At 68.3% G+C, this 115,343-nt stretch carries 74 protein-coding genes, 3 tRNA genes and 1 pseudogene (1 of these 78 running past the window's edge); 17 read left to right on the top strand and 61 right to left on the bottom strand.

Translation table 11 applies throughout. From position 1 onward, the window contains the following. The 15 genes from DSM100685_RS04965 to DSM100685_RS04895 form a co-directional block, all read right to left on the bottom strand. Positions 1 to 1,005, bottom strand: the 5' portion of a protein-coding gene (locus tag DSM100685_RS04965) for a LacI family DNA-binding transcriptional regulator (protein ID WP_152350248.1). It extends 9 nt beyond the left edge of the window; 1,005 of the gene's 1,014 nt are visible here — the first part of the coding sequence; its start codon is at positions 1,003 to 1,005; its stop codon lies off the left edge, out of view. 48 nt (positions 1,006 to 1,053) lie between these two features. Further along, the gene (locus DSM100685_RS04960) at positions 1,054 to 2,358 is read right to left on the bottom strand and encodes a glycoside hydrolase family 28 protein (RefSeq protein ID WP_152350247.1); all 1,305 of its coding nucleotides are present in this window, start codon (positions 2,356 to 2,358) and stop codon (positions 1,054 to 1,056) included. A 145-nt stretch (positions 2,359 to 2,503) separates the two neighbouring features. Continuing rightward, complete coding sequence (locus DSM100685_RS04955) at positions 2,504 to 3,817, bottom strand: ABC transporter substrate-binding protein (RefSeq protein ID WP_163200935.1); 1,314 nt, start codon at positions 3,815 to 3,817, stop codon at positions 2,504 to 2,506. Between the two features lie 294 nt (positions 3,818 to 4,111). Further along, the gene (locus DSM100685_RS04950; RefSeq protein ID WP_152350245.1) at positions 4,112 to 6,844 is read right to left on the bottom strand and encodes an alpha-L-rhamnosidase-related protein; all 2,733 of its coding nucleotides are present in this window, start codon (positions 6,842 to 6,844) and stop codon (positions 4,112 to 4,114) included. Positions 6,845 to 7,037: 193 nt separating this feature from the next. Beyond that, positions 7,038 to 7,553 (bottom strand): type 2 periplasmic-binding domain-containing protein, encoded by a 516-nt coding sequence (locus tag DSM100685_RS04945; RefSeq protein ID WP_152350244.1) that lies wholly within the window; start codon positions 7,551 to 7,553, stop codon positions 7,038 to 7,040. A 27-nt stretch (positions 7,554 to 7,580) separates the two neighbouring features. Next, positions 7,581 to 8,327, bottom strand: a complete 747-nt coding sequence (locus DSM100685_RS04940) for an ABC transporter substrate-binding protein (RefSeq protein WP_163200937.1) — start codon at positions 8,325 to 8,327, stop codon at positions 7,581 to 7,583. A gap of 242 nt (positions 8,328 to 8,569) precedes the next feature. Continuing rightward, on the bottom strand, positions 8,570 to 10,018 hold the full coding sequence (locus tag DSM100685_RS04935) for a tagaturonate reductase (protein WP_152350242.1): 1,449 nt from the start codon (positions 10,016 to 10,018) through the stop codon (positions 8,570 to 8,572). 122 nt (positions 10,019 to 10,140) lie between these two features. Further along, on the bottom strand, positions 10,141 to 11,358 hold the full coding sequence (locus tag DSM100685_RS04930; RefSeq protein WP_152350241.1) for a UDP-N-acetylmuramate dehydrogenase: 1,218 nt from the start codon (positions 11,356 to 11,358) through the stop codon (positions 10,141 to 10,143). Positions 11,359 to 11,505: 147 nt separating this feature from the next. Beyond that, positions 11,506 to 11,676 (bottom strand): 50S ribosomal protein L33, encoded by a 171-nt coding sequence (rpmG, locus tag DSM100685_RS04925; protein WP_003814458.1) that lies wholly within the window; start codon positions 11,674 to 11,676, stop codon positions 11,506 to 11,508. 48 nt (positions 11,677 to 11,724) lie between these two features. Then, positions 11,725 to 11,798: transfer RNA gene (locus tag DSM100685_RS04920), tRNA-Met, on the bottom strand. A gap of 6 nt (positions 11,799 to 11,804) precedes the next feature. Next, positions 11,805 to 11,876, bottom strand: a tRNA-Thr gene (locus DSM100685_RS04915). A 1-nt stretch (position 11,877) separates the two neighbouring features. Then, a tRNA-Tyr gene (locus DSM100685_RS04910) sits at positions 11,878 to 11,959 on the bottom strand. Between the two features lie 100 nt (positions 11,960 to 12,059). Further along, the gene (locus DSM100685_RS04905) at positions 12,060 to 12,299 is read right to left on the bottom strand and encodes a hypothetical protein (protein ID WP_152350240.1); all 240 of its coding nucleotides are present in this window, start codon (positions 12,297 to 12,299) and stop codon (positions 12,060 to 12,062) included. Positions 12,300 to 12,329: 30 nt separating this feature from the next. Next, positions 12,330 to 13,673 carry a glycoside hydrolase family 28 protein gene (locus DSM100685_RS04900; RefSeq protein ID WP_204314283.1) on the bottom strand — a complete coding sequence of 448 codons (1,344 nt, stop codon included), beginning with the start codon at positions 13,671 to 13,673 and terminating at the stop codon, positions 12,330 to 12,332. A gap of 59 nt (positions 13,674 to 13,732) precedes the next feature. Continuing rightward, on the bottom strand, positions 13,733 to 15,454 hold the full coding sequence (locus tag DSM100685_RS04895; protein WP_152350238.1) for a rhamnogalacturonan acetylesterase: 1,722 nt from the start codon (positions 15,452 to 15,454) through the stop codon (positions 13,733 to 13,735). Positions 15,455 to 15,938: 484 nt separating this feature from the next. On the opposite strand from DSM100685_RS04895, the gene DSM100685_RS04890 reads away from it, so the two are divergent. Further along, complete coding sequence (locus DSM100685_RS04890) at positions 15,939 to 17,060, top strand: glycoside hydrolase family 88/105 protein (RefSeq protein WP_152350237.1); 1,122 nt, start codon at positions 15,939 to 15,941, stop codon at positions 17,058 to 17,060. Positions 17,061 to 17,245: 185 nt separating this feature from the next. Here the strand turns inward: DSM100685_RS04890 and DSM100685_RS04885 are convergent, their stop codons facing one another. Both DSM100685_RS04885 and DSM100685_RS04880 read right to left on the bottom strand, forming a co-directional pair. Continuing rightward, positions 17,246 to 18,439, bottom strand: a complete 1,194-nt coding sequence (locus DSM100685_RS04885) for an Ldh family oxidoreductase (RefSeq protein WP_163200939.1) — start codon at positions 18,437 to 18,439, stop codon at positions 17,246 to 17,248. Between the two features lie 809 nt (positions 18,440 to 19,248). After that, positions 19,249 to 19,998 carry a GntR family transcriptional regulator gene (locus DSM100685_RS04880; protein WP_163200941.1) on the bottom strand — a complete coding sequence of 250 codons (750 nt, stop codon included), beginning with the start codon at positions 19,996 to 19,998 and terminating at the stop codon, positions 19,249 to 19,251. Between the two features lie 242 nt (positions 19,999 to 20,240). Between DSM100685_RS04880 and DSM100685_RS04875 the strand changes: the two genes are divergently transcribed. Further along, entirely contained in the window at positions 20,241 to 21,479 is a 1,239-nt protein-coding gene (locus DSM100685_RS04875) for a trans-sulfuration enzyme family protein (RefSeq protein WP_152350234.1), read from the top strand. 18 nt (positions 21,480 to 21,497) lie between these two features. Here DSM100685_RS04875 and DSM100685_RS04870 read toward each other — a convergent pair whose 3' ends face one another. From DSM100685_RS04870 to bglB, 5 genes are all read right to left on the bottom strand, one after another. Next, positions 21,498 to 25,814 (bottom strand): transglutaminaseTgpA domain-containing protein, encoded by a 4,317-nt coding sequence (locus tag DSM100685_RS04870; protein ID WP_163200943.1) that lies wholly within the window; start codon positions 25,812 to 25,814, stop codon positions 21,498 to 21,500. Between the two features lie 74 nt (positions 25,815 to 25,888). Further along, positions 25,889 to 26,893 carry an AAA family ATPase gene (locus tag DSM100685_RS04865; RefSeq protein WP_152350232.1) on the bottom strand — a complete coding sequence of 335 codons (1,005 nt, stop codon included), beginning with the start codon at positions 26,891 to 26,893 and terminating at the stop codon, positions 25,889 to 25,891. A gap of 241 nt (positions 26,894 to 27,134) precedes the next feature. Beyond that, on the bottom strand, positions 27,135 to 27,770 hold the full coding sequence (locus DSM100685_RS04860) for an RpiB/LacA/LacB family sugar-phosphate isomerase (RefSeq protein WP_152350231.1): 636 nt from the start codon (positions 27,768 to 27,770) through the stop codon (positions 27,135 to 27,137). A 281-nt stretch (positions 27,771 to 28,051) separates the two neighbouring features. Next, positions 28,052 to 28,858, bottom strand: a complete 807-nt coding sequence (locus tag DSM100685_RS04855) for a gluconate 5-dehydrogenase (protein WP_275576227.1) — start codon at positions 28,856 to 28,858, stop codon at positions 28,052 to 28,054. A 113-nt stretch (positions 28,859 to 28,971) separates the two neighbouring features. Further along, complete coding sequence (bglB, locus tag DSM100685_RS04850) at positions 28,972 to 30,081, bottom strand: beta-galactosidase BglB (protein WP_152350230.1); 1,110 nt, start codon at positions 30,079 to 30,081, stop codon at positions 28,972 to 28,974. A gap of 183 nt (positions 30,082 to 30,264) precedes the next feature. Here bglB and DSM100685_RS04845 point away from each other — a divergent pair, with 183 nt between their 5' ends. Beyond that, positions 30,265 to 31,155 (top strand): AraC family transcriptional regulator, encoded by an 891-nt coding sequence (locus tag DSM100685_RS04845; protein WP_163200945.1) that lies wholly within the window; start codon positions 30,265 to 30,267, stop codon positions 31,153 to 31,155. 279 nt (positions 31,156 to 31,434) lie between these two features. Here DSM100685_RS04845 and DSM100685_RS04840 read toward each other — a convergent pair whose 3' ends face one another. From DSM100685_RS04840 to DSM100685_RS04810, 7 genes are all read right to left on the bottom strand, one after another. Further along, a complete protein-coding gene (locus DSM100685_RS04840) occupies positions 31,435 to 32,124 on the bottom strand; it encodes a hypothetical protein (protein ID WP_152350228.1) in 690 nt (229 codons plus the stop codon). A 25-nt stretch (positions 32,125 to 32,149) separates the two neighbouring features. Next, a complete protein-coding gene (locus DSM100685_RS04835; RefSeq protein ID WP_152350227.1) occupies positions 32,150 to 33,121 on the bottom strand; it encodes an amidohydrolase family protein in 972 nt (323 codons plus the stop codon). Positions 33,122 to 33,588: 467 nt separating this feature from the next. After that, positions 33,589 to 34,386 carry a meso-2,3-butanediol dehydrogenase gene (gene budC / locus DSM100685_RS04830; RefSeq protein ID WP_152350226.1) on the bottom strand — a complete coding sequence of 266 codons (798 nt, stop codon included), beginning with the start codon at positions 34,384 to 34,386 and terminating at the stop codon, positions 33,589 to 33,591. A gap of 332 nt (positions 34,387 to 34,718) precedes the next feature. Then, the gene (gene groES, locus DSM100685_RS04825) at positions 34,719 to 35,012 is read right to left on the bottom strand and encodes a co-chaperone GroES (protein ID WP_150353445.1); all 294 of its coding nucleotides are present in this window, start codon (positions 35,010 to 35,012) and stop codon (positions 34,719 to 34,721) included. A gap of 190 nt (positions 35,013 to 35,202) precedes the next feature. Then, entirely contained in the window at positions 35,203 to 36,189 is a 987-nt protein-coding gene (locus DSM100685_RS04820; RefSeq protein ID WP_239512650.1) for a hypothetical protein, read from the bottom strand. A 297-nt stretch (positions 36,190 to 36,486) separates the two neighbouring features. Beyond that, complete coding sequence (locus DSM100685_RS04815; RefSeq protein ID WP_163200947.1) at positions 36,487 to 37,119, bottom strand: GNAT family N-acetyltransferase; 633 nt, start codon at positions 37,117 to 37,119, stop codon at positions 36,487 to 36,489. Between the two features lie 70 nt (positions 37,120 to 37,189). Beyond that, positions 37,190 to 38,182: a LacI family DNA-binding transcriptional regulator gene (locus DSM100685_RS04810; RefSeq protein WP_152350223.1), complete on the bottom strand. Its 993-nt coding sequence runs from the start codon at positions 38,180 to 38,182 to the stop codon at positions 37,190 to 37,192. A 188-nt stretch (positions 38,183 to 38,370) separates the two neighbouring features. Between DSM100685_RS04810 and DSM100685_RS04805 the strand changes: the two genes are divergently transcribed. Next, positions 38,371 to 40,686 carry a glycoside hydrolase family 2 protein gene (locus DSM100685_RS04805; protein ID WP_152350222.1) on the top strand — a complete coding sequence of 772 codons (2,316 nt, stop codon included), beginning with the start codon at positions 38,371 to 38,373 and terminating at the stop codon, positions 40,684 to 40,686. 235 nt (positions 40,687 to 40,921) lie between these two features. Here DSM100685_RS04805 and DSM100685_RS04800 read toward each other — a convergent pair whose 3' ends face one another. From DSM100685_RS04800 to DSM100685_RS04775, 6 genes are all read right to left on the bottom strand, one after another. Continuing rightward, on the bottom strand, positions 40,922 to 42,217 hold the full coding sequence (locus DSM100685_RS04800) for an MFS transporter (RefSeq protein ID WP_152350221.1): 1,296 nt from the start codon (positions 42,215 to 42,217) through the stop codon (positions 40,922 to 40,924). Next, complete coding sequence (locus DSM100685_RS04795) at positions 42,214 to 42,951, bottom strand: GNAT family N-acetyltransferase (RefSeq protein WP_152350220.1); 738 nt, start codon at positions 42,949 to 42,951, stop codon at positions 42,214 to 42,216. The genes DSM100685_RS04800 and DSM100685_RS04795 overlap by 4 nt, the downstream gene beginning before the upstream one ends. A 97-nt stretch (positions 42,952 to 43,048) precedes the next feature. After that, the gene (locus DSM100685_RS04790) at positions 43,049 to 47,026 is read right to left on the bottom strand and encodes an ATP-dependent helicase (protein ID WP_152350219.1); all 3,978 of its coding nucleotides are present in this window, start codon (positions 47,024 to 47,026) and stop codon (positions 43,049 to 43,051) included. Beyond that, on the bottom strand, positions 47,023 to 51,222 hold the full coding sequence (locus tag DSM100685_RS04785) for a PD-(D/E)XK nuclease family protein (RefSeq protein WP_152350218.1): 4,200 nt from the start codon (positions 51,220 to 51,222) through the stop codon (positions 47,023 to 47,025). Before DSM100685_RS04785 ends, DSM100685_RS04790 begins: the two co-directional genes overlap by 4 nt. A gap of 36 nt (positions 51,223 to 51,258) precedes the next feature. Then, the gene (locus DSM100685_RS04780) at positions 51,259 to 52,713 is read right to left on the bottom strand and encodes a zinc ribbon domain-containing protein (protein ID WP_152350217.1); all 1,455 of its coding nucleotides are present in this window, start codon (positions 52,711 to 52,713) and stop codon (positions 51,259 to 51,261) included. A 117-nt stretch (positions 52,714 to 52,830) separates the two neighbouring features. Continuing rightward, positions 52,831 to 53,886 (bottom strand): zinc ribbon domain-containing protein, encoded by a 1,056-nt coding sequence (locus tag DSM100685_RS04775; RefSeq protein ID WP_152350216.1) that lies wholly within the window; start codon positions 53,884 to 53,886, stop codon positions 52,831 to 52,833. Positions 53,887 to 54,034: 148 nt separating this feature from the next. Here DSM100685_RS04775 and DSM100685_RS04770 point away from each other — a divergent pair, with 148 nt between their 5' ends. The 6 genes and pseudogenes from DSM100685_RS04770 to DSM100685_RS10950 all read left to right on the top strand — a co-directional run. Further along, a complete protein-coding gene (locus DSM100685_RS04770; protein WP_152350215.1) occupies positions 54,035 to 55,165 on the top strand; it encodes a serine/threonine-protein kinase in 1,131 nt (376 codons plus the stop codon). Between the two features lie 77 nt (positions 55,166 to 55,242). Then, the gene (locus DSM100685_RS04765; protein WP_152350214.1) at positions 55,243 to 61,248 is read left to right on the top strand and encodes an Ig-like domain-containing protein; all 6,006 of its coding nucleotides are present in this window, start codon (positions 55,243 to 55,245) and stop codon (positions 61,246 to 61,248) included. A gap of 116 nt (positions 61,249 to 61,364) precedes the next feature. Further along, the gene (locus tag DSM100685_RS04760; RefSeq protein ID WP_163200949.1) at positions 61,365 to 62,411 is read left to right on the top strand and encodes an AAA family ATPase; all 1,047 of its coding nucleotides are present in this window, start codon (positions 61,365 to 61,367) and stop codon (positions 62,409 to 62,411) included. Beyond that, positions 62,399 to 62,770, top strand: coding sequence for an AAA family ATPase (locus DSM100685_RS10715; RefSeq protein WP_163200951.1), 372 nt, complete (start codon positions 62,399 to 62,401; stop codon positions 62,768 to 62,770). The genes DSM100685_RS04760 and DSM100685_RS10715 overlap by 13 nt, the downstream gene beginning before the upstream one ends. Then, positions 62,767 to 64,035, top strand: a complete 1,269-nt coding sequence (locus tag DSM100685_RS04755) for a DUF58 domain-containing protein (protein ID WP_152350212.1) — start codon at positions 62,767 to 62,769, stop codon at positions 64,033 to 64,035. The genes DSM100685_RS10715 and DSM100685_RS04755 overlap by 4 nt, the downstream gene beginning before the upstream one ends. After that, a pseudogene (locus DSM100685_RS10950) lies at positions 64,032 to 65,795 on the top strand (transglutaminase domain-containing protein); the annotation flags it as partial. The gene DSM100685_RS04755 and the pseudogene DSM100685_RS10950, both read left to right, overlap by 4 nt. A gap of 793 nt (positions 65,796 to 66,588) precedes the next feature. On the opposite strand, the gene DSM100685_RS04745 reads toward DSM100685_RS10950, so the two are convergent. Together DSM100685_RS04745 and rpoB are read right to left on the bottom strand one after the other, a co-directional pair. Next, a complete protein-coding gene (locus DSM100685_RS04745) occupies positions 66,589 to 70,710 on the bottom strand; it encodes a DNA-directed RNA polymerase subunit beta' (protein ID WP_152350210.1) in 4,122 nt (1,373 codons plus the stop codon). 36 nt (positions 70,711 to 70,746) lie between these two features. Beyond that, positions 70,747 to 74,289 (bottom strand): DNA-directed RNA polymerase subunit beta, encoded by a 3,543-nt coding sequence (gene rpoB / locus DSM100685_RS04740; protein ID WP_152350209.1) that lies wholly within the window; start codon positions 74,287 to 74,289, stop codon positions 70,747 to 70,749. 546 nt (positions 74,290 to 74,835) lie between these two features. Here rpoB and DSM100685_RS04735 point away from each other — a divergent pair. The 3 genes from DSM100685_RS04735 (at position 74,836) to DSM100685_RS04725 (ending at position 78,477) form a co-directional block, all read left to right on the top strand. After that, a complete protein-coding gene (locus tag DSM100685_RS04735; RefSeq protein ID WP_152350208.1) occupies positions 74,836 to 76,149 on the top strand; it encodes an ABC transporter substrate-binding protein in 1,314 nt (437 codons plus the stop codon). Between the two features lie 330 nt (positions 76,150 to 76,479). Then, complete coding sequence (locus DSM100685_RS04730; protein WP_163200955.1) at positions 76,480 to 77,790, top strand: ABC transporter substrate-binding protein; 1,311 nt, start codon at positions 76,480 to 76,482, stop codon at positions 77,788 to 77,790. Between the two features lie 33 nt (positions 77,791 to 77,823). Further along, positions 77,824 to 78,477 (top strand): SGNH/GDSL hydrolase family protein, encoded by a 654-nt coding sequence (locus tag DSM100685_RS04725; RefSeq protein ID WP_152350206.1) that lies wholly within the window; start codon positions 77,824 to 77,826, stop codon positions 78,475 to 78,477. 3 nt (positions 78,478 to 78,480) lie between these two features. On the opposite strand, the gene DSM100685_RS04720 is transcribed toward DSM100685_RS04725, so the two are convergent. From DSM100685_RS04720 to DSM100685_RS04710, 3 genes are all read right to left on the bottom strand, one after another. After that, complete coding sequence (locus tag DSM100685_RS04720) at positions 78,481 to 79,425, bottom strand: helix-turn-helix transcriptional regulator (protein WP_152350205.1); 945 nt, start codon at positions 79,423 to 79,425, stop codon at positions 78,481 to 78,483. Between the two features lie 13 nt (positions 79,426 to 79,438). Then, the gene (locus tag DSM100685_RS04715; protein WP_239512651.1) at positions 79,439 to 80,074 is read right to left on the bottom strand and encodes a hypothetical protein; all 636 of its coding nucleotides are present in this window, start codon (positions 80,072 to 80,074) and stop codon (positions 79,439 to 79,441) included. Positions 80,075 to 80,641: 567 nt separating this feature from the next. Beyond that, positions 80,642 to 81,571 carry an HhH-GPD family protein gene (locus DSM100685_RS04710; RefSeq protein ID WP_152350204.1) on the bottom strand — a complete coding sequence of 310 codons (930 nt, stop codon included), beginning with the start codon at positions 81,569 to 81,571 and terminating at the stop codon, positions 80,642 to 80,644. 20 nt (positions 81,572 to 81,591) lie between these two features. Here DSM100685_RS04710 and DSM100685_RS04705 point away from each other — a divergent pair, with 20 nt between their 5' ends. Continuing rightward, the gene (locus DSM100685_RS04705; protein ID WP_163200957.1) at positions 81,592 to 82,260 is read left to right on the top strand and encodes a tRNA (cytidine(34)-2'-O)-methyltransferase; all 669 of its coding nucleotides are present in this window, start codon (positions 81,592 to 81,594) and stop codon (positions 82,258 to 82,260) included. Positions 82,261 to 82,378: 118 nt separating this feature from the next. On the opposite strand, the gene DSM100685_RS04700 is transcribed toward DSM100685_RS04705, so the two are convergent. Both DSM100685_RS04700 and DSM100685_RS04695 read right to left on the bottom strand, forming a co-directional pair. Then, positions 82,379 to 83,743, bottom strand: a complete 1,365-nt coding sequence (locus DSM100685_RS04700) for a PFL family protein (protein ID WP_152350203.1) — start codon at positions 83,741 to 83,743, stop codon at positions 82,379 to 82,381. Between the two features lie 45 nt (positions 83,744 to 83,788). Beyond that, positions 83,789 to 84,061, bottom strand: coding sequence for an ACT domain-containing protein (locus DSM100685_RS04695; protein WP_152350202.1), 273 nt, complete (start codon positions 84,059 to 84,061; stop codon positions 83,789 to 83,791). Positions 84,062 to 84,428: 367 nt separating this feature from the next. On the opposite strand from DSM100685_RS04695, the gene DSM100685_RS04690 reads away from it, so the two are divergent. Further along, positions 84,429 to 85,751, top strand: coding sequence for an MFS transporter (locus DSM100685_RS04690; protein WP_152350201.1), 1,323 nt, complete (start codon positions 84,429 to 84,431; stop codon positions 85,749 to 85,751). A gap of 118 nt (positions 85,752 to 85,869) precedes the next feature. Here the strand turns inward: DSM100685_RS04690 and DSM100685_RS04685 are convergent, their stop codons facing one another. The 18 genes from DSM100685_RS04685 to DSM100685_RS04600 form a co-directional block, all read right to left on the bottom strand. Continuing rightward, on the bottom strand, positions 85,870 to 87,345 hold the full coding sequence (locus DSM100685_RS04685; RefSeq protein WP_239512652.1) for a DHA2 family efflux MFS transporter permease subunit: 1,476 nt from the start codon (positions 87,343 to 87,345) through the stop codon (positions 85,870 to 85,872). Positions 87,346 to 87,585: 240 nt separating this feature from the next. Further along, complete coding sequence (gene galK, locus DSM100685_RS04680; protein WP_152350200.1) at positions 87,586 to 88,836, bottom strand: galactokinase; 1,251 nt, start codon at positions 88,834 to 88,836, stop codon at positions 87,586 to 87,588. Between the two features lie 69 nt (positions 88,837 to 88,905). Next, complete coding sequence (gene galT, locus DSM100685_RS04675; protein ID WP_152350199.1) at positions 88,906 to 90,156, bottom strand: galactose-1-phosphate uridylyltransferase; 1,251 nt, start codon at positions 90,154 to 90,156, stop codon at positions 88,906 to 88,908. Further along, on the bottom strand, positions 90,153 to 90,965 hold the full coding sequence (locus tag DSM100685_RS04670; RefSeq protein ID WP_152350198.1) for a DeoR/GlpR family DNA-binding transcription regulator: 813 nt from the start codon (positions 90,963 to 90,965) through the stop codon (positions 90,153 to 90,155). The genes galT and DSM100685_RS04670 overlap by 4 nt, the downstream gene beginning before the upstream one ends. Positions 90,966 to 91,227: 262 nt before the next feature. Beyond that, entirely contained in the window at positions 91,228 to 91,971 is a 744-nt protein-coding gene (locus DSM100685_RS04665) for a polyprenol monophosphomannose synthase (RefSeq protein WP_239512653.1), read from the bottom strand. 29 nt (positions 91,972 to 92,000) lie between these two features. Further along, a complete protein-coding gene (locus tag DSM100685_RS04660) occupies positions 92,001 to 93,152 on the bottom strand; it encodes a quinone-dependent dihydroorotate dehydrogenase (protein ID WP_152350197.1) in 1,152 nt (383 codons plus the stop codon). A gap of 155 nt (positions 93,153 to 93,307) precedes the next feature. Continuing rightward, positions 93,308 to 94,696 (bottom strand): NADH:flavin oxidoreductase/NADH oxidase, encoded by a 1,389-nt coding sequence (locus tag DSM100685_RS04655; protein ID WP_239512654.1) that lies wholly within the window; start codon positions 94,694 to 94,696, stop codon positions 93,308 to 93,310. Between the two features lie 138 nt (positions 94,697 to 94,834). Further along, a complete protein-coding gene (locus tag DSM100685_RS04650) occupies positions 94,835 to 97,207 on the bottom strand; it encodes a transglycosylase domain-containing protein (protein WP_152350196.1) in 2,373 nt (790 codons plus the stop codon). A 204-nt stretch (positions 97,208 to 97,411) separates the two neighbouring features. Further along, positions 97,412 to 98,089, bottom strand: a complete 678-nt coding sequence (locus DSM100685_RS04645; protein ID WP_239512658.1) for a Crp/Fnr family transcriptional regulator — start codon at positions 98,087 to 98,089, stop codon at positions 97,412 to 97,414. A 252-nt stretch (positions 98,090 to 98,341) separates the two neighbouring features. After that, positions 98,342 to 100,012: a lipoate--protein ligase family protein gene (locus tag DSM100685_RS04640; protein WP_239512655.1), complete on the bottom strand. Its 1,671-nt coding sequence runs from the start codon at positions 100,010 to 100,012 to the stop codon at positions 98,342 to 98,344. A 1,201-nt stretch (positions 100,013 to 101,213) separates the two neighbouring features. Continuing rightward, on the bottom strand, positions 101,214 to 102,245 hold the full coding sequence (locus tag DSM100685_RS04635) for a 3-isopropylmalate dehydrogenase (protein WP_152350194.1): 1,032 nt from the start codon (positions 102,243 to 102,245) through the stop codon (positions 101,214 to 101,216). A gap of 199 nt (positions 102,246 to 102,444) precedes the next feature. Then, positions 102,445 to 104,790, bottom strand: coding sequence for a S9 family peptidase (locus tag DSM100685_RS04630; protein ID WP_152350193.1), 2,346 nt, complete (start codon positions 104,788 to 104,790; stop codon positions 102,445 to 102,447). A gap of 56 nt (positions 104,791 to 104,846) precedes the next feature. Beyond that, on the bottom strand, positions 104,847 to 106,037 hold the full coding sequence (locus DSM100685_RS04625; RefSeq protein ID WP_152350192.1) for an App1 family protein: 1,191 nt from the start codon (positions 106,035 to 106,037) through the stop codon (positions 104,847 to 104,849). Between the two features lie 56 nt (positions 106,038 to 106,093). Next, on the bottom strand, positions 106,094 to 106,498 hold the full coding sequence (gcvH, locus tag DSM100685_RS04620; RefSeq protein WP_152350191.1) for a glycine cleavage system protein GcvH: 405 nt from the start codon (positions 106,496 to 106,498) through the stop codon (positions 106,094 to 106,096). 61 nt (positions 106,499 to 106,559) lie between these two features. Then, on the bottom strand, positions 106,560 to 108,227 hold the full coding sequence (locus DSM100685_RS04615; RefSeq protein ID WP_152350190.1) for a L,D-transpeptidase: 1,668 nt from the start codon (positions 108,225 to 108,227) through the stop codon (positions 106,560 to 106,562). 309 nt (positions 108,228 to 108,536) lie between these two features. Continuing rightward, positions 108,537 to 109,673 (bottom strand): NAD(+) diphosphatase, encoded by a 1,137-nt coding sequence (gene nudC / locus DSM100685_RS04610; protein WP_239512656.1) that lies wholly within the window; start codon positions 109,671 to 109,673, stop codon positions 108,537 to 108,539. Further along, positions 109,673 to 110,548 carry an alpha/beta fold hydrolase gene (locus DSM100685_RS04605; protein ID WP_152350189.1) on the bottom strand — a complete coding sequence of 292 codons (876 nt, stop codon included), beginning with the start codon at positions 110,546 to 110,548 and terminating at the stop codon, positions 109,673 to 109,675. The genes nudC and DSM100685_RS04605 overlap by 1 nt, the downstream gene beginning before the upstream one ends. Positions 110,549 to 110,623: 75 nt before the next feature. After that, entirely contained in the window at positions 110,624 to 111,250 is a 627-nt protein-coding gene (locus tag DSM100685_RS04600) for an NUDIX hydrolase family protein (protein ID WP_152350188.1), read from the bottom strand. A 155-nt stretch (positions 111,251 to 111,405) separates the two neighbouring features. Between DSM100685_RS04600 and trxA the strand changes: the two genes are divergently transcribed. Both trxA and DSM100685_RS04590 read left to right on the top strand, forming a co-directional pair. Beyond that, the gene (gene trxA / locus DSM100685_RS04595; RefSeq protein ID WP_152350187.1) at positions 111,406 to 111,747 is read left to right on the top strand and encodes a thioredoxin; all 342 of its coding nucleotides are present in this window, start codon (positions 111,406 to 111,408) and stop codon (positions 111,745 to 111,747) included. A 255-nt stretch (positions 111,748 to 112,002) separates the two neighbouring features. Beyond that, positions 112,003 to 113,043, top strand: coding sequence for an aggregation-promoting factor C-terminal-like domain-containing protein (locus DSM100685_RS04590; RefSeq protein WP_152350186.1), 1,041 nt, complete (start codon positions 112,003 to 112,005; stop codon positions 113,041 to 113,043). A gap of 506 nt (positions 113,044 to 113,549) precedes the next feature. Here the strand turns inward: DSM100685_RS04590 and DSM100685_RS04585 are convergent. Beyond that, positions 113,550 to 114,935 (bottom strand): NCS2 family permease, encoded by a 1,386-nt coding sequence (locus DSM100685_RS04585; RefSeq protein WP_152350185.1) that lies wholly within the window; start codon positions 114,933 to 114,935, stop codon positions 113,550 to 113,552. Between the last annotated feature and the right edge of the window lie 408 nt (positions 114,936 to 115,343).

Here is a 115,343-nt window from a genome sequence, read left to right as displayed (position 1 = left end):
GGTGCTGCCGCGCAGGACCAGCGCGGAGGGGATGTTGAACACCTCGGCGTCCTGACGCTCGCCGGCGATGCGCGCGAACAGCAGACGGGCAGCGCGCGAGGCAAGGATCGGCAGCGAGACGCGGATGGAGGTGAGCGTCGGCTCGCTGACGCGTGCCACGATGTCGTCATCGAACCCGATGATCTGGTAGTCGCGCGGCGCCTCCTTGCCGCGGCGGCGCATGGCGGCCATGAAGCCGATGGCCATGAGGTCGTTGTGCGCGATCACCGCCTGCGTGGGATGCTGCGCGTACTTGTCCGCGAACGCGAAGCCGCCCTCGAACGTGGGCGAGCCGGGCCAGAGCCGGCGCACCTCCATGCCCTGCGCCTTGCAGGCCGCGGCGATGGTGTTCCACCGCACGCCCACGGACCACGAGGTGGCGGGCCCGTCGAGGTAGGTCACGCCGTCCACGCCCTGCGCGCGCAGGTAGTCGACGGCCTGCTGCACGCCGGGGGCGTTGTCGATGAGCACGCTGTGCACGCCGCGCATGGCACGGTTGATCACCACGACCGGGCGGGACTGCGCGCACTTGCGGATCATGGCGTCCGGCATGCGCGACGAGGTGAGGATCACGCCGTCCGCGTAGGCGACGACCTTGTCGAACGCGGAACGCTCCAGCGACGCGTTCTCGCGCGATTCGGACACGATGAGGCTCATGCCGTGCGCCGCGCACTCGCGCTCCACGCCGCGGATGATGTCGGAGAAGAATTCGTTGGCGATGTCCGGCACGATGATGGCGATGAGCCCGCGCTGCCCGCGGCTCGGCACGGTCTCCACGGGCGCCGCATGATAGCCCAGTTGGTCGGCCGCCTCGAAGATGCGCTTGGTCGTCGCCGCGCTCACGCGGTCCGGCTTGGCGAACGCGCGCGACACGGTGGACGGCGACACGCCCGCCAGCTTCGCCACGTCGCGGATCGTCACTTTCCCGCCGGCGTCCGTGCCGGCATGTTCCTGTTCCTCGGTCATATCGTTCATTGTACGAACATACTGGCCAAGATCCGGGAATGACGGCCGTCACACGGTCTGCGCGCCGGTGACCTCGACGTTGACGTTCCGCATCATCAGACGCTCCACATTCGCGATCGAACCGAAGCGCGGCGACTGGATGGAGATGTTCTCAAATTCCACGTCGCGGATCGGGGACTCCTTGAGTCCCTCGACGACGAACGCGCACGGGTCGAGCACTTCGCGGTTGCCGGCGTCGTAGCCGGCCGAACCGCCGTCCCACACGGCGTCGACGTCCCTGACGCGCAAGCCGCGCACGAGCGGCATGCCCTTGCTCCGCGGCACGGATTCGGCGAGCGTGAGCCAGTGGTCGGGGATGTCGCCGTCCCAGTCGCGCGGCACCGCGCAGTAGCTGTACGCCGGATTCCAGTTGAGACCCCACTGGATGGGGTTGACCACGTTGCGCATGCGCAGGTTCTCCACCGTCACGTCTTCGATCACGCCGCCGCGCGTGGTGGCGCTTTTGATGCGGAAGCCGGCGTTCGTGCCGTCGAACGAGACGTCGTGGATGCGGATGTTGCGCATGCCGCCGCTCGTCTCCGAGCCAATGGTGACGCCCTCGCCCCTGAGAATCGCGCAGTTCCGGATCTCCACGTCCTCGCACGGGCGGTTCACGCGCAGGCCGTCCGCGTCGCGGCCGGACTTGATGCAGATGTTGTCGTCGTTGCAGTCCACGTGGCATCCCTCCACCAGAACGCGACGGCACGAGTCGATGTCGATGCCGTCCGTGCTGGGGCTCACGTGCGGGGGGTTGCCCGTCACCGTCACGTTGCGCACCGTCACGTCCTGTGAATAGCACACGTGCAGGTTCCAGAACGCCGACCGGCGGCTGGAGATGCCGTCGACGGTCACACGTTCGCAGTCGTAGACCAGCACGTTGCGCGGACGGCGGCAGTCGTAGTCCACGGCCCACCGCAGGTCGCGCTTCACGTACTGCTCGCGCATGTCCCAGTAGCGGCGCCACCACTGCTCGCCGCGGCCGTCGACGCCGCCCGGGCCGCTGATGGTCACGTTGGAGCAGCCGATGGCGTTGAGCACGCCGGCGGGCCACGGCATCTCCACGCCGGCGACGCGGGTGTCTACGATCGGGTAGTCGGCGTCGTCCAAACTGCCGACGAGCGTGGCGCCCTCGGCGAGTTTGAACTCCATGTCGCTGCGCAGGAACAACGAGCCGGTCACGTAGTTTCCGGCCGGCACCTCCACGCCGCAATGCGCCTCGCCGGCCACGTCGATCGCGGCCTGCAGCGCTGCAGTGTCCAGCGTCTCGCCGTCGCCCTTGGCGCCGAAATCCTTGGGATTGCAGTATGACGACATCGTTTCCCCCTGTTGACGTAGATGACGGTCATGGGTTATGGCCGGAGCCAGGAAAGGAAGGCACAGGCTCCGGCCACATTTCTATCAGCTTCCGGCGCCGGCGGCGACTCGCCGGCCACCGGTTGCACGGATTGCCGCGTCCGCGCTACTTGGCGGCGTCGAGGTTGGCCTGAACCTCCTCGATCATCGCCTTGGCGGCGTCCGCCGCGGACATGTCGCCGAACACGACCTTCTGCTGGTAGCGACCCAGCACCTCGCTGGTGTCGCTGCTGCCGGGAGGAGAAAGCCTCGGCGCGTCGCCGCACAGCGGATCGAAGGTGTCCACGAAGGACAGCGCCTCCTTGTCCGGCGCGGCGGCGGTCTTGGCCACGGCCTCGCGGATGGTCTTGTTGGAGGGCACTCCGCGCTCGGTGCCGAGGATGTCGCCGGCGGACTGGTTGTTGATGAAGTAGTTGATGAACAGCGCCGCCTCGGCGGGGTGCTCGGACTTGGAGGTCACCGACCAGTACATCGACGTGGGTTCGTATCCCCAGCCGTTCTGCGTATCGGACGGGACCGGCGCGAGCGTGAGGTTCTCGGTGTTGAGCGACGCGGAGTACGCGGTGATCTGGTTGGACGAGATGAACGCGACGGCGGATTTCGCGGTGGCGAAATCGGTCTGCCCCAAGCTGGCGGCGGCCGATTCGGACCAGCGGTCGGCGTTGCCGACGATGCCGAGCTTCACGAATTCGGCGGTCTGGTCGAGATAGCCCGCAAGCGTGTCGGCGCTGATCGACACCTTGCCGTCCGTGTACAGCTCCTCGCCGTGCTGGCGGGCCCAGTAGTTGAGCAGGATGTCGTTCTTGATGAGCGTGGCTCCGTAGACCTCTCCGTTGGACTTCTTGAGGATCTCCTGCTGGAACGCGGTGAACTCGTCCCACGTCCACTTGGAGGTGTCGGGCATCTGCACGCCGTATTTGTCGAGCATGTCGCGGTTGATGACCACGGCGATGGCGGCGGTGGAGATCGGCGCGCCGTACTGCACGCCCTCATACTGGCCGGTGCTCACGGTGGAGGCGTCGATGTCCCCCAGGTCAAGCTGCTTCAGGCCGGACAGATCCGCGAGCACGCCCTGCGCCGCAAACGACGCGAGGCGCGGCACGTCCATCTGCACCACGTCGGGCGCTTCGCCGCCAGCCAGCTGGGTGGACAGCTTGTCGAGGTATCCATGCATGTCCGCATATTCCGGCTCGACGTGGATGTTCGGATATTCCTTCTCGAACTGGGCGATCACGTCTTCGGTCTTCTTGAGACGGGTGTCGCCGCCCCACCAGCTGACGCGCAGGGTCACGTCGTCCTTGCTCAGTTCGGCCGTGGCGCCGCCGTTGCCACCGGACGCACCGCAGCCGCCCAGCGCCATGGACAGGGCCGCAACGATGCCGCAGCCCGCCGTCATCATCTTCGTGAATTTCCTGGTCATGGTTTCCACGCCTTTCCTTCGCTGCCGTTCATGCGACGGGAGGCCTCGGCGCCAACCCGTCCCGAATGATGTGCCCCGCGGCGATGCGGGGCGTGATGTGAAGTGGATGATCATCATTATGTGTGAATTGAATCACATTACCAGACTTGTTGCCAGCGTTTTCATAGATTTTCTTCTTAAAATTCTTGTTGCATCTTTTGTTGCATAGCGAGTGCCGCCATCATCCATCAAAAAGCGGCGGGCGCATGTGAGTACATGCACCCGCCGCATCGTTCCAGCCGCGGTTCCAATCAGTTACAGCGCGAAGTCGTGTGTTCCGCCGGTCACGGTGGCCTCGCCGCCGGGCAGCGCGACCACGCCGGTCACGTTCGCCGGCAATTCCACATGCAGCGTGCCCGCGCCCCGGTCGGCCAGCACCCGCACCGGGCCGCGCTGCGTGACGACCGTGCCGTCGATGCGCCCCAACGCGTCCAGGGCCGGGTCGACGCGCACCACGGCCGCGCCCGGTGAGACGACCTCGACGCCCAGGATCCGCTCGACCACGTACTGCAGGGCCGCCGCGCCCCATCCGTGGGATTCGCTCTGGTCGCCGCCCGGGGCCGGGTACTGCCACTGCTCCCACGTGAACGTGGCGTCGCGGTCGCGCAGCAGCTCGGCCCACCCCCAGTCGTCCGCGTTGGTGAGCAGCCGCAGCGCGGCGTCGCGCCGGCCGTTGTCGCACAACGACTTGACCAGCACGTCGGCGGTCATCGGCCCCTGCCTCATGCCCATCGCGGCCACGTGCCCCGCCAGGCGCGCGCGGGCGGCCTCGTCGTCCGGCGCGACGCCGAACGCCAGCGGGAACGAGCTCGCGTGCTGCCCCGCGTGCCCGCTCGGCGTGCCGTCCGCCATCAGCCCGTCCACGTAGACGCCGTCCGCGTTGAGGAGCTTCGCGTTCATCGCCTCCCGCAGCGCGTCCGCCTGCGCGCGCCGCCTCGCCGCGGATCCCGCGTCGCCCACGGCTCCGGCGAGCCACGCCACGTCGTCCAGCACGCGATAGGAGAGCGCGTTGATGACCGTGCGGGCCGGGCACGCCATGTCGTAGCCGAACCGGCCGGGCTGGGGCCAGTCGACGATGCCGTGGAAATACGGGGCCTTGGGGGCCGTGCCGCCGCCGTCGATGTCCACGACCAGGCCGGCGAGCGGACCGTCGGCCGGGATCGCGCGCAGCGGGTAGTCGGCCGTGCGCTCCAGGTACGGCATGGCCTCGCGCACCAGGCCCAGATCGCCGGTCTGCATGTAGTACTCGCGCACCCAGCGGGGCATCATGAGGCTGAAGTCCGGGATGTCGCGGCCCAGATCCACGTTCGGGTACACGCTGTTGTACTTGCCGGAGTCCTCGGGACGCGACGACCACCAGCGGGTCTGCGAATCGAGGAACTGGCGGATCGCCTTGGCCGTGGTGGCCCGCTCGCGCCAGCCGGCCATGGCGGCGCGGCTGATGTTGAAGCCGTCCGCGAGGAACTGGCCGCGCTCGCGCGTGGGCGTGTCGAGGAACTGGTTGGTCGTGCAGTTGAGCGCGGAGTAGGCCATGAGCGCGAACACGCGGTCGAGCGTCGGATCGGAGGTCTCCAGCCGGGCCTCGCCGCCGGAGGGCACCTCCGCGTGGACGACGCGCGCGCGGACCGCAAGCGCCGGCTTGCCGTCGGCCGGCGGGACCATGAGGTAGCGGAAGCACAGGGTGTCCCACGCGTCGTAGGTGAATGCGCGCCCGTCGCGCGGGGGCGTGACGACGAACCGCAGGTCCGAGCCTTGGTTCGCCGGATCGCCCGCCCCGGTCTTCACGCGGCCGTCGGCGTCCAATTCGTAGCCGGCCCACAGGGTCAGCGGGGGCATGGCGGGGATCGGGCCCGTTCCCGCGACGGCGGGGAAGTCCACGGAGAAGCGGCCCGTGACGATTTTCCCGAAATCGGCCACGACCGTGCCGTCTCCCAGCGTCGTCAGGCGCGGTTCGCCGGCGGGCAGGTCGGTCACGTGTCCGAGCTCGGCGACGACGTGCGGCATCTCGGGGCACGGGTGCGCGCCCAGCACCAGCGCGGGCTCGCCCCGGCCCGCCGCCTCGTCCCCGTCCGACGCGGCGTTCGCGTCGTAGGTCTCCACGAAGTCGCCCTCGCCGTTGCGCAGCACGTCGCCGCCGTACGGCGCGGGCGCGACCGTCCACGAGCCGTCGGAGACCACGTCCTCGCGCGAGCCGTCCGCGCGCCAGACGACCGCATGCAGCAGCAGCGCCGGCCGGGTGTCCGGGCAGCGCCCCTGCCCGCCGCCGTACCAGCGGCAGGTGAGGTCCAACGCGAGCGTCCCGTCCCCGGCCGCCACGGCCTCGGTCGCGTCCCACGCCTGGTACCGGGACTCGGACGGATAGTCGAAGTTCTGCCCGCGGCCGATCCGCTTGCCGTTCACGCGCAGCTCGTAGTCGTGCGCGCAGCACACGTAGACCAGCGCCCGCACGACCGGCGCCGCCCCCGGATCCCCCTTCAGCGCCGCGGTCCGGCGCGCACGCCAGTACACGTTGCCCGTGTCCGACCGGCCCGGCTCGTAACCGGCCGGCCCGCGCCCGTCCTCGCTGGCCGGCACCCACCGGGCCACCGCGTCCACCGCGCGCGCCGACTCGATCCACCGGGCGTCCCACTCGCCGTCGTCCAACCCCACGGCGAACCACGCCGGCTCGCTGAACGGGGTGGGCACGCCGTCCCGGTCCCACACGCGCACACGCCACGCGTACGGGCGGCCGTGCTCCAGCGCGGGCCCGGCGTAGCGCACGTTCGACTGCTCCGCGGACTCCACGCGCCCGGAGCGCCAGACCTCGCCGCCGGTCGCGCCGTCCTCCACCGCGATCTCGTACGCCGACTGCGCGGCTCCGGGCCGCAGCGCCTCCATCATCCACGCGAAACGGGGGTTCGGGGACGCGTTCCACGGCGTCTCCGCGTCGTCGGCGGTCAGGCCGTACGGGCGGCCGACCGCGCATGCGGAAGCTGAATTGACGGACATGTGGGTTTCCTTTCCTCTGTCGGTTCGTATGACGGACGGTTCCTCCGTCGGTCTTGCCGGATGTCGGGAGACCGGGCGGCCGGGCCGGACACGGCAACGGAACGCGGACCTTCCCGGGAAAACGGCGTCATGCCGTCCACGCCTCGCGAAAATCCGCGTTCCGTTGCCAGCGGAGAGCGTCGCCCCCCCGCCGTCAGGCCTCGTCGATGGCCTTCTGCAGCTCGGCGATGAAGCCCGTGGCCGCGTCCGCCGGGGCGATCTTGCCGAAGCCGATGTCCTGCTGGTAGCGGACGATCAGGTTGTCGATGGCGCTGGCGCCGTTCGGGGTGACCTCCGGGGCCTCGCCGCCCACCGTCTCCTTGTACCTGTCGATGAACTCGTAGTTGAGCTTGTCGAGGCTGTCCGTGTTCTCGGCCATGTACTGGCGCACGTCGTTCGGGGAGGGGATGCCGCGCTCGAGTCCCATGATCTTGGCGCCGTCGCGGTTGTTGAGCATGTAGTCGATGAGCATGGCCGCCTCCTTCGGGTGCTCGGACTTGGCCGAGATGGTCCAGTAGTTGCCGGGCTTGTAGTAGCCGACCTTCTTGGAGGAGTCGTTCGGGATGAGCTCGAGCGACAGGTTCTGCGTGCCGAGCTTCTGCGACAGCGAGTTCATGCCGAGCAGCGTGCCGATGTTCATGGCCTGCTGCTTGGTGTTGAACTTGCTCATGTCGGACGTGGTCGCCACGTCCTCGCTTCACACGTTGAAGTCGTACAGGCCCTCCTTGGCCCACTGGGCGGGCATGTTGAGGAACTCGGTCAGCAGCTCGGGCGAGATGGCCACCTTGTCGCCGTCGAACAGGCTCTCGCCGTGCTGGCGGGCCCACAGCTGCAGGCCGTAGGCGTTGCGCATCGGGAACGCGCCGATCACCTTGCCGTCGGACTTCCGGTACACCTCCTTGGCGAACGCCTTGAAGTCGTCCCACGTCCACGTGGAGGTGTCCGGCAGCTCGAAGCCGTACTGGGCGAGCAGGTCCTTGTTCACCGTGACCGCGTAGGCCTGCAGGGAGTTTGCGATGCCGTACCAGGTGCCGTCGATCTTGCCCATGTCCACCAGCGACTGGTCGAACTGCGAAACGTCGATGGTGTCCGAATAGGCGGACAGGTCCGCCAGAATGCCCTGCGAGGCGTAGGAGGCCAGGTACATCTCGTCGATGGACAGCACGTCGGGCGCGTTGTTGCCCGCGACCTGCGTGGCGAGCTTGTCCCAGTAGCCGCTCCAGTCGGAGTACTGCTCCTCCACGTGGATGTTCGGATGCTCCTTCTCGAATCCGTCGATGACCTGCTGGGTCAGGCGCACGCGCGAATCCGGCCCCCAGAAGGAGATGCCGATCGTCACGTCGCCCTCCGGCTGTCCGTTGGCGGTGCCGCCGCCGGCCCCGCAGGCTGCGAGTGACAATGCGGCAGCGCCCGCGCAGACAGCGGCCGTGGTTCTGATCAACATGGTTTCAAGGCGAGGATACTTCATTGTTCTTCCCTTCATTGCGGTGCATGGGGCATGCACGCCACGCATCAACGTCGATGCGTATAGACCATGATCGGCGCGCTGTGATCACACAACGGTTTTGTTGCCACCATTTGCACACTGCTGCAACATATGGGATGATCGCCATGCAACAAAAAGCGGCGGCCGCCGGGAAATCCAATCCCGGCGGCCGCCGCGTTCGGTCGAATCGACGGAAGCCGTCACGCCAGCGCGTCGATGAGCGGCTGGATGCCGTCCTGCTCGATCGCGGCGACGTTGGCTTCGACGGCCTCGGTCAGGCCTTCGATGCCGTTGAGGTCGGAGCCCCACAGGGAGGCGTCGCCCAGCGCGTTGGTCACGAAGGTGGCGCGGTCGGCGGCCGCGTCCTGGATCCTGGCGACCACGTCGTCCGAATCGTTGATGTTGACCGGCTGCTCGGCGAGGCCGCCGTAGGTGGCGAGCAGGGCGGACAGGGCGAGCACGATGCGCTTGGGCAGGCCGCGGCCGGCCTCGACGTTCGCGGTGACGAGCGGCAGGAGGCGCGCGGTGAACTTGGAGACCGAGTTGAGGCCGATGGAGTCGAGCGCGTGCTTGACGAACGGGTTGGAATAGCGTTCGCACACGGCGTCGGCGAAGGCGTTGAGCTCGTCCTCGGGCAGGGTGAGCACGGGGATGATGTCCTCGTGCATCTCCTTTTCGATGAAGGAGCGCATGGTCGGGTCGTTCATCACCTCGCCCACGGTGGTGAAGCCGGCGAGGCGGGCGACCTGCGCCATGGTGGTGTGCGGGCCGTTGAGCAGGTAGACCTTGCGCTCGCGGTAGGGCTGCACGGCGTCGGCGGTGACGAGGTCGATGCCGAGCCGCTTGGCGGGGATGAGCTCGTCGACCTTGGCCTGAGCCTCCTTGGAGCCGGCGACGGCCCACAGCAGGAACGGCTCGGCCTTGACCATGTTGTCGTCGCGGTAGCCGAGCTCGTCCCACAGGGCCTCGGCGTTGTCGCGCGGGAAGCCGGGGACGATGCGGTCCACGAGGGTGGAGACGAAGGTGTTCTCCTCGTCGAGCCACTTGACGAAATCCTCGCCGTAGCCGAACTTCTCCGCGGTTTCCTCGAGGCACTTCTTCAGGGCGACGCCGTTGTCCGCGATGAGCTCGCACGGCACGATGAGGAAGCCCGGCAGGCCCTTGTCGAAGCGGCGCTTGAGCAGCTGGGCGAGCTTGCCCGGGTAGCTCTTGGCGGGCTTGGCGTCGGCGGAGTCCTCGTCAGACAGGGCGATGCCGGCCTCGGTGGTATTGGAGATGATGATCTGCGTGTTCGGGTCGTCCGCGAGCGCGAGGTACGCGTCGAAGTCCTGATACGGGTCGACGGTCTTGCCCACGGAGTCGATGACCTCGCGGGACTGCACTTCCCTGCCGTTCTTCAGGCCTTCGAGGATGACGGTGTACAGGTTGTTCTGCTTCTCCAGCTCGGCGACGCGGCCGAACGGCAGCGGCTGGACGATGGCGACGTTGCCGTTGAACAGGCCGTTGTTGTTGAGCTGCTGGACGATCCAGTCCACGAACGCGCGCAGGAAGTTGCCTTCGCCGAACTGGATGAGCTTGATCGGGCGGTTGGCGGCATCGGCAGTGGTGAGCCCCCGCTCGATGGCGACGTTGACATTGAGCTTTTCCATGACTGTGTGATCCTTTCGTCTGGTGATCACCAGCCTAAAGCGCCCGGTTTGCGGGGTGGCAAAAGATTGCCACCCGTTGCAGATCGGGCGGTGGGGCCGAACGTGGCGCGGGCGCGGCGGCCCTACGCCAGATCCATGCCGATGACGACCGGTTCGGGGATGAGCCGGATGCCGAAGCGCTCCTCGACGCCTTCCTGGATGGTGCGGGCGAGCGCGGCCACGTCGGCGGCGGTCGCGTCGCCGCGGTTGGTCAGGGCCAGCGTGTGCCGGGTGGACAGCGAAGCGGGGGCGTCCGCGGCGGTGCGCCCGTCGGATGCGAAGCCCTTGGGGAAGCCGGCGTGGTCGATGAGCCATGCGGCGGAGGTCTTGACGCCGGGTGCGCCTCCGGGCAGGGTCGCCTCAAAGCGGGGAGCCTCGGCGGGCAGGCGGTCGAGCGCCGGGTCACCGGCGGGCAGGATGGGGTTCATGAAGAAGCTGCCGCAGCTGTGGCGGTCGAAGTCCTTGTCGTCATCGCCGTTGGCCTCGCGCAGGCCCGCCAGATCGGCGGCGATGTTCTCCTCGCGCTTGGTGCCGGCCATGTCCGCGCCGAAATAGCGGTTCGGGTCCTCGAGCATGCCCTTGGATGCGCGTACGCGCAGCACCGCCTCGCGGATCGCGTGCGTTTCGAGCCGGTCGCCCACCTCCACGCCGAGGGCCTTGGCGAGCTGTCCGTAGCCGACCACGCCGGTGGCGCTGTGCTTCAGGGCGAAGGTGACGGACAGGACCACGTAGCGCGGCGTGGGGAAGAACGCGTCGGCCGGCACGCCGGGGGCCCGGTACATGCTGGCCTTGAGCGCGGAGGACCGGTAGCCGAAGCCGAGTTCGTCGTGCGCGAGGTCGCGGGTTTTCTTCTCCTTGCGGTCCCACACCTCCACGGATTCAACGACGTCGCCGACCTCCTGGCCGTACGCGCCGATGTTCTGCACCACGCTCGCACCCACGGTGCCGGGGATGCCGGACAGGCCCTCGACGCCCTCGAGGCCGATGCGCACGCAGAATTCGACCAGATCGTCCCAGTTGGCGCCGGCCTCGGCGTTGACGTGCACGGTGCGCTCCCCGCCTTCGACGGGCGCGGCCTCGTCCGGCACGGTGATGAGGCGGCGGGCGTCGCGCACCACGACGCCCATGAAGTCGTCGTCGGAGGCGAGGGTGTTGGAGCCGCCGCCGATCACGAACAGCGGCAGACCCTTCTCGTCGGCGTCCTCGACGGCCTCGATCACGCCCACGCGCGAGGTGGGTTCGATGAATCGGGCGATGCGGCCGCCCACGCCGATGGTGGTGATGTCTGCAAAGGAAGTCATGCCCTCACCCTAACGCCCGCGCACGATGTGCGCCACTCCCGGCAGCTGCTGGCCGGGGAATGACCGACCAAAATCGCCCGGGAATACGAAAAGACCCGACCGGTTGGAGTCGGGTCTTTTGCAAAGTACGCAAATGTGCGATATGGCTCAGCGGGTCTCGCGGTGCACGGTCTGCTTGCCGCAGCGCGGGCAGAACTTCTTGAGCTCAAGACGATCCGGGGTGTTACGACGATTCTTCGTCGTGATGTAGTTACGCTCCTTGCACTCAGTGCATGCCAGCGTGATGCCCGGACGGATGTCGGCGCTCTTGCTTGCCATATCTAGTCACCTCTGTGTTCGTTGTTCACCGACTGCCGTCGGCCTTTGTAGCGAGGAAGAGACTCGAACTCTTGACCTTGCGATTATGAGTCGCACGCTCTAGCCAGCTGAGCTACCCCGCCATGGAGAGCCCCGAGTGAGAATCGGACTCACGACCTCTTCCTTACCAAGGAAGTGCTCTACCACTGAGCTATCGGGGCGTGGCGGATAGTGGATTCGAACCACTGAAGCACGAAGCGGCTGATTTACAGTCAGCTCCCTTTGACCGCTTGGGAAATCCGCCATTGCCGCACTTGACCAAGGCCTTGAGCGGCAACTGGACTATCATTACACAGGGCGGCGAATAACGCAAATCCGCGACACGCCGAAGCGCCGCAGGCCCCTCACAGGCCCTTCCGCCAGTGGGCGAAGGCCCGCTCAATCCGCTTGTTTCCAAGGGTTTCGACGGGAAAGCCCGCGTCCGCGAAGATGCGCATTGGGCTTTTGCCGGCCCCGTACTCGCGCAGAGCCCGCTCCCGAAAATCCGGCGAATACCGGATCATCCCGCCCGGGGTCACACGCTCCACCGCGTCGAGCAGCTCCAGCTGGGCGCGCTCCGAGGCGGTGAAGCGACGTATGGTCATGCCACAATTGTAGGCCTTCGGCGTGTCGAATCAGCGTTCGCGCAGGTCGACGCGCACGCGCTCGCTCCGCTCCGTCAGGGCGAGCGGCCTGCCGGCGTACCCGTCCTCGCGGCGCAGCGTGCCGCTCACCTCCACGTCCCTTCCGGCGCGCACGTAGACCGCGGGAATCTCGTGCTCGTACAGACCCCGGGCGCTGGGCTGCTCGTCGAACCACTTGGCCGGCTGCGTGCCCTGCCTGCGCATCGTCAGGTCGAGCTCCGTGATCCGCACGTTCTCGATCGGCGACTCGTCCTCGCCGGCGATGAACACGCACGACTCGCTGGTCATCGAGATGTGGTCGAACGTCACGTTGCGGATCACGCCCGGATGCGGCACGGTCGGCCTGGCGCGGGGCGTGGCAGACAGGAAGATTGGCTCGCCCTTGCCCCACCAGCCGCCGCGGCGCCCGTCGTGGTACGCGTCGGCGTACTGTCGGGTCGCGCCGGAGACGTGGTGGACGTGGATGTCCTCGATCGTGGCGCCGTCGCGCACCCAGATGCCCACGCCGCGCGAGCAGTCGCGGAACACGCAGTCCGAAAGGATCACGTTGCGGATCGCGCCGCCGGTCTCGGTGCCGATCTTCAGGGCCGAGTCGCGCGAGGCGAGCACGCAGTTGGAGATGACCACGTTCTCGCACGCCCCGTAGCGCGCGGCCATCGGCGGGGTGTTCTTGACCACGATCGCGTCGTCGCCGGTGGACACGATGCAGTTGGTGATCACCACGTCCTTGCAGGTGTCCGGGTCGATGCCGTCGTTGTTGGGGGCGCGCTGGTCGTTGAGGATGCGGATGCCGTCCACGCGCACGCGGTTGCAGCCGGCCATGTGCAGGGTCCAGAACGCGGCGTCGCGGAACGTGATGCCGGAGACCGTCAGGTCCGTCACGTCCTCGAAGTACGTGGTGCGCGGCCGGCCCCACAGCGCGCCCTTGACGGCGAGCGGGCTCTCGTGGAAGCCGTTGTCGGAGTCGTCGTCGTAGAACACCTTGTCGCCCTGGCCGTAGATGGTGCCGTGGCCCTCGATGGCGATGTCCTCGGCGTGGCGGGCGAACAGGAAGCAGCCGCCCTCCCAGCCGGCGTTCTCCGTGTCGTCGTCGAATTCGGCGGCGAAGTCGATGCCGTCCTCCGACTTGAGGCTGCTGATGAGCCACGCGCCGGTCGCGAGATGCAGCGTCACGTGGCTTTTGAGCACGATCGCGCCGGACAGGAAGCGGCCCGTGGGCACGACGACGCGGCCGCCGCCGGCCTCGTGGGCCTTGTCCACGGCGGTCTGGATGGCCTCGCGGTTGTTGGTGACGCCGTCGGCAACTGCGCCGAAGTCGGTGATGACGTAATCCACTGAGGGGTCCTTTCGGGGTTGATGGGATGGTTGTCGGGATGGTTGTCGGGGTTGAAGGCTCATGCGGCGTTCGGTGCGGCGTGGGGCGACAGCGTGACGGAGACCGGCTCGGGGTCGATCCCGTACCGCCCCGCGTTGGCCTTGAGATAGGCGACGGCGGCCGGCGGGATCGTCGGGGAGGATGGGTCCTGCGCGACCTCCTCGGGCAGATACGCGACCAACGCCACGGCATGACCGGCGGCGAGGGCCCCGGCCATCTTCGGATGCGCGGCGACGACGGGCTCGGGGTCGATGGCCGGGCCGACGTACAGCCACACGTCCAACGGGCGCGGCGCGACCGGGGTTTCCTTCGCGGCGTCCCCGTTGCCCCCGTCGTCCTCCCCGCCGCCGACCGGCGTGAGCAGCATGGCCTTGCGGAACGGCGAGATGTCGCCGGTGTTGTACGGCTCGGCGGTGTACTTCAGATACAGCGGGTTGAGGTACTGGTCCACCACGAGCTGCGGGCGATCGACGTCGTAGGCGCGAGGCGGCAGCGGCCAGTCGCCGAAGCCGTCGGTCACATGGGCGGCGAGCGCGCGGTATGCGGCGGCGTCCGGGGCGTCCTCGGGCCAGTCGGCGAGCACGCGGCGCATTTCGCCGGCCACGAAGCCGGCCATGCGGTAGGCGCCCACGTCGTGCATGTGGGTGCGGTCGCCGGCGTGGTACATGGGACGGGCGCCCTCGTCGCCGAGCCTTGTGACGAGCGCCATGCTCAGCGCGTGCAGGTCGAGCACCGGCACCCGCAGGTCGCGCCCGAGCTCGATCACGGCTTCGGCCCAGTCGTGGAGCAGGTCCTGATAGGAGCCGTCGGGGTTCCATGTGTTGCGCGCCAGCGAGGTGACGAGGATCGGGGCGACGCCGGCCCCGCGCGCCTCGGCGACGTACCGTTCCAGTTCGCGCCGGTATCCGCCGCGCGCGTCGAGTTCGGGCAGCTTCTGGTCGTTGTGGCCGAACTGGATGAGGAAGTAGTCGCCGGGCCGCCAGTCGGTCCGGATCGGCTCGAAGTGGCGCTCGGAGCGGAAGGTGAGCGTGGTCAGCCCGGAGCGCGCGTGGTTGGAGACGGCCACGCCGCCGTCGAGCCATGAGGGAAGCGCCGCGCCCCAGCCGCAGTAGGGGTCCGAGGGGGCGTAGGGGTATTGGGCCTCGCCGTCGGTGACGGTCGAGTCGCCGGCGATCCACACCGTGGGCACGCGGCCGGGTTCGCCGACCGGCTCGTCAGCCGGCTCCACAGTAACGTCGACCGGCCTCGCGTGCGCCCCCACCACGGCGAGCGCCACGCAGTCCACCCGCTGCGGCCCGTGTTCCTCGAAGCCGCGGGGCACGAAGTCGGAGACGTTCACCGTGGCGCGCACGGTCAGCGGCCCGCCGTCCTCCGGCATGGTCCCTCGGAAGACGAGCTGCCGGTCGCCGGCGAAGACCAGCACGTCGCGCTCCCCCAGCCCCGTGTCGGACACGTCGCCGTAGCGGGTGTCCGGGCCGTCCTGCGCGACGGTGAGCTCGACGCGGTAGTTGCCGTGCCCAGGCACGTCCACGCGCAGGCAGGTCGGCGTGAATCCCGAGGTCTGGCCGCTGCGGAACGCGCCGCCGGGCCGGTACCACGGCTGCGGGGCGAATCCCGCGTTGAGTTCCGCGCTCGGCGGAAGCGGACCGTCGCCGTGGGCGGCCCGCGTGATGAGTTCGTACGTGATGAGCCCATACCCCCGCTTCGGGTCGTACGCTTCGCTGACGTCATAAGTGGCCATCGGTATTCTCCCTCGAAGATGATGCACTATGAGCCAATGTACCCGCGCCGACGGCCATGCCCCACGGGTTTTCCGCACAACGATGCGCCATTGTTGGGAAATTGCTATCCGTTCTTGCGGCCGGGCCGACAGCAGGACGCACGCATCCGCTCTCACCCATGCACAGTTACTCTCAAACAGTCAGTTCTAGCTCAATAACTATCCATTATTGCGCCTCCGCGACACGAACGTGCGAGCATCCGACTCACGCAACGGCGACCGGCTCATTCCGTGAACCGCCGCACACTGTGAAAGCCATTGGCGAATCGGCGAAATCACAACGTTTTTAGCGTATGCGGCAACCGAGCCCACGGCCGCCGCCGGCGCACGCAACGGCAGCCCACCGGTTCCGTGAGCCGGCGGCGGCCTCCCCTATCATTTTTTCCATCCGATACAAGGACCACTCAGCGTCGAGAGACCCGGATCCAACCAAGGAGCACTAATCATGACCGCCAATGCAGACCACACCGCGAAACGACCCGTCGACTACGCCGTCGCATCCGTCGAGACGATGATGCGCAAGTTCGCCGCAGCCGATCTGCCGCCGCGCAACCACTTCCACTACCATCAGGGCGTCTTCCTGTCCGGCGTCTACCAGACCTACCTCGCCACCGGCGACGAACGCTACTTCGACTACGTGCGCAACTGGGTCAACTGCGTCGTCGCCCCGGACGGCTCCATCCCGAGCGCCGACCCGAGCCAGCTCGACGATCTGCAGCCAGGCATCCTGCTCTACCCGCTCTACGAGCGCACCCGCGACGAGCGCTACCGCGCGGCCATCGACTGGATCGCCCACACCATCCGAGACTACCCGCGCAACCCCGATGGCGGCTTCTGGCACAAGGCCAACTCCTTCGCGCATCAGATGTGGCTGGACGGCCTGTACATGGGCGGGCCCGTGATCGCCCAGTACGGCGCCGAATTCGGCCACCCCGAATACTTCGACCTCGTCGCCCGGCAGGCCCTGCTCATGCGCGAGCACACCGAAACGGCCAACGGCCTGTACCGCCACGCCTGGGACTGGTCCCGCAAGGCCGCATGGGCCGACCCCGAGACCGGCCTCGCCCCCGAGCACTGGGGACGCTCCATCGGATGGGTGCCCGTGGCCGTGCTCGACGACCTCGACTTCATCCCCGCCGGACACCCCGACCGGCCCGCCCTGGAGGCCATGGTGCGCGACCTGCTGACGGCCGTGCTCAAATACCAGGGCCCGGACGGCCGCTGGTGGCAGGTCGTGGACCGTCCGGGGGACGCGGGCAACTGGCCGGAGACGTCGTGCTCGTGCCTGTTCACCGCCGCCCTGTGCAAGGCCGTGCGCGCGGGCGTCATGGACGAGTCCGCCCTCGCGGCGGCCGGGCGCGGCTACGAGGCCGTGATCGCCAACCTCGGGCACGAGACCCGCCCGGACGGCGCGGAGGACCTGATCGTGGACGGCGTGTGCGTCGGCACCGGCGTGGGCGACTACGACTTCTACTGCGCGCGGCCCACGAGCGCCAACGACCTGCACGGCGTGGGCTCGTTCCTCATCATGACCAGCGAGGTCCAGAAGGTCTGGGACCGGCTCTAAGCCGACTCGACGCGCGCCGCTCCGGTTCACTGATTGAACGCGCCTTCATTCCGTGAACCGGAACCAATATTCATACGCGCGTGGCGTCCGCTGGAATTCCAATGGTTTCCAGCGGACGCCACGTGCGTTGTTGTTCGATTTCCGGCGCACAGGATGCAGACGCACCCAATCAGCGGACCGGAAATTCAGTCCAGCGCGCCGCGCCAGTCCACGCCGAGCCCGTCTGCGATGGCGCGGAGCTCGGAGACCGTCTTGTGATACAGCGGCACGCCGCTGGCCTCGCGGTCGGACAGCGCCGCGGCCTCCTTGTCGCCGTGCACCAGCACCTTGCGTCCCGGCACGGCCGGCAGGGCGCGCACCTCGTCGAGATACTCGGAGAAGCGGGCTTTGACGGCCTCCGGGTCGCCGTAGATCTTCGGGTCGATCGCCATGAAGGCGTGGCAGATGCCGTTGACCGGGTCGCCCTGCGCGGTGCGGTCGGTGGTCGCGCCGCCGGAGACGATGGCGGTGAAGAACTCGACGAGCATGGAGAAGCCGTAGCCCTTGTGGCCGCCCGTGTATTCGGTGTTGCCGCCCACCGGCACGATGCCGGCCTCGTTGTTGTAGCGCAGCAGGCGGGCGAGCGCGTCGGCGGAATCCGTCAGCGGACGGTTCTCCGGGTCGACCACCCACGTGCCGGGCAGCTCCTTGCCCTGCTTGGCGTACAGCTCGACCTTGCCGTAGGCGACCACGGAGGTGGAGGCGTCGAAGAAGAACGGATGCGGGTCGGCGGGGATGGCCACGGCGATCGGGTTGGTGCCGAGGAAGATCTGGCGGGCGTACAGGGGCAGCACGATCGGCTCGGTGTTGGTCATGGAGATGCCGATCAGCCCCTGCTTGGCGGCCATGCTGGCGTAGTAGCCGGCGGCGCCGTAATGGCAGGACCGGCGGACCGACGCGATGCCGATGCCGGTGGTCCTGGCCTTCTCGATGCAGGCGTTCATGGCGTCGACGCCGTTGAGCTGTCCCATGCGCCGGTGCCCGTCGATGATGCGGGAGACGGGCGTGTCGAGCAGGATTTCGGCCTTGCCGTGCGGGTCGATCTTGTTGCCCATCTGCGAGGCGTACAGCTGGAAGCGCTGCAGGCCATGGGAGTCGATGCCGTGGAGGTCGGCGAACCCGAGCACGTCGGCCACCGTGTAGCCCTCCGCGCGCGTGTAGCCCCACGCGACCATGATGTCCGCGACGAGCTCGCGCAGCTTGGCCGGGTCGTAGCGGCGACGGGCCTCCGCGGATTCCGCGGCCTCCATGGCGAACGGGTCGAGCGCGGACGATGCCCCGACCGTCTCCCCCGCTTCGGCCTCGCGTTCCAAAACCTCCGTGCCGCTCTGATTCATCATTGCCTCCCGTGACCTTCGAGACGGCGGAACGGCTTGGTTTTCACCGATCATCCCGGCTCGCCATCTCTGATATATCAGTTGATATATCAGATGGTACGACAGGTGGACGGCACATGATACGTGGTTGCCACGCGTTGCAGAAGCAGCTCGCCGCAAAATCGCCGAGAAATAGAAATGATAAAGGTGCGGGCGAGCACGTCCGAGAGAGATCACGGCGGCCGTGACGGGTTGAGCACGCCGAAGATCAGACAGGCGTGGAAACAGGGACAGGATCGCAACCTCCATCCGACGAACTTCCATTCGGCGAGCCTCAATCCGGCGAACTTCCAGACGGCAACTCTCCGGACGGCGATCTCCAGCGGAGGCCACCGGCGAATCCCCATTGCCGAATTCCAGCCAACGGTCTCCGACAACGGAAGACCGATTATTCCGCGGCCGACATTGCCATACCGCCGTCTCCGAAGAAAATTCAGCCTTCCGTTGCCAAGCAGGAACGACCGTCCGACAACGGAAGACCGATTTTCCGCATCGGGCATGACTATGGCGCCGTTCCCGCGAAAATATCGGCTTTCCGTTGCCATTCGGCTCGTTGACGAGGGAAGGAACCGGGTCATGGCGGCCACGGAGGAAATGCCACACATCTTTGACCGGGCGGGAACCGGGCGGAGACCGGGCAGGGGGGTGAGCGAACCGGTCCGCAGCAGACCACGGAAGGGGCGCTTTCCATCCGCCGCCACCGGCATGCCGCCGATTCCGCGGAAAATACACGTCTTCCGTGGTCGGGACAACGCCCGAAGCCCGGCGCTCCCCTACTCGGCGAAGTACTCCCGCCGTTCGCGGGCGATGGCGAGGTACCCGTCGCGCGTGGCCTCGAGATGCCGCTTCACCGCCTCGACCGCGCCCCGTTCGTCCCCGCCGAGGCACGCGTCGATGATCGCCAGATGCTCGTGGTACGACGCGAGGATGCGGTCGGGCGCCAGCGCGGAGAAGAAGCGGATGCGCTGGCTCTGCGCCATGAGCCGGGACATGAGGTCGGTGAAGTACCGGTTGCCGGCCACCGTGGCGAAGTACATGTGGAAGCGGAAGTCGAAGTCGTCCTCGATGGTGTCCGACCGTTCGCCGCCGCCCGCGATGCGCCGGGTCATGTCGTCGCGGAACGTGAGCAGCGCGGCGCGGTCGAGGCGGTCGAACGCCAGATGGAGGCATGCGGGTTCGACGACGAGCCTTGCGCCGAGCATGTCGCGCATGCTGGTCAGCGAGATGGGCGAGACCACGATGCCCCGGCGCGGATAGACGGTGAGCAGCTGCTCCTGCGCGAGTTTGGCGATGGCCTCGCGCACCGGCGTGCGGCTGCATCCCAAGTCCGCGGCGATGGCTTTTTCGTCGAGCAGGTCGCCGGGCCGCGCCTCGCAGAACACGATGCGCCGGCGCAGGAAGGCGTACGCCACGTCGCTTTTGCTCGTCTGCTCGCCGCGCTCCACGTCCATCCGCACGCACCTTTCGCCCCGCGCCCGCATCGCGCGCCCGACGACGATGCCGGACGCCGGGCGCCTTGCCATGTACAGGACCATCCTAGTATTGCGCGCGCCGGCCGGGCTGCACGCGCGGCCCGGATTGCATGCGCGGCCCGGGTTGCACGCGAACCCGGCCGACCAAGCCGGAGGCGGCCAAGCCAAAGCGTCCAAACCGCGGCGGGCCCTATACCAATGTCTTATGCATGGCTCTCAACACCCGGAATCCCAACGTTTTGCGCGGATCCGCCCCGATTGCGCGGGTGCGGCCGGCATGCTTGAGTTGGATCATGACCTCAGATCTCGTGCACTCCGGACAATCATTCGACGACAAGCCCCTGGGCTTCGGCACCAAGGCGATCCACCTCGGCAACGGCGTGGACGCGGAGACCGGCGCGATCCGCCGCCCGATCACCCTCGCCAACGCCTACGCCCTGCCCTACGACCCGAGCGACATCAACTGGTCGAGCTCGGACGTGAACCTGTACACGCGCAACGGGCATCCCAACCAGCGCTACCTCGAGGCGAAGCTCGCCAACCTCGAGGGCGCCGAGGACGCGGTGGTGCTCGCCTCGGGCGTGGCGGCGCTCTCCGCCGTGTTCACCACGTTTCTCAACCGCGGCGACCACGCGATCTTCTCCGACACCACGTACATCGCCGCCTACCGGCTGCTCCACCAGATCCTGCCGGAGAAGTACGGCATCGAGACCAGCCTCGTGGACACGTCGGACCCGGCCAACGTGGAGGCGGCGCTGAGGCCCAACACCAAGCTGGTGCACATCGAGACGCCGGCGAACCCGACGCTCAAGGTCTCGGACATCGCGGCCATCGCCCGGCTGGCGCACGACCACGGGCGACGGACCGGGCGGGAGACGCTCGTCTCCGTGGACAACACGTTCAACTCGCCGTTCAACGTGCGCCCGCTGGACTTGGGCGCGGACATCGTGGTCGAGTCGCTCACCAAGTACATCAACGGCCACGGCGACGCGCTGGGCGGCGCGATCGCCACCACCAAGGCGCGCACGGACGAGATCCGCTTCACCGCGCAGGTGAACTACGGCGGCATCATCTCGCCGTTCAACGCGTGGCTCATCAACCGCGGCTCGGTGACGCTGCCGCTGCGCATGCGTCAGCACAACGCGTCCGCGCTGGCGATCGCCAAGCATCTGGAGACCCTGCCGTCCGTGCGGTTCGTGAGCTATCCGGGGCTGGAGTCCCACCCGGGCCACAAGGTGGCCGCCTCGCAGCTGGCCCGACCGGACGCCGGGTTCGGCGGGGTGCTCGCGTTCGGGCTGGACGCCGACCACGACAGGCACAACCGGTTCGTCTCCAAGCTCAACGTGATCACCTCGGCCGTGTCGCTGGGGCACGACGAAAGCCTGATCGTGTTCCTCGGCGAGGACGACGAGCGCCAGTACCTGTACCCGCCGGAGTTCCACCGCGGATTCTTCCGCCTCGCCGTGGGGCTCGAGGACACGGACGACCTGATCCGCGACATCGACCATGCGCTCGCCGAGGCGGGATTCTAGCGGGCTTCTAACGGGATTCTAGCGCCGAGCGAACAGCGAGCGCGGCAGCAGCCGCTGCACCGTGGAGGCGCGGGCGCGCAGCGCGGCGAGCAGGCGGGGCACCGTGGCGTCCGGGGGCGCGACCGGTGTGCGGGGGCTTCCGTACGCGGCGGTGATCGCCCGGTCCGCGAGCGTCCGGATGGCCTCCACGCCGTCCCCCGCAAGACCCATCGCGCCGAACCGTTCGCACAGTTCGGAAGCCACTTCGCCGTCCGTGGCGGTCGCGGGCCAGCCTGCGCCCACGTCCCGCGCGCAGTCGAGCGCCTCGGCCCATGCGGCCTTCCATGCGCGGCGGTTCAGCGCGTCGTCGTCGCCCACCGCGGCGGCCTGATCGATCACATGCAATCGCGACCGTCGCCGCCGTTCCCTGAGCCCGGCCGGCGCCAACGCCAGCCCAACCGCCAACGCCAGTCCGAGCACGGTCCACAGCGCCGTCGCCGCCCATCCGGGCAGGCGCGCGGGCTTCACGGCGTCCGTCCGGTCGCCGGCGGCTTCGCCGGAAGAGGCGGAATCGCTCGCGGAGGGGTCGTCCGAAGCGGACGAGGTCGATTCGGACGCCGATGCGGAGGCGGACGCGCTGGAGCTGGAGGAGGACGCGGACGCGCTGGGCGCGGTCTGGGCCGGCTCCTCCTCGCCGCCGGAGGTCACGCCGTTGCCGCCGCCGCTGGCCGGGGTCACGTCGAACGGCGTCCAACCGATGTTGTCGATGTACACCTCGGTCCACGAATGCAGTTGCTTGGCCTGCACCTCGTAATGGGTCGAGAACCGGCTCGTCCGCCCCGAGCTTCCGTCGGACGGATCCACGACCGTGGCGTTGGCGTTGTATCCGAGCACGATCCTCGTGGACAGTCCCATCGCCCGGCCGAGCACGGCGAGCGCGGAGGCGTAGTGCGTGCAGTATCCGCTGCGCGAGACGAGGAAGTCGTCCACCACGTCGAGGTTGCCGCGCCCGTTGCCGTCGGGCTGGTTGAGCGAGTATACGAAGTCCGGCTGCGTGAGGTAGTTCACGAGCCAGCGCATGGTCGCGACCTGGTTGGCTTCGTTGGCGCCGTCGGTCGGCACGCCGTCCGCCTTGGCCTCGTCCACCACGGCCTGCACGTGTTCGGGCAGCTCGGCGGGCAGCGTGCCGTAGCGCGGCCGCAGTCGCAGACCGGTGCCGTCGTCGTTGAGCTGTTCGGCGGTGATGCCGATCGTGCGCCGCTGCGTCTGCCGCGCCGTGACCGTCGCCAGCGTGTAGCTCGCCGAGTTGCGCTCCCCGGCGAGCCGGGACATGGCCAAGCGGAAACCCTCGTTGGATTGGCCCATGGTACGCCCGTCGAGCCGCAGCACCAGCGCCATCGTGCCGCTCGAGTCCATGGCGAGCACGCCGAATCCCTCACCGACCTGAATCCCCAGCTTGTCGCGGAACCGCCTGGCGAATTCCAGACTCACGCCGCCGTTGCGCAATGCGGGCAGGGAGTGGGCGTCGTCGTCCACCTGCATGCCGTCCGCGTCGGTGATCGTGCCCGCCACGGCGTCGTCCGACATGTTGACGCGCAGGTTGACGACGAGGTAGTCCCCGCTCACGGTGGCGTAGCCGTTGCGCGCGAGGGACCGCCGCAGCGACTCGCGTTCCGACGTGGACATGCCGGACGCGGAGGAGGCCGACGAGCCGCCGCCGACGTAGTCGAGGTAGCTTGCGCGCAGCCGGTCCAGCGTTTCGATCTGCCGGAACTGCGCGGCCGAGCCGATGGGCGTGAGCGACGCGCCGCTGACCGCGTAGCTGAGTCCCTCGCCCGTGAGGGCGCTCGGGCTGAACACCGTGCCGTCGTCCGCCTGATACCATTCGCGCTGCTCGTCGGCGGACAGCCCGGAGATGACCTGCGCGTCGCCGAGCACCGGCAGGAACCGGGACGCGAGCGTCGTGATGTCCACCTGCGCCTGGCCGACCATGCTTTCCGCGATCGCCCCGTCCGCGGCGGACAGCCCGCCGGAGTACCGCCCGCCGGAGTCGTTGACGGCCACGATGGTGCGCCTGAGCGGCGTGAGGCTTTCGACGTACTGCTCCTGGCTCTGCCCGCCCGTGCGGCGGCTGAGCTGGTCGGACTGCGGCGACGCCCCGAAGTTGGGGCGGCCGCCGTACAGTCCGCCGTCGGAGGCGAGCTGGGGGTCGTAGCGCCAGGTGTCGCCGTTGAAGTCGTCGAGAGTGGCCAGGCGGAAATAGTACGGGTTGCCGTCGTAGGTGCGGTATTCGAACACCACGTTGTTGGATCCCTGTGCGAGGCCGCGCTTCAGGTCCACGAGCGGGTTGACGGTGCTGGTGGAGAACAGGCCGCCGGGCGTGCCCACGGCGAGCGGCACTCCGACGGCGAAGCTGGTGGCGGACGGGGTGAGCGACAGCGTCAGCGCGGTGACGAGCGCCGAGGCGACGACCGGCATGGGCGCCAGCGCGCGCACGGGCTTCACGGCCCACAGGAGAACGAGCGAGGCGAACACGGTCGCGCCGATCATGGCGTACGACGGCGTCTGCCCCACGAACGCGAAGCCCACGGCCATCACGGAGGCGGGGACGACGGGGACCGCGACCGCCGCCGTAGGCTGCGACAGCAGGCAGCGCAGCAGGACCACCGCCACCGCCGCCATGGCGATGAGGAACACGTCCGAATGCGGCGAGACCGTCAGCGGCGGCAATTGCACGTACATGTCCCACGCGCCGTCTGACAGCGTCTCCGGCAGCAGGCCGAAGTTCCAGTGGAAGATCCGATCCGTTCCGCCGCCGACCGGTTCCGACGAGCGGGCGAACACCCATTCGCCGGTGATGCCGTGGATGCGCACGGCCATGGCCAGCAGCGCGGCGAGGGCAACGAGCAGCGCGGCCACCACCACGCGCCGGGCCGAACGCCACGCGGTGCGGGGAGGGAACAGCATGGCCTCGCAGGTGACGGCGATCAGGCCGAACACGGCGAAGGGCGCCCACATGCCCTTGAGCTCGACCAGCCCGTTCAGGGCGACGAGCGCGACGACGTGCAGCGCGACGAGCGCCGCGGTGGCCGCCACACGTCCCGTCACGGACAGCCTGCCCCACGACCGGGCATCCTCCGGGCTTCCCGGACCTCCCGTCCCCGCAGCCGCGCCTCCCCCGATGGCGACGCACGGCCGTTTCGCCGCCGGCTCCCCCTCCGTCACGGCGACCGAGCCGACCGGATGGACGCCCACCCTGTCGCCGATCGCGGACGCGGCGAATGCGGCGGCCAGCGGCGTGCGCTTGCCGGCCGTGACGAGCACGATGCGCAGCGGCCGGCGTTGGGCCGCCACGAACGCCGCCACGATGGCGACGCGTTGCTCCGGAGTGACGGCCTGCTTCGGCTCCTTCGATTCCTTCGCCGCCGATCCGCCTCCGGGACCGTCCCCGGGCCCGGCCTTGACGACCGGCCGCATGGCGGCGAGGAACCGCGTGGCGCCGCCCCGGCCCGTGAGCACGGTTTCGCCGTCGGACACCGCGACGCTTTCGGCGTCGGCGCGCATGGTCACGAGCCTGCCCAGCGCGTAGGCGGCCGCGGCGTCCAGATCGGCGGCGAGCCCCTCCTCGACCGTGGTGTCCACGACGATGAGGGTCATGACCCGCACGTCCCGGTCGGATTCGCGGGTCATGAGCTCGCCGCGGTGCGCGGTGTGACGCCACGAGATGAGTCTGGGCGAGTCGCCGGGCGCGTATTGGCGCACGCTGCTGGCCGTCTCGCCGGAGGACTGGTCCTGCATGCGGGCGTCGGCGGCGAGCGAGGCGTCCGCGGACGGGTCGGATTCGGCGGGCAGCATGAGCGTTTCGCCGCCGTCGTGCAGCATGAGGCGCTGGCGGATCAGGCCGAACGGATCGGACCAGGTGACGGCGAGCGCAAGGCGGCGGTACAGGCCGCGTTCGGGGGGAATCGCCCCGGCTCCCCGGCGGACCACCGCACCGTACTGGTCGAGCCGCTCCCATTGCGGGGCCACGGACCAGACGCGCGGCAGCACGAAGCGTCGCCAGCCCCGAGCCGGCACGGCGACGCGAATGCCGTCGCGGTCCGCCGCCTCGCCGGCCCCCACCACGCCGGGCTCCGCCGTCCCCGCAACGCCCGTCACGGGCATATTCGCCGCCGCCGGTCCGACGACGCCCGGCGCCAGCCGCCGTTGGATCAGCGCAATGGTCAACGAGGTCAGCGGCGCGATCCACAGCGCGAGCGTGGCGGCGGCGATCGCGCGGTCGTCGAGCAGCAGGGCGAGGAAGCAGCACAGCCCGCCGAGCAGCAGCGCGACGACGCCGGCCGCCGTGGGCCTCACGACGCCATGGGCGTGCGGTCGCGGGACGCGGCGGTCGCGGGCTCGAACTCGGCTTCGGGCGCGGGCGGCCATGGTCAGCGCCGATCCACGATGTGCGGCACCGGCGTGTGGGCCACGATGTCCTCGACGATCGACCTCCCCGTGGTGCCGCCGGTGCCGAACGCCGCGTCGGGCAGGACCAGACGGTGGGCGAGCACGGGCACCGCGAGAGAGCGCACGTCGTCGGCGAGCACGAAGTCGCGTTTGGCGATGAGCGCATGGGCCTTGGCCATGGCGGCGAGGAACAGGCTGGCTCGCGGCGAGGCGCCGAACTTCACGTCCTCGCGCCTGCGCGTGGCGGTGGTGATGGCCACGATGTAGTTGGCGACCGAGTCGCTCAGGTGCACACGGTCCGCGGCATCCTGCACGGCGGCGACGGCGTTCACGTCGCACACGGGCTTGAGCCGGCTGAGCGGGCGCTTGGAGTACTCGCTGGTGAGCGTGGCCGCCTCCGCCACGGCGCTCGGGTATCCGAGCGAGGTGCAGGCCATGAAGCGGTCGAGCTGCGCCTCGGGCAGGGGGAACGTGCCTTCGAGCTCGATGGGGTTCTGCGTGGCGACCACGAAGTACGGGTCGGGCAGGCGGTAAGTGACGCCGTCCACGCTGATCTGCCCCTCGGCCATGGCCTCGAGCATGGCGGACTGGGTCTTCGGGTTGGCGCGGTTGATTTCGTCCGCCACGACGATGTTGGCGAACAGCGGGCCGGGATGGAAGTTGAAGCGCTGCGTGGACTGATCGTAGATGCTCACGCCGGTCAGGTCGCTCGGCAGCATGTCCGGGGTGAACTGCACGCGGCGCACGGAGCCCTGGATCACGGTGCCGAGCGCGCGGGCGAGCGTGGTCTTGCCCACGCCGGGCACGTCCTCCAGCAGCAGGTGCCCGCCCGCGGCGAGCGTGGTGACGGCCAGTTCGATCGGCGCGCGCCCGCAGGAGAGCACGCCGTCAAGCGCGTCGATGACGGCGTTGACGGTGGTCTGCGCGGTCGCGGCGTCGGCTTGGCCGGGATTGGAAAATCGGGAGTTCTGGGTTTGTTCGGGCATCGTCGTCCCCCTTGGTCTCTGATGCGCCGATTGTATCGGAGAATGCTGAAAGGCGGCTGACCGTTCCGCCGCAGGCAAAAGGCCGGCCAGCGGGCGGGCTGGTCGGCCTTCGGAAGGAAATAATCAGGAAAGAGAAGAGGAAGATGCCCGGGATGCCCGGGCGCGCCACGGTAGCAGACGCGCGCCCGGACGACCGAACGATGCCGCACCGGCCGGCAGAAGCCCGTCGGCCGCAACCGGATCAGACGAGGGACAGGACGTAGTCCTTGATCTCGCCGTCCTCGGCGTGGGCCTCGAAGAGCTCCTTGAAGTGCTCGCCGGCGAAGGCGCCCTTCACGAGCTCCGGGTCGAGGGCCTTGTAGATCTCGACGAGCGGCTTGTAGGCCGCGGCGCGCACGCCGTCGAGGATCTTCTTGTTGCGCTGCTCGGGCACGACGCGCTCCTTGGGGTAGCCGGAGCCCGGCGCCTCGAGCCACATCTGCTCGAAGATGTACTTGAGCTGCAGCTCCTGGCCCCAGCCGTTCTTCAGGGCGAACGGGATGGCCATGGCGTTGCCGTCGTTGATCTGCGCGAAGGTGTACGCGTCGAGCGGGTCCTCGACGTGGCCGCAGATGACGCCCGGGAAGGAGTTCAGGGCGAGCAGGGCGCCTTCGCCGGTGCCGCAGCCGGTGACCACGAAGTCGGCGGCCTTGGTGTTGAGCAGCGCGGCGGCGAGGATGCCGTTCTGCACGTAGGTGAGCTGGGCCTCGTCGTCGGCGGCGTACATGCCGTAGTTGTCGACCTCGAAGCCCTTCTCGTCGGCGACCTTCTTCAGGGCGCCGTAGATGAGGCCGTTCTTGGCGGCCTGGGAGTTCTCGTTGATCAGTGCGATGCGCATGGGTGTGATCGTTCCTTTCGTTGGAATCCAGTCGGCGGGGCGGGGACGAAGATCCCCTCGTCAGCCCGCCCGCACGTTGTCTCGTTCAAAAATCCGTCCAAAAACGAAATGACGCGTGCGGCTTCAAGCCGTCGAAGCCGCCGTCATTCACTTTTGCCGTTCAAATCACGCGTCAAATCGTGCGGCGGCGCGTGCGACTTCCGCCGTCGCCGGACGCAGGCGTACGAAGGTACGTCAAGTCCGCCGTAAGGCGGAAGGCGCTCCGCCGCCGCACGATTTGATCACTGGGGCTGCTTGCCGATGTAAGCCAGAATGCCGCCGTCCACGTAGAGGACGAGGCCGTTGACGAAGTCGGAGGCGTCGGAGGCGAGGAAGACGGCGGGGCCCTGAAGGTCCTCGGGGGTGCCCCAACGGGCGGCCGGGGTCTTGGCGACGATGAAGGCGTCGAAGGGGTGGCGGGAGCCGTCGGGCTGGCGCTCGCGGAGCGGGGCGGTCTGCGGGGTGGCGATGTAGCCGGGGCCGATGGCGTTGCACTGGATGTTGGCTTCGCCGTACTCGGAGCAGATGTTGCGGGTGAGCATCTTGAGGCCACCCTTGGCGGCGGCGTAGGCGGAGACGGTTTCGCGGCCGAGTTCGGACATCATGGAGCAGATGTTGATGATCTTGCCGTGGCCCTTCTTGATCATACCGGGCAGGACGGCCTTGGAGACAATGAACGGGCCGTTGAGGTCCACGTCGATGACCTGGCGGAAGTCCTTGGCGGACATCTCGAGCATGGGGATGCGCTTGATGATGCCGGCGTTGTTGACGAGGATGTCGATGGTGCCGAGGTCACGGTTGATGTCCTTGACGAGCTGGTCGACGGCCTCTTCGTCGGTGACGTCGGCGACGTAGCCGTGGGCCTCGATGCCAGCCTCCTTGTAGGAGGCGAGGCCGCGGTCGACGGCCTCCTGGGTGCGGTCGTTGAAGGCGATCTTGGCGCCCGCGGCCGCGAAGGCGGAGGCGATGGCGAAACCGATGCCGTAGGAGGCGCCGGTCACCAGCGCAACCTTGCCCTCAAGGGAGAACTTGTTCATATCGAAGGCCATGATGGACTTCCTTTCTGTGTCGTCGGTGACGATTCCATTCAATCTTCAATTATCCGCTTAGTCAATCCTGTTGCACGTCGTTGTCCACAGCGTGAAACCGGTTTCACAAGCTCTTAGCAATACGATACCAGCATTTCGGTAAAAGCGAGAACCGTCAGCGATTGTCCATACGGCATGGGGGTGATGGCGATGTTGCGGTAGTAGTCGAGATCGGCGCCGATGCCGGTGCCGATGGAGACCTGCTCGACCTCGCCGGCGTCGTTGATGCGGGCGGCGAGGCCCCTGATGGCGCGGTAGGCCACGTCGGCGTAGGAGGCGTCGATCAGGCGCTCGTGGACGGCCTTGAGGATGCCGTAGGCGAAGCCGGCGGTGGCGGAGGACTCCACGTAGGAATCCGGGTCGTCGAGCAGGGTGTGCCACATGCCGGTGACAGGGTCCTGCAGCCTGGCGAGCGCGGCGACCTGCTCGCGCAGCACCTCGGCCAGCCAGCGGCGCACGGCGTCGTGCTCGTCGAGGTCCAGCATGGCGAGCACCTCGGGGATGGCGATGGTGGCCCAGCAGTTGCCGCGGCCCCAGTGGGCGGCGGAGAAGTTGTTGCGGTCGTCGAACGTCCATCCGTGGAACCACAGGCCGGTGGCGGAATCCATGAGGAACTTCGCGTGGATGAGGAACTGGTACTTGGCCTCCTCGAGCCATTCCGGGCGGTCCAGCACCTTGCCGAGCTTGGCGAGCGCGAGGACGGTCATCACGAGCGTGTCGGCCCACAGCTGGTTGTGGTTCTCGTCGGCCAGGGTCACGTGCTGGATGCCGGCGCCCTCGGTGCGGGTCTGGTCGTTGTAGATCCACTCGCCCCACTGCTCGAGGTACGGCAGGTAGCTCGGCTCGCCGGTCCGCTCGTAGAGGAACGCGAGCGTGAGAATGGGGGCCACGGAGTTGACGTTCTTGGCCGGGGTTCCCTTGGCGAGCGCCTGGTCGAACCAGTCGGTCACGGTCTTGAGGGCCTTGGGATTGCCGGTGATCTGGTAGTTCTTGTAGATGCCGTAGAGGCCCACGCCCTGCGGCCAGTTCCACTCCTTCCAGCTCTTGTCGTCCACGACGGTGCCGTCCGGGTTGACCCAGAGGCCCTTGCCGTCGGTCACCTCGATAGTGACGAGGTTGTCGATCATGCGATCGATGAGCGTGCGGACTTCGTCTCGTCCGAGTGGCAGCGCGCTGTCGGCCATTGCCGTTCCTCCTTGTGTGCGGGAAGCTGTTCGTCGCGGCGTCATCGCCGTTCACGGGTTTCATTGTAGGGAGCGGCGGAAGCGGGCATGCGGTCTAGAATACGCAGTTTTTGCCAAGTGACTATCCATTGTTGTAATCTGGGTTCCGTCATCGCCGATGAGGAAAACGACGCAGGAGGGGACATGCCAGCAATCACGCCATCCCGGCCGGCCGTGGCCGTCAACCCCATGATCACCGACCGCTTCGAGGTCTTCCACGTCAACCAGGACGTGGCGGCGGACATGCCCCTGCACTACCACGACTTCTACGAGATCAACTGCGTACTCAAGGGCTCCGGCGTGTTCTACCTCGACGGCGACGAATACGAGACCACGCCGGGCACCGTCACGCTCGTCAACGCCAACGACCTGCACAACATCATGCGCCAGTCGTCCGACTACTACGAGCGCGCGTACGTGTACGTGACCGACAAGTACCTCAAGGACCACTCCTCCCCCGCCACCGACCTGACCGCGTGCTTCCGGCACTACGGCAAGCCCGTCAGCCGCGTGATCCGGCTCGACCCGGACGAGCTCGCGGAGCGGATCGCCCGCCTCGACGAGAACCCCGGCAGGGGCTACGGCGACGACCTCATGTACGAGCAGCGGTTCATCGAGCTCATGATCATGCTCAACAAGGCCGTGATGAGCGCGGACAACGACATCACGCCGGAAAGCTCCACCGTGCCCAAGCTCATCGGCGACGTGATGAACTACATCGGCGACCACCTGGACGAGGACCTCTCGCTCGACGCGCTGGCCGCGCGCTTCTACATCAACAAGTACTATCTGAGCCGCGAATTCAAGAAGCACATGCGCGTGAACCTGCACGAGTACACGCTCACCAAGCGGCTCATCCGCTCCAAGGACCTGCTGCGCGAGTACGGCAACGCCAAGCGCGTGTACCGCATGTGCGGGTTCAAGTCGTACACCCATTTCCTGCGCTGTTTCAAGCGGGAATTCCGCATGACGCCCAAGGACTTCCTCAAGGCCGGCGACGAGCCGGACGTGGTGCGTTTCGCCCACGCAATGTGAGGGCAACAATCGGCAGTTGCCGGCGGAAAACCGTCTTTCGCCGGCAACAACTATGCCGTGCGGGCGCGTGCGGGGCGGATACAATGCCACGCACGCATGGTATTTCCGATTTGTGTGGTGGATTTTCCGCGACCCGCCGAGTAGCCGTCGTGGAATATGGCCGCAATGGAGCCGCCGATACTCGGCGCATCACCGAAAAACCACCACACGAATCGGAAGTACGTGCCCGGGACGCACTACGTAGTCGCCGCGACCCCCGGGCACGGGCGTCGCGGCCGCTCAGCCGACGGAGACGAGGGTGTCGATGATGAGGAAATCGCGCTCCAGTGTGCCGGGATCGAAGTGGTCGAAGTGGTTGAACGGGTCCACGTCGAGCCAGCGCTGGATTTCCTTGGATTCCCTTTCCTCGCGGCGGATGTTCACCCGCTCGCGGTCGCGCGGGGTCTCGAAGTAGCTGAACGCCACGTCGTCGAGCACGGAGATGAACTGGTACCGGTCGCCCATGGCCAGTCCCTCCTGCACGATGAGCTGGTGGTGCAGCACGTAGTCGACCACGGTGTCCGGCCAGAAGTGCGCGATGCGTCCGCAGCGGGCGTCGGGTTCCTGCGCGCGGCGGAACGAGTCCACGTCCTTCGGCTCGTCGGACCAGAACGCCGGGTGCATGTACGCCCAGTCCACGTCGCCGCCGAACTGCGGGTACGGGCGGATCAGGCCGGAGAACCAGCCCTGGGCGTCGGGGAAGCCGGTGATGGCGGCCATGGCCTCGTGCGCGGGATGCTCGGGCACGATGTGCTCCACGTACAGGAACAGCTGGCGTCCGTAGCGGGTCAGGCAGACGGTGAGCACGCGGGACCCGGTCTTGAGACGTTCGGCGTCCGCGCGCAAACGGTCGGCTGCGCGGGCGACGTCCCCGTCCGCGGCATCGGGGTTGAGGAATGCGCGGTAGGAGGCGCGTTCGATGGTGGGCATGGGATGCTTGCTCCTTCGGGACGGGTCAGAAACGGTAGAACTTCCGGGCGTTGTCCACGAACAGGGCGTCCTGCTCGCCCCGGCTCAGATCCTCCACGCAGCGCACGTAGGCGTGCACCAGGTCGACGAGCGAGCAGTGCAGCTTGTCCACCGGGAAGTTGGACGCGAACATCACCTTGTCCACTCCGAACGCGTCGAGCACGGTGAACACGGCCGGTTTGATGCTTTCGATGGTCCAGTAGTGGTCCATGGACGGCAGGCCGGAGATCTTGATCGCCACGTTGTCACGCTTGCCGAGTTCGTACAGGCCGTTCTTCCACAGCCGCCAGCCGGCGAGGGTGCGGTCGGCGAGCATGCCGGCGTGGTTGATGACGAACAGCGTGTCCGGATGGGCGTCGATCACCTCGATCGCGCGGGCGAACTGCGTGGGGTACAGCTGCATGTCGAAGCTCAGGCCGTATTTGCCCAGCAGTCCGAGGCCGTGCAGCCACGCCGGGTCGTCCATGTACGACTTATCCACGTAGTGGTACAGGGGGTGTGGATGGATGTTGAGGTTCTGGCGGAACCCGCGCGTGTTGGCGTAGGACGCCTCGCGTTCGATCACGCCTTCGATGCCGGGCGCGGACAGGTCGCCGCCGGCCACGATCATGATCGGCAGGCCGCTCTCCTCGCTCATGCGCTGCTCGAACTCCACTTCGGCGACCGGGTCGTCGGCGTTGGCTTGCACGTGCACGGCGCCGACGATCGACGCGTTGGACCCCTCCAGCTCGGCTTTGAGGTCGTCGGCCAGATAGTCGCCGGCCGTGAACAGCGGATCCCACGGCCCCTCGAACGTGGCGGCCTTCGACGGGTTGAACCACGAGTACAGGCTCGTCTTCATGAGGTGGACGTGGGTGTCGATGAAGGGACGCGGCGCGGCGGCGCGCTCGTCGTCCTCCGGAATGATCGTGTACAGCCGGCCCTTGACCGGTTCCTGATAGTCCTCGCCGAGCGTCATGGCTCGTAGCTCCTTTGCTGACTGAATATACGACTATGCTCGCGGCATCACGGATTGCCGGGTTGGGGCGGCGCACGCCATGCCAGATATGATCGAGGCCGTTCGGCCAAACCTGCGGTCCAACATGGCGTATGCCGCCCCGGCCTTCATGCGATTGCGCATTGCACGGCATTCGTCGCCGCCGCGCGCGACCCATCATCGGAGCGCCTCGCCGCGCGCCGCGCCTATGCGGGCGCCGCGGATGCCCCATCGCAATGGTCACGTGAAATGAATGATGCGCGCGTCCTCAAGACGCACCGAGGGAAGGCGTACGAAGGTACGTCGACCGAGGAGCAACGCCGCGGACGCTCCATCATGAACACCACACTGTGGCCATTGCGATGCGTGCGGCCGCCAGGCACCGGAGGCGAAGGCGTACAACAGTACGTCGAGCCTCCGGTAACGCCGCGGACGCTCCATCGCAATGGTCACAGCACGGAACGCGTGTCGTTCTCGTAGTTGTTCCGTCCCTGGCCGGTGGCCGCGGTGGTGCCGCCATCCACGGGGACGACGAGGCCGGTGAGGTACTTGGCGCCGTCGGAGGCGAGGAAGAGGGCGAGGTCGGCGCAGTCCTCGGGCTTGCCGGTGCGGCCGAGGGCGACGCGCTCGATGTAGGGCTTGAGGCGCTCGGGGTCGGTCCAGACTTCCTTATTGATGTCGGTCTCGATGAAGGCCGGGGCGAAGGCGTTGATGCGGACGCCGTACTGGCCGTAGTCGAGGGCGACGCAGCGCACGAAGCCGTTCATGGCGTGCTTGGTGGAGTTGTAGGCGGTCTGGCCCCAGTCGCCGAACAGGCCGGAGACGGAGGTGTCGACGACGATGTTGCCCTTCGACTCCTTGAGGTAGGGCAGGGCCTCCTTGGTGAGGTAGAAGAGGCCGTCCACGTTGACGGAGAACAGCTTGTGCCAGACCTCATCGGAGACGTTCTCGATCTCGCCGCCCTCGAAGATGCCGGCGTTGGAGACGACGACGTCGATGTGGCCGAATTCGTCCGCCACGGACTTGACCAGCTCCGCGACCTGCTCGTGCTTGGAGACGTCGGTCTGGTGGAGGTGGCCCTTCTCGTAGCCCTTGATGGTCTCCTCGAGCGGTTCGCGGCGGATGCCGACGGCCACGACGGTGGCGCCGTTGTCGAGGAATCCGCGGGTGATGGCGCGGCCGATTCCGGTGCCGCCGCCGGTGACGATGACGACCTTGCCTTCGAAGTTGTACTTGTTCGCGGTCATATGATGATTCCTGCCTCTCGACTGCTTTGTCCGGTGGATGGCACGCCCGTCGCGCGCGAGGCGAGGCGCGTGCACTGCCTACCAGTATATGCGGATTTGAAACGGAATCCCATCATTTGGGAATTGCGGCGCAGCGATACGGCGCGGCACCGCACCCGGCCGGCGAACCAAGCGGGATATTCCCATCGGCAATGGCGGAATCGCAACGTCGCCCGGCATAATGCCGCGGTTTGCTTGCCGGGCATGAAAAGCGGACAGGCGAATTGCCCAGACAAAACAAAAGGGCCCCGAACCCATTGCGGTGGGTTCGGGGCCCTTCAGCCGAAAGGCAATCAGCCGAGGATGGCCAGAATGTCGCGGGCGGAGACGATGAGGTAGTCCTCGCCCTGGTAGTGGACCTCGGTGCCGCCGTACTTGGAGTACAGGACCTTGTCGCCGACCTTGACGTCGACCGGGATGCGCTCGCCCTTGTCGTCGCGGCGGCCGGGGCCGACGGCCAGCACTTCACCCTGCTGCGGCTTCTCCTTGGCGTTGTCCGGGATGTACAGGCCGGAAGCGGTCTGCGTCTCGGCAGCGGCCTGCTTGATGATGATCTTGTCTTCCAACGGCGTAAGTGCGATGGACACTGTGTGCCTCCTCATGCAACAGAAAACCAATAGTTCCCGCGCCAAGGCCCTAGGTAAGAGGCTGACGATCACTTGACCGGAACCCTCACGCGCTACCCCATACTGTAGCGCGAATTTAGCACTCTGCCAACTCGAGTGCTAACGCTGTGGGAGAAAAGCGGGCGAAACGGACGGGAATCGGAACCGGCCTTCAGTGGCCGCGGCGCGCGATGACCGCGTCCACGTCCACGCCCAGCGAGTCGGAGGACTCGGCCGGGGCCTCGACGTCGCGCTTCACTTCGGCGGCGTGGAAGTCGGGGTTGGTCGGCGGCACCGCCTTGGCGACCTGACGGGTGGACTTGATCTCCATGCTCTCCGGCGCCGCGGATTCGACCGGCGTGCCGGCGCGGGAGGCGCCCAGCGAGAAGGAGATGAGATCCTGCGAGGCGGCCATCTCGAAGGCGTCGAGCGCGTGGGACGGGGAGATGCGCTCCAGCTCGTTGGTGGCGTCGCTCGGCTCCTCGACGATCTCGGCCGCGGCGGCGGGTTCCCCGACGGCGGGCTCCACAACGGCGGCGGGCTCGGAGGAGGAATGGGAGGAATCGGAAGAAGGATCGACGGCCCCGGCGGGCGCCACGGCCTCGGACTGCTCAGCCGGAGTCTCAGCCGGCGCTTCGACGGCAACATCAACCGGAGCCGCGGCGGCGAGGGCTGCGGCGCGCGCGGCCTTGGCGGCCAGCTGCTCGGCGCGGCCGCGGTCCACGGCGTCGCGGATCTCGGCGGCGGTCAGCGTGTCCGTGGCCGGATCGGCGTCGTCGGAGTTCGACGGGGAAGACGAGGAAGAAGCGGACTGGGCGGTCATGGCGGGACGCGCGGCCTTCCCCACGGTCTGCGGCAGCACCTGCGCGACGCCGGCGCCCTCGCGCAGCACGGCGGCTACCTCGGCCTCCCATGCGCGCGCCTGACGGGAGGCATGCGCGCCGAGGGCCAGCACCACGGCGTCAAGGGCCAGCGGAATGAGCGCGAACAGCGGGCTGAACTTCAGCGCGATCGCCAGCACCAGCACCAGCACGGCCGCGGCGGCGAGCGCGGACACCAGCACGCGGCGGCGGCGGATGGCGGCGCGCCGCAGCAAACGCACGCGTGCGATGCGCTGCGGAGTGTACCGGGACGCCTTGCGCTGCTGTTCTGCCTGCATCGTCAAACCTTTCATGATGGGGGGTGTCGTATCGCTGAACCGGGTGGCGCTCGACGCGTCGACCAAGTGCAGCGAGGCCGAAAAGCGATCCGCACGGTGCTCGGAAGCGTCCTTCATGCCTTTACGGGCCTTGCGAGGCGCCCACACGAGCACCAGCAATACGGCTATCGCGACCAGCACCACGCTGCTCAACGACTCGTAACCCATAGGCTTAACCATAGACGGGTTTGCGGATGTTGTGGTGACGATTCCGTGAGCGTGTCGCCGGAATGGAATGATTCAGCCGCGCGACGGCCCTCAGCCGCGCAGCCGGTCGGTCACGCTGCCCGCGCAGTCGTCCGCGAGCAGGCTGTAGCTTTCGTGGTCGCGCCACCGGCCGTTGACATACATATAGGAGCGTTTGAGTCCTTCATCCACGAGTCCGAGCTTGGCGACCACGCGCTTGGAGCGGTGGTTCTCCGGCAGAATGGCGATTTCGATGCGGTGCAGCCCGGGCCCGGTCGGGTCGTGGAACGCCCAGTCGGCGAGCATGGCCACCGCGAGCGGCGCGAAGCCATGGCCGGCGTACCGCTGCGAGACCCAGTAGCCCACCATGCCCGAGCGCAGCGCCCCGTAGCTGATCGCGCCGAGCGAGACCTGGCCGACGATCTGCATCTGGTATTCGATGAGGAACACCACGCCGCAGCCCGCGGCCTCGTCCTCGCGCATGCGGCGCACCCACGCGTTGAAGGAGAGCGGTTTGCCGCCCACCGGATTGCCGGATTCCCACGGCGCCAGCCATTCGCGGTTGCCCCAGCGCACGTCGTTCCAATCCTCCTGGTCGTCCTCACGCACGGGACGCAACGTGATTTGCGCGAAGCCGGCCGGCGCCTCGATGCGCTCCGGCACGTTCAGGGCGTTGGCGCGCACGCCCTCGCGTACGGCGAACATATCTCGAATCGACTGGAATACAGACACGCCCTCATTGTGCCACGCCGTTGCCCGGCGCGCGCGTCCGATGTCAGGCGCGGACCGGACCGATGCTGCCCGCGGGCATGAAGCGGGAGTGCAGCACCTCGGGCGCGGTGCCGGCGTCGGCGATGTGCAGCACGCGGTCGAGGAGGTTGCCGGCCGCCAGCAGGCCCACCGCGTCGCGGTCCACGCCGATCGTGGCGAGCTTGGGGCTGGACATGCGCCCCTCCATCGTGTCGTCGAAGCCGATGACCGAGACGTCGCCGGGCACGTTCAGCCCGTGCCCCTCCAGCAGGCGCATGAACGAGACCGCAAGCCCGTCGTTGTACGCCACGATCGCGTCGGTGGGCCGCTGCGCGAACCGTTCGAAGGTCTCCTCGTCCACGCCGCGCTCGGTGTACGAGCATTCGACGCGCCGCAGTTTGACGCCCTCGCGCTGGCAGACGGTGAGCAGCCCCTGCCATCTCAGGCCGTTCTGCCACGAGGACGCCGGGCCGGGCGCGTAGGTGATGGATCGGTGGCCGAGCCGCTTCAGCTCCAGCACGGCCTCCTCCACGCTGGCGCGGTCGTCCACGATCACGGACTGCACGCCGCGCACGAGGCGGTTGATCACCACCACGGGCTTGGTCTGCGCCGCCTTGCGGATCACCGTGTCCGGCACGCGGGAGGCGACGAGCACGAGCCCGTCGGCGCGCTTGAGGCAGCGGGCGATGAGATCCCGCTCCGCGTCGCCGCGGTCGCCGGTGGCGTTGACCGAAACCGCGTAGCCGCGTCCGTCGCACAGCCGCTGCATGCCGTGCATATAGTCGGCGAAGATCGGATAGCTCAGGTTGGGCACCAGCACGGCGATCTCCCCCACCAGACGCCGCTCGAGCGGATCGACGGCCACGTCGCGCGAACGGTAGCCGAGTTCGTCCGCGATGCGGCGGATCCTCTCCGCGGTTTCGAGCGTCACGCGCCCCGGCTGGCTCAGGGCGCGGGACACGGTTGCCGGGGACACGCCGGCGGCGGTCGCCACGTCGCGAATCGTCACTTTCGTCATGCCCCTTACGGTAGCCGGCCAAGTGGGACATTCGGACACGCGACGGCGACGGGCCGGTGAACAACGTGGAAAACGTCTGAAACAAACACCGGCGGCGCCCTCCCGCCCGTACCTTGGAATCAAGAGGCGCGGCGACAATGCGGTTCCCGCGCTCCGGTTCGATCGCAGATTAAGGAAGGACGAATCCCATGCGCACCATCATTCCGTTGACCGACGGCTGGCTGTTCACCAAGGCCGAGCAGGACGGCGTGCCCGCCTACGCGCCCGGCGCCGACTGGACCGCCGTGACCGTGCCCCACACCTGGAACAAGTTCGACGGCCAGGACGGCGGCTCGGACTACTACCGCGGCGCATGCTGGTACGTGCGCAAGTTCGACCTCGGCGAGCAGCCGGAGGGCGCGCTCACCTACGTGCAGTTCCACGGCGCCGCCAACGTTGCCGAGGCGTACGTGAACGGCGTGAAGGTGGCCGAGCACAAGGGCGGCTTCTCCACGTTCCGCGCGGACATCACCTCCACGCTCATCCCCGGCGAGAACGTGCTCGCCGTGAAGGTGAGCAACGAGGAGCGCTCCGACGTATACCCGCAGATGGCCGACTTCACGTTCTACGGAGGCCTGTACCGCCCGGTCGAGCTCGTCACCGTGCCGGCCGCGCACTTCGACCTCGACTACTTCGCCGGCCCGGGCGTGACGGTCTCCTCCAAGCCGCACCTCGGCCCCGACAGCGACGGCCACGCCACGATCGACGCCCGCGCCTACGTGACCGGCGCCGAGGAGGGCGACTTCGTGAACTTCCAGGTGACCGACGAGATGGGCGTGGAGGTGGCCGGGGCCTCCGCCGTGGCCGGGCCGGACGTGCGCGTGGCCATCGACCTGCCGGACGCGCACCTGTGGCAGGGCGTCGAGGACCCGTACCTGTACACCGTGACCGCCACGCTCATGCGCCACAACGAGGTGCTCGACGAGGTGGAGGTGCACCACGGCGTGCGCGAGTTCCGCATGGACCCGCAGCAGGGCTTCTTCCTCAACGGCAGGCTCACCCCGCTGCGCGGCGTCTCCCGCCATCAGGACCGCCTCGGCAAGGGCAACGCGCTGAGCCTCGAGGACCACATCGAGGATGCGTACATGATCAAGGAGCTCGGCGCGAACACCGTGCGCCTGGCCCACTACCAGCAGGCGCAGGAGTTCTACGACCTGTGCGACATGCTCGGACTCGTGGTGTGGGCGGAGATCCCGTTCATCTCCCGCATGAACGAGGACCCGGCCGCGCACGAGGACTGCCGCCAGCAGATGACCGAGCTGATCGTGCAGAGCTTCAACCACCCGTCGATCGTGACGTGGGGCATTTCCAACGAGATCCTGATCGGCGGCGACAGCGAGCAGCTCGTCGCGAACCTCAAGGACCTCAACGAGCTGTGCCACAAGCTCGACCCGACCCGCGTGACCACCATGGCTCAGGTCTCCAACACCCCGAAGGACTCCGAGCACAACCAGATCACCGACATCCTGAGCTACAACCACTACTTCGGCTGGTACGGCGGCAAGCTCGAGGACAACGAGGAGTGGCTCGACGAGTTCCACGCCATGCACCCGGACCGCGCGACCGGCATCTCCGAATACGGCTGCGAGGGCATCATCAGCTACCACTCCGACAACCCGCAGTGCGGCGACTACTCCGAGGAGTACCAGGCGATCTACCACGAGCACATGGCGAGGATCATCGAGGAGCGCCCGTGGCTGTGGGCCACCCACGTGTGGAACATGTTCGACTTCGGCTGCGACTCGCGCGACGAGGGCGGCGTCAAGGGCCGCAACAACAAGGGCCTCGTCACCATCGACCGCAAGATCAAAAAGGACTCCTTCTACGTCTACCAGGCCTACTGGTCCCACGAGCCGATGATCCACATCGCCTCCAAGCGCTACGCCCTGCGCGCCGCGGACAGGATCGCCGTCAAGGTGTACTCCAACGCCGATTCGGTGGAGCTGCTCGTGGACGGCGAGCCGTTCGCCTCCCTGACCGCCCACCGCGTGTTCGAGTTCAAGGACGTGCCGCTCAAGGACGGCGCCACCGTGATCGAGGCGCACGCCACCGGCTCCGACGGCACCGCGCTTTCGGACACCGCCACCTTCACCAAGGTCGCCGAGCCCTACGCCCCGTACACGTTCGTGGATCCGGACGGCGGCGCCGGCGTGGCCAACTGGTTCGACGACGTGAATCTGGACACCGTGAAGGAGGACGCCCCGATCGATCCGTCGAAGTACTCGGTCAAGGACATTATCAACGACGTGCTGGAGAACAAGGAGGCCTCGCGCATCCTCGCGAACGTGGCGTCCGGCCTGTCCGGCATGCGCCTCAAGGCCAGCATGTTCGGCATGATGGGCACCTCCACCGTGGAGGAGCTGTTCGGCAAGATGGGCGGCATGTCCGGCAAGCCGATCGACGAGGAGGAGCTCAAGAAGAAGATGGCCTACGCCAACGCCGAGCTGCAGAAGATCGCCAAGTAACGCGTAGCCTTCCCGGCCGCTCCGACTGAAAGGGGCCGTTCGTTCCAATCCGCGCCATGCGGTTCGCGGATTGGAACGAACGGCCCCTTTTGCATGGTTCGGAGAGCTTGTCCGCCATGCGAGGGGCGCAGGTTGGAACGATCGGGACGAGACGATCGGACGACGAGGACGAGCTCGGCCGGTCGGGGCTGGAGCGCGGCCGGGCGGTCAGGGCCGGGCGGTCAGGGCCGGGCGGTCAGGACTGCAGAGATTGGCGGGCGACGCGGCGGCGGGCCATGAGCCAGCCGGCGAAGGCGAGCGGCACCGCGCAGCCGGTGAAGAGGAACGGCAGCATGAGGCCCATGGCCGGCCCGCCCGCGTCGAGCACCACGCCCGCCGCCGAGGATCCGAGCGAGGCGCCCACCGAGCCGCCCGTGGTCACCCACGCGAGCCCCTCGGTGAGCGAGCGCGCGGGCACGCTCTCCTTGACGATGAGGTTGCCGGTGGCGAACATGGGCGAGACCACCAGACCGGCGAGGATCTCCAGCACGCCCAGCAGGATCAGGTGGTTCATGGCGAGGCGGAACAGCACGAACCCGCCCGTGAGGATGGCCAGGAACAGCACCATGAGCTTCCAGTGCGAGCCGGGGAACCTCACGGAGCCGAACACGATCGCGCCCATGCAGGAGCCGACCGCGAACATGGCGAGCTGGAGGCCCACGAACTGCTCGAGGCCCATGGCCTTCATGTTGGCGGTCACGGAGACGTCGAACGCGGTGAAGCTCATGTTGAACACCACGAACACCACCACCACGATCCACACGCCGGGGTAGAGCAGTGCGCTTTTGGCGCGGGCGGGCGCGTTGATGCGCGGGCTCCTCGCACCGGATCGTCCCGCCGCCCCGGATTGCGCGGCCTCGACGGCGACGGGCGTCATGACCGGCGGCTGCGTGCCCTTGAGGGAGAAGAACACCGTGCCGCCCGTGGCCGCGGCGATCACCGGCACGAACAGCTGCGAGACCGGGTTGACGGACGTGGCGAGGAACGCGGCGAGGATGGGGCCGACGATGAACACGATCTCGTCGATCGCCGATTCGAGCGCATACGCTGTGTTGAGCAGCGAATCCTCGTCGCCGTGGCCGCGCAGCGCGTAGGCCCAGCGGGTGCGCACGAGCGCGCCGAACGAGAACTGCGACAGGCCGGCCATGACGGCGAGCGCGAACAGCGCGGGGATCGGGATGCGCAGGGCGGCGCCGGTGGCGAAGCCGAGCATGACGACCGTCTGCACGCCGAGCGCGACCACGCCCACGCGGCGCTGGCCGAACCGGTCGAACAGACGCGCGTAGAACGGGGTGACGATCGCCGCGCAGAAGATGTAGGAGGCGCTCATGGTGCCCGCGACGGTCCAGTTGTCGTACAGATGGTTGAGCGCGAGCACGATGCCGAGGCTCATCATGGAGATGGGCAGGCGCGCGACGGCCGCGGAGACGCAGAACGCCTTGGCGCCGGGCAGACGGAACAGTCGCGCGTAGGGCGAGGGGGCGGCGCTCATCGGTCGGCTCCCTGCGCGGCGGTTCGCGGCGTCGCGGTTTCCGGCGCGACGGCAGGCACGTCACCGGCGTAGATGAAGATGTCGTCCATCGGATCCTCGCCGAGGCGGTTGTCCTCGGGATGGTCCTTGGCGTAGCGCTCGGCGAGGCAGTCGAGGCCCTTGTGGCGGTAGAAGCCCACGTCGCAGCTCGAGTCGGTGTGCAGGTAGTAGCGTTCCACGCCGCAATCCGCGAAATGAGCCATGAGCCGCCGCCACAGCGTGCCGCCCACGCCGTGCCCGCGCGCGTCCTTGGAGACGAGGAACAGCTCGAGTTCGGCCTGCGTGGATTCGTTGACGCCGATCGCCGATTCCATGTCGGTTTCGATGTCGTGCCAGTGCAGCGTGTCCGCGAGCCCCCGGGAGCCGGCGTCGGTCGCGTTGAGTTCGGCGTTGACGCGCTCCAGCTCGGCCGAGGCCTGCGGGAACAGGACCGGCGCGCCGACCGTGCGGGACAGGGTGACGCCCATGAACCGGCCGTCGGCGGTTTCGGCCACGTCGCCGCAGGTGGCGGGTTCCAGATAATGCAGCACGAAATGCTTGGACAGCAGCCACGATTCGGGCTTGCCGCCGGTCACGCCCCAGCTGCCCCATGTGTCGTCGAACGCCCTGACGATCCTGTCGATATCGTTCCAGACGACGGGACGGTACCTTATCGATGAAGTGACCACCGGCGATGCGGCGACTGCGGCGCACATGATTTCGCTCCTTTGACTATCGTGCGGCCCTGTGGGAGGACCACACGATGCTAGCAGACCGGGGCGGATATGGGCGGGCGCGGCGGACGGGCGGCGCTCAGTCCTCGTCGGATCCCTCGGGGACGGCCACGCGCAGCTGGCCGAGGATCTCGCCCTCCCCCTTCGGTTCGGCGGGGATGAGCCGACGGGCGGGGTCTGCCTCGCTCACGTAGTACAGCGCGGCGTCGATCGCCCCGATGGGCAGTCCCTCCACGCGGGCGAGCAGCAGACGGTACAGGTCGAGCTGGGCGAGCTTGCGGCGAGTCTCCTCGGCGGTCCTCGGGCGGCGGCCGGTCTTCCAGTCGACGATGGTGTACCGGACCCCGTCCGCGCCGCCGTCCGGCCCGCTGTCCAGCCCGCCGCGGAACACGGCGTCGAGCTTGCCGTTGACGATGCCGCCATCCAGTTCCGGCAGGCTGACGACAAGCTGGCGTTCGGCCCACACGGGCATGCGCGACGCCCATGGCGAGGCGAGCAGACGGCGCTGCCACGCGCCGATTTCGGTGCCTTCCGCCTCCGGTGCGGGGGCGTCCGGACGATCGGGGTCGAGCTTCGCGTCGAGGAGCCGTTCGGCCCACGCGTGGAAGACGGTGCCGGCCTGCGCGTTGGGCGAGGCGACGCGCGGAATGGGACGGACCACGCCGCGCCAGTAGTCGCGCGACTCCCGTTCGGTCAGGTCGCCGCCCAGCGCCTGCAGCGCGGTGACGCTGCGGCGGCTCCCGGCGGCGAGGCGCATGCCCTTGGCCCGGACCGCCGCGTCCAGATCCGCGGCGGGCGCCCCGGCGGCGAGCAAGTCGCCCATGAGGTCCTCGTCGTCGCACAGCATGCGGGCGTGCGCGAGCAGCGAATCGTCGCCCGTGCCGCCGTCGGCCGAAATCCGGCCGTCCGTCGTCCCGTCCGCCATGCGCGCGCGCACGGCTTCGGCTCCTGCGGCGAGCACATGGCCGAGTCTCGCGCTCAGTTCGCCCGGCCACGGCAGCCCCGTTTCGTCCGAGGCACCGGCCACGGGTTCGCGCCACGCGTCGCCCACCACGCGCGCCTCGTAGTCGGCCGCAGCGTCGCCCGCGAAGAAGCCGACGGGCAACTCCGGGCGACCATCGGAATCGTCGGCGGAATCGGCATCCGTGGCATCCGCGCCCGTCCCGGCGAGCGACGCCCCCGCGGCCACGCGGTCCGTGCGCCCGGCGAGCGCGTCGCGCGTCTCCAGCCAGAAATTGGAGGCCTTGGCGTCCTCGTCGAGCGGCTTGGCCGGCCCGTCCGCGTTCGGATCGCGGTTCAGGGAGCCGGACGCGGAGAACGTGAGCAGCGCGTCCGTGCGCGCACGGGTCAGCGCCACGTAGGCGAGGCGTCGTTCGTCGGCGTGCAGGCGGCGGCCGTACTCCTCGCTTTGCGTCAGATACCACGCGTCACGGTCCCGCGCGCCGGCCCCACCGTCGCCATCGTCGCCGCCGTCCAGTCCGGGGACGGCCCGCATGGAGCCGAACACCTCGTCGTCGATCGTCTCCACGTCGTCGAGCGCGTCCAGCGCGGCGACCGGATCGGCGACGGCGCCCGCTGCCGTCACGGCGGCGTCATGGGGGAAACGGGGCAGGATGCCGGCGTCCACGCGCATGGGCACGGGCACGGCGGCGGGGTTCTCGAGCCACGTGTGCGCCGACTCATGGTATTCGGGCGGCTCGTAGTCCCCGCCCGGCCGCCCGGGATGCCCCGGATCCGGCTCCACCTTGAGGCGGTCTCCCTGGCTGCTCGGGAAATCGCCCCTCCCCATGCCGACCACGGCCACGGCGTCCCATTCGAGGCCCTTGGACTGGTGGACGGTCATGAGCACCACGTCGGCGGGCTCGTCCGGCATGCCCTGCGCCTCCTCGGGCACCGCGCGCAGCGAATCCACCCACGCCATGAAGCCCGCGAGGCTGGGCATGCCGTCGCCCACGATCTCCTGCGTGTAGGTGTCCACGAGTTCGATGACCGTTTCGAGCGGCGCGTGCGCCTGCGCGGGCAGGACCGTGCCGTCCGGGCGGGCGATGGCCTGCGCGAGCACGGTGTCGACGTCGAGGTCCAGCGCCTCCACGGCGGCCCGCACCACGTCGGCGAGCGGACGGCCGACGGTCCGGCGCACACGGCGCAGCGCCTGCGAGGCCCGCAGCACGGCCCTCACGCCGGCTTCGGACAGCGTGCCGGTCTTCGCAAGCCGCTCGGGCAGGTCGTCGCGCAGCAGCAGGTCGGGCAGGAACACGGCGTTCGCCACCTCGTCGCGGTGCTCGCGCACCACGCCGGCCCACGTGCTCGCCGGGGCGTCCGGGTCCGCCAATCCGGCCTCGGCGAGCGCGCGGTACCGGTATTCCACGTTGAGGCGCTCGGCCAGATCGGCGAGCGCGGCCAGGTCCGCGGCGGACAGACCGTAGCGCGGCGTGGCGAGCAGGCGCATGAGCGGGGCCGCGTCGGTGTGGTCGCCGGCCGCGTGCAGGAGCGCGAGCATGTCGCGCACGTCGGGGCGTTCGAGCAGCGCCGAGTAGCCGACGGTGAGCACACGGAGCCCCGCGGCCTCGAGGCCTTCGCGGAAGGCGGGCATGCGCGTCTTGGAACGGAACAGCACGGCCACGCGCGGGCTCGGGTCCGCCGTCTCGCCGCGGGCGGCCGCCTCACGCTCGGCTGCGGCCCGCCATGTGGCCGACGCCGCCTTGCAGAACCGCGCCACGCCGTCGATCTCCTGGCCGAGCGTCTGGTAGCCGAGCAGGCCGAGCGTGCCGTCGCCCTTGCCGGGCAGCGCGGAGAGCGCCGGCACGTCCACCTCGCGCATGAGCGAGCTGCCTGGGCGGCGGGGCGCGCGGCGCAGCGGCAGGGTGAGCGCGTTGGCGGCGTCGAGCACGATGCGCGCGTTGCGCCGGGTGACGCTCAGGGCGCGCGGCCGGTCCGAGGGATCCATGCCGAAGTCGCGCTGGAACATGCGGAACGCGCCGGGGCTGGCGCCTCGCCACGCGTAGATCGACTGGAACGGGTCGCCCACCGCGCTCACGGCGGACCGCTCCCCCGCGCCCGCGCCGCGGTGGAACAGCGCGGCGAGCAGCATGGCCTGCGTGGTGGAGGTGTCCTGATATTCGTCGAGCAGCACGTGCGTGTACCGCCTGCGGCATTCCTCGCCGATGGACGGGAACCGCGTGACGAGCTGGAACGCGGCGATGGTGAAGTCGCCGAATTCGGCCATGTTGCGCCGGCGCTTGGCCTGATGGTACGCCTCCACGAGGCTCAGCAGGACCTCGCGGCGGCGCACGGTCCGGCGCAGCTGGTCGGTGGTGTACACGCAGGTGCGGTGCAGCGCGTCGAAGCAGTCGTCGCGCCATGCGGCCATCCTGCGCTCGAGGTCCTTCTTGCCGCGCGGCCTGGCGGGCGCCTTGGGGCGTTCGTCCGGCACGGGCTCGTCGCCGATGGCGTGGTCGAGACGGTCGGCGAACGCGCCGTCCCATCGCCGGATGCGCGCGACGGCATCCTCCACGGTGGTGCAGCCGTCGCCGATCATCGCCCCGCCGATCGCGTCGCTCAGCGCGAGCACGGCGCCGGCGAGCGTGGCGAAGGAGCCCATGTCGAGGCCCTCGTCGCGGGCGGCGCGCACCAGATCGAACCGCTCGTCGATCACCTCGCAGGCGAGCTGGAACGCGCCGGCCTCGCTCAGCGGCTGCGTGTTGCGGTCGAATCCCACGAGCAGGCCGTATTGGCGCACGATCGACTGGAAGAACGCGTCGTACGTGCTCACCTCCGGTTTGAGCACGGAGGATTCCACGGCGGCGCAGACGCGGGAGAGCAGCTCGGACGCGGCCTTGCGCGTGAACGTGAGGCCGAGGATGCGTTCGGGGGCCACGCCGCGGTCGATGAGGCGGATGATGCGTCGCGTCATGGTGAACGTCTTGCCCGAGCCGGCGCCGGCGACCACGAGCACGTCGGCGTCGGTGGGCGCGTCGAGCACGGCCGCCTGTTCGGGCGAGGGGACGAACCGCTCCGGGGCCTTGGCGGTTTCGGGGGTTTCGGGGACTGCGCTCATGCCTGCCTCGTTTCAAACACGGTGTCGATCTGACCGGAGCACGCCGGGCACACGCCGAGGCACCGGCAGTGCCGCACATGGTCCGGCTGCGGATGCGCGACGATGCGCGCGGAGACGCTGGCGCCGGCGGCGTAGAACACGCGCGAGACCATGGTCAGCGCCCAGACGGCCTGCGTGCCGCGCAGGGCGGCGAACCGCTCCCAGTCGTCCGGGGCCACGCCCTCCGGAGGCTCCGCCGGCAGCACGCCGGCGGAGTCGAACAGGCGCTGCGGGCCCTTGAAGTAGTAGCGCGGCGCGAAGGGTTCCGCGTTGAGCGACCCGTGCGCGAACAGCGGCGGCTGATAGGCGCTTTCCGCCCCGTAGCTCGTGGCCGGGTACGGGTCCGCCGCCACGTGGAACAGCGCCGCCTGCGCGATGGCCGGGGCCCGGCGCAGCGCCTCGAGGCCGCCGGGACCGCCCTCGGGGAACATGACGCCGAGCTGGTAGCACACGAGCTGCAGGTCGCCGAACAGCTGCGGCATGCCGGGTTTGCGGCCGGTCTTGTAGTCGATGAGGCGCAGCTGCGCGGACCCGTCGGGCAGCGTGCGGGTTTCGGCGCGGTCGATGCGGCCGGACAGGCGCACGGTGAGGTCGCCGGCGTCCCGGTCGCCGCGCAGCGCCTCGGGCCAGCCGCCCACCAGCGCGCCCATGATGCCCTTGAGCGTGGGCGGGTCGATCGGCGTCATGCCGTCGATGGCGTTGTAGGCGGCGAGGATGTCGTCGAAGCCGAAGCGGGCCGCGAATTCGAGTTCGCAGTCGGCGCCTTCGAGCCGGCCGACCGTCATGTTGGCGGCGTTTTTCGGCGGGTAGTCGGGCGCGTTGGAATCGGCGAAGTACGCGGCCATGTTGGCGATCATGCCGGCCGCGTCGGCGTCGCGGCGGGCGGCGGCGTACCGTTCGCGCACGTCGTCGATCGCGTCGGCGTCGGGGCGCAGGGACGCGTAGATCTCCCCCATGCGCGCGGCGATCGCGTCGGCGTCCAAGCCCCGGTCGGGCATGTCGAGCCCCTCCCGGCTGGCCTGTTCGGCCACGGCGTGCATGATCGTGCCGAAGCTCGCCGCGGCTCCCCCGCGACGGGGACCGGCGAAGCGGTTCTCCAGCAGCCAGCACACCGGGCAGGCCCACAGGCCATCCACCGCGGACGGGGACAGGGACACCACGCGCGGCGTCTCCCGGTCCCGGTTCGGCCGCAGCTCCGCATTCGGATTCGAGGTCTCGGATGCCGCCGGGGGCTCCGCTACGGGCCTCTCCGACGCCATTGCCTCGACGTTCCCCGTCTCCCCCTTCCGCGGCACGAACGCCCAGCGGTCCGGATCCGCCGATTCCACGCCGTGCGCGGCGAGCAGCGCCAAGGCGTCCGCCGCGTCCCGGGCCCGCCCGCCGTCCAGCGTGCCGTCCATCGCGGCGCGCGCCAGCGTCATGCGGGCCGCCGCGACCAGTCCGCGCGGATCGGTCTCCAGTCCGGCGTATTCACCGCCGCCGCCGACTTCGGTGTAGGTTGGCTTGCCGCCGCGCGGGTAGCGTTCGGGCAGGAATCCGTACAGGAAATCGGAGGGCGCGAGCTCGTCGCTCATCGCCGCGCTCACGTACGCCGTGACGCGCGCGCGGGTGAGCGCCACGAGCAGGCTCTTCATCTCCGCGTACAGCACCGAGGCGAGGCGGGGGCTTCGCACGCCCGTCGCGGCCATGTCATCGGCGTCGGCAAGCCGGCCGCGCAGCATCACGTCGGCCAGATCCTCGCCGCCGAACATGGTGTTGCGCGAGGCGAGGTTCGGCCACACGTCCTGCTGCACCGCCGGCATCCACACCAGATCCCAGTGGCGTCCGGCCGCGCCCGCCGGGGTGGTGAGCGTGACCGCCTGCTCGACCGGCGCCACATGGGCGAGCGAATCGGCCTCGACCTGCATGGCGCGCACCTGCGCGATGAACCCCTCCACATCCCGGTCGGCGGTGGTGTCCGCGGCGAACTGGAACAGGCGCATCGCCACGTCGAGCCGGTCGTTGGCCGCCCGCCCGGCCTCGCTGTTCGCGAGCGCGAGCCTCTGCCAGTCGCGGGCCACGCCGCAGGCCTTCCACGCGGCGGACAGCACGTACTGCGCCTCGCGGTTGCGCAGACCGCCGATCGCCTGCGCCGTCCCGTCCACGATCCGCCACACGCGCCCGAACGCCTCCGCATGCCCGTCCGCATGCGCCGGAGTGGAGCCGCACACCGCATGGACGGCGCGCAGCACGCTTTCGGAGTCGTCCTCGCCGCCGAAGGCGAGCATGAGGTACAGCGCGTCCCGTCCGAACTCGGGCGGCTCCGCATCGCCGATGGCAGCCCCGGTGAACGCCTCGTCGTCCACGGCGACGCCGGGCGCGTCCGCCGCCCGACCGGGCTCCGCGGGTTCAGCGGCGGGCATGGCACGGTCCCGGAACCGCTCCCATTGGGCCATCAGCCGGGGCAGGTCGCCCACGGATCCGCCTTCGTCCGCGGATCCGCCCGGCTTCCCGTCGCGCCCGGCGTCCCCGACCACGCCGGCGAGCGACTGCAAACTGTCCATCGCGGATTCGGCCACGTTGAGCCGCGCCGGGTATCCCTCGCTCCGGTCCGACGCGCCCACGGCCACGAGCGGGCCGTTCATGACCGCCGCCACGCGCGATCGCACGTACGCGGCGGCCTCGCGCAGGGGCATGCCGCAGTCGGCCAATCCGCGCCGCTTGAGCCGGGCCAGCTCCACGATGGCGAACAAGCCCGCCACGAACGGTTCGTCCTTGAGCGGGCGTGTGACCGAGGAGTACAGCACGGGCACGCCCTCGCGGCGCAGCCGTTCGCCGATGCGCCGCACGGTGGCATTGTCGTGCGCGATCACGGCCATGTCGTTCCATTCGCGGCCGGCGCGCAGGTGTTCGTGACGGATGCGCCACGTCACGTCGTCGATTTCCTCCCGCGGGCTGCGGTACAGCGCGGTCATGAGACTGCCGTCGCCGTTCGGCTCCCTCATGCCCTCCTGCGGCGCGACCGGCAGCGCTCCGGGCCATGCGGGCAGTTTGCCGGGGCGCTGGGCGACGGGCAGCGGATCGTCCTCGAGCGACAGGATCGCAAGGCTCACGCGCGCGGCGGCCAGATCGAGGTTGCGCGGCGCGGGCGACGCGGCGGCATCGGCCCCGGTTCCGTCCTCCCCGGGCAGCCGGATCTCCGTGACGTCCCGCCAGCCGCGGATGCGCGCGAACACGTATTCCGGGTACGAGCCGCGGAACGACTGCACCGACTCGTCCGGGTTGCCCACGAGGGTGAGCGCGCAGCCGGCGTCGCGCAGCGCCTCGAGGAAGGCCAGTCCGGCGAGGGTGAGGTCCTGCACGTCGTCCACGACCACGAGCTGCGGCAGGTCGTCGGGATGGGCGCGGCACACGGCGTCCACGCCCTCCACGAGCAGACGGGAGGGATCGAGCCGGTATTCGCCCGGATAGTTCGTTTCGATCGCCCGCACGTATTCGCGGCGCAGTGCGAACGCCAGCCGCCATTGTACGCGCAGCCGGTCGCGGCGCAGCACGTCGGCCGGCGACTGCGAACCGTCCCCGTTTTCCCCGTCGGACGCGATCGCGGCGATGATCCGCCCCTCCTGCGCGTTGGAGGCGCCGAGCTCGTTCATGCGCGCGAGCATGTCGCGCAGCTGGTCGACGAACGCGTCTCCGATGCCCCGTTCGAACAGCTTGTCCGCGGCGGCCGTCGAGGCCGGCTCGGCGTCGGGCCGCAGCACCATGGCCTCCCACCGTTCGGAGGCGAAGTAGGCGGCGATCATGCCGCAGGTGGCGCAGTCGCCGGTCTCCCCCGCGGCGGCGTGACGCAGGTGCACGGCCATGACGCGGCGCAGCAGCGCGTCCTGCTCGGCGCCGTTGAGCAGTCTGGGCGCGGATTCGCCGTCCCGCCGGCGCACGGCGTCGATCAGGCGGAATGCGATGGCGGACAGCGTGGTGACCGGACGCGTTTCGGTGGACGAGCCGATTTCGCGGATCACCCGGTCGGCCAGCGCGTCCGCGGCCTTGCGACCGGACACCGCCATGAGCGCCCTGTCCGCGCCGAATTCCCGGATGCCCTCCAGCAGCGCGCGCAGTGCATACTCCGTCTTGCCGCCGTTCGGCGTCCCCACCGCCAGCTTCACGTCCGCATTCGTCATGCTCCCAGACTAGGCCATCGGGCCGGACTGCGCCGCTCAGTCCTCCTCGTCGAAGGTGACGGTGAGCTTCTCGCCGTCGATGGAGAACGTGCCGGTCATGCGCGCGTAGGTCCATGCGCTGCCGTCGGTCCACTCGGCGTCGGTCGACCAGTGGTATTGGTATTTGGCGCTGATCTTGAACGAGTTCGTGGTGAACGTGCCGTCGTTGAAGTCGATGTCCGAGATGGACGGCTTGGTGTCCAGCGAGCGGCTGACGGTCTCGTTGTTGATGGTCGCGACCGAATTGCTCAGGTCGATGGCGTACGAGCAGCCGTCGGGCGCGGCGGCGGTCTTGGCGGCCAGGCACGGCTTGAGTTTCTCGTTGATCTTGTCGAGCAGCGCGCTGGAGAGCTTGGACGTGGCTTCGGGCAGCAGGTACGCCGTGTCGCCGGGTTCGGTGACCGTGATCGTTTCGGTGGTCACATAGTCGGACGGCGACGTGGTGAACGCGTAGGCGCCGGGATAGGCGACGAGGGTGTAACTCGTCATGTCGTAGTAGTCGGCGTTCGGGTCGTAGTTGACCGAGTTCTTCGGCACGGTGTCCACGGAGGAGCCGGGGCCGAGCGCGCCCAGGTCGACGCTCACGCCGTTGACGTCCACGTGGTGCATCGCGGCGGGCACGGCCACGGAAACCTGCTGGAGCATCGGCGTGGACACCTTCCACGCGTCGAACACCAGCCACTGGCGGCCGGAGCGTTCCAAGGTGACGGGCATGCTCTGCTTGGCGCCGTTGACCGTGTAGGTCACCGTGGCGCCGTAGTCGCCAGTCGCCTTGTCCTGCGTGAGTTCGCCGATTTCGACGTTTTTGATGCGGTTGTTCTCGTCCTTGGCGGCGTCGTTGACGAGCAGGACGCGCTTGGCGTTGTCGATGCCCGGGTCGACCAGTTCGCTCGCCTTGGCGAAATCGCCGGAGGAGATCGCGTTGACGTAGGCGCTCAGCGGCTCGCGCGGGGAGAACAGCGTGGCGCGCAGCGTGAAGAACGCGATGGTCAGGCCCGCGACGAGCACGAGCAGCGTGCAGAGGACCGCGATGGTGGACCGCTTCATGCGCCTGCGGGCCACGGGCGCGGCCGCGGCGGGCGCGGCGGAGGCCAGAACGGCCGGGGCCGGTTGGGGGAATGCGGGCTGCTGCGCGGACTGGGGTTGGGGCACGGGACGGGGCGCGTATGATGGCTGCGCGGGCAACGGCTGGGCGGACGGCAGCGGCTGCGCCGCGGGCGGCGTCTGCGGGGACGGCACAAAGGCCGGCGGCTGGCGGAAGTCCGGGGATGCCGGCGGGTTCGGATGCGGCGTCGGCACCGGCGTGGATGCGGTCTCGGGCGCGGCGGGCTCGGGCGCGGCGGACTCGGCAGATTCGTCGACCGGCACGTCGTCGGCGAACCGCTGCCCGCATTGGGTGCAGAATCTGGTGTCGCCGTCTCGCGGCGTGCCGCAATTCGTGCAGAACATCATGGGCGTTTCCTTCTTCTCTCTTTGTTCTCGTCGTTCTTCATGCGCGCAGAGCCGATGACCGCCGCCCGAGGTCTCTCTTCGACGGGCGGCGGTCATCGGCTGCACCAAGCGGGCGCGTCAGTAGGAGAACCGCACCGCGTCGCTGACCGCGGACCCGCCGATGGAACCGGCGAGCATGAGGCCGAGCAGCAGCACGACGACGGCGATCACGATGGCGATGAGCCATAGCCAGTAGGAGTCGAGCTTGCGGTGGTTCTCGCCGGTGGCGATGATCGCGCCGGGCAGCACGAGCAGCACGACCATGAAGCCGAGCGAGAACAGCAGCGCGGCGACGGCGATCGCGCCGACGAGCGAGAGCAGCAGGGCGGCCAGGTCAAGGACGACGAACGGCAGCAGGCGCTGGGCGAACTGGTCGTGCAGCGCGAGGAACGAAATCGGGTCGCCGAACAGCTTGCGGCCGATGAACGCGATGACGACCGCCACATACAGGAGGATAAGGAAGGCGAGCCACGCCTTGAGCCACACCGTCGCGGACGGGGCCGCGGACGAGCGGTAGGAGCCGCCGAGCGCCGCGCTCAGCTGGTTGGTCCAGCTGTTGACGCCGCTGTACGCCTTGGCCGTCCACGTGTAGGTGATCAGGCTCATGATCAGGGCGGTGACGACGGTGACCACGAACGACCACCACACCTGCGTCTTGAACACCTTCGACGGAGCTTTGAGCGAGTCGAGCAGCCAGCGGCCGAACGCCTGCGCCTCGACGCCCGCCTGGCTGGGCTGGGTCGGCTGGGCGGGCGGCGCAGGCTGCGGAGCCGCGCCCGGGGCGGCCGGTCCCGGCGTCGGAATCGGGCCGGTGGCGTATCCCTGCGGCTGGCCGTAGTCCGGCGCGGGCGCGTAGCCGTAGGCCGCCTGCGGCTCGGGCTGGACCGGCGGAACGGGCTGGGCCTGCGGAACCTGCTGCACGGGCTGCGGAGCCGGCTGGTAGGAGGGGACCTCGGGTTGCGGCGGCACGTACGGCGAGGCCGGCGCATCCACGGCCGGCTCCGGTTCCGGCGCGGAAACGGCGGGGGCGGGAGTCTGGGCGGCGGGCGCGTCCTCGGGGAACGGCTGGCCGCAGGAACGGCAGAACTTGGCTTCGGCGGGGTTGTCGATCCCGCATCCGGAACAAATCTTCATGGGGTACTCCTTTGCGCGTTGAACGTGCATCGACGCGCCACGGCAACGTGACGTTGCTGCCATCATACCGTTCCACGCTTGCGTTCCCCGTTAATGTCCGACGGGCGGCTCCACAGTGGAGCCGAGGGATGACGGCGAAGGAGACGCCATGGACGATGCGATCGCGGTTTTGGCAAGCGGCGGGTATGCGCCGCTGCGGAGACTGGGCGTCGGCACGACCGCCGAAGTGTGGCTGTGCCGGCACGTCCCCTCTGGCCGCGAGGTGGCCGTCAAACTGGCCCGGCGGCGCGCCGACGACGAAGAGGCGAGGCGGTTCCTCGCGGAGGCCGAGGTGCTGTCCGAACTATCCGCGCATCCGAGCATTCTCACGGTGCTGGGAGCCGGCGTGGCAGCGGACGGACGCCCGTATCTGGCGCTGGAGTTCGCGCCCGGCGGCAACGGCCGGCAGCTCATGGCCGGGAGCCCGCTCGGTCCCGCCGAGGCGCTGGACGTGGGTGTGCGTCTGTCCGGCGCACTGCTGGCCGCGCATCGCCTCGGCGTCACGCATCGGGACGTCAAGCCGGCCAACATCCTGTTCGCCGCGGACGGTTCGCCGCTGCTCGCCGATTTCGGCGTCGCCGCCAGCGTGTACGACGTAGCCGTCGCCACGGGCCATTCCGAACCGTGGGCCGCGCCGGAGGTGCTGGGCGGCCGGTCCGGCGGCGATGAGTCGACGGACCTGTATTCGCTGGCCGCGTCGCTGTTCGCCCTGATGACGGGCCGTCCGCCGCGCGACGCCGAGGACGTTCGCGGCGAACCGACCGTGCCGCCGGCCGTCTCCCGCGCGCTGGCCCCGGCGCTGAGCGCGAATCCCGCGGACCGGCCGTATTCGGCGCTGGAGTTCGCGCGAGGGTTGCAGACCGCGCAATGGCTGGCGTTCGGCGGGGTCACGCCGTTGGTCGCGGACGGGGAGCCGGCGTATCCGCCGCGCATCGCGGCGCGGCTTGAGATGCGGGTCCCGCCCGGCTCCGCGCTGCGGACCGGTTCCGTTTCGCCGGACCACCCGGCATCCCGCTCCTCGCGGCGGAGTCCCTCGTGGACGCGCGCCGTCGCAATTAGCACGGCCGTGGCGGCATTGCTCGCGCTCGGCGCGGGCGTGGCCGTCCCGGCCGTCCTGCGCCGCGTCGATTCGGTGCCCGCCGGCGTCACCGTCGAGGCGCCGGGCCCTTCCGTCCCGCCCTCGGACTCGCCCGTGCCCCTGCCTCTGAAGGACACGCCGGGCGAATCCGCCGCCTCGTAGGATTCCGCGCCGCCGGTACACACCTGCCGATACGTTGGGCGGTGAGGGATAACAACAGAAAATCGAGGCTGATTTCCATGGTTCCCTCATGTCGTTTTCCCATCCGTTCACACCGTCCGGCCCGTCCGCGCCGGCTGGTTCCCGTCGCGGCCCTGCTGCTGTTCGCGGTCGTCGTCGTTGGCACGGCGCTTGCCGCGTCCGTCACCCGCAGGCAGGTGCATCTGGACGACGGCACCGTATGGCTCACGTCGCTGACCGACCGCAGCGCGGTGCGCTACAACGTGCGCGCGGAGGCCTCTGACGCCGCCGTCAGCGTGGAGGCGGCGCGGTTCGACGTCCTGCAGCACGATGGCGCCACGGTCATCGACGCCGATGGCGAGGCGCGTGCGATCCACGCGGCGACTCTGGCCGATGCGTCCACCGCGCGCATCGATTCCCGTGGCACGCTGGCGCTCAACGGCGGCTGGCTGGCGGCGGTGGACGCCGCCACGGGCGACGTGCGGCTCTCCCCCGCATCCGATCTCGCCGCCGCGGATTCGCGCTCCGGTCCCGTGCGCATGACGCTCGGCAGGGGCGGCCGCATCGCCGTGGACGCCGCCGGCACGGCGTACGGCTACCGGCCCGGGGACGGCATGGTGCTCGCGATCGCGCCCGGAGACGGCCAGCCGCGCGAACTCGGCTCGCTGACCGGCGGACGACGGCTGGTAGCCGACGCCTTGACCGTGGTGGGCGGCGTGCCGGTGATCGTCGCCGGCGACGAAGCGCTGTGGCCCGGCGGACGCGTGGCGCTCGACGGCGAAGGCGACGGGAACGGGACCACGGCGGACGTCGGCTATGCGTTGCAGACGCCGCCCGTGGACGGCGAACAGCGCGGTTGGGCGGCCGTCGCGGGAACGGGCGGCGTATACGTGGTGGATCTGGACCGGGGGTCGACGCGATTTCTGGCGAACGGCGGCAGCGGGCGGCCGGCCGTGCCCGTCTCGTCGCAGGGCACGGTGCATGCGGCGTGGGCCCAGCCGGCGCGGAATTATCTGGCGCTGCGGGGGCCGGACGCCAGCGACGACGCGGATTTCGGCACACTGCGGAACGTCGGTGCGAGCGACCGGCTCGTCTTCCGCGTCAACCATCGGCTGGTGCTGCTCAACGACGTCGCCGCGGGCAAGGCGTGGCGGCCTAGCGTCTCCCCGGAGACGCTCGCCGTGGCGTGGCAGTCGCCGCAGACGGAGGACGGCGACGGGCAACGGCGGAACGGCGCGCAATCGGCAAAATACCGCCACGAATTCGACGACGACTGCGCCGCGCAATCCGCCCCGATCCGCGCGACGGACGACGAGTTCGGCGTGCGTCCCGGAACCCGCATGCTGCTGGACGTGCTGCGCAACGACGAACTCGCCGGCTGCGCGGTGCTGCGCGTGTCTTCCCTGACCGCGCCGGGGCGGGATGACGTGGCCGTCTCTCCGGCGTTCGACGGCCGTTATCTGCAACTGGACGCCTCGCGGGCCGCGGCGGGCGACGTGCGATTCGCGTATGCGATCGACGACGGACACGGGCAGACGGCGTCCGCCACGGTCACGCTGCGGCTGCGCGACGACGGGAACGCACCGCCGGAGCAGGTGGACGCGCCACCGGAATACGACGTGGAGCGGGGCGCGACGCGGACCGTCAACGCCTTGGACGGTTTCATGGACGCTGACGGGGACGCGCTGACGCTGGTCGCTGCCCGGATGCTTGACGGCGGACGGGCCACGGTGTCCTCGCGCGCCGACGGACAGCTGGCGTTTCATGCCGGCGGCGCGGCGAACGGGCTGGCGAGCGTGCAGGTGACGGTGTCCGACGGACGGCTGACCGCCACCGGCACCGTGCTGTTCGCCGTGCGCGACGTCGGTTCGCTGCCGCCCGAAACCGACCCGTCGCTGGCCGCCGTGCGCGTGAACGAGGAGACGGACGTCGATCTGGCGCCCTACGTGCACGGCACGTCCGCGCAATCGCCCGTGTTGCGGGACGTGACGCCGCCGGACGGCATGACCGCGACGATGGACGCCGAAGCGCTGACGGTGACGCTCCGCGCGCAGCGCCCGGGCGCATACGACGTGCCATACGTCGCGACGCAAGGTGACAAGGCCGCCCAGGGGCTGCTGCGCGTTGAGGCCGAAGCGCCCGAGGAAAACGACGATCCGCCCGTGGCGGTCAACGACGTGGCGCTGCTGGATGCCTCGCATGCCGCCATGGTGGAGCCGTTGGCGAACGACCGCGATCCGGCCGGCGGGGTGCTCGCGGTCCTGCGGGCGCAGGCGGAGGACGGCGCGGGCGCCTTGGACGTGGCCGTGATCGACCATCGGCGCGTCGTGATTCAGGCGCGGAGCGTTCCCGAGGCCCCGGTTGCGGTGACGTACGTCGCGGCGAACGCGCGCGGGACCGCACAGGGCACAATCACGGTCCATCCGCCCCGCGCGGATGCGGCGGTCCAGCCGCCGAGGGCCGAGGATTTCACGGTGCCGGTGCGCGCCGGGGGAATCGTGGAGGCGAAGGTGACGGATCATGCGTCCGGTTCGGATGGCGACGTGCGGCTGACCGGTGAGCTGGCCGCGGACGACGCGTTCCGGGGCTTGGCGTTCGTGACCGGTGACGCCGTGCGCTATCAGGCGCCGGAGACGCCGGGCGCGTACAAGGCCACGTACACCGTAGAGGACGTCCATGGCGCCACGGCGTCCGGCACGGTCACGTTCGACGTGCACGCCGCCGACGCCGGGAACAAGGCCCCGCCGCGCCCGAAGCGCGTGGAAGCTCAGACGGCCGCCGGGCGCAGCGTGCGCATTCCGATCGCGCTCGCCGGCATCGACGCCGACGGCGACGACGTGACGCTGCTGGGCTTGGGCAATGCGGCGCCGAAACTCGGCCGCATTGTGGAGACGCAGGCCGACGCGCTGGTGTACGAGGCGTATCCGGATTCCGCGGGCACGGACACGTTCAGCTACGCCGTGGAGGACTGGACCGGGCAGCGCGCGCAGGCGCAGGTGCGCGTCGGCGTGGTGCCCGACGGCGGCGGGAGCGGCGTGCACGCCCGCGACGACGAGATCACGCTGCGTCCGGGCACCGAGGCGAGCGTGGCGGTGACGGCCAACGATCTTGCGGACGACGACGAACCGCTGACCGTGACCGTCGAGCCGCGGACGGACGTCGAGGCGCATGTCTGCGGGCGGGCCTTGTGCTTCGTCACGCCAGGCGAGCCCGGCGACGCGCGGATCGTCTATGCCGCGCGCACCGCCGCCGGCCTCACGAGCACCGCCATGCTGACCGTGCACGTCGATCCGCGGGCGCCGATCGAACCGCCGGACGCCTACGACTACCGCGTGCCGCCGGCCGCCACCATCGACAAGCGCAGCGTCGACGTGGACGTGTCGCCGTGGATCGCCAACCCGTCCGGCGGCATGGACGAGTTGTCCGTGGGCGTGCACGAATCCGCGGCGGCGCATGCGCGGACGATCGGGGGCACCACGCTGCGCATCGAGCTGACCGACCAAGCGCGGGCCGTGCCGTACACGGTAGCCAACACGACGCACGGGCTCACCGCCACCGCGTTCATCCACGTTCCGGCGTACGGCGCGTTCCCGCCCACGCCGCGTCCGAAGGCGCCGCGTCTTCAGGTCAACGCGCGAGAGACGATCACGATTCCCATCGCGGACCACGTACGCGTGGGCGCCGGCAAAACCGTGACCGTCGACGCGTCGCAGCCGGTGACCGCCACGAAGTCGGACGGCGGGGAGCTCATTGCGGACGAGGGCACGCTGCGCTTCACCGCCGCCGCCGACTATGCGGGACCGGCATCGATCACGTTCACCGCCGCGGACGGTCCGGCGGGCACCGCGCGGCGCACCGCGGTGATCACGCTGCCCATCACGGTGGTCGGACGCGACGTTCCCCCGCCCGCGTTCTCGTCCGCGACCGTCGACGTGGAGCCCGGCGAGGACGCGACCGTCATCGATCTGACCGCGCTGACCCGGGCGCCGCGCGAAGCGTACGAGGACGAAACGCGCTATACGTACGCCTCGCCGGGGCTCTCCGGCCCGGTCGTCGCAACCGTCGCTCCGGCCGGCCGGCTCACGCTGGCCGCGACCATGGACGCCCGGGCGGGGACCATGGCGTCCGTGCCCATCGACATCGTCTATCCGGGCGGCACGGTGCATGCCGGCGTGACCGTGCGCGTGGTCGCCTCCACGCGTCCGACCGCGCGGGTGCCCGATCGGGAACTCCGGCTGGCTGCCGGCCAGTCGGCGCGCGTGGAGCCTCTGGCCGGGGCGTTCAACCCGTTCCCGGATGAGCCGCTGACGGTCGTCGGCGTGCGCGGCGAGGGCCTGGACGGGCTGATGGCGGACGCGGACGGCAGCGATGGCAGCGGCGGCGTCACCGTGACGGCGGGAACGGCGGCCGGAACGGGACGTGTGCTGGTCACCGTGGAGGACGGCACGCACGACGTCTCCCGCCGCGTGACCGGAACGATCACCGTCACGGTCGTGGCGGCGCCGGGCGCTCCCCTGCTGTCCCCGGTGGCGCAGGACGGACGCGACGGCATGGTCGAGCTCCGGTGGACGCCGGGCGCGGCGAACGGCAGTCCGGTTACGGAATATCTGGTGGAGTACGATTCCGGGAACGCCCGCGGAGCCTTCCCCTGCGCGACGAGCACCGTGTGCCGCGTCACGGGGCTGACGAACGGGATGCAATACCGTTTCACCGTCAAGGCGCGCAACGATGCCGGCTGGTCTGTCCCGTCGAACGCCGTGGAGGGACGACCGGACCGCACGCCGCCGGCGCCCGCACAGGTGACCGCCACGGGGGAATACCGCCGGATCACGGTGAGTTGGATGCCGCCCGCCTATGATGGCACGCCGCCCGACGGCTATACGGTGATCGTGCGCGGCGGCAACGGGTTCACGGCGTCGGTTGAGGCGGCTGCCTCCCCGGCCAGCGTGCCGGTGCCCGACGCATCGATCACCGACGGAGCCGCGTTCACCGCCACCGTCATGGCGCGCAACCGCGCAGGGCAGGGTGAGACCAGTCCGCCCAGCGCCGCGGCCAAGCCATGGGGCGATCCGACGCCGCCGAGCGTGACGCTGAACCAAGGCGCGGGCGGCGAGGCGACCTCGATCGGCGTGACCGTGTCGCTGGGCGATCTGCGCAACGCCGGATGCGCGTCCGTGACGCTGTCGGGCGCCGCCGACCGGGCGGGCGCGTCCCGCACGCTGCCGTGCGCGCAGCCCGTGGGCCGATTCACCTTGGACAAGCGCGAACTGGGCGCACCGCTGACGGTGACGGCATCCGTCGCGCCCGAACGCCCGGGCGCTTCCGCGGCCAGCGGTTCCGCGACCATGACGCCGTCCTACGCGGTGCCGCCGCCGCGCGCGGTGGAAGTGCTCGGCAAGGGCGACCGGTGCACGGTGCGGTGGGAGCCCGCGGGACTGCGCGACGGCGTCCTCGTCACGCCGGCCGGGCGCGAGCCGATGACCGCTGGCGAGCGCGACGCTTCGGTCTCGTTCGCATTGTCGCCGTGGAAGTCCTGCGGTTCGGTCGCCGTGGCGCAGACGCTCAACGGCACGAGGGGGCCAGCCGTGAGCGCCGGCAGTGCGTATGTGCGCAAGACGCCGGCCGCGATCGACCCGCGCATGGCGTTGCGCTGGGACGCCGACGACCGCAGTCTGCTGCACGTGGAGAACGGTTCGGTCGAGCTGTACGGCCAGCAGGCGCGAATGGCGCTGACCATTGACGGGCAACCGGTGGAATGGCGGCCCGGCCAGCGCACGGTGCGACTGCCGGCGGAGGCAACGCCGGTGCCGGGCACGGGCGGGACGGGATGGACGCTGGCCGTCATCGGGGATGATCCGGCGCTGTCCGCGAGCACCGGCAAGCCGAAACCCGTGCTCGGCATCAGGCCGGTTGGACCGTCCACTCCGACCACGACGACCGTCCCGGCCGCGCAGAACGCCCGATCGGGGTTGCCGCCGTCAACGCCACCGCAGTCAACGTCATCGCGGTCGGCGTTCACGCCCATGGCCGGCGGACTGCCGCACCGCGCGGGGAGGACATCATGAACCGGCGCGCTGCGAACAGCCCGGCATTGGAGCGGCTGCGGGCAATGAGCAATGCGGGCAATGATGCGGGCAATGATGCGGGCAATAATGCAGGCAATGCAGGCGATATTGGCGGCATGGCGGACCCGGATGCCACGAGGATTACCGGCATCGCACTCGCCGCGACGGATCCGGACGCCACCCGAATCTCCGGCATGGCCGCTACGGATCCGGACGCCACGCGCATCCGACCAGCCGCACCGGCCACGCCGCTTATACCGGCCAAGCCGCGCATGAGGCATGCGGCGCGGCGTGCAACGGATGACGCATGGGACGACGGGACCATCGTGAGCGACGCGAATGACGCCACGCGGGTGACGGGCACGGGCCGTGCGGTTCCCCGGCGTGCGGCGCCCAGCCCCGGCGCGTCATCGCCTCCCGTCCACGGCAATCCCGCCGGAGCTCCCGTCACGGCTCCCCCAGCATCCACATCCGCTGCCGTCGAGCCGGCGATCGCCGCCGTTCCCGCGAATGCGACCGTTCCTCCGGATGCCCATCCGGTCTCCGCGTCACCCGTCCCGCCGGCCGACGCGGAGCTGCTCGCGTTCCAGCGGACGTTCGAACTGCTGTTGGACGCGGTGGGATCGGTGGTGGTGGGCAAGGAACGGGCCATCCGCCATTGCCTGCTGACGCTGCTCGCAGGCGGGCATCTGCTCCTCGAGGACGTGCCCGGCACCGGCAAGACGCTGCTGGCGCGGGCGCTGGCCCGGACGGTCGACATGCCGTTCCGCCGCATCCAGTTCACGCCGGATCTGCTGCCCGGCGACGTGACCGGCGTGACCGTGCTCGACCGCGACACCGGGACGTTCTCGTTCAGGAAGGGCCCGGTGTTCGCGTCGATCGTGCTCGCCGACGAGATCAACCGCGCGTCGCCGAAGACGCAGTCGGCGTTGCTGGAGGTCATGGAGGAGCGGCATGTGACCGTGGACGGCGTCGCCCATGCGGTGCCGTCGCCGTTCATGGTGGTCGCCACGCAGAATCCCGTCGATCAGATCGGCACCTACCGTCTGCCGGAGGCGCAGCTGGACCGGTTCATGTTATCCACGTCGATCGGGCACCCCGACCGCGAGGCGAGTCTGGACATTTTGCGCCGCGACGGGGCGGGGACCGCATGCGGACGCTGAGACCCGTCGTGGACGCCGCACGGTTGGAGGCTCTGCGAGGCGTCATCGCCCGCATCCACTGCGACGACCGCGTGCTCGCATACGTCGTGCGGCTGGTGGAGGCCACGCGGCACCGGGACGATTTGGCGGCGGGAGCCTCCATCCGCGGGGCGTTGGCGCTGCTGCGCTGCGCCCGCGCGATGGCGGCGGCCGAGGGACGCGCGTATGTGACACCCAGTGACGTGTCGGCGCTGGCGGTGCCGGCTCTCGCGCATCGCGTCATGCTCGGCACGGCGGCCGCGTTCGACGGGGTGACCGCCGCGGATGCCGTGGCCGCCGTGCTGCGCGACGTGCCGGCGCCGACCGGGGAGGCGTCATGACCGCGCCAGCCGTGTTGCGCCGCATCACCGCCACGGGCTGGTTGGGCGTGCTGCTGGCCGTGGGCGGCGGTCTGGGTTTCGCGCTGTCCGGATGGCGGGAGCTGCTGGCCGTGACCCTCGCGTCCGGCGCATTGCTTGCGGTCGCCGTGGCCATGACGTTCGGCGGGGTCGACTGCCGTGCGACGGTCGAACCGGATGCGTTTCGACTGGTCGTGGGCACGTCGTCGCGCATCACGGTGAACGTCCGTAATCCCGGCGGCCGCCGAACCGGACGGTTGCGGGCGTGGCTGGCCGTGGATTCGGAACGCGTGCCGCTGACCGTGCCGGCGTTGGAGCCGGGCGGCGAAGCGACCGTTGCGGTGCCGTTCGTCGCCGAGTCGCGCGGGCTGGTCCGCGTGGGGCCGTTGCATGTTTTCCGCGGCGATCCGCTGGGATTGGCGCGGCACGGGCGGCGGCTCGCCGGATTCCGGACCGTCATCGTGCATCCGCCGACCGTGCCGCTGCCGGAGCGCCGCGGCAACGGCCCTCTGGATCCGGATGGGGCGTCCGACGGGCGTCCGGCCGCCGATGGCATGGCGTTCCGCAGGTTGCGCGAGTACGCACCGGGCGACGATGTGCGCCGCATCCACTGGCCGTCCAGCGCGAAGACGGGCGTGCCCGTGGTCCGCGAATCCGAGTCCACCCGGCGTGACGATCTGTGCCTGATGCTGGATGATGCCCCTGACCATTACCGTGACGCCGATGAGTTTGAATGCGCGGTGTCCGTGCTGGCGTCCATCGGCGTGCATGCGCTGGCCCGTTCCCGTACCCTCACCGTGCGGTGCGGACCGCGGCTCGTCCGCCCGGATCGTTCCGAGCTGCTGCTGGACGCATGCGGGTCCATCCCGCCGCTGGCGGCGCTGGCCCGTTCCAACGAGGACAACGAGGATGATGAGAACGGCGGAGACGACGGATACGGCGGAAATATGGCGTCCGGCGCCCACCCCGCTTGGTGGTCCGGCTGGACGCCCGCGAAGCATTCGCATCCGTTCGCCGCCGATGCATGGCCCTCATCCCGCTATTGGATCACCGGCTCGCCGGCCACGGACGCGCAGCCTCCACGGTCTTCGCAGCTGCCGCAGCCACAATGGCAGCCCCGGCCGTCCGTGATGTTTCATGTGAAACCGGGCGATGCCTCCGGTTTGGCGCGCGGCGGCACGGGGACGACGGTGGTGACGGTCGGCGCGCTCGGGGATCTGCCGATGGTGTGGGCGGCGCTGCCATGACCGGGGACGCCAATATCAGCGGTCCGATTCGTCTGTTGCAAGACCGCCCCGGTTCCGTCATATCTCAACCGTCCACCGGCGCGAAAATCGCGGCGTCGACGGCCATGCCGGCGGCGATCCTTGCGCTCACGCTGACGGCCGTCAGCCCGCTCATTCCCGTCTACGGTTCGCCGGGCGTCTGGCTGCTGGGGGCTCTGCCGGCCGCGGCGCTGGGATGCGTGATCGCCGCCGGATTGCGCGCGCACGGCATCCTGCAGATCCTCGCGCTGATGGCCGCGCAGTTCGCGGTCGGTCCGGCGGTCGCCGCACTGCCCGGTCTCGTATGCGCTCATGGCGACGTCACGGCCATGTCCGCGGCGTTGAGGGAGGGCTGGCATGGCGTGTTCGGGGCGTTCAAGCTACTGGTCGTGCTGCAGCCGCCGGTGGGCGCGACCGCCGGCTCGCTCATGGCCGTGTGGACGCTCGGACTGTTCGCCGCGTTCGGCGGCACGTTCGCCGCCTCGGCCATCCCCGCGGGCAGGGTCTTGCCGCGCGGGTTGGGCATGATCGTCCCGCAGACGCTCGCCCATGGATGCGCCGCCCTGATGGGCACGCATGACGGTTGGCATGCGGCGGCCGTCGGAGCCGTGTTCGCCGTGGTGTTCCTATCGACGATCGGCGTGGCCGGCGCGCATGCCGCCGTCCGGCATTTCCGCTTGCCCGGCGCAGCCGCCATGATGGCCGTCGCCATGGCAATCGCGCTGGCCGTCGCACCGGCCGTGCCGCAACGGCGTCTCACGCTGCGGGACCGCTACAGTCCGCCCGCCGTCGCGCAGCCGATGGGCAGTCCGCTGAGCGGCATGCGCGGATTGCTGCGCCGGCACCGCGATGATCCGCTGGTGACGGTCACCGGTCTGCCCTCGGGAACGCCGGTGAGGCTGGCCGTGATGGACGACTTCGACGGTGTGGTGTGGAATCTGTCGTCCGGGGATTTCCGCCGTTCGGGCGGCGTCATCGCCACTGACGATAGCGCGGGCAACACGGACAATGCAGGCAATACGGGCGACGCCGGCGCGAACAGCGCGGCGGCCGGCACCCCGTTCACGGCCACGTTTACCGTGCACGGCGCATTGGGTGACCATTGGCTGCCCGTCAGCGGCGCTGCGCGGCGCGTCGTCTTCGCGGATCCCAGCCATGCGTCGGCGTTGTACGCAAACGACGACGGCACGCTTATGCTGACCGACGAGCTGTGCGAGGGTCTTGCCTACACCGTCGGCGGCGTCGTTCCCCGCCGGCCGGGCGCCGCGGAGCTGGAACGGGCCGAAGCCGGTGCGATCGCACAGCCCGCAGCGAGGGATGCGCCGGAATCGGCGGGACGGTTCGCCCGGGCGATCGCCGGTGGCGCATCCGGCGCGGGAGCGGCGGCGGAGGCATTGGCGTCGTCGTTGCGGCGCACGGGATGGTTTTCGCATGGCTTGGACGACGATTACCCGTCGCCGCCCGGCCATGGGAGCCACCGCATACAGATGCTGCTGGCCGGGGATGCGATGGTGGGCGATGGGGAACAGTATGCCTCCGCCATGGCGCTCATGGCGCGGGAGTTGGGACTGCCGTCGCGCGTGGTGCTCGGATTCCGCGATGGCACGACAGACAGCGACGCAACCGGCGGCGACGCAACCGGCGGTAATGCCGACGCCGAAGCCGATGGCACAACCGTCACGTTCACCGGCAACGACGTCACCGCGTGGACGGAGGTGAATCTGGACGGATACGGCTGGGTGGCGTTCGATCCGACGCCGCCCGAGTCCAAAACGCCGGACGACACGCAGCAATTGGCGCCGCCGGATCCCCGCACGCTGGTGCGACAGCCGCCGGTGCCGCTCACCGACCCGCTGCGCGAGGAGACGCGGCCGAATGGGCAATCCGCCGTCACCGGGGACGATGCCGCGCCTCCGGGCGACGCGACGCCACCGTGGCTGGCCTCCGCCGGGCGCATCGCGGCCGTCGTGACGCTGGTCGGCAGCCCGGTTTGGGCGTTGGCGGCGGGCACGGGCCTGATTCTCGTAATCAAGGCGCTGCTGCTCGCCCGCGCGCGTCGGCACGGTACACCGCGGCGGCGCATCCATGCAGGGTGGCGGGCAATCTGTTCGTTGGCCGCGCATTGCGGAACGCGGGTGCCGTGGCATGGCACCGCCCCCGCGCAGGCGCAGGCGATCGCGGACGCATTGCGCATTGACGCGCGCGGTCTCACCGCCTTGGCCCGGCAGGCCGATCATGCGGCGTTCTCCGGCGAGCGCGTCAGCGACCGGACCGCCCGGCGGTATTGGAGGGCGGTGGACCGCTCCCGCCATGCGATGCTCCGGTCGCTGCCCCGGACGAAACGGTGGCGGGCGCAACTGGCGATCGTCCCGGGACGCCGGCCGGTGAAAAGCGGGAAGGAGCGAACCGCCAACGCAAAAGGGCGGCCCACCGGCGCGCGATGCGTGCATGTCGGTCATGCACGCCGCGCACCGGCGAACCGCCCTCGGCACCAGACGCTCAGCGCCCGGCGCCCGTTAGCGTGGGAACGATCGATCAGGCGTTCTGATCGTCGGAGCCGTCGGCGTGGTCGGAGTTATCCGAGCCGTCGGCACCGTCGGCGCCGTCGTTGCCCGAATCGGCGCCGAAGCCGGAGTCGAGGTCCCCGTCGTCCAGCGTGGTCTGGCCACCCTGGTCGTTGAGGAAGTCGTCCGGGTTGAAGTCGTCGCCGAGCTTCAGATCGCCGAAGTCGATGTTGGAGAAGTCCACATCGCCCAGATCGGCGTCGGAGAGGTCCACGTCGCCGGCCGCGTCGTCTCCGCCCAGACCGAAGTTCGGGTAGATGGTGTCGCGGATGGCCTTGTCGGGCTCGACCACGGCGTTGCGGTAGCGGGCGAGGCCCGTGCCGGCCGGGATGAGCTTGCCGATGATCACGTTCTCCTTGAGGCCCTTGAGATCGTCGACCTTCTGGCTCAGGGCGGCCTCGGTGAGCACGCGGGTGGTCTCCTGGAAGGAGGCGGCGGACAGCCACGAGTCGGTGGCCAGCGACGCCTTGGTGATGCCCATGAGCTCCGGACGGCCGGCCGCGGGCTTGCCGCCGTTGGCGACGGCCTCCTTGTTGGCCTCCTTGAAGCGCGCCTGATCCACGAGCTCGCCCGGCAGCAGCTTGGTGTCGCCGGAGTCGATCACGGTGATGCGGCGCAGCATCTGGTGCGCGATGACCTCGATGTGCTTGTCGTGGATGTCGACGCCCTGGGAGCGGTACACGGTGTGCACTTCCTCCACGATGTTGACCTGCGCGGCGCGCGGACCGAGGATGCGCAGGATCTTCTTCGGATCCACGGAGCCCTCGATGAGCTGGCGGCCGGCCTCCACGTGGTCGCCGTCCTTGACCATGAGCGGCGCGCGGCGGGTCACCGGATAGGTGATCGGCTCGACGGACTGGTCGTCCGGGGTCAGCACCACCTGACGGCCGCGGTCGGTGTCCTCCACCTTCACGGTGCCCGGGTACTCCGCGATCGGCGCCTCGCCCTTAGGCGTACGCGCCTCGAAGAGCTCGGTCACACGCGGAAGACCCTGGGTGATGTCGGACGCCGAGGCGACGCCGCCGGAGTGGAAGGAACGCAGCGTCAGCTGGGTGCCGGGCTCGCCGATGGACTGGGCGGCCACGATGCCCACGGCCTCGCCGACGTCCACCAGCGTGTTGGTGGCCAGCGACCAGCCGTAGCACTTGGCGCACACGCCGCGCTTGGACTCGCAGGTGAGCACGGAGCGGCACTTGACGTCCTCGACGCCGTGCTTGACGAGGTCGCGCAGCACGTCCATGGACAGGGCGTCGTCGCGCTTGTAGAGCACGGTCTGGCCGTCGGCCGGGTCGATCACGTCGGCCGCGAGCAGACGGGAGTACGGACCGCCGTCGGCCGCCTTGACGAGCACGAGGTTGCCGTTCTCGTCGCGCTCGGCCACCTTGATGGTGAGGCCGCGCTTGGTGCCGCAGTCCTCCTCGCGCACGATAACGTCCTGGGAGACGTCCACCAGACGACGGGTGAGGTAGCCCGACTCGGCGGTACGCAGTGCGGTATCCGCCAGACCCTTGCGGGCGCCGTGCTGGGAGATGAAGTACTCCAGCACGGACAGGCCGTCGCGGTAGTTGGACTTGACCGGTCGGGGGATGATCTCGCCCTTCGGGTTGGCCACGAGGCCACGCATGCCGGCGATCTGGTTGATCTGCATCATGTTGCCTCGCGCGCCCGACTGGACGATGATGGCGAGGTTGTTCTTGGCGTCGAAGTCACGCTCCACGGCCTTCGACACCTCGGCGGTGCACTTGGTCCACAGGTCGATGAGCTCCTGGCGGCGCTCCTCCTCGGTCATGAGACCCATCTCGTAGTTCTCGTTGACCGTGGCGGCCTCGTCCTCGTACTTGGCGACGAGCTCGTTGCGCTCGGCCGGCTCGATGACGTCGGAGAACGCGAAGGACACGCCGGACCACGGGGCTCGGGTGAAGCCGAGGTCCTTCAAGGCATCCAGCGATGCGGCCACCTGCGCGGTGGAGTAGCGGGACGCGATGTCGTCGACGATCTTGGCCAGACGCTTCTTGCCCACCTGCTCGTTGACGAACGGGTAGTCGACCGGCAGGGTCTCGTTGAACAGCATGCGGCCGTACGACGTGGCGAACAGCACGGTGCCGTCGTGGAAGCGCTCCTCCTTGGCGACCGGATCGGCGCCCGGCTCCGGGTCCACGACCTCGACCTCGCCCGGCTCCCAGCCGGTCGGCAGGACAAACTCCTTGGGCAGGCGGATGAGCACCTTGGCCTGCATGTCGATGTCGTGGCGGTCGAGCGCCATCTCGGCCTCCTCGAGCGAGGAGAACACGCGGCCCTGGCCCTTCGCGCCGTCGATGACGGTGGACAGGTAGTACAGGCCGAGGATCATGTCCTGGGACGGCATGGTCACGGTGTGGCCGTCGGCCGGCTTCAGGATGTTGTCGGACGCCATCATGAGCGAGCGGGCCTCGGCCTGGGCCTCGGCGGACAGCGGCAGGTGAATGGCCATCTGGTCGCCGTCGAAGTCGGCGTTGAACGCGGCGCAGGCGAGCGGCGGCAGGTGGATGGCCTTGCCCTCGACGAGGATCGGCTCAAACGCCTGAATGCCCAGACGGTGCAGCGTAGGCGCGCGGTTGAGGAGCACGGGATGCTCGGAGATGACCTCCTCGAGCACGCCCCACACCTCGGAGTCGCCGCGGTCCACGAGACGCTTGGCGCTCTTCATGTTCTGCGCGTAGTTGAGGTCCACGAGGCGCTTGATCACGAACGGCTTGAACAGCTCGAGGGCCATCGGCTTCGGGACGCCGCACTGGTGCATCCTGAGGGACGGGCCGACGACGATCACGGAACGGCCGGAGTAGTCCACGCGCTTGCCGAGCAGGTTCTGGCGGAAGCGGCCCTGCTTGCCCTTGAGCATGTCCGAAAGGGACTTGAGCGGGCGGTTCGAGGCGCCGGTGACCGGACGGCCGCGGCGGCCGTTGTCGAACAGGGAGTCGACGGCCTCCTGCAGCATGCGCTTCTCGTTGTTGAGCATGATCTCCGGAGCGCCGAGCTCGATGAGTCGCTTGAGTCGGTTATTGCGGTTGATCACGCGGCGGTACAGGTCGTTGAGGTCGGAGGTCGCGAAGCGGCCGCCGTCGAGCTGCACCATCGGGCGCAGGTCCGGCGGGATGACCGGGATCACGTCGAGCACCATGGCCTCCGGCTTGTTGCCGGTGGACAGGAAGGCGTTGACGACCTTCAGGCGCTTGAGGGCGCGGGCCTTGCGCTGGCCGGAGCCGGTTTCGATCTCCTCGCGCAGCTGCTTGGACGCGGCCTCGAGGTCGAAGTCCTGCAGGCGCTTCTTGATCGCCTCGGCGCCCATGCAGCCCTCGAAGTAGTCGCCGTAGCGGTCCTCCATCTCGCGCCACAGGTCCACGTCGCCTTCCATGTCGCCGGGCTTGAGGCCCTTGAAGCGGTCCCACACGGCGTTGAGGCGCTGGATCTGGTCGTCGTAGCGCTGGCGGATGGCCGCCATGTCGCGCTCGGCGCCGTTGCGCAGCTTGGCGCGGGCGGAGCCCTTCGCCTCGCCGGCGGCCTCGAGGGTCGCGAGATCCTCCTCGACCTTCTTGGCGCGCTCCTCGATCTCGTTGTCGCGGCGCTTGGCGAGGTGCTCGATCTCGTGGTCGAACTCCTCCTGCAGGTCCGGAAGGTCCTGATGGCGCTGCTCGTCGTCCACCTTGGTGACCATGTACGCGGCGAAGTAGATGACCTTCTCGAGGTCCTTCGGCGCGATGTCCAGCAGGTAGCCCAGACGGGACGGCACACCCTTGAAGAACCAGATGTGGGTCACGGGGGCGGCCAGCTCGATGTGGCCCATGCGCTCGCGGCGCACGCGGCTGCGGGTCACCTCGACGCCGCAGCGCTCGCACACGATGCCCTTGAAGCGCACGCGCTTGTACTTGCCGCAGGCGCACTCCCAGTCGCGGGTCGGGCCGAAGATCTGCTCGCCGAACAGACCGTCCTTCTCCGGCTTCAGGGTGCGGTAGTTGATGGTTTCGGGCTTCTTGACCTCGCCGTGGCTCCAGCCGCGGATGTCGTCGGCGGTGGCCAGGCCGATCCTCAGTTTGTCAAATGCGTTGACGTCCAGCACTTGTTTTGTCCTGTCTTTCGAAATCTAACGGTCCAATTAGCGGTATTCGGGTTCGGGGGCCGCCTGGTCGGCCTTCGCGGCGGCGTCCGGGCGGGCGCCGATGTTGAAGCCGAGGTCGTTGGCGGAGGAGTTCGGATCGTCGTCCTCGTCCTTCATGTCGATGGGCTGGCCTTCGGCGTTGAGCACCTCGACGTTCAGGGACAGGGACTGCATTTCCTTGAGGAGCACCTTGAAGGACTCGGGGATGCCCGCCGGCGGCAGGTTGTCGCCCTTCACGATCGCGCCGTAGACGCGCACGCGGCCGTCCACGTCGTCGGACTTGGTGGTCATCATCTCGTGCAGCGTGTACGCGGCGCCGTAGGCCTCGAGGGCCCACACCTCCATCTCGCCGAAGCGCTGGCCGCCGAACTGGGCCTTGCCGCCCAGCGGCTGCTGGGTGATCATGGAGTACGGGCCGGTGGAGCGCGCGTGGATCTTGTCGTCCACGAGGTGGTGCAGCTTCAGCATGTACATGTAGCCCACGGAGATCGGCTTCGGGAACGGCTCGCCGGTGCGGCCGTCGAACAGCACGGCCTTGCCGTCGTCGCCCACGAGCTTGTTGCCGTCGCGGTCCGGGAGGGTGGTCTTGAGCAGGCCCTGGATCACGTCGGGGCGCACGCCGTCGAACACCGGGGTGGCCACCGGGGTGTTCGGGTCGCCCTTCTCGGCGCCCGCCGGCACGTGCTTCTTCCACTCGGCCTCGAGGTCCGGGTCCAGGCTGATGTCCCAGCCGGAGTGCGCGATCCAGCCGAGGTGCAGCTCGAGCACCTGGCCGAGGTTCATTCGCGAAGGCACGCCGAGCGGGTTGAGCATGATGTCGACCGGGGTGCCGTCCGCGAGGAACGGCATGTCCTCCTCGGGCAGGATGCGGGAGATGCAGCCCTTGTTGCCATGGCGGCCGGAGAGCTTGTCGCCCACCGTGATCTTGCGGTGCTGCGCGATGTACACGCGGATCATCTGGTTGACGCCGTTGGGCAGCTCGTCGCCGTCCTCCTCGGCGTCCTCGCGGGTGATCTCCTTGACGGCGATCACGGTGCCGGTCTCGCCGTGCGGCACGCGCAGGGAGGTGTCGCGCACCTCGCGGGACTTCTCGCCGAAGATGGCGCGCAGCAGGCGCTCCTCCGGGGTCAGCTCGGTCTCGCCCTTCGGCGTGACCTTGCCCACGAGGATGTCGCCGGCCTCGACCTCGGCGCCGATGCGGATGATGCCGCGCTCGTCGAGGTTGGCCACCGCGTCCTCGCCCACGTTCGGCAGGTCGCGGGTGATCTCCTCGGCGCCCAGCTTGGTCTCGCGGGCGTCGATCTCGTACTCCTCGATGTGGATGGAGGACAGGGTGTCGTCCTGCACGAGGCGCTGCGAGATGATCACGGCGTCCTCGTAGTTGTAGCCGTTCCACGGCATGAACGCGATGAGCAGGTTCTTGCCCAGGGCGATCTCGCCCTTCTCGATGGCCGGGCCGTCCGCGAGGACCGTGCCCTTCTCCACGCGCTCGCCGTCCTTGACCAGCGGGCGCTGGTTGTAGCAGGTGGTCTGGTTGGAGCGCTGGAACTTGTACAGCTTGTAGCTGGACTGGGTGCCGTCGTCGTTCATGGTGCGGATCATGTCGGCGGACACGTAGGTGACCACGCCGTCCTTCTCCGCGATCACCACGTCGCCGGAGTCGTACGCCACGCGCCACTCGGAGCCGGTGCCCACGAGCGGGCGCTCGGACTCGATCAGAGGCACGGCCTGGCGCTGCATGTTGGTGCCCATCAGCGCTCGGTGGCCCTCGTCGTGCTCGAGGAACGGGATCAGGGAGGCGCCGATGGAGACCATCTGGCGCGGGGAGACGTCCATGTAGTCGACCGTGTTGGTCGGCACATCGACGGCCTCGTCCTCGCCGACTCGCGCAAGGGCGGTGTCCTCGACGAAGTTGCCGTTGTCGTCGAGCTTCTGGTTGGCCTGGGCGATCACGTGGTCGAGATCGCGGTCGGCGGTCATGTACTCCACGTCGTCGGTCACGTGGCCGTCGACGACCTTGCGGTACGGGGTCTCGATGAAGCCGAACGGGTTGGTGCGGCCGAAGGTGGCCAGCGAGCCGATGAGGCCGATGTTCGGGCCTTCGGGGGACTCGATCGGGCACATGCGGCCGAAGTGGGACGGGTGCACGTCGCGCACCTCCATGGAGGCGCGGTCGCGGGACAGGCCGCCGGGGCCCAGGGCCGACAGGCGGCGCTTGTTGGTCACGCCGGCCAGCGGGTTGTTCTGGTCCATGAACTGGGAGAGCTGCGAGGTGCCGAAGAACTCCTTGATGGTGGCGTTCACCGGGCGGATGTTGATCAGGGACTGCGGGGTGATGGCCTCGGAGTCCTGCGTGGTCATGCGCTCGCGCACCACGCGCTCCATGCGGGACAGGCCGGTGCGGAGCTGGTTCTGGATCAGCTCGCCGACCTGGCGGATGCGGCGGTTGCCGAAGTGGTCGATGTCGTCCACGTCCACGCGCAGCTCGACGTCCTGGCCGTCGCGGCGGCCCGGGAAGGTCTTGTCGCCGGCGTGCAGGGTGACGAGGTACTTGATCGTGGCGATGATGTCCTCGCGCTGCAGGGAGCGCTCGTTGTAGTCCACCTCGAGGCCGAGCTTGCGGTTGATCTTGTAGCGGCCCACGCGGGCGAGGTCGTAGCGCTTGGTGTTGAAGTAGAAGGAGTCGAGCAGGTTACGGCCGGCCTCCGGGGTGGCGGTGTCGGACGGGCGGATCTTGCGGTACAGGTCCGTCAGGGCCTCGTCCTGCGTCTCGATGGTCTCCTTGGCGAGGGCGTCAAGCACGAGCGGGTAGCCCTGGAACGCGTGGGCGATCTCCGGCTTGGTCATGCCGATGGCCATGAGGAAGACGATGGTGGACTGCTTGCGCTTGCGGTCCACGCGCACGCCGAGGACGTCGCGCTTGTCGATTTCGAACTCAAGCCACGCGCCGCGCGACGGGATGATCTTCGCGCCGAAGACCTCCTTGTCGGAGGTGCGGTCCGGGGTGCGGTCGAAGTAGACGCCCGGGGAGCGCACGAGCTGGGAGACGATCACTCGCTCGGTGCCGCCGATGATGAACGTGCCGTGCGGGGTCTGCAGCGGGAAGTCGCCCATGAACACGGTCTGGGACTTGATCTCGCCGGTGTCGCCGTTCTCGAACTCGGCGTTCACGTACAGCGGGGCGGAGTAGGTGTAGTCCTTCTCCTTGCACTCCTGGACCGTGTGGCGCGGCTCCTCGAAGTACGGGTCGGAGAAGGTCAGGGACATGGTCTGGGCGAAGTTCTCGATCGGGGAGATCTCCTCGAAGACCTCGTCGAGGCCGGAGGTGTGGGGCACGGTGTTGGTGCCGTTCTTGAGGTCCTCCTCGACGCGCGCCTTCCAGCGCTCGTTGCCGATCAGCCAGTCGAAGCTGTCGGTCTGGACGCCCAGCAGGTAGGGAACGTCGATGGGTTCCTTGATGGAACCGAAGTTCACGCGGTTCGAAGCCTTGTGCAGCTCGATGTCGTGCTCGTCCGCGCGTGCGTATGTGGTAGTAGCCAAGAGACTGTGTCCTTATCGCTCGCTAATTCGATTCTGGTGTTTTCCCCGGAGCGCGACCGCGGGCCACCATATGCCTGACGGGCGCTTCCCCTGTGAAGACATGCCCGCCATATGACACACTTCATGCAAAGTCAAAATTTTAGCACCTCGGGCGTGTCGCGTCAATTGGTGCGGCCGGTGCGGCGTTTCGTCTTTTGGGCGAGGTCTTTCGATCCTTCAGCGCGACCATCGTCAACCCATCGTCAATCCATCATCGATCCATCGCCCTCCGCCGTTCCTCCCCGCGTCGCATTCCGGCAAACTTGCGATTTTGCGCTTCCCGGAGCCTCGTTTTTCCTGTTCAAGGCCTCTCAGAAGGCAAAAATCACAGGTTCGTTCGCATCCGGCCGGCGATCATGCCAAGAATTCATAACGGATCGCCAATGTCGGGCAACGAATCGTATCGCATCGCCATGCACCGCTCCTCTATCGTTGGACACACACGACGCGCCCACGCACAGCCAATGACGACCGGCGGGCGCGCAATCCACAGAGAAAGGAAGAACGATGACGTTCAATCGCAGGTATTTGGCGGTTCCGGCAGCCGTTTCGGCGCTGGCCATGACGCTCGCGGGATGCGGCGGGTCCACGGCCGGCGGCGGCGACACGCCCCAGGCGGCGGAGGGCCCGGTGACGCTGGAAGTCTCCTTCTGGGGCAGCGACAGCCGCGTCAAGCTCACCCAGCAGGCCATCGACCTGTTCCACAGCAAGAACCCGAATATCACGGTCAACATGCAGTACTCGGACTTCAGGGCCTACTGGGACAAGCTGGCCACGCAGTCCGCCGGCGGCGAAGCGCCGGACGTGATCCAGATGGACGCCTCTTATCTTGCTTCTTATTCCAGCCAGGGCAGCCTATACGACCTGTCCAAGCTTTCGGACAGCCTCGACCTCAGCACCATGAGCGACTCCCTGAGGGACACGGGCAAATACCAGGGCACGCAGTACGCCGCCCCGATCTCCATGGCGTCCTTCGCGGTGGTCGTCAACAACGATCTGCTCAACAAATACGGCGTCAGCCTGCCGGATACCTCGAAGTGGACGTGGGACGACTTCTACGAGGTCGCCAAGCAGGTGCAGGAGAAGTCGAACGGCGAGATCATCGGCGCCTACGCATCAGCCTACGAGTTCCCGCTGCAGCTGTGGGCGCGCCAGCACGGCAGCTCCCTGTACAAGGACGGCAAGGTCGTGATCGACCCGCAGGTGCTCGCCGAATACCTCGAGATGCCGAAGGTCTGGCATGAGAATGGCGTCTCCCCGGGCGTGGACAAGTGGTCGGAGAACATCGTGGCCACGTCGGATCAGCAGGCGTTCGGCCAGAACAAGCAGGCCCTGATGCTCGCCCCGTCCAACCAGATCTCCACCTACTCCAAGGCCACCGGCTCCGACAACCTCACGCTCGAGCCGCTACCCAGCGACGTCGGAACCACCACCAAGTGGAACTACTTCAAGCCCGGCCAGCACTGGTCCATCTCCTCCAAGAGCGAGCACCCGGTGGAGGCCGCGAAGTTCATCGACTTCATGATCAACGACGCCGACGCGGCCAAGATCCTCGGCATCGAGCGCGGCGACCCGGCCAACAACGCCAACCGCGAGGCCCTCGCCAAGACGCTGACCGGCGCGGACAAGAAGGCCCTCGAGTTCGACAGCTCGCTCACCGACTCCGTGGGAGAGGCGCCCGAGGTCACCCCGAACGGCGCGAGCGGCGCGGAGAAGATGCTCACCCGCTACGTGCAGGAGGTCTCCTTCGGCCGCATGTCGCCCATCGACGGCGCCAAGGGATTCATCGAGGAGCTGCAGCGCGACATCGACGCCGCCTGACCCGATCCGTCTCATCCATCACAACAAGGTGCCAAGCCGGTCGCCGGCGATCGCCGGCGACCGGCTTGGCACCGAACTCGTCAGATGCGAGCTGGGGACAGACGAACACCACCACGCTCCAGCTCGCATTTCAGTCCCCGAGAAATCAAACACTCACAAGTTTGCCCACGGCCGGCCGACAATCATGCCAAGAATCCATAACGGGTTGCCAACGATGAATAACGAACCATACCTCCGCTCCGCAACCGTCCCCCTATCGTTATAGGCACACGACGCGCCCAAATACAGCCAATGGCGGCTGGGGACGCGACCTACGAGAAAGGAAGAACGATGACGTTCGATCGCAGGTATTTGGCGGTTCCGGCGGCCGTTTCGGCGCTGGCCATGACGCTCGCGGGATGCGGCGCCGCTGGCGACGGAAACAGCGCGCCCAAGGCCGCTGATGGTCCGGTAACGCTGGAGCTAACCTTCTGGGGCAGCGATAACCGCGTCAAGCTCACCCAACAGGCCATCGACCTGTTCCACAGCAAGAACCCGAACATCACGGTCAACATGCAATACGCGGATTTCACCAGCTACTGGGACAAGCTGGCCACGCAGAACGCCGGCGGCGAGGCCCCTGACGTGATCCAGATGGACGCTTCCTACCTCGCCTCCTACTCCAGCCAGGGCAGCCTGTACGATCTGGGCAAGCTGTCTGATCAACTTGATCTCAACACCATGAGTTCCTCTCTCAAGGACACGGGCAAATATGAAGGCACGCAATACGCGGCCCCCATTTCCATGGTCACCCTGGGCGTGATGGTAAACAACGACCTGCTCGACAAACTTGGCATCGAGCTGCCGGACACCTCCACATGGACGTGGGACGACTTTGCCAAGGTATCCAAAGAAGTGATGGATAAGTCGAACGGCGAGATCATCGGAGCCTACGCGCCTTCCGCTGAATTCATTTTGCAGCTGTGGGCGCGCCAGCATGGCACCGCATTGTACAAGGACGGCAAGGTGGCGATTGATCCGCAAGTGCTCGCCGAATTCCTCGAGCAGCCCAAGACCTGGTACGAGAAGGGCATGTCCCCGAGCGTGGACAAGTGGTCCGAGGACATCGTGGCCACGCAGGACCAGCAGCCGTTCGGCCAGAACAAGCAGGCATTCGGCTTTGCCACATCCAATCAGCTGACGGTCAACGTCAAGGCCACCGGTTCGGAGAACATTTCCGTCGAACCGATGCCAAGCGATGATCACAATACCAAGTGGAACTACTACAAGCCCAGCCAGTACTGGTCCATCTCCGCCAAGACCGAACACCCGGTGGAATCCGCCAAGCTCATCGACTTCCTCATTAACGACGCCGACGCGGCCAAGATCCTTGGCGCCGAACGCGGCGATCCGGCGAACAACAAGAATCGCGAGGCACTTGCCGCCACGCTGACCGGCGCAGACAAGAAGGTCCTCGACTTCGACAGCTCGCTTGCGGATTCCGTCGGCGATGCTCCTGAAATCACGCCGAACGGCGCGAGCGGTGCGGAGAAGATGCTCACCCGCTACGTGCAGGAGGTCTCCTTCGGCCGCATGTCGCCCATCGACGGCGCCAATGGGTACATCGCGGAGCTGCAGCGCGAAATCGATGCAGCCGCCTGATAACCCAAGACATTCCAACCAAGGAGCCAAGCCATGACCTTCGCCGGCAATCCCTCACCCGTGCGCCCGCCCCGCGTGGTGTGCATCGGAGACAGCATCACCTTCGGCGACACGGGATTGGGGTACATCGCGCCCCGCCCGTGGCCGCTGATCGCCGGCGAACGGCTTGGCGCCGAATTCGTCAACTGCGGGCATTGCGGGGCGAGCACCGCGGACTACCGGTCCCTGCCGGAGTGGACGCGGGCCCGCGCCGCACTGCCCGGGGCGAGCCTCGTCACGGTCATGCTCGGCACCAACGACATCGACGGCGGGCACTCGCGCGATGAGGCCGCGCTGCGCCGCGTGATCGAACGGTATGAAAGCATCGTCTCGGACGTGCGGGAGCTCGCCGGCCCGAACGTGCCCGTCGCCGTGCTCACCATCGCGCAATTCGCGCTCGATGAGCCGATCTTCTCGCGCTTCACCTACGGCGAGCTGGTGGTCATGAACCACGCGGTGGACCGGTTCAACGCGCTGCTGCGCGATGCGGCTGCAAGCCACGGCTGGCACGTCGTGGAGATGGCCGGCGTCATCGACGGGCGGCGCGACCTGTACGGCAACACCATCCACCCCAATGACCGTGGATACGAGGTCATGGCCGACGCCGTCACTCCCCGGTTCGCGCGGCTGCTGGGCGGACGCGCATAGTCGTCATTCCGCCGCCCTACCTCGGCCATTGTCGATGAGCACAGGATCGGAGCCAGCCGTCCGCGCGCGGTACTCCCCCGGTGTCACGCCCACGGCCGCCTTGAACGCCATGCAGAAATTGCTCGTCTGCGCGAACCCGCACGCGCGTCCGACGGCGCCGACCGTGTCGCCCGTATAGCACAGCAGGTACTTCGCCCGGTCCATGCGCACGCCGACCACATACTGATGCGGCGTGACGCCGGTGAACGCCTTGAATGTCTTGGCGAAGTGGAATTTGCTCATGTTCGCCATGGCGGCCATCGCCGTCAGATCCATCACCTGCTCCGGATGGTTGAGTACAAACGCCTTCACCCGCGCGATGCCCTCCGCGGCGGCGGACGCCGCGAAACCCCTGACCGGCCGCCCGTTGGCATCGGCCATGTGCCCGCCGTCGGATCGGACCACGGACCGCGTCGCCAATTCGGTGAGCAGCGTGTCGATGTGCCAGGACATGCGCACGTCGTCGATCGGCGTGCCGTTTTTCAGCGTGTCATAGACGAACCGCAGCTCCGCCACAGCGGGTTCGGGGTCGTCCAACGTGAGCACGTTGCCGGACCGGCGCGTGATCAGGGAGCAGTACATGCGCGCCATCGGACCGCTGAAATGCATGTAGACGTCCCGGCTGCGCGTCACCGAGCTGAACACGTGCGGTTGGGACAGGTCGGCGATCATGAACTGGCCCGCGTGGATGTCCTCGTCTACGTCGCCGATGCGCAGGTGGTAGGTGCCCTCGTCGAAGTACGCGACGATGATCTCGTCGAGCGCCTTGCGGCGCAACAGATACCCGGGCTCGAACGTGATGGTTCCGGCCCTCAGCGGGTAGAACGGCATGCTGCGGGCGTAACCCGTGGGCATGCTGGGAAAGGCCTCCGCGGTTCCTGGCACCAGTCCCTTGGCTTCGAAACGCATGGTTCGCCGCCCCCTACTGCACCGTGATCACGACGGGGTCGGACTGCACGGACGGGTCCGACTTGAGGCTCAGACGCGCCACGTACGAGCCCGCCTTGACCTTGGGCAGTTCCGAGTCCTTGCGGCACGCGGTGTCCGAGGCGTTGGCGCTGGTGGACCACGCGATGGTCTGCTCGTCCCGCTTCATTTCCGAAGCCCGGCTCAGCAGCAGTTTGCGCGGGCTGGCCGTGCACACGTCCGAGCGCCACACGGTCTGGTCGCCGGTGGTGATGGTGAGGATGCGCGAACTGTTCGAGCCGTCGATGAGGCACTGGCCGGTGCCGGTGTAGTTGATCGCGGCGGCGAACTTCACGCTGCCGCCCACGCCCACCGTGGACGCGTCGGCGGTGAGCTGAAGGGACACGTCGGACGACGAGCAGTTCGGCACGCCGGAGGTCTGGCGCGGGGTGGGCGGGGCGCTGGTGCGACTGATCGCGTAGATCTCGTCGTGGTTGATCCACCGGTACGCGGCGCCGACGCCCTGCACGACGCCCCAGATCAGGCCGCCGCACGCGGCGAGCAACGCCAATACCACCACGAGCGCCACAATGCGGCGGCGACGGTACATACGACGCTGCGCGGGCGTCCAACGCTTCCTGTTCCTGACCATAACCACCTCAGTGTAGGGGCACGCCGGACCGTTGCGGCACCGGAGACGCCGCACTCTTGCCGGTTGTCCACATCCGGCACGCCATCCATGGCCCGCCCGGGCATGTTGTGCACACGTTTATGCAGGGTATCTGCACAGTGTGCAGCAGATTTTCGAAGTTATGAACATATATCTGCACAGTGTGCAGCACTTCCCTGCGCGACTAAGGCCGCGATGCTGGACTTTTCCACCTAAAAATGCGGCTTTTGGACCCATCTCGGCCGTTTTCACCTGCCGCCCCGGGAAAGCGAGTGCTGCACACTATGCAAATGGCCGTCCGCACGAGCTGATGAGATGCATTCGGCCTTCCGAGGGCAGATTATGGCTTCTGCGGACATCTACTTGGCTTTCCGAGGGCATTGCGACGGTGACAGACACGGAATTTGGGGCCGCCATTCCGCGGAAAAGCCCGGAATGGCGTCGCGATGAGTCCACTGGACCGTCGCGAACCTGCCCTCGGAAGACCAAGTAGATGTCCGCAATGATGGAAATCTGCCCTAGGAACGTCAAGTAGCCGTGCATGGCGCCTTACGCCGGCAACCGCAGCGAACCGTCGGGCTGGATTTCGATCAGGCCGTCCTCGTCAAGGCTGGCGATGCAGGCGTCAAGCTGCGCGCGGTCCTTCCAGAGTCGCTCGACCTGCACCCGCGGCAGCGAGGCGCCCGCTCCTGCATTCCCGCCCCGCACATCGCCCGGCAGCTTGCGCAGGGCATCGAGCACAATGCCCCGCACCTGACGATCGGTGCCTTGGAATCGCTGCCGGGGGCGGGTGCGCCGCTCCCCCAGTCCGGGCCGGCCGGCGGCCAGAAACGCGCACCGATGCGCCACCGGACAGACGTCGCACGCCGGCGCCTTGGCCGTGCACACCAGCGCGCCCAGCTCCATGACCGCCTGGTTCCACGTCACCGACCGGGCGGCATCCTCGGGAAGCGCCCGGTTCGCCAGCTCCCGTTCGGCGGGCGACGCCGCTCCCCCGCGCGATTCGACGCCCAGAAACAGGCGGCTCAGCACGCGGCGGATGTTGGTGTCCACCACGGCGATCCGCTCGCCGAACGCGAAGCTCAGCACCGCGCTGGCCGTGTAGTCGCCGATGCCCGGCAGCGCCGTCAGACCGTCGTAGTCGCGCGGCAGCTCGTCGCCGCATTCGTCCGCCACCGCGCGGGCGCATTCCTGCAGGCGCAGCGCCCGGCGCGGGTAGCCGAGCCGCCCCCACGCGGTGATCACCTCCGCTTTGGACGCGTGCGCCAGCGAGGCGGCGTCCGGCCACACCGCCATCCAGCCCTCCCAATAGGGCACCACGCGGCTCATCTGCGTCTGCTGGCTCATCACCTCGGACACGAGCACGCCCCACGGCGTGGTTCGTCCGAAGCGCCACGGCAGGTCGCGCGCGTTGGCGTGCCACCACGCGAACAGCGGGGTGGAGACGGAGGCGGAAAGCGGTGCGGCAGTGTCGTTCATCGTCCCTATTCTTAGCATTCGTGACGAACGAAGCGAACAACACTGCCGAGAATCCCGAATCCGCCAATCCCGAATCCAAGGTCGAGAAGATGTTCGAGTACGGCTACCGCAAGTCGAACTACGGCCCGGACGAACTGGTGACCGACGCGCACGGCAACCCGATCTCCGTGGTCGACGCGATGCTCTCCGCGGAAAAGGCCGCCGCCGCGGAGACCGTGACCCCGCACCTGTGCTACTACTCCCCGCGCATTCCGGGCAACACCGGCTCCGCGATCCGCCTGTGTGCGGTGACCGGCACGATCCTGCACCTGGTGGAGCCGCTGGGCTTCAACCTGCGCGACACGAAGCTGCGCCGCGCGGGCCTCGACTACCACGACATGGCCCATGTGGTGCTGCACCCGAACTTCGAGAATCTGGTGGAGTCGATGCCGAACTCGCGCATCATCGCGTTCACCGCGCACGCCACCAAGCTGTACACCGAAGTGGAGTACCGCCCGACCGACATCCTGCTCTTCGGCCCCGAGCCGGGCGACATCCCCGACCCGATGGACATCATGGCCGGACCGCACGTGGCCGAGCAGGTGAGGCTCCCCATGCGCCCGTCCCTGCGCTCCCTGAACCTCACCAACTGCGCGTCCATCGCCATCTACGAGGCCTGGCGCCAGCTCGGCTTCAAGGGAGGCCAGTGAGATCCGGCACAGATCCACGTCGTCTTGAACGGGTGAGGCCCGTGGGGTGCGGTCGAAGAAATTGTCGACCGCACCCCACGGGCCTCACTCACAATGATGGACGGGACGGCGAATCCGATCAGTTCTTGAACGAGTGGATCGGCGCCGGGATGCGCCCGCCGCGGGTCACGAAGGCGGCGCAGGAGGCCTGGTTGACCGGCATGATGGGCGCGTAGCCCATGAGGCCGCCGAAGTTGGCCTCGTCGCCCACGGTCTTGCCGACGACGGGTATCACGCGCACGGCGGTGGTCTTCTGGTTCACCATGCCGATGGCGGCCTCGTCGGCGATGAGGCCGGAGATGGTGGCCGCGGAGGTGTCGCCGGGGATGGCGATCATGTCGAGGCCCACGGAGCACACGCAGGTCATGGCCTCGAGCTTTTCGATGGTGAGGCACCCGGAGGAGGCCGCGTCGATCATGTTCCTGTCCTCGGAGACGGGGATGAACGCGCCGGACAGGCCGCCCACGTAGCTCGACGCCATGATGCCGCCCTTCTTGACCTGGTCGTTGAGCATGGCCAGCGCGGCGGTGGTGCCGGGGGCGCCCACCTGCTCGAGGCCGATCTTCTCGAGCACCTCGCCCACCGAGTCGCCCACCGCGGGGGTGGGGGCCAGCGACAGGTCGATGATGCCGAACGGGACGCCGAGGCGGCGGGAGGCCTCCTGCGCGACGAGCTGGCCCACGCGCGTGATCTTGAACGCGGTGCGCTTGATGGTCTCGCACAGGAACTCGAAGTCCTTGCCCTTGGCGGCGTCGAGCGCGCGGGAGACCACGCCGGGGCCGGAGACGCCCACGTTGATCACCGCGTCGCCCTCCGTCACGCCGTGGAAGCCGCCGGCCATGAAGGGGTTGTCGTCCGGGACGTTGCAGAACGCCACGAACTTGACGCAGCCGTAGGAGTCGTTGTCCGCGGTGGCGGCCGCGATGTCCTTGATCACGTGGCCGAGCAGCTCGACGGCGTTCATGTCGATGCCGGTCTTGGTGGAGCCCACGTTCACGGACGAGCACACGATGTCCGTCTCCGAAAGCGCCTGCGGCAGGGAGCGGATGAGCAGCTCCTCGGCCGGGGTCATGGACTTGGAGACGAGCGCGGAGTAGCCGCCGATCAGGTCCACGCGGCACTCCTTGGCGGCGCGGTCCAGCGCGTGGGCGATCTTCACGAAGTCCTTGGTGGACTTGCACGAGCTCGCGCCCACGAGGGAGATCGGAGTGACGGTGATGCGCTTGTTCACGATCGGGATGCCGTAGTCGCGCTCGATCGCCTCGCCGGTGGACACGAGGTCCTTCGCGTAGCGGGTGATCTTCTCGTAGACGTTGCGGCACACCTCGTCCACGGTGCTCGCCGCGCAGTCGAGCAGGGAGATGCCCATGGTGATGGTGCGCACGTCGAGCTTCTCCTGCTCGATCATCTGGTTGGTCTCGTGGACCTCCATGATATTCAGCATGTTGTTCCTCCAGTCGCCTTCGTCTTCACTGGTCCGTCTCCGCGCTCACACGCGGTGCATCTTGGTGAAGATCTCCTCGCGCTGGCAGCGGATGCGCACGCCGATGTCCTCGCCGAGCTCGTCGAGCGCCCCGACCATCGCGCCGAACTCCACGTCCGCCTTGGAGTAGTCGACGATCATCATCATGTTGAAGAAGCCGTCGATGATGGTCTGCGAGATGTCGAGCACGTTGACCCTGTGATCGGACAGGTAGGTGCAGACGCGGGCGATGATGCCGACCGTATCCTGGCCGACGACGGTGATGATTGCCTTGTTCATGGCGCTCCGATCGAAAAATGGGAAGAACGGCAGATGTCCCCAGTATAGATGCGACGCGTTGCGCCGGCCCTTTCCATCCCACCCGTCGGGCCATCCCCGGCCCATCCCCGGGCCATCCGCCGGACACGGCCCGCGCGCCATCGCCCGCCCTCACGGAAAACGAACACCACCGGCCCACGCCGTCCAAATAGTGACCCCACTATTTACATTCGGGCCGCGCCTTCCGTATGTTTGGGCTTCAGCTTCCGGCCAACCGCCGGAACGCAGCCCGAACCGCACCGTCGCCGTTTCCTCTCTGGCACAACCGGGGCGGATCGGCGCGCGGGCGTGGTTCACCTGATGTATTGAGATAGAGGGGTTTATTCTCATGTCCGCAACCGCTGCAGCCGCCTCCAAGGCGACCACGGTCAAGAAGGATTCCGTGCCGGAGATCATCGCCGCGTCGATGGTCGGCACCGCAATCGAGTTTTACGACAACTACTGCTATTCCATCGCCTCCGCCAGCTACTTCGGCGTGATCTTCTTCCCGGGCGCCACCAAGGCCAACCCGGCCGTCGGCACCATGCTGGCGTTCCTCACCTTCGCCGTCTCCTTCCTCGCCCGCCCGTTCGGCTCCATGCTGTTCGGCCACTTCGGCGACAAGGTCGGCCGCAAGACCACGCTGGTCGTGGCCCTCATGACGATGGGCATCTCCACGTTCCTCGTCGGCTGCCTGCCCGGCTATGAGCAGCTCGGCATGCTGTCGATCATCATCCTGTGCATCTGCCGCGCCTGCCAGGGCGTGGGCCTCGCCGGCGAATGGTCCGGCGCCGCGCTGGTCGCCACCGAGAACGCGCCGGCCAACAAGCGCGCCCTGTACGGCTCCTTCCCGAACCTCGGCGCCCCGATCGGCTTCTTCTGCGCCTACGGCCTGAACCTGCTGCTCGACACCACCCTCGGCCCGGACAAGATGCAGGCCTGGGGCTGGCGCATCCCGTTCCTGTGCTCCGCCGTGCTTGTGATCATCGGCCTCTACGTGCGCCTCCACATGAGCGAAACCCCGATCTTCCGTCAGGCCGAGGCCGAGGACCGCGTCTCCAAGCACCCGCTGCGCGACCTCGTGCCCTACTGGAAGGAAGTCCTGCTGGGCACCGCCGCCATGGGCATCACCTACACCCTGTTCTACGTGCTCGGCACCTGGTCGCTGTCCTACGGCGTCAAGGTGATGAAGCCGGCGTTCACCCAGAACGAGTACCTGGCCATGCAGATGGTCTCCGTGGTGTTCTTCGCCATCTTCATCCTCGTCACCTGCGTGTACTCCGACCGTCTGGGCCGCAAGACCGTGCTCATCGCCACCACGCTGGCCACGCTGGTCTTCAGCCTCTTCGCCATGCAGTCCCTGCAGCACAACCCCGTCACCGTGATGCTGTTCCTGTGCGTCGGCTTCGCCCTCATGGGCGGCCTGTTCGGCCCGTGCGGCGCCTACCTGCCCGAGCTGTTCCCGACCCACGTGCGCTACTCCGGCGCCGGCCTGAGCTACAACCTCGCCGCGATCTTCGGCGGCGCGTTCGCCCCGACCATCGCGACCGCCCTGGTGCAGGCCACCGGCACCGTCGCCTCCGTCGGCTGGTACATGGCCGTCATGGCGGTGATCGCCCTCATCGCGCTGTTCCTCATCAAGGAAAGCAAGAACAAGGACTACACCGAGTGATCTAGCGCTCGTCTGATCGATCCATTCAACACAAGAGCCCCGCATGGCAATTCATGCGGGGCTCTTTTGTTTGGCGACGGACGAACGTCGGTGCGACGGCGATCGGACCGCACGACGGTCAGGCGGCCAGATCCTCGGCGACGGACGCGGACACGGGCGCCACGGCCGCGGATTCGGCAGCGGCAACGGCCGGACGCCGCTCCCCCTGACGGGCCTCGCGGCGCTCCTCGCGCAGCAGGAACGAGCCGGCGAGCACCAGCGCGATCAGCGCGAGGCCGAAGACGTAGCCGTAGCGTGAACCGGTGACGAAGCCGGCCTGCGTGGAGGCGTCGCCCAGCCCGAGCAGGCAGGTGGCGACGGCGGTGCCGATCGCGCCCACGACCTGCTGCATGGTGTTGAGGATCGTGCTGCCGTCGGCCGCCATCTCGCGCGGCAGGGCGTGCAGCGCGGCAGACTGCGTGGACTGCTGGATGAACGGGATGCCCACCATGATCACGATGTGCGCGGCGAGGAACAGCGCCACCGGCGAGCCGACGCCGATCGCGAGGAACAGCGCGCCGCCGACCGCGGCCATCGCCACGCCGGCCCACACGAGTCGCTTGGCGCCGAGGCGGTCGTACAGGCGGCCGGCCAGCAGCGTGCACAGCGCGTTGACCACGCCGGCGGGCAGCATGAGCATGCCGGCCATCGTGGAGCTCATGCCGAGGCCGCGCTGCAGCTCCTGCGGGACCAGGTACATGAACGCGAGCGTGCAGGCGAAGGAGCAGCTGACCATGACGGCCGGCACCGCGAAGGCCGGGATGCGCAGGGCCTTCAGGTCCAGCAGCGGGTCGGCGATGGCGAACTGGCGGTGCGCGTAGAAGGCGAGCACGAGCGCGCCCACCACGATCAGGCCCACCACCATGGCGGAGAAGCCCATGTCGCTGATCAGGCTCACGCCGGCCACGAGGCAGCCGAAGCCGAGCGCCGAGGCGATGACGGAGAGTACGTCCACGGCCGGACGGGTGCGCTCGATCGGCGTGACGAAGAACACGGCGGTCAGCGCGATCGCCGCCACGGCCACGATGGCCAGCATCGCGAAGATCGCGCGCCACGAGAACGCGCCGATGAGCACGCCGGCGAGGGTGGGGCCGATCACCGGGGCGAACATGATCGTCAGGCCCGCCACCCCGTTGGCGGCGCCGATCTTGTGCGGCGGGAAGACGCGTACGATCGCCGCGTACATGGTGGGCAGCATGATGCCGGTGCTCACGCCCTGGATCATACGGCCGGTGAGCAGGACGGGGAAGTTCGTGGCCGCGGTGCACACGACGGCGCCGATGAGGAAGCACACGAGGGCGAGCAGGGCGAGCGTCTTGGTCCTGACCCACTTGAGCAGGAAGCCGACGCACGGCAGCACGACGCCGATCGCCAGCATGTAGCCGACGACCATCCACTGGGCGGTGCCGGAGGTGACGGAGAACTCGTCCATGAGGTCGGGCAGGGCGATGTTCATGGACGTTTCGGACAGCATGCCCAGAAACACGCCGGCGTACAGGCCGGACATGACGCGGTGCGGATGCGCGAACGACGGATGCGCGAATGATTGCTGCAAAGTTTTTACCTCTCTCTGAACGCAGAAAACCGCATGGCCCCGCACCGAAATACTCGATGGTATTTTCGGCGCGGGGCCATGCGGTTTTGAACAGCTTCGCAACATAACACGTTTCGGCCGGCTTCGTAAGTCGGCCCGGGCGTGTCGCGCGCTTAGGCCTCGCGGGCCGAGCCGTCAAGCGGGATGCCCGGTGGGCATCCCGTAGGCGAGGGGAGCCGCCCCCCCACGGCGGCGACGGCGTCACGCCTCGCGTGACGCCGCGGCGGCGGCCACGGCGGGCAGGGCGCGCGGTGCGTTGAAGCCTTGGGCCTTGAACTCGTCGGCAATGCGCTGGGCGATCTCGCGGCCGGCGCCCTTGTCCACGAGGGCGATGATCGAACCGCCGAAGCCGCCGCCGGTCATGCGGGCGCCGTACGCGCCGTGGGCGCGGGCGATGTTCACCGCGGTGTCAAGCTCCGGCACGGTGACGCGGTAGTCGTCGCGCAGGGAGTTGTGCGAGGCGTTGAACAGCTCGCCGGCCTTGGCGATGTCGCCGGCCTTGAAGGCGTCCACGAACTGGGTCACGCGGCCGATCTCGGTGATCACGTGGCGGGTGCAGCGCACCTGCGCCGGATCGTCGAGCTGCTCGAGCACGTCGGCGAGCGCGGCGATCGGATCGTCGGCCGCGTTGACCTTGTCGGCCACCACGCGCAGGTTCTCCACGCCGAGGATCTTCGCGGCGGCCTCGCAGGTGGCGCGGCGCTGGGCGTACTGGCCGTCGTTGAGCTGGTGCGGGGCCTGGGTGTCCACCACGAGCAGTTCGAGGCCGTACTTGTCGAGGTCGAACTCCTGCTGGGAAACGGACTCGAGGGCGCTCAGGCCCGGGCGGCAGTCGAGCAGGATGGCGTGGCCGGCGGTGCAGCGCATGGAGGCGTTCTGGTCGAGGCCGCCGGTGGAGGCGCCGGCCATGTCGTTCTCCGACTTGATGGCGGCGTTGATGAGCGTGACGCGGCCGGCGTCGGTGGAACCGTAGCCGAGGCCGTACACGTCGTCCAGCGCGAGCGCGGTGGAGCAGGTCATGGCGGCGGACGAACTCAGGCCGCTGCCGAGCGGCACGCAGGAGACGAACGCGGCGTCGAAACCCTTGACCTGATCGAAGCCGGCCTCGCGCAGAGCCCAGGCCACGCCGGTCGGGTAGGCGGCCCAGCCGTCCACGCCGCCGGCCTTGAGGCCGTCGAGATCCGCGGTGGCGACCTTGTCGGGGGCCACGTCGGACACGAGGCGCACGGTGGTGTCCTCTCGCGGCTTCAGGGCGATGAACGTGCGGTGCGGCAGGGCGATCGGCAGGCACAGGCCGGCGTTGTAGTCGGTGTGCTCGCCGATGAGGTTCACGCGGCCCGGGGCGGCCCACACGCCGGCGGGTTCGCCGCCGTACGTGCGCTTGAACAGGTCGGTGGCCTGCGCGACGCCGTCGTCGTGGCTGATCGGTTCGATGAATTCAACAGCAGTCATTGGTGTTTCGTTCCCTTTCTGTGAGTATTTGCGGTCTCGGCCGGAGTTCGGTCGAGACCCGGTTGAGGCTCAGTCGTCGATGTCGACCGCGCCGAGCTCGTGGAAGCGCTTGGCGATGAGCTCCGGCGTGGTGTCGGAGATCCACGCGGCCATGCCGGACTCGGAGCCGGCGAGGTACTTGATCTTGTTGGCGGCGCGGCGGAAGCTGAAGAACTGGAGGTTCAAGCGGTAGTTCTCGCGGCGTGGGTCGTGGACCGGGGCCTGGTGCCAGGCGGCGATGTACGGCAGGTCCATGCCCTTGCCGTCGCCCTTGTCGAAGAACGCGTTGCCGCGCTTCAGGAGCGTGGAGTACATCTGCGCGAGGTCCCAGCGCTCCTGGTCGTTGAGCTGGTCGATCGTGAGCACGTCGCGCACCGGGGCCACGTGCACCTCGAGGGGCCAGCGGGCGGCGGCCGGTACGTAAGCGACCCAGCTGTGGTTGCGCATCACCACGCGCTCCTTGGCCTCCAGCTCGGCGTTCATGATGTCCTTCAGCAGGTTGCCGCCGGTCTTCTCGTGGTAGGCCTCGGTGTGCTTGAGCTCGGTCTCCATCTTCGGGGCGATGAACGGGTAGCAGTACACCTGGCCGTGCGGGTGGGCCAGCGAGACGCCGATCTCCTGACCGTGGTTCTCGAACGGGAAGATCTGCTCGATGCCCTCCATGGCGGAGATCTCGGCGGTGCGGAAGGCCCACGCCTCCACGACGGTGCGCAGGCGGGAGACCGGCAGGTCCGCGGGCAGGCCGTGCTCGTTCGGGTCGAAGCAGATGACCTCGCAGCGGCCGGCGGCGAGCTTCTTCTCCCACAGCGGGTTGCCGTCCACGTAGGAGACCTCCTCGGAGACGCCGGGCACGCGCACCATGGACGGGAAGCGGTTCTCGAACACCACGACGTTGTAGTCGGTGTCCGGAACCTCGCCGTCCTGGTACGGGTCGCCGGGCTTGCGGGCGGCCAGCGGGTTGCCCTTGGCGGTGGCGCCGGGGCCGGCGGTGATCGGGCGGTTCATGCGGGCGGTGGCCATGGGGATCCAGTCGCCGGTCAGCGGGTCGCGGCGCATCTGCGGGGCGGCGTACGGCACCTCGTTGCCGTCGGCGTCCAGATGCGGGGCGAAGCGGTAGGCGAGGTCGCGCGGATCCTTGAGCTCGCGGGTCTTGTTGCCGGACACGTACTCCGGATCGTCGTCGAGATAGAAGAAGTCACGGCCGTCCGCCAGCGTGGTCGGCGTGATGCGAATGTGCTCGGACGCATACGCCCCGGGGGTGTACTGTGCGAATTCGCTCATTGGATGTGCTCACTTTCTTGGTTTTGTTCGGTCTGTTTGGCCAAAACGAGTTCCTTGACCAATTCCTTGGTCTGTTTGGCGGCGACCGGGTCCAGGCCGTCGTCGGTGATGACCGTGTCCACCTGGTCGAACCGGGCAAACAGGGACAGGGACGTGCACTGCCATTTGGTGTGGTCGGTGAGGATGATCGTGCGGTCGGCGATGCTCATGAGGGCCATGTCCGTGGCGGCCTCCAGCGAGTTGGGCATGAGGAAGCCGTGCGGGATGGACACGGAGTGGGTGCCGAGGAACACGGTGTTCACGCGCAGGGAGCCGACGACCTTGTCCGCGATGGGCCCCACGAGCGAATTGGAGCGGGTGATCACGCCGCCGGTGACGATGACTTCGACGTCTTTCGTCTCCAGCGCCTGCACGAGCTCGGCTACCGGGATCGAGTTGGTGAGGATGGTGATGCCGCTCGACTGCTGGGATTCGAGCAGGTGCTGCGCGAACACGTAGGCCGTGGTGCCGCCGCCGATGGCGATCACGTCGCCGGGGGCCACGTATTTGACGGCCTCCTGCGCGATGGCGTCCTTGAGCCCGATGTCCATCTGCGACTTGACCGAGAACAGCGGCTCGGCCAGCAGCGTGGACGTGGTGATCGCGCCGCCGTGGACGCGCTTGAGCAGGCCCTTGTCCGCGAGATCGGCGATGTCGCGGCGGATGGTCATCGCGGAGACGCCGAGTTCCTTGGACAGCGCGGTGATGCGCACGGCTCCTCGCGTGCGCAGCCGGCTCAGTATGAGATGTTGGCGTTGTGACGATATCATTCGAACATTATCGCACACATACGCTCATTGAACAAAACGAGTCTGAGCGTTTCGCGACAAATGCGCACGCGTGTTGCCATCCCTGATCGCGCGGGCCGCTCCCCTGCGTTTCCGCCCACGCTAGGCACGCAGAATGCCAAATTGGGCAGGAACATGATGCTGCGGGCGCGATTCGGGCTCCAATCCTGCGAATCCGCCCAATCCTGCATTTTGCGATTGGATTATGGGCAGATCCGCAGGCCGCGATGGTCAGCTGCGACGATCAGTTGCGGTGGGACAGGCGCTCCAGCCCCCACTTGGTGACCATGAGCATAGCCTCGGCCACGATGCGCGAGCTCATCTTGGAATTGCCGCGCACACGCTCCACGAACACGATCGGCACCTCGCGGATCACGCCGCCGGCCGCCGCCACGCGACGGGTCATGTCCACCTGGAACACGTAGCCGTTGGCCTGCACGCGCTCAAGTCCCAGACGGGCGAGCATGGAGGCGCGGTAGATGCGGAATCCGGCGGTCATGTCGTGCACCGGCAGGCCGAGCATGGTCCGCGCGTACCACGAGCCGCCGCGCGAGATCGCGTCGCGCACCCACGGCCAGTTGACCGTCGCGCCGCCGGGCACGCGCCGGGAGCCGATCACCAGATCCACGTCCGGGTTCATCACGGCCACGTCGAGCATGCGGCGGAAGTCCTCGGGCCGGTGCGAGCCGTCCATGTCCATTTCGCAGATCATGTCGTAGCCGCGCTCGAGCGCCCACTGGAAGCCGGCCAGATACGCCGGGCCGAGGCCGTTCTTGCCCTCGCGGTGCATCACGTGCAGCCGGGGCTCCCCCTGCGCCATGAACTGCGCGAGGCGTCCGGTGCCGTCCGGCGAATTGTCGTCCACCACCAGCACCTCCGCCTGCGGGGCGTTGGCGAAGATCCCCGAGAGCGTGGGCTTGAGGTTCTCCACCTCGTTGTAGGTGGGCATGACGATGAGCGTGCGGACGGCGGTGTTGGTCGCGGACATGGTTCCCCTTTCTGGCGTCTACTCTAGCGTCAGTCCACGTCCACGCCGACGGCCTCGGACACGGAGTCGAACCCGTCGCGGCGCAGCAGTTCGGCGAGGCCGCGCTTCAACACGGTGATCTGCTGGGGGCCGCGGTACATGAGCGCGCTGATGAACATGACGAGGCTCGCGCCGGAGCGGATCTTCGCATACGCCTGACGCGGGGTGAACACGCCGCCGATGCCCGCGATGGCGAAGCGGTCGCCGAACTCGCGGTACGTCTTCGCGATGATGTCGTTGCTCGCGCGGTACGTGGGGCCGCCGGAGAGGCCGCCCTCCCATTCGCGCGGAATTTCGAGTCCGGTGCGGTCCTTCTGCAGGTTCGCGATCGACAGGCCGTCCACCTTGTGCTCGGCCAGCACGGCGACGAGGTCGCGGAATTCGGGCCACGGCTTGTTGAGTGGCATCTTGACGAGCACCGGCTGGGGATGCTCGATCGCGTCCAGTGCGGTGAACAGGCGGTCGAGGTTCTCCGGGCTGGAGGTGAACGGCTCGCCCACGTGCGTGTTCGGGCAGGAGACGTTGACCTCGATCATGGCGGTGCGGCCGGCGGCCCGGCGCATGGAGGTGCAGTAGTCCTCGATGCCCTCGTCGAGGTCGCCGCAGTACTGGTCGTTGGTGCGCGCGATCGAGACGGACACCTGCATGCCCCTCGCCCTGCGCCACGCGGCCTCGGCGCGCGGGATCACCTGCTCGGAGCCGTCGTTGGCGAGGCCCACGTGCACCATCATCGAATCGTATTCGGGCAGGCGGTGGAACCACGGCTTCGGGTTGCCGGGGCACGGGCGCGCGGTGGTGGAGCCGACTGTCTCGAAGCCGAAGCCGGCGTTGTCGAGCAGGACCGGCATGTCGCAGTTCTTGTCGAGCCCGGCGGACAAGCCGAACGGGTTGGCGAACTTGACGCCCATGACCTCGGTTTCGAGGATCGGGTCGGTGTAGTTGAGCATCTCGCGCTCGAGCCACATGAGCGGCGGGATGTTGCGCGTGACGCGGCAGAACTGGATCATCTGGTCGTGCGCCACGTCGGGCGTGTGGTTGAACACGAAGTACGGCTTGATGACGTGCTTGTATCCGAAGGTGAAGAGGTCGGTGGTGGCTTTGTTCACGGCGTCGTGCCAGAAGTTCTCGGAAACGTAGCTCATGCGTCCCATTGTGTCACCGCGCGCGGCGAAGCGCCAGCACCGGCCTCCCGTCCGACGCATGCCGCCGCCCGACTGCCGCCCGCCGACCGACGGCCGCCGGTTCTACGCCCGGCGGCTCGGCGAATCAGTTCGGCGAATCAGTTCGGCGAATCGGCTCAGTACGCGCCGCGGATGTACTGCGGCTGGTAGGGCGCCTCGGACGGCTTCAGTCCCAGCTTGTCGGCGGCGCGCAGCGGCCAGTACGGGTCGCGCAGCGCGGCTCGTCCGATCTGCACGGCGTCGGCCTCGCCCCGGCGCACGATCCGGTCGGCCTGCTTCGGCTTGGTGATGAGTCCCACCGCGGTGGTGGGCACCAGGGCCTTGACGCGCACCTGCTCGGAGAACGGCACCTGATAGTTCGGCTTCACCGGGATGGCCACGCCCGGCAGGATCCCGCCCGTGGACACGTCCACCAGATCCACGCCGTGTTCCTTGAGCACGCGCGCGGTGGCGATGGTCTGGTTCAGATCCCAGCCGCCGGCGGCCCAGTCGGTGGCGGAGATGCGCACGAACACGGGCACGGCCGGGGCGACCGCGCCGCGCACGGCGTCCACCACCTCGACGAGCATGCGCATGCGGTTCTCGAGGCTGCCGCCGTATTCGTCGGTGCGCACGTTGGTGAGCGGGTCGAGGAACTCGCTGAGCAGGTAGCCGTGGGCCGCGTGGATCTCGATCACGTCGAACCCGGCGTTCACGGCGCGCACGGCGGCGGCGCGGAAGGCGTCCACGATGCCGTGGATCTCGTCCACCGTGAGCTCGCGCGGCGCGGCGAGGTTGTCGAACGCGATGGGGCTGGGCGCCACGGTCTGCCAGCCGCCGTCGTCCTGCGGCACGCTGCCGCCCTCATAGCCCGCGGAGAAGCAGCCGGTCGAGCCCTTGCGCCCGGCGTGGTTGAGCTGGATGGCCGCGACCGCGCCGGCCTCCTTGACGCCGTCGACGATCCACTGGAACGCGGCGATCTGGTCGTCGTCCCACAGGCCCAGATCGCACGGGGAGATGCGTCCCTCCGGCGCCACAGCGGTGGCCTCGAAGCACACCAAGCCGAAGCCGCCCATCGCGCGGGAGACGTAGTGCTGGTAGTGGAACGGCGTGGGCTTGCCGGCGCGGGCCACGGCCGAATAGGTGTCCATCGGGGGCAGCCAGACGCGGTTGCGCGCGGTCACGCCGCGCAGGCTGATCGGGCTGAACAGCGCCGGTGATTCGGCTTTGACGGCCTTCTTGGCACTCTTGAACAGCCTCTTGGACTTGGGCTTGCCGGCGGGCCTCCCCGCGGAGTCGGCATCATCGGCGTCATCCGCGTCATCCGCATCGTCCGCATCCACGTCGTCCAATGCCGAATCCGCGGCTTCCGGATCGGCGGCCACCTCTGCGGCTTCATTCTCCACGGCCGTCTCGTCGTCCACTTCGTCGTCCTCGCGGTCGTAGGCCGACGTCTTGTCCGCCACGGTGAACCCGCGCATGTCGAAACCGGCCAGATCGGCCTCGTCGTAATCGGATTGCATCATCGCTTCTCGCCCCTCTCGAAATCACCGGCCGCCCGAGCTGGCGGCCACCCTTGCCATTGTAGGCAGGAGACGACGCGACCCCCACACCCATTTGTGGATGGGTCGTGAGGGTCGCCGTTGCGCGCTGCCGGTCAAACGCTACTGCTGTTGCTGTTCGTTGGTCGCCGCGCTCGACTCGGCCTGGCTCGGGTCGACCGTGACCGTGGCGTCCGCGGACGGAGCCGCCGAATCGGTGGCGGACGCGGAGGGCGAAGCGGACGCCGTGGCCCCGTCGGTCGCGCCGCCGGACGTTCCGGACGTCGCGCCCGACGACGAGGACGAGCTGGCGCCGCCCATGTACTTCGCGGACGGGTTGCCGTAGTCGTTGTTGATCGGTATCTGCGCCGAGTCCAGATAGGTGTTCATGAAGTTCACCCACGCCGGGGTGGCGAGCATGTAGCCGAACCACGTGTCGTGGAAGACGCCGTTGATGGTGCGGTTGGTGAAGCCGTCCGTGGTCTTGTACGTGCCGGCCTTCTTGTCGTATTCCTTGTGGTAGCCCTGCGCGTTGCCGGCGATCGCGAACGCGGCGACCTCCGGGGTGAAGCCGGCGGTGACGAGGTACTCGTTCTCGTTCGTACCGGTCTTGGCGAAGGTCTTGCGGCCGTTGGCGAGCTGCGCGGTGTGCGCGGCGCCGGACGGGGTGACCACGCCCTGGTTCATGGCGTAGGCCACGGTCTGCGCGATCTCCGGGTCGATGGCCTGATGGCAGTTGGCGCTCGGCACGGGGATGTCCTTGCCGGTGCTGTCGATCACCTTGGTGATGGCGATCGGGGTGCACTGCACGCCGTTGGCGGCGATGGTGGCGTACACGTTGGCCATGGTCAGCGGGGACGCGGACACGCCGGTGCCGATCACCATGGGCGGGTTGTACAGCACCTTCTGCTCGAGCAGAGACTTGTCCTTGTCCGCGATGGTGGCGCTGTGGTAGCCCATGTCGGCGGCCGCGTTGAGGATCGGGGTCAGTCCGATCACCTTGAGCATGGCCACCTGCGTGGTGTTGTGCGAGTTGACGAGGCCCTGCAGCGGCGACTCCGCGGTGCCGCGCGCGCCCGAGTTGGAGATGTTCCACGTCACGTTGGCGTGGTAGTCGGGCACCTCGTTGCGCTCGTTGAGCGTGTTGCCGGCCGGCAGCACCTCGGTGATCGAATGGCCTTCGCGCATCCACGCCACCAAGTTGATGGGCTTCCACGTGGAGCCGACCGAGAAGCCGGTGCCGCCGCCGTCGATCTGGTCCACGGCGAAGTTCACGGCCGTGCGGCGGAAGTCGTCCTTGGCGGCGTCGGTGGCGTCGTACGTGCGGTTGATGCCGAAGCCGAGCACTTCGCCGGTGCCCGGGCGGATCGCGGCGATCATCATCTCGAACTGGCTCGGATCGTCCACCGGGATGGCCTGGCGCGCCGCGTTCATGGCCGCGTTGTTCGCGTTGACGTCCATGGTGGTGTGGATCTCGAGGCCGCCGGAGTTGAGCAGCTTCTGGCGGTCCTCCTTGGTGGCGCCGAACTCCGGGGAGTTCTCGATCTGCTTGACCACGTACGAGCAGAAGAACGCGGCGTCGCCGGCGGTCATGCAGCCCTGGTCCACGGACGTGATGTGCAGGGTGTCCTTGATCGGGGTCTTGACCGCGTCGTCGTGCTCCTGCTGCGTGATGTAGCCCTCCTGCAGCATGAGGTCGAGCACGATGTTGCGCTGGCGCTCCGTCTCCGGCTGGTTCGCCTCGATCGACGGGTCGTACTTGGAGGGGTTCTGCGTGATCGGCGTGATGGTGGCCGCCTCCACGATGTTGAGGTCCTTGGCGCTCTTGTTGAAGTAGCGGCGGGCGGCGGACTCCACGCCGTACAGGTTGCGCGTGCCGAACTGCGCGATGTTGAGGTAGCCCTGCAGGATCTCCGCCTTGGAGTATTCCTTCTCGAGCTGCACGGCGATGAGCATCTCGCGCAGCTTGCGGGCGATGGTGTCCTCGGTGGCGTGGTAGGCGGCGATCGGGTCGTCGTCCGATTCGGCCTGCGCGAGCAGCATGTTCTTGACGTACTGCTGGCTCAGGGAGGAGCCGCCCTGGGTGCTGCCGCCCTTGACGTAGGTCTGCACGAACGCGCGCAGCACGCCCTGCACGTCCACGCCGGAATGCTGGAAGAATCGGCGGTCCTCGCTGGCCACCATGGCCTTCTGCATGATGTCCGAGACTTCGCTCAGCGGCACCACGATGCGGTTCTGGGTGTAGAACGAGGCCATCTTGCTGCCGTCCGCCGCGTACAGCGTGGACGCCTGGGGCAGCTTGGTGATGGAGAAATCGATGCCCTCCGCCTTCAGGGACGGGGTGACGGTCTTGATCACGGAATTCGCGCCGAACACCGCCGGCAGCAGGAATCCGGTCGCCACCACGCCGCCGGCCCCGCAGAACATGATGTAGGCCAGCAGCAGCGTGAAGACGCGCTTGACGGAGTTGGATTTCTTTTCAGGCATGGTGCCCATTCTAAAGGGGTGGGTCTACCGGCGGGCAAGCGCGGACGGCAAACGATTACAGTAGCTCCACTAGCTGGAAATCCGCCGAAAAACGGCTGAATGGGTGGGTTGTGGTCTCTCCTGCAGCTTGCCGCCGCCCGCCACGATTCACCGCGGTTTGCCGCAGCGTGCCGCTGTTTGCCGGATCCCGCCGTGCCTCAGCGCCCGGTTGCCTCACCGCTTCGAGCGGCGGATGAGCATGCCCGGCTGGAAGATGATGATCGAGCGTCCCTTGCGCGCGATCCAGCCGCGGTTGTCGAAGTCCATGAGCGCCTTGTTCACCGTCTCGCGCGAGGCGCCGACCAGCTGGGCGAGTTCCTCCTGCGTGAGGTCGTGCGGCACCATGAGGCCCGCCTCCATCGGCTCGCCGAAGCGCTGGGCCAGATCGAGGAGCGTCTTGGCCAGTCGCGCGGGCACGTCCATGAACACCAGATCGGAGATGCGCTCGTTGTTGGCGCGCATGCGGCCGGCGAGGACCTGCAGCATGTCCACGGCCACGCGCGGATGCTCGTCCAGCCACGCGAACAGGTCGTCGTGTTCGAGCGAGACGACCGTGGTGCCGTTGGTCATGGCCACCGCATTGGCCGTGCGCGGGCCGCCGTGGGGGTCGAACACCGGGATTTCGCCGAGGATTTCGCCGTGGCCGTGGATGCTGAGCAGCTGCACGCGGTGGTCGTCCGACTGGCGGGTGAGCTTGACGCGGCCGTTCTCCAGCACGTACATGCGATGGTCCACGTCGCCCTCGCGGAAAATATAGCCGCCCTTGTTGAGCGTCCAGCGCTTGAGGTGCGGGATCAGCTGTTCGGCCTCCTCGGGCGACACCTGCTTGAACAGCGCGGTGTGCAGCAGCATGTTGTCGCCGCTCGCGATTCCGTCCGACGCATGGTTCGCCGCCTGACCCGACCTGCTGACGCTCATCCCCACCTCCGTGCAATCCGATGGCTTCCTCGGCCCGATGTACGGGTAGACATTGTATCGCCGCGCGCCGACGCTCCCGCCGCCGATCCGGGCGGGACGTTCCTTCGCGCGTCACGTCTCTCCGCCGCGCGACCGCTCATTGTCACACGGCCGGTCTTTGTCGTGCGGACGCCGTCGCGTTCACGGTCACGGAATGAGCGCGGTCCATTCGGGTGTGGCGAACCGGATGCGCGCCAGATCGGCGGCGCGGTCGAGCACGTCCCGCCCGATCACGTCGTCCGCACGCTCCGGTCCGGCATACCGCGCACGATACGGACCTTCCGGATCCGTGAGGGTGGCGATCATGCGGTCAAGCACCTCGGCGCGCGTGAGCCCGGTCTGCGAGCGCAGCGGATCGACGCGCTTGGCCGCCGACTTGACTGCCTTGTCGGACATCTTCTCTTTGGAGACGTTGAGCACGCGCAGCATTTTGGCGGCATCCATGTCGTACGAGAGCATGGTGTGGTGCAGCACTGCGCCGGGTCCGCCGCCGTGCCCGGTTCCGTCCGCCGGAGCGGGGAACCTGCGCTGCGCGGCGCCGCCGATCTTGCCCAGCGGCGAGGCGATGTCGTTGATGGGCTGGTAGCGCGCCTCGATGCCAAGCGGCCGCAGCGCGTCGAGCACCCACTGGTCGCAGCGGCGGTAGGAGTCCCCGATGCTCAGTCCGGTCACCCAGTCCAGCGGGGCGATCAGCGAATACGTGATGACCGACTCCGGCTCGGCGAACATCGCGCCGCCGCCGGTGATGCGCCGCACCACGGTCACATGCTCCGCGCGCGCCTGATCGAGGTTCACCTCGTTGCCGACCGACTGGAAGCGCCCGATCACCACGGCCGCGCGGTCCCACTGCCACAGTCGGATCAGCGGCCCCATCCGCCCGGCGGCCATCGCCTCCGCGCACGCCTGGTCGAGCGCCAGCTGCATGGCCGGCTCGCGGGGCGTATCCCGCAGCACGGTGAGATTGGGGAAGAGGGCGGCGGCGGACTCGGTGTCAGAGTTCTTCCCCGCGGCCCTCGCAGTCCCGGACGACATTGATTTCACCGACGCGGACGCTTTCCCCGGGAGGCCTTCCCGTCGCGCCGCATCCGACGTGACGGCGGACTCCCCTGCGCCCGCGGTTGCATGCGTCGCGTCCGATGTTCCCCTATTCGGATTGACGGCGTCCCCCTGATGCACCATGCCCAGGTGGGACGACGTCGGAGCGGCGATCATCCGATCATCATCTCGCCGAGCGCCCTTACGAGCCCGTTCACGGGCGGCGTCATGGCCATCGGCTGCGTCCCGGGTCGCAACAACCGTCGTCGCACCACCCAGTGCCCGCATGGCAGCCGTCGCAATCGTCGCCGCGGTGGCGCCGACCAACGTCGCCTCCGGATGCGCGTCGATCACCGCATCCAACCGTGCGGTCAGCGAATCGCACGCCGTCGTTTGTTCCAGGGTCGGCACGGCTGCGGACCGATTCCTCTGACGGGCGTCATGCCGGTCATGCGTTACGGGCAAGCCGCGGTCTTGACCATGTCCCCGGACGACGGACTCCTTTATATACGAGTCCGCGCACTCGCCCGCACCGGCGATCATTGCGTCACCGATCGTCGCCTCCAACGCGTTCAGCAAATTCCGCGCGGCATCGGCGTCGCCCTCCACGAAGAAGTCGCCGTCGATGCGGGCCGACCAGTGCGCGGCGGTCCCGTTCGCGTTCCCATTTGGCCTTTCGCCCGAGCCCCCGTCCTTGTTCCCGTCCCTGCATAGGCTGACCGCCACCAACTTGCCGCCCGGCATCTTGCATTCGCCGCGGCGCCACATGCCGTCCATCGCCATACTTGCGTCCCGCCTTCCATCCGATTGGTTTCGACCGTTCGTCATGCAACTGTTCGTCATACATCCGCCGTGCCGAATGCCATATCACCCGACTGGGCGTCCGGCGACCATCTATCCGTCGCGCCGCCGGCCATATCATCACCATACCCCGTCGGTCATGTCATCCGCCGTGCCTACTCATCGGATTATCAGCCACGCGTTGCCGCCCGTGCCGTTGTCCGCATCATCGCCATGCCGCCGATCACACCATCGGCCGCGTTGCCGACAATACCGTTCCGTCGACCGCGCCATTGCCGTTCCACCGATCGGACCGTCAGTCATGCCATCGCATCGTGCCCTTCCCCATGCCGTCCGCCATTCACCGGCCCATTCCATCCCGCTGCCCGTCACTTTTGTAAAACCGTTACAAAACAGGCGCCGAAACCGGCCCTAACCTGTCGTTGTTGTAACGGATTTACAAAAGTGACACCGAACATGGTCCCTCGGCATCCATTTTGTAACGATTTTACAAAAGGGACGCTGAACGTGCCTCTACGATGCACTTTTTGTAACGGATTTACAGAAACGACGCTGAACGGCACTCCTCGGCGTCCGGTCTGTAACGAATTTACAAAACCGGCACCTAGGCTGATCCCTCGATATCTGTTTTGTAACGGATTTACAAAAAGTGACGGCATTCGGCTTTCACGGTGCCGTTCCCATCGACTCCCCAGTGCCGTTACCGGTGTCATCTCCGTATACGCGCATACGAAACCGACCTCAGGCGGCGGGCTTCACGGTCCATTCCGTATACGTGTATACGAAAATGGACGATTTCGACGGCCTTCACTGCACTTTTCGTATACGTGCATACGCGGAAGACCGTGGACGGCCGCTTTCACTAACGTTTTCGTATACACGTATACGGAATATGCGGGGAGATGGCGGGAAACACGCGACACCACGGCACAGCAGACCCGCGAATCTATGACAACCCCACGCATGCCAAACGGGCGCCAGACATACCAGCCGCAAAGGTTGATATGCCCGACGCCCGTCAACGCACAAGCCACACAAGCCACATAGACCGCATAAACCGGCTCAACCGAAGCAGGTCAGACAAACCCGCACAGGCCAATATGAGGGCCGCACAAGCCGCACAAGCCGGCGCTGTCAACCGCAACGGATCGGCGGCACCGGCCCGCCGGCCCAGAGATCCCGATCAGATGCGCGCGAGGATGTCCTTGCCCACCTGCTCGGTGGTGCGGGTGGTGGAGCCCAGCTCCTCGATGTCCGCCTCGACGGCGGCGTCGATCTTCGCGGCGGCCTCGTCGAAGCCGAGGTGGCGCAGCAGCATGGCGGCGGACAGGATCGCGGCGGTCGGGTTCGCGATGCCCTTGCCGGCGATGTCCGGAGCGGAACCGTGGATCGGCTCGAACATGGACGGGTACTCGTTCGACGCGTTGATGCAGCCGGACGCGGAGTAGCCCACGCCGCCCACCACGGCGCCGGCCTCGTCGGTGAGGATGTCGCCGAAGAGGTTGTCGGTGAGGATCACGTCGAAGCGCGACGGGTCGGAGACGAGGTAGATGGTGGCCGCGTCGATGTGCGAGTAGTCGTGCGTGACCTCGGGGTATTCCTCGCCCACGCGGTCGACGATGCGCTGCCACATGTCGCCGGCGTTGACGAGCACGTTCTTCTTGTGCACGAGCGTGATGTGCTTGCGGCGCTTCATGGCGAGCTGGAAGGCGTAGCGGACCACGCGCTCCACGCCGTACGCGGTGTTGATGGACACCTCCGTGGCCACTTCGGCCGGGGTGTCGCGGCGGACCGCGCCGCCGGCGCCGCAGTACAGGCCCTCGGTGCCCTCGCGCACCACCACGAAGTCGATGTTCCCCGGGTTGGCGAGCGGGGAGGTGACGCCCTTGTACAGCTTGGACGGACGCAGGTTGACGTACTGGTCGAGGTCGAAGCGGAGCTTCAGGAGCAGGCCGCGCTCGAGGATGCCGGCCTTGATGCGCGGGTCGCCCACGGCGCCGAGCAGGATGGCGTCGGCCTGCTTGATGCGGTCCTCCTCGTCCTGGGGCAGGATCGCGCCGTCGCGCAGGTAGCGTTCGGCGCCCAGATCGAACTGCTCGTAGGTGAACGAAGCCTCGCCTTCGGCGGCCTTCTCCAGGGCGGCCTGAGCCCACGGCGTGACTTCCTTGCCAATGCCGTCGCCGGGAATAACTGCAATGTGATATGTCTTGCTCATAGCACGGCAGACTACTCGCGAGGCCACGGGGTGAGCGGAAGCCGCTCAGCAGGTGGACACGGAGCCGGCATCCGCCCGAGCTGACGCCCGCCGAGGGACGCCGGAACCAACGGCACCGACGGAACAAACGGAACAAAACCGCCGGAACCAACCGAACTGCCAAATCCAACGGCAGTGCACCGCCGGCAAGCCGACGCCGCTACTCGGTGATGCCCATCGCGCCCAGGCACCACGCGTTCTCGTAGGAGACCTCCTCCCACTGCTTGTAGCGCCCGGTCGTGCCGCCGTGACCCGCCTCCACCTCGATCTTGACGACCACGTCCGCGCCGACCTCCGGCTCCTGCAGGCGCGCCGCCCACTTGAGCGGCTCCACGTACAGCACGCGTGTGTCGTTCATCGACGTGGTGATGAAGATCTTCGGAAAGTGGTCGGTGCCGAACCGCTCGAGGCGCTCGGCCGCCGTGGGCACGTTCTCGTACGGCGTGTACGACTTCATGTAGTCGTACACGGCGGCGTCGTGCAGCGGGTCGCCCCACTCGTCCCACTCGGTGACGGTCAGCGGCAGGTCCGGGTCGAGGATCGAGGTGAGCGCGTCCACGAACGGCACGTCCGCCTCGATGCCCGCGTACAGGTTCGGCGCCATATTGGCCACCGCGCCCATGAGCAGGCCGCCCGCGGAGCCGCCGTTCGCCACGGTGCGCGTCGGATCGGCCCAGCCGCCCTCCTGCAGCGCGCGCGTCACGTCCACGAAGTCCTCGAAGCTGTGCTTCTTGTTGAGCCGCCGCCCCTGCTCGTACCACGCGCGGCCCATCTCGCCGCCGCCGCGGATGTGCGCCACCGCGTACAGCACGCCGCGGTCCATGAGGCTCAGCCTCGGCACGGAGAAGCCCGGGTCCATGCTCACCTCGTACGCGCCATAGCCGGTGATGAACATGGGCGCGGGACTGCCCTCGATCTGCGGATGGCAGACGGACGGGCGCCACACCAGCGAGACGGGGATCTGCTCGCCGTCGCGCGCGGTGACCCACAGCCGGTGCTCCACGTAGTTCTTCGGGTCGAAATCGCCCAGCACGGTGGCGCGCTTGAGCAGCGCGTCCTCGCCGGTGGCCGGGTCGTATTCGTGCAGTTCGCCGGGCATGGTGTAGCTGCCGAACGAGTAGCGCAGCCTCGGCGCCTCGTACGACGGGTTGCCGCCGGAACCGATCGAGTACAGGCGCTCGGCATACGGCTGTTTGAGCGCTGCGGCGGGCTTCGGGCGGATCTCCTCGAATCGCCACGGCCGGCCGGCCTTCCAGTCCTCCACGGCGTCGTTCTTGGTCATGACCGCCAGATGCGGCAGGCCCTCGGCGCGGTAGGACAGCAGCACGAAGTGCCGGTGGATGGCGATGCCCTCGATGCCGAGCCCGCGCGCGCCGTCGAGGATCGACGGGTTGCCGGGGGCGTGGCAGGGACGGCCGACCGGCATGGCGGAATACTGGCCGCCGCGCTCGCACCCATAGGGCGAGCCGGCCGCGACCACCGTGCCCTCGTCGAGGTCGTACGGCGGCTCGTGGCGGCGCATGTCGATCACGTTGATCTGGAAGTTTGGGTTGGACACGTTGTGGTACACGACGGCCACGGGCACGTCCCCGCCGTCCTCGCCGGCGCCCTCGAAGCAGGCGAAGCTCACGTCGTATTCGATGCCCTCGCGGCGGGGGATGAACGCGCGGAACCCGCCGGTCGGATCGGCCACGGGCAGGGTGAGCACCTCGGTGGTGGTCTTGGAGCCGGTGCCGATGACGATGTTGCGCTCGTCGAAGCTCAGGCCCACGCCCACCCAGAAGCGCTCGTCGTCCTCGCGCCACGCCTCCTCGTCCTCGCTGGCGGGCGTGCCGACGCGGTGGCGCCACACGGCGTACGGCCGCCACGCCTCGTCCACCTTCACGTAGAACGCCCATTTGCCGTCCGGCGTGAGGCACCCGCCCGCGGACACCTGCTCGATGACCTCCGGCAGGTCCTCGCCGGTGGAAAGGTCGCGGATCTTGAGGTCGTACCGCTCGTCGCCGGTCACGTCCACGCCGTAGAGCATCCAGCGGCCGTCGTGGCTCAGGTCGATGCCGCCGCAGCGGAAGAAGTCGTGCCCCTCGGCCTCCCTGTTGCCGTCGAACACGATCTGCTCGCCGGGCATGGATCCAGGTTCGGCGGCCGCGTCCACGGTCGGCGGCGTCCAGTCGTCGGGGTCGGCCACGGGGATGCGGCACTGCACGGCGTACTGCTTGCCCTCCTGCGTGCGTGTGAAGTACCAGTAGCCGTTGAGCCGGGTGGGCACGGACATGTCGGTTTCCTGCACGCGGGACTTGAGCTCGTCGAACAGGCGTGAGCGCAGGCCGGCGAGCGGCTTCATGCGCGCGTCCGTGTACGCGTTCTGCCCGCTCACGAACGTCTGGGTGCGCGGGTCGTCCTTGGCCCGCAGCCACTCGTAGGGGTCCTCGAAGACGTCGTTGTGGAACGATCGGGTGTGCGGCTCGCGCGCCGCGACCGGGTATTCGATGGCTTCATCACTCATAGTGCGTCCATGCTACACCGACCCCGCCGCGGCGAACCCGCGCGTTGCGCCCGTCCTCACACGTTGTGGCGCAGGTACGGCAGCATGGTCTTCATGAGGTTCGAGCCGGTGGTGCCGGTGAACACGGGCACGTCGGTCACGGGGATGGGCTGCGTGGTGGTCATGCCGGCGATCTGCATGGCCGGCACCACGGACGCCTCCTTGGGCGTGAGCTGACGGATGCCGATGCAGATCACGCGCCCGGGGTACCGCTTGGCGATCGTGGCGTACGTGGTCGGGTCCTTCTGGCCGTCGTCGCCGATGAGGATGAAGCGCATGCGCGGGAAGTCGGCCATGAGCTGCTCGGCGAACTCGAGCTTGTGCTGCACGCCGGAGGGGATGAACGTCTTGGGGCGCGGATCGAGGTCGCGCAGCAGCAGCGGCCCCTCGGGGTATCCCTGATAGCGGATGAAGTGGCGGATCGAGGTCTCCACGTTCCACGGCGAGGTGGACAGGTAGAAGAACGGCGCGTCCGGGAACAGGTCCGCGATCTTGGAGTACAGCACGTTCATGCCGGGCACCACGGCGCGCTTGCGCGGGTTGAGGAAGAGCAGGTTGTACGCGGCCTTCCACAGCGTGGGCGCCTGCGTGACCATGATCGTGTCGTCCACGTCGGAGATGATGCCCACCTGCGCCTCGGACGGGATGGTGAACAGCGGCGCGGTCACGTCCGGCCGGCGCTCCACGCTGTACGAGACTTGATGGATGCCGGGAGTCATGTGGTGCTCGGCCACGAGGTCGAGGTAGCCGGCGTCGTCGGAGATGGCGAAGCTGCTGGGCTGGTCGCGCGAGGGGTCGATCGGGTCGTACGCCTCGGACGTGCCGATCTGCACAGTCTCCAACGGGCGGCGGTCCACGGTGATGCGCACGTGCGTGTGCGGCGCGGGCACGGTGAGCATGCCTCGGATGCCGCGCATGAGCACGCCGGCCTCGCGCCTCTCCGGCGCGCGCACGGTACGGCAGATCAGACGCGAGTAGGCCTCGGTGCCGTAGCCCACGTACGGCTCGACGCGCGGATACCAGCCGAGCTGCTTGGTGAACAGGGTGGACAGCGCCGACCAGACGCCGAACCCGTGCGTCACCACGCGGCGGGTGGCGCGGACCACGATCGGCTTGTTTTCGATGCGCTCGCGCCACGAGGCGGCGTCCACGATGGTGGTGGTCCGCCTCGCGCGGATGGGTTTCTGCTTCGCTTCCCGGTTCGACATCCTGTGCCCCCTTGCGGGTCTCGTCCGATGCTGATTCCGTGTACTTGGTACTTGCCTTACTTGCTGATCATGGCGGCGTAGGCGTCCGCGTCGAGCAGCTCGGGCTCGTCGTCGTCCAGTTCGATCTTGACGATCCAGCCTTCGCCGTACGGATCGTTGTTCACCACGCTCGGATCGTCCGCCGCGCCCTGGTTGACGTAGCGGATGACGCCGGCCACCGGGCTGATCAGCGGCTCGACGGCCTTGGAGGATTCGAGCTCGAGGATCTCGTCGCCGGCCTCCACGCGGGTGCCAACCTCGGGCATGTCGATGAACACGAGGTCGCCGAGCTGGCTCACCGCGTATTCGGTCACACCGATGATCGCGGGCTCGACGGACTGGTCCACCCACACATGCTCCTCGGAGTACTCGAGGTGCTCGGGGATGTCCAGATTCTGGGGCTTGTCTTCTTCAACGCTCATACCGACACCATAACACGGCGTTTCGAGCGCGGACGAAGCGGGCCCCGGCCCTCGGCAATCCTCAGCTCGCGCGCACGGCTGCGGTGGGCGTAGTGCCGACCACCTGCACCATCGCGCCGACGGGCAGGAAGTCGTAGACCCACTTGGCGTCGGCCACGTTCATGTTGACGCAGCCGTGAGAGCGCGGCTCGCCCTTGGCGATGCCGTCCGGGTTCCACGGGGCGCCGTGCAGAGCCTCGCCCTGGTTGTAGAAGATGGCCCACGGCACGTTCGGCGTCACGTAGTCGGCGCCGCGCATGGTCTTGGACTCGTACTTGATGTACACGAAGAACGTGCCGTTGTCGGACGGGGTGGAGAGCTTGCCGGTGGAGGTGAGGAACGTGTTGACGAGCGTGGAGCCCTTGTACGCGTAGACCTTCTGCTCGCTCAGGTTCACCACCACGTGCGGGTCGCCGTTGGGGCTGTCGTAGTCCACCGCACGCGATTCGGTCTCGAACTTGGTGGTTTCCGTCTTCACGGTGGAGGTGGCGGATTCGCCGGAGTGCAGGGCGGCGGTCACGGCGGTCACCGCATCGTCCACGCCGGTCACGGTCACGCCGTCCACACCCTCGCGCAGCGTGGTCATCACCGCGCCGGCCTTGTTGGTGACCACGGAGGCCTTGACCATGTCCTGCTTGAGCTCGTTCGGCAGCGTGGCCTCGAGGTAGCTCTTCACGGCGGCATCATCGTACTTGAGCGTCACGGTGCCCTGCTCGGGGTCCGTGTCGAAGCCGATCCACTTGGCGATCTCCGCGGCGGGCACGGTGAAGGACTTCTTGGAGCCGTTGTTCACCACGAGCTTGGATGCGAGGCGGGCGTTGGCTTGGTCGGCGGCCTGCTGCGCGGTGCCGACGCTCACCGGCATGGCCACGGACTCGTAGGTGACGGATGCGTTGACGACGGTGCCGGGGCGCTCGGCCACGGCGGCGACGGCCTGTTCGACCGGCTGGGCGATCGGCGACTGGCCGTCCCTGCCGGCGGTGACGGCGAAGTTGGAGGAGGCGTCCGCATAGGCCACGGTGGAGGCGACCGCGCGGTCGTCCTCGTGCACGAAGCGCTCGGTGAGCGCGTTGGCGAGCGCGAGCTTGTCGGTGCTGAGGCTCAGCGGCACGTCGCTCGAGGCCCACGGGTTGATGCGCGCGATCTCGGCGCCCAGCGTGCCGCCGGACTTGGCGTTGAGCAGGTTCATGACGGTGCCGTCCACGTCCGCGGTGACGCCGAGGTCCTTCAGGGACACGGTGGCGGTCTTGCCGTCGGAGGCGGTGATGGCGATCTTGGATTCGTCGGCCTTGGCGGCGACCACGTTGCGCGCCTCGTCGGCGGTCATGCCCGCAAGACTCGTGCCGCCGAAGCTCACGCCGGGGGCCACGCGGTCCGCGAAGTACGCGCGGGCGCCGAAGAACCCGCCGACCAAGGCCACGAGCAGCGCGGCGAACACGCACAGCGTGACGATCAGGCCCACGTGGCGCCTGCGCGCGCCGGAGACGGCCGCGGCGCCGGCGGCGTGGCCGGCAATGCCCTCGGGCGGGATGGATTCGGGCGCGGACGGGGCGAACAGCGCCTCGAACGCCGGCTGCTCGGCGTGGCGCGCGTGCGCGTGGGACTGCGCCGCGCCGCCCGGTACCGGCAGCGGCGGCAGGTAGGCCGTGCGCTCCGGGTCGAAGAGGGCATCATTCGTATCGTTGGCCATGGCCATCCGTTCCTCTCGTGTCCTATGTCTCTTGTCTCTCTGCATGTCCCATGCAGCTACGTCTCTGTTGCGGCCCACTATATACCGCCAAAACGACGCGGAAGGCCGCGATTGCCGCCTCTTGCCGGCGCTCTTGCCCACGGCGAACGGCACGCGCGCGCTGTGAGCGGTCACAACGTGACGGGGATCACACCGCATGTTCACGGCATATGCACAATCTCCCGCGGCACGGTCCCGAGCGAAGCCCGCGCCGCGCATGTTTCGCGCTCACGGCTTACGGTTCACAGCTCACAGCTCACAGCTCGCGGCTCACAGCTCGCGGCCGAGCCACTCCTCGATCATGTACCGCGCGATGGTGGCCCTGCCCGGCGCCTCGAGACGTCCGGCGATGAGCGCGTGCGTGTACTCGTCGCGGGTCATCCACGCGGCGTCGGTGACCTCCTTGCCGTCCACGCGGATCTCGTCGGTCTCGGCCTGACCCTTGAACGCCATCATGAGCGACGAGGGGAACGGCCACGGCTGCGAGCCGAGGTAGCGCAGCTCCCCCACGCGCACGCCGGTCTCCTCGCGGGCCTCGCGGCGGGCGGCGTGCTCGAGGTTCTCGCCGGCCTCCACGAACCCGGCGGACACCGAGTACAGCAGCTCGTTGCGCCACGCCGCGTTGTGCTGGACCATGAGGCGGTCCTTGCGGTCCACGATCGCGGTGATCACGGCCGGCTCGATGCGCGGGAACAGGATGCGCCCGCGGTCGTCCGGAGACGTGCAGCGCTGCGCCCATCCGCCGAGGGCCGGGGCCACGGGCGCGCCGCAGCACGGGCAGAAGCGCTGGGAGTTGTGCCACATGCTCAGGCTCGCGGCGCTCGTGGCCAGTCCCGCCTCGCGTGCGGAGGCGTGGGGCGCGAAGCCGCGCAGATCCACCCAGTCGAAGCGCTGGGCCGCCTGATCGATGATCGACGTCGCGGAACCGGCGGGCGCCTGGCCCGCGCCGACGGACTCAAAGGCGTCGTCCGCCCCCACGCCGGCCGCGTCGGGCACGGGCGGGACGGCCACGGGCTTGGCGGCGCGGGTGATGTCCACGGCCACCATGTGCTCGGCGTCCGTACGGGGCCCGTACGCGCCGAGGAAGATCGGCACTGCACCGGGATGCGTGGCCAGTTCGTCGGCCATGTAGGCGCCGGGCAGCAGGGCGAGCCGCATCTTGGCAGCCTCGTAGTCCACCACGGCGGCCTGCCCGCGCGGCACGGCGAGCTTGCCGGCGTTCACCAGCAGCACGCGCGTGGTCGGTTCGGCGAGCACCTCGTCGATGAGCCCCTCCTGCCCGCGGCGGTCGACCTGATAGTCGATGTCGCCCTGCGCGAGCGGCAGGAACGGCAGCACGCCGGTCAGCGACAGCGGGGAAAAGCCCTGTATGCCCATTCCCTGCGATGTTCCCTGCGACCCCGGCATCAGCGGCCGCCCTCCTTCATCGCCTCGATGGTGTTCACGCGCGCGATGAGCGCCACCAGCGGGCGGGCCAGCTCGTCCGGATGCTCCATGGCGGAGAAGTGGCCGCAGTCGTCGATCACGGTGAACGCCGCGCTGGTGCCGGTCATGGCCTCGGCGATCGGGCGCATCACGGCGGGCGGGCTGGACGGATCCTTGTCGCCGCACACCACGGCGGCGGGGGCCGTGACGAGCGGCAGCTGGTCGTTGAGGTCCGGGCGGCCGGCGGCCATGCGCTCGCGCCACGCCACGCCCTTCGGGTCCTGCGCCTCGATGAGGCCGGTCATGCGCGCGATGAACTCGTGGGAGCGCTTGACCGTCGAGTCGCGCATCGGATTCGCGGCGGCGAAGTGCATCACCGGCTCGCGCGTGCCGGTCGCCTCCATCTCGTCCGCGATCCTGAGGCGGCTGGCGTGCGCCTCGGGGCCGTCGGCGTCCGCCTTGGTGTCGCACAGGGCGAGGCCCGCCACCGCGTCGGGGTGCAGGCGCTGCACGTCCAGCACCAGATAGCCGCCCATGGACAGCCCCACCCAGATCGCGCGGTCGTATCCCGCCGCGCGCAGCATGTCCACGTATGCGTCGGCCATGCGGTCGAGCGCACGGGGGTACGAGCCGTCGTCGGCCGCGCCGCCGCTCTCCTCGACGCTCGGGATCGGGCCGCTGCCGGCGCCAGGCATGTCGGGCGCCCAGATCGTGGGCCGCGCCAGCCCCTCCTCCTCCGCCTGCCGCACGATCTCGGCCGCGCACTCGTCCCACATGTGGTGGTCGACGGGAAACGCGTGCACCAGCACGACCGGCACGCCGGTCCCCCGGCTGAGCACATGGTTCAACATTCGCATTGCGCTAACAGTCCTTTCGCAAGTCTTCCGCGTGGGTCTTCAGTCTTCCGGGCCTTTCGGCCCTGGCGTCCCGCGTCACACGCCGGCCCACGCCAGCGCCAGGCGCACCAGACGCCCGTGCCCGTTCGGCATCTGCGCCACGAACCGGTCCAGATCCTCGCTGCGCGGGTCCACCCACTCCACGTCCAGCGTCTCGTCCTGCGGCTTGCAGTCGCCGGCGATCGGCACCACGTAGCACAGGGCGATCGCGTGCTGGCGGGGGTCGTAGAACTCGCTCACGCCGGGCGTCGGGAAGAATTCCGCCACCGTGAAGGGCTGCAGGCCGCTCGGCAGCACCGGCAGGGCGATGTCGCCCAGATCCTTGGCGATGTTGCGGGCGATCGCCTCGCGCAGGGACTCGTGGAAGAGCACGCGGCCCGTGATGAGCGTGCGCTCGATGGCGCCGTCGTCCCCCACGCGCAGCAGCGAGCCGACGCGGTTCACGCGGCCCAGATCGTCCGTGCGCACGGGCACGATCTCCACGTACGCGATGGGCAGCTGGCGACGGGCGCGGTCGATGTCCGCGGGGCCCAGCCACCCGGGCGGATTGTGGTGGCCGCTGCCACGCACGAAATCCTCGGGGGTGATGTTGTCGAATTCGCCGCGCGGACGGTTCGCATCGAAGTCGTCCGGACCCGGCACTTCATCATTCATGACTGGCATGCCCCCATTATCCGGCGTGCGTATGACCAATCCGTGACGCCCACGGCGAACGCGCCCGAACGCGCCGTGCCGCTTATCCACTGGTGCTGGAATGCTGGAGGGCAGGAACAACCGCAGCACTTCAGCCGCAGCACTTTTAGAGACAAGGAACGATTATGGCCACGCGTGCAGTTACCTCCGCCGAATTCGAGCAGCTCGTCAACGACAACGATCTGGTGCTCTTCGACTTCTGGGCCACTTGGTGCGGCCCGTGCAAGGCGTTCGGCCCGGTGTTCGAGGCCGCGAGCGAGGCGAACCCGGACATCGTGTTCGCCAAGGTGGACATCGACCAGAACCAGGATCTGGCCGCCGCGGCCGGCATCTCCGCCGTGCCCACGCTCATGATCGCCAAGAAGGGCCAGATCGTCTTCAAGCAGGCCGGCGCGCTGCGCGCCTCCGATCTGGACGACCTCATCGCCCAGGCCAAGAAGCTCGACGTCACCGCCCAGCAGGCCTGATCCGTCCCTTTCACCGTTTTTCACGATTTTTCGTGCATTTCGCGCCGAAGAACCCCGAACCGCACTCATGCCAAGGGTTCTTCGGCGTTGTCATGGGTGCCGGGAACCGCTTTCACCACGCCAATATCTAGTGGCCCGCGCCCTCCCGATTACCAGATTTAGCCAAAGTGGGCTAATGTGGAGGACGTGTGTGCGTGCAAGGCACCCGTTTGTGCCGCACGCCGCCGTGCATTATTGGTCGAATTAAGGAGTTTGATGGGTCGCCATCAGAAATCGCATACGGCAGCGCTCAAGCTGATCACCAAACGTCAATGGGCGCGTTGCGTGGCCGGGCTTGCGGCGGTTGCCACCGTGGTGTGCATCGGCGTCGCGTCGCGTGACTTCTACGCGCATTCCACCGCCGTCGCCACGGACGATTCCACCGAGGTGACGTCCTATTCGGCCACCAACATGCAGGGCATCGAAGTCTCCCGTGACACCGTGCGCAAGGCCATCAGCGAAGGGGCCGGCGGCGCGAGCGCGAACACGTCCTACGTCACGGTGGACATCAACGGCGACTCCCGCGTGGTGCTGGGCGACAACCTCACCGACGTGCGTTCCGTGCTCGAGGCCGGCAACATCACGCTCGACCCGTCCGACGTCGTCTCCCCCGGCCTTGACGAGCCGGTCGACGAGTCCACCACGATCACCATCACGCGCGCCAACGCGACGATCGAGACCTCCGACGAGGAAATCCCGTTCAACACCGTCGAGAAGGAGGACGACTCCCTGCCCGCCGGCACCACCAAGGTGGAGACCGAGGGACAGAACGGCGTGGTCGAGTCCACGAACCTCGTCACCCGCAACGGCGACACGGTCATCTCCTCGAACACCATCTCCAAGTACGTCAAGACCGCCCCGGTGGACAAGGTGATCCTCAAGGGCACCAAGAAGGCGGCCGCGAAGTCCTCCGGCTCCTCGTCCGCCTCCGCCTCGATCGGCACCACCACCCCGGTGGGCGCCATGCAGCAGTGGGCGCACGACTACCTGCTTTCCAACGGCTACAGCGAGGCCGACTTCACCGCCACCGTGTTCATCATCAACCACGAGTCCGGCTGGCAGGTCAACTCCTCCAACCCGTCCTCCGGCGCGTACGGCCTGCCGCAAGCTCTGCCCGGCAGCAAGATGGCCTCCGCCGGCGCCGACTGGCGCACCAACTACCAGACGCAGCTCAAGTGGTTCTTCAGCTACTGCAACAGCCGCTACGGCAGCATTCAGGGCGCTTACTCGTTCTGGGTGTCCCACAAGTGGTACTGATCCTCAGCGCTTTGACCTGATGCGAAAGAGCCCTCCCGCGAATTCCGGTTCGCGGGAGGGCTCTTTTTCGTGATGCATTCGATGGCGCCGGAATCCAACGCCAATGAGCCAATAAGCCAAGCGGCGGTCAAGCCCAAGTTCAAAACCACGCTCGAGCCCGATCGCACGCCGCGATTGATGCGGCTTCCAGACGCACAAAACGCGTCGGGCACGTTTTGTGCACGCAACATTGCCGCTTGCCAACGGCCATGCCGATTTCTGACCTAATCACGCGTGAAGAACCGCCCCTGAACCGCGAGAAAACCGCGGAATTGCAACGGCCGGCAGTGCGCTGTAACGCTTTGTACCGGGAACATTAGGTCAGAAATCGAAGGCTCTTTTCATAAGCACCCGCGCGGGTATGAAAAAGCCCCGTTCCGGGCGGAACGGGGCGGGAAACAACATAGGCGCCGAGCCGACTACGTCGTGTCTCAGCGCCTATATCTATAGCAGGACTGCGGCACGCCTTACAGCACGGCGAGCAGGATGAAGTTGAGGATGAACAGCACCGAGACGATCCAGATGATCGGGTGCACGTCCTTGGCTTCCTTCTTGCAGATCTTCACGATGCAGTACGTGATGAAGCCGCCGGCGATGCCGTAGCTGATGGAGTAGGAGAACGCCATGAACACGGACGCGAAGAACGCCGGGATGGCGGCGGAGATGTCGCTCCAGTCGATCTCCTTGAGGGAGGAGGCCATCATGCAGCCAACGATCACCAGCACGCCTGCGGTCGCGGCGGACGGCACGGCGGAGACGATCGGGGACAGGAAGGCGGACAGCGCGAAGCAGATCGCCACGACCACGGAGGTCAGGCCGGTGCGGCCGCCCGCGGCGATGCCCGCGGAGGACTCCACGTAGGTGGTGGTGTTCGAGGTGCCGCAAATGGCGCCGATCGAGGTGGCGATGGAGTCGGCGAACAGGGCCTTGTCCAGCTTGGAGGAGAAGCCGCTGCCGGTCTCCATGTGCTTCATGTCCTCGTCGGAGAAGATGCCGGTGCGGCGGCCGGTGCCGATGAAGGTGCCGAGCGTGTCGAACGTGTCGGACATGGAGAACGCGAAGATGGTGACGAGCACCAGCGGGATCTTGGCCGGGTCGGAGAACAGCGCCGGGAAGCCGTCGGCCGTGAAGATCACGCCGAAGGTCTGAGGCAGCTGGGCGAAGGTGTCGGAGATGGACACGGAGTTGGCCATGGTGGTCTGGCCCATGGGGATGCCGATGAGCGCGGTGATCACGATGGTCAGCAGCATGCCGCCCTTGACCTTGAGCACGGTGAACACGACGGCGAGCAGCAGGCCGATGAGGAACAGCCAGAGGGTGGGGTTGTTCAGCGTGGCGAGGCCGGGCGTGGCGCCGACGGCCTTCTCGGTGGTCGCCTCGTCGGGCGTGAACTTGACGAGGTCCACGTTGAGCATGCCCACGTAGGCCACGAAGATGCCGATGCCGCCGCCGATGGCGTTCTGCAGCATGGGCGGAATGGCCTCGATGATCATCTTGCGGATCTTGGTGACCGTGATGACGATGTTGATCAGGCCGCACAGGAACACCATGCACAGCGTCTGCTGCCAGGAGAAGCCGAGGCCGAAGCAGACGGTGTAGGTGAAGAAGGCGTTGAGGCCCATGCCGGCCGCCTGCGCGTACGGCACGTTGGCGAACAGGCCCATGACGAGCGTGCCGATGATGGCCGCGATGATGGTGGCGAGGAAGACGCCGCCCCACGGCATGCCGGTCTGGCTCAGAATCAGGGGGTTGACGACGATGATGTAGCTCATCGCGAAGAAGGTCGTCAGACCCGCGGTGATCTCAGTGGAGACGGTGGTGCCGCTCTCCTTGAGCTTGAAGAATTTCTCCATAACTCGCTCTCCTTGCATTTCTCTCTTCCCGCCGCGGAATGCGACGGCAAGCGGAGCGGCCACGGCGCGGGCGAATGCGAAAGATCAAAAGTCAAACGACTGCCGGACCGTCGCTCCGAACAGCACGAGCCTAACACCGGGATGAGTCAGCGGTGTGACGCGCATAATGAAAAAGCCCCGCCGAAGCGGGGCGGGAGACGTGATCGGAGGAAACGGGGCTGCGCGCTGTGTTGCTGGTTCGCCTGCCGGCTCACCCTCGCCTACAAACAACCCGTTATATGGGCTCTTCGCATTTTGGTGTGTAAGGGCCGTGCGGTTTGATTCGGTGTGTGATTGAAAAAGTGAAGGAAACCGCGCGGCTTGGTATTGAGTCTAGCGCGTTCGATGGTCGGGTCCTGCTTGGCTTGG

The organism is Bifidobacterium avesanii, assembly GCF_009299475.1.
Lineage (GTDB): Bacteria > Actinomycetota > Actinomycetes > Actinomycetales > Bifidobacteriaceae > Bifidobacterium > Bifidobacterium avesanii.
Note: the sequence above shows the minus strand (reverse complement) of the source record. Positions and strands in the feature narration are given on the sequence as shown.

Coding starts and splice junctions, on each gene's coding strand:
- DSM100685_RS04960 (WP_152350247.1), bottom strand. CDS start 2,358: ATGTCGTCATACTGCAATCCCAAGGATTTCGGCGCCAAGGGCGACGGC.
- DSM100685_RS04955 (WP_163200935.1), bottom strand. CDS start 3,817: ATGACCAGGAAATTCACGAAGATGATGACGGCGGGCTGCGGCATCGTT.
- DSM100685_RS04950 (WP_152350245.1), bottom strand. CDS start 6,844: ATGTCCGTCAATTCAGCTTCCGCATGCGCGGTCGGCCGCCCGTACGGC.
- DSM100685_RS04945 (WP_152350244.1), bottom strand. CDS start 7,553: ATGAGCAAGTTCAACACCAAGCAGCAGGCCATGAACATCGGCACGCTG.
- DSM100685_RS04940 (WP_163200937.1), bottom strand. CDS start 8,327: ATGTTGATCAGAACCACGGCCGCTGTCTGCGCGGGCGCTGCCGCATTG.
- DSM100685_RS04935 (WP_152350242.1), bottom strand. CDS start 10,018: ATGGAAAAGCTCAATGTCAACGTCGCCATCGAGCGGGGGCTCACCACT.
- DSM100685_RS04930 (WP_152350241.1), bottom strand. CDS start 11,358: ATGACTTCCTTTGCAGACATCACCACCATCGGCGTGGGCGGCCGCATC.
- rpmG (WP_003814458.1), bottom strand. CDS start 11,676: ATGGCAAGCAAGAGCGCCGACATCCGTCCGGGCATCACGCTGGCATGC.
- DSM100685_RS04905 (WP_152350240.1), bottom strand. CDS start 12,299: ATGACCATACGTCGCTTCACCGCCTCGGAGCGCGCCCAGCTGGAGCTG.
- DSM100685_RS04895 (WP_152350238.1), bottom strand. CDS start 15,454: ATGGCCACTTATGACGTCAGCGAAGCGTACGACCCGAAGCGGGGGTAT.
- DSM100685_RS04890 (WP_152350237.1), top strand. CDS start 15,939: ATGACCGCCAATGCAGACCACACCGCGAAACGACCCGTCGACTACGCC.
- DSM100685_RS04885 (WP_163200939.1), bottom strand. CDS start 18,439: ATGATGAATCAGAGCGGCACGGAGGTTTTGGAACGCGAGGCCGAAGCG.
- DSM100685_RS04880 (WP_163200941.1), bottom strand. CDS start 19,998: ATGGCAAGGCGCCCGGCGTCCGGCATCGTCGTCGGGCGCGCGATGCGG.
- DSM100685_RS04875 (WP_152350234.1), top strand. CDS start 20,241: ATGACCTCAGATCTCGTGCACTCCGGACAATCATTCGACGACAAGCCC.
- DSM100685_RS04865 (WP_152350232.1), bottom strand. CDS start 26,893: ATGCCCGAACAAACCCAGAACTCCCGATTTTCCAATCCCGGCCAAGCC.
- DSM100685_RS04860 (WP_152350231.1), bottom strand. CDS start 27,770: ATGCGCATCGCACTGATCAACGAGAACTCCCAGGCCGCCAAGAACGGC.
- DSM100685_RS04855 (WP_275576227.1), bottom strand. CDS start 28,858: ATGGCCTTCGATATGAACAAGTTCTCCCTTGAGGGCAAGGTTGCGCTG.
- bglB (WP_152350230.1), bottom strand. CDS start 30,081: ATGGCCGACAGCGCGCTGCCACTCGGACGAGACGAAGTCCGCACGCTC.
- DSM100685_RS04845 (WP_163200945.1), top strand. CDS start 30,265: ATGCCAGCAATCACGCCATCCCGGCCGGCCGTGGCCGTCAACCCCATG.
- DSM100685_RS04840 (WP_152350228.1), bottom strand. CDS start 32,124: ATGCCCACCATCGAACGCGCCTCCTACCGCGCATTCCTCAACCCCGAT.
- DSM100685_RS04835 (WP_152350227.1), bottom strand. CDS start 33,121: ATGACGCTCGGCGAGGACTATCAGGAACCGGTCAAGGGCCGGCTGTAC.
- budC (WP_152350226.1), bottom strand. CDS start 34,386: ATGACCGCGAACAAGTACAACTTCGAAGGCAAGGTCGTCATCGTCACC.
- DSM100685_RS04820 (WP_239512650.1), bottom strand. CDS start 36,189: ATGCAGGCAGAACAGCAGCGCAAGGCGTCCCGGTACACTCCGCAGCGC.
- DSM100685_RS04815 (WP_163200947.1), bottom strand. CDS start 37,119: ATGTTCGCCGTACGCGAGGGCGTGCGCGCCAACGCCCTGAACGTGCCG.
- DSM100685_RS04810 (WP_152350223.1), bottom strand. CDS start 38,182: ATGACGAAAGTGACGATTCGCGACGTGGCGACCGCCGCCGGCGTGTCC.
- DSM100685_RS04805 (WP_152350222.1), top strand. CDS start 38,371: ATGCGCACCATCATTCCGTTGACCGACGGCTGGCTGTTCACCAAGGCC.
- DSM100685_RS04800 (WP_152350221.1), bottom strand. CDS start 42,217: ATGAGCGCCGCCCCCTCGCCCTACGCGCGACTGTTCCGTCTGCCCGGC.
- DSM100685_RS04795 (WP_152350220.1), bottom strand. CDS start 42,951: ATGTGCGCCGCAGTCGCCGCATCGCCGGTGGTCACTTCATCGATAAGG.
- DSM100685_RS04790 (WP_152350219.1), bottom strand. CDS start 47,026: ATGAGCGCAGTCCCCGAAACCCCCGAAACCGCCAAGGCCCCGGAGCGG.
- DSM100685_RS04785 (WP_152350218.1), bottom strand. CDS start 51,222: ATGACGAATGCGGACGTGAAGCTGGCGGTGGGGACGCCGAACGGCGGC.
- DSM100685_RS04780 (WP_152350217.1), bottom strand. CDS start 52,713: ATGATGTTCTGCACGAATTGCGGCACGCCGCGAGACGGCGACACCAGA.
- DSM100685_RS04775 (WP_152350216.1), bottom strand. CDS start 53,886: ATGAAGATTTGTTCCGGATGCGGGATCGACAACCCCGCCGAAGCCAAG.
- DSM100685_RS04770 (WP_152350215.1), top strand. CDS start 54,035: ATGGACGATGCGATCGCGGTTTTGGCAAGCGGCGGGTATGCGCCGCTG.
- DSM100685_RS04765 (WP_152350214.1), top strand. CDS start 55,243: ATGGTTCCCTCATGTCGTTTTCCCATCCGTTCACACCGTCCGGCCCGT.
- DSM100685_RS04760 (WP_163200949.1), top strand. CDS start 61,365: ATGGCGGACCCGGATGCCACGAGGATTACCGGCATCGCACTCGCCGCG.
- DSM100685_RS10715 (WP_163200951.1), top strand. CDS start 62,399: ATGCGGACGCTGAGACCCGTCGTGGACGCCGCACGGTTGGAGGCTCTG.
- DSM100685_RS04755 (WP_152350212.1), top strand. CDS start 62,767: ATGACCGCGCCAGCCGTGTTGCGCCGCATCACCGCCACGGGCTGGTTG.
- DSM100685_RS04735 (WP_152350208.1), top strand. CDS start 74,836: ATGACGTTCAATCGCAGGTATTTGGCGGTTCCGGCAGCCGTTTCGGCG.
- DSM100685_RS04730 (WP_163200955.1), top strand. CDS start 76,480: ATGACGTTCGATCGCAGGTATTTGGCGGTTCCGGCGGCCGTTTCGGCG.
- DSM100685_RS04725 (WP_152350206.1), top strand. CDS start 77,824: ATGACCTTCGCCGGCAATCCCTCACCCGTGCGCCCGCCCCGCGTGGTG.
- DSM100685_RS04720 (WP_152350205.1), bottom strand. CDS start 79,425: ATGCGTTTCGAAGCCAAGGGACTGGTGCCAGGAACCGCGGAGGCCTTT.
- DSM100685_RS04715 (WP_239512651.1), bottom strand. CDS start 80,074: ATGGTCAGGAACAGGAAGCGTTGGACGCCCGCGCAGCGTCGTATGTAC.
- DSM100685_RS04710 (WP_152350204.1), bottom strand. CDS start 81,571: ATGAACGACACTGCCGCACCGCTTTCCGCCTCCGTCTCCACCCCGCTG.
- DSM100685_RS04700 (WP_152350203.1), bottom strand. CDS start 83,743: ATGCTGAATATCATGGAGGTCCACGAGACCAACCAGATGATCGAGCAG.
- DSM100685_RS04695 (WP_152350202.1), bottom strand. CDS start 84,061: ATGAACAAGGCAATCATCACCGTCGTCGGCCAGGATACGGTCGGCATC.
- DSM100685_RS04690 (WP_152350201.1), top strand. CDS start 84,429: ATGTCCGCAACCGCTGCAGCCGCCTCCAAGGCGACCACGGTCAAGAAG.
- galK (WP_152350200.1), bottom strand. CDS start 88,836: ATGACTGCTGTTGAATTCATCGAACCGATCAGCCACGACGACGGCGTC.
- galT (WP_152350199.1), bottom strand. CDS start 90,156: ATGAGCGAATTCGCACAGTACACCCCCGGGGCGTATGCGTCCGAGCAC.
- DSM100685_RS04670 (WP_152350198.1), bottom strand. CDS start 90,965: ATGATATCGTCACAACGCCAACATCTCATACTGAGCCGGCTGCGCACG.
- DSM100685_RS04665 (WP_239512653.1), bottom strand. CDS start 91,971: ATGTCCGCGACCAACACCGCCGTCCGCACGCTCATCGTCATGCCCACC.
- DSM100685_RS04660 (WP_152350197.1), bottom strand. CDS start 93,152: ATGAGCTACGTTTCCGAGAACTTCTGGCACGACGCCGTGAACAAAGCC.
- DSM100685_RS04655 (WP_239512654.1), bottom strand. CDS start 94,696: ATGATGCAATCCGATTACGACGAGGCCGATCTGGCCGGTTTCGACATG.
- DSM100685_RS04650 (WP_152350196.1), bottom strand. CDS start 97,207: ATGGGCACCATGCCTGAAAAGAAATCCAACTCCGTCAAGCGCGTCTTC.
- DSM100685_RS04645 (WP_239512658.1), bottom strand. CDS start 98,089: ATGCTGCTGCACACCGCGCTGTTCAAGCAGGTGTCGCCCGAGGAGGCC.
- DSM100685_RS04640 (WP_239512655.1), bottom strand. CDS start 100,012: ATGGCGATGGACGGCATGTGGCGCCGCGGCGAATGCAAGATGCCGGGC.
- DSM100685_RS04635 (WP_152350194.1), bottom strand. CDS start 102,245: ATGAGCAAGACATATCACATTGCAGTTATTCCCGGCGACGGCATTGGC.
- DSM100685_RS04630 (WP_152350193.1), bottom strand. CDS start 104,790: ATGAGTGATGAAGCCATCGAATACCCGGTCGCGGCGCGCGAGCCGCAC.
- DSM100685_RS04625 (WP_152350192.1), bottom strand. CDS start 106,037: ATGTCGAACCGGGAAGCGAAGCAGAAACCCATCCGCGCGAGGCGGACC.
- gcvH (WP_152350191.1), bottom strand. CDS start 106,498: ATGAGCGTTGAAGAAGACAAGCCCCAGAATCTGGACATCCCCGAGCAC.
- DSM100685_RS04615 (WP_152350190.1), bottom strand. CDS start 108,227: ATGGCCAACGATACGAATGATGCCCTCTTCGACCCGGAGCGCACGGCC.
- nudC (WP_239512656.1), bottom strand. CDS start 109,673: ATGCCGGGGTCGCAGGGAACATCGCAGGGAATGGGCATACAGGGCTTT.
- DSM100685_RS04605 (WP_152350189.1), bottom strand. CDS start 110,548: ATGCGAATGTTGAACCATGTGCTCAGCCGGGGGACCGGCGTGCCGGTC.
- DSM100685_RS04600 (WP_152350188.1), bottom strand. CDS start 111,250: ATGCCAGTCATGAATGATGAAGTGCCGGGTCCGGACGACTTCGATGCG.
- trxA (WP_152350187.1), top strand. CDS start 111,406: ATGGCCACGCGTGCAGTTACCTCCGCCGAATTCGAGCAGCTCGTCAAC.
- DSM100685_RS04590 (WP_152350186.1), top strand. CDS start 112,003: ATGGGTCGCCATCAGAAATCGCATACGGCAGCGCTCAAGCTGATCACC.
- DSM100685_RS04585 (WP_152350185.1), bottom strand. CDS start 114,935: ATGGAGAAATTCTTCAAGCTCAAGGAGAGCGGCACCACCGTCTCCACT.